Source organism: Pseudomonas sp. B13(2017), from assembly GCF_002113245.1.
GTDB classification, from domain to species: Bacteria; Pseudomonadota; Gammaproteobacteria; order Pseudomonadales; family Pseudomonadaceae; genus Aquipseudomonas; species Aquipseudomonas putida_Z.
The window spans coordinates 1-111,753 of record NZ_NEJX01000006.1; the positions used below are offsets into that span (position 1 = coordinate 1).

Genomic DNA, 111,753 nt, shown 5'->3' on the forward strand with positions numbered 1-111,753 from the left:
AAGGGGTGGGGCGAGTTCTCCCACGGTCTGTACTGCTGTGAACAGTCAGATTCGGCTTTTTCGTCCCACCACCCCTTCGAGTATCACCATACAAGCGGCCTTGTGTCGCGAAAGGGCCGCAAAGCGGCCCCGGCAATTTCTGCATTGGTGCTGAAACCCTGGGGCTGCTGCGCAGCCCATCGCGACGCAAGGCCGCTCCCACAGGGTATGCGGCGCCTACCGCATTTTGCTCCATTTCAGGCTATGATCGGTCACCCCGCCGCGGACACCCTGCCCCATGCCCGTAGACCTGCAAGCGTTATACCCCAGGCTGATCCACCTGATGCTGGACACGGTGTTCGTGGTCGACCGGGACAACCAGATCGTTTTCGTCAGCGATGCCTGCGAGGCGCTGCTGGGCTACCGGGCCTGCGAACTGATCGGCACCCCGATCACCGACTACATGCACCCTGACGACCTGGCGATCACCCGCGCATCGATCGTCCGGGTGATGAACGGCCAATCCCACTACGACTTCCGCAACCGCTACATCCGCAAGGATGGCGGTATCGTGCATATCCTGTGGGCCGCCTGCTGGTCCGATGAGGCCGATGCCCGCATCGGTGTGGCGCGGGATGTCACCGCCCAACGCCAGGCCGAGGAGGAACTGCGCTTCCTGGCCCACCACGACCCACTCACCCGCCTGGCCAACCGGGCCATGTTCAATGAGCGGCTGGACACCGCCCTTGCCGCGGCCCGGCAACACAACCACCCGCTGGCGTTGCTGTTCATCGATATCAATGACTTCAAGGACATCAACGACAACCATGGCCACAGCGTGGGTGACCGGGTGCTGTGCACCCTGGCGCGGCGCCTGGAAGGCTGCGTAGGTGCGACCGATACAGTGGCGCGGATGGGTGGTGACGAGTTCACCGTGCTGCTGACCGACTACGTGTCGCCAGAGGCCATCGCCGAGCAGGTGGCACGCATCCTGGCCACCATGGCCGAGCCACTCGGCGCCGAGTTTGCGGGCATCGATGCGCCATCCTGCAGCATTGGCGTGGCCCGTTTCCCCGAGGACGGCAACGATGCCGACATGCTGCTGCGCCATGCTGATGGCGATATGTACCGGATCAAGCGACAGCGCGCTGCGGCCGGCTGAGCGCTCTGGCGGCCGCAGCGCGAAAACGAGTACAAAGGAAATGACCATGCGCAACCCTGAAGACGCCTTGCTCGACAGCTGGCAGCACAACGCCCAGGCCTGGATCGATGCGGTGCGCAGCGGCAGTATCGAGAGCCGCCGACAGGTTACCGACCAGGCCATCCTGCTGGCGATCCTGGGCCGCCAGCCCGAACGGGTGCTCGACCTGGGCTGTGGTGAAGGCTGGCTCCTGCGCGCGCTGGGCGACCGGGGTATCGAGGCGGTAGGTGTGGATGGAGACCGGACGCTGGTGGATGCCGCGCGTGCTGCAGGTTCCACCGAGGTGCACCTGGCCAGCTATGCACAGCTGGCCGCCGGGCAGGCCTATGTTGGCAAGGACTATGACCTGATCTGTGCCAACTTCGCCCTGTTGCAGCAGGACATTATCCCGTTGCTGGCGGCGATGAATGCGTTGCTGGCGCCCGGCGGTGCGCTGGTGATCCAGACCCTGCACCCGTGGAGCGTGGCGGATGGGGATTACCAGGATGGCTGGCGGGAGGAGGCGTTTGCCGGGTTCGCCGGGGATTGGCAGGTGATGCCGTGGTACTTCCGTACCCTGGCCAGCTGGTTGAACGCGCTGGACATGGCGGGGTTGCGGCTGGTCAGCCTGCAGGAGCCACAGCACCCGCAGAGTGCGCTGCCGCAGTCGCTGCTGTTGGTGGCCGAGGGGCGCTGAACCGCAGTGGCTTTACCGGCCTCATCGCCGGCAAGCCAGCTCCCACAGGTACTGCACTGGCCTATCGGGCCGTGGTGATCCTGTGGGAGCTGGCTTGCCGGCGATGAGGCCGGTACAGGCAGCAACTACAGGACTGGCTTGCGCGCCGCCCCGCTGCGGGCCTTGGCCATGGCTGCCAGGCGCACCGCAACGTTGGCCGCCCCGTAACCGGCATACCCTCCCTTGCGCTGGATGATCTCGAAGAAGAAACGCTCTTCGAACGGCTCGGTGTACACGTGGAACAGCTCGCCGCCCTGGGCATCGCGGTCGTACAGCACGTTGTAGTAGGCCAGTTCGCTGAGGAACTCGTCGTCGAAATCGAAACGCGCCGCCAGGTCGTCGTAGTAGTTCAGCGGGATCTCCAGCAACGGTACCCCAGCCAGTTTGGCCCGCGCCACTTCGCGGAAGATGTCGTCGCAATCGAAGGCGATGTGGTGCACGCCCGAACCGCGGTAGCTGGACAGCGCATGGGCGATGGCGGTGTTGCGGTTTTCCGAGATGTTCAGCGGCAGGCGCAGGGTGCCGCACTGGCTACGCAGGGCGCGGCTCTTGACCAGGCCATAAGGGTCCGGCAGCACCACTTCGTCGTCGGCAGCGAAATCGAACAGGCTCTTGTAGAACAGCACCCAGCTGTCCAGCGACTCGGCCGGCAGGGCCAGGGCCATGTGGTCGATACGGCGCAGGCCGCCGGTGGCCGTGGCGTTCTTGTCCAGGCTGAAGTCGGTGTCGTACAGGGTCTGGCCGGCAGTGCCCTGCTCCACCAGGTACAGCAGGCTGCCATCTGGCGCACGTACCGCCGGCACTTCGCACTCGTTGGGCCCGACCAGGCCACGGAACGGCTGGCCACGGAAGGCGGTGGCGCGCTTCAGGGCGGCTTGCTGGTCCTTGACCCGCAGCGCGGTGGCGCACAGCGACGGCCCGTGGGCCTCGAAGAAGTTGTGGCCGAAGGAATAGGGTTCGGCGTTCAGCACAATGTTGATATCGCCCTGGCGCAGCAGCTGCACCTCTTTGCTGCGGTGCTTGCCTGCATCGGCAAAGCCCAGGCGCTTCAGCCAGCTGCCCAGGCGCGCGCCAACGGCTTCGTCGACTGCGAATTCGAGGAACTCCACGCCGTCATAGGCACTGGCCGCCGGCGGGGTGAACAGCACACCGGGCTCGATCGGGGTACCTTCCTGCTCCAGGCGCAGGCGGGTGTGCTCTTCGAGGTACAGCAGCGAACGCAGGCCGTCGGCGGCGTTCTGCCGGGGCGGTGCGGCGCGGAACCCATCGTTGAAGATTTCCAGCGACAGCGGCCCGCGGTAGCCGGTGGCAAGGATTGGCGCCAGGAAACCGGCCATGTCCATCTCGCCCTGCCCCGGGAAGCAGCGGAAGTGGCGGCTCCACTCCAGCACATCCATGGCCAGGATCGGCGCGTCGGCCATTTGCACGAAGAAGATCTTGTCGCCGGGGATGTCGCGGATCGCGCTCGGGTCGCCCTTGAGCGACAAGGTGTGGAAGCTGTCGAGAATCACCCCGAGGGCCGGGTGGTCGGCCTGGCGCACCAGGTTCCAGACTTGCTGGTAGGTGTTGACGTGGCGGCCCCAGGCCAGGGCTTCGTATCCAATGCGCAGGCCGCGTTTGCCAGCGTGCTCGGCCAGCAGGCGCAGGTCGTCGACCAGCAATTGCTCTTCGCCCAGGGCATCGGCCTGGACGTTGCTGCACACCAGCACCAGGTCGGTACCCAGTTCCTGCATCAGGTCGAACTTGCGCTCGGCGCGGTCGAGGTTTTTCTGCAGGCGGTCGCGGCGGCAGCCCTCGAAGTCGCGGAACGGCTGGAACAGGGTGATGGCAATACCCAGGTCGGCGCACATCTGCCGTACCTGGCGCGGGCTGCCGGCGTAATAGAGCAGGTCGTTTTCGAAGATCTCGACGCCGTCAAAACCGGCGGCGGCGATGGCTTCGAGCTTTTCCGGCAGGGTGCCGCTCAAGGACACGGTAGCGATCGAACGCTGCATGGCGGGAGTTCCTTGTTGTTAGAGGGTTGAGGCCAGGGCTGCCTGTACCGGCCCTATCGCCGGCAAGCCAGCTCCCACAGGATTGGCGCATGCCTTGTGGGAGCTGGCTTGCCGGCGATTGGGCCAGACCTGGAAAATCAGGACCACAGTTCCTGGCACGATCGATTATTCGCAGGTAAAGTCGTCGCTTCAATCTCTTTGTACGGAATGGTTAGTTTTGCGTTCGATTATCGCACAAAACCGGTTTTAGCGAATTGCCAGCCCACTGGCCCGTGGTCAACATGAACCACAGACGCAGGCACACCGACCCTCGCCTCCTGCCTTGGCGAATCTCCGGCGGAACCTGTGCAAACAACAATAACAACGGAGACAACGATGGCTCACTCCAGCTCTCAAGCCAAGAAAGCGACCGCCAGTGGATGGATAGGCTCGGCACTCGAGTACTACGACTTCTTCATCTACGCCCAGGCCGCTGCGCTGATTTTCCCGCAGATCTTCTTCCCCAACACCGACCCGAAAATGGCCATCATTGCCTCGCTGGCCACCTACGGCGTGGGTTACCTGGCGCGCCCGGTCGGCGCCTTCGTGCTGGGCCACTGGGGTGACACCCGCGGCCGCAAGAACGTACTGCTGCTGTGCATGTTCCTGATGGGCCTGTCGACCATGGCCGTGGGCCTGCTGCCCACCTACCACGACATCGGCCTGCTCGCCCCGGCCTTGCTGGTGGTGCTGCGCCTGATCCAGGGCTTTGCCGTGGCCGGGGAAATCTCCGGGGCCAGTTCCATGATCATGGAGCACGCACCGTTCGGTCGACGGGGCTACTACGCCAGCTTCACCCTGCAAGGCGTGCAGGCTGGCCAGGTGTTGGCGGCGGCAGTGTTCCTGCCACTGGCCTACTTCATGCCCAGCGAAGCCTTCAACGACTGGGGCTGGCGCATTCCATTCCTGATGAGCGCCATCGTGCTGATCGCCGGCTTCATCATTCGCAAGGAAGTGCACGAAACCCCGGCGTTCGTGAAGGAAGAGAAGCAGGACAAAGTCGCCAAGTCGCCGATCAGCGAAGCCTTCCGCCACAGCTGGAAGCACATGGTGCTGGTGATGTTCATGGCCCTGATGAACGTGATCCCGGTAGTCGCCACCATCTTCGGTGCGGCCTACGCGGTGCAGCCGGCCTATGGCATCGGCTTCGACAAGAGCGTGTACCTGTGGATTCCGGTAGTCGGCAACATCGTCGCGGTGCTGGTGATTCCGTTTGTCGGCAACCTGTCCGACAAGATCGGCCGTCGCCCGACCATGATCGCCGGTTGCCTGGGCTCGGGCCTGCTGGCCTTCGTCTACCTGTATGCGATCAGCATCCAGAACGTACCGCTGGCGTTCGCCTCGTCGATCGTGATGTGGGGCATGGTGTACCAGGGTTACAACGCGGTGTTCCCAAGCTTCTACCCAGAGCTGTTCCACACCCGCTACCGCGTTTCGGCCATGGCCATCGCGCAGAACATCGGCACCATGCTGACCGCCATGCTGCCGGCACTGTTCGCCCTGGTTGCCCCGCCTGGTTCGGACAACATCCCGCTGGTGGTCGGTGGCCTGGCGTTCTTCATCACCTGCGTGTGTGCCCTGGCAGCGTACATCGCCCCGGAAACCCATCGCCTGGCAATGGAAGACCTTGGCAACCCCGATGCCAAACCGATGGACAAGACCACCTATGAAGCTAGCCGTAAAGGTAGCTTTCAGGCAGTGAGCCACTGATCGATTGCCGGGGCCGCAACGCGGCCCCGGCAGTTTCAGCCCTTGACCACTTCCTGCAAGCGCGCCCAGAGCTGTTCGACATGCTCCCGCTCGGTCGGCAATGCGCCAATCGACACCCGCACCATCCACCGCCCATCCAGCGTCGCCGGCGTCACATAGGCATCCCCGGACGCGTTCAGCCGTTCGGCCCAGCCCTTGGTATGCGCATCCAGCGCCTCCCCTTCCAGCCCCGCCGGCCGATGGCGAATGCACAACGTCTGCAACTGCACCGGCGCCAGCACCTCCCACTCCGCCGCCGCGCCGATTTGCCCGGCCAGCCACTGGGCATTGTCCAGGTCACGCCGCAGCCGTGCCTGCAACGCCTCGACCCCCTCGCTGCGCAGCATGAACCACAGCTTCAACGCACGGAACCGGCGGCCCAGCGGGATACCCCAGTCACGCAGGTTCTTCACCTCGCCATCCACCGCCGACTGCAAGTAGCTGGGGTTGGTGCTCATGACCCGGATCAGGTGCTGCGGGTCGCGCACGTAGTAGATCGAGCAATCGAAGGCCACGCCCAGCCACTTGTGCGCGTTGACCACCAGCGAATCGGCCAGCTCGATGCCGTCCCACATCCAGCGGCATTCCGGCAGGATCATCGCCGAGCCGGCCATGGCCGAGTCCACGTGCAGCCACAGGCCATGGGCCTGGGCGATCTCGCCGATCGGCCGCAGCGGGTCGAGGGCCGTGGTGGCGGTGGTGCCGGTGGTCGCGACTACGGCGCAGGGCTGGTTGCCGGCGGCCAGGTCCTGCTCGATCGCCGCCTGCAGTGCTTCCGGGCGCAGGGCATGGCGTTCGTCGGTCGGGATCAGGCGGATGTTGTCGCGACCGAAACCGGCCAACAATGCGGCCTTGTCCACCGAGCTGTGGGCATGGGCGCTGACATAGACGATCAGCGGCCTGGCCTGGGCTTGCAGGCCGCCGCGTACCAGTGCGTAGTCGCTGGCGCGTTCCCGCGCGCAGATCAGCGCCACCAGGGTGCTGGTGGATGCGGTGTCCTGGATCACCCCGCTCCATTGGTCAGACAGGCCGAGCAGCTGACGCAGCCAGTCGAGGGTGGCTTCCTCCAACTCGCTCAGGGCCGGGCTGGACTGCCACGACAGGCCCAGCACGCCCAGGCCAGTGCTGAGGAAGTCACCGAGGACCGACGACAGGGTGCCGTTGGAAGGGAAGTAACCGTAGAAGTCCGGGTGCTGCCAATGGGACAGGCCGGGCATGACCAACTGGTTGACGTCGTCGAGGATCGCTGCGAAAGGTTCGCCTTGCCTGGGGGCCTGAGCAGGCAAGGCGGCCTTGAGATAGCCAGGCTCGACCTGGGCCATGACCGGGCGCTCGCCGACGGTCTGGCGGTAGTCGGCGATCAGGTCGATCAGTTGGTGGCCGTACTGGCGGAATTGTTCGGGGGTCACCTGGGGTCTCCTGTGGGTGGTTCGCTGCCTGTGCTGGCCTCTTCGCGGGCACGCCCGCTCCCACAGGTATTGCACCAGGCTTGAGAGCGATGCAGTACCTGTGGGAGCGGGCGTGCCCGCGAAGAGGCCGGTACAGGCAACACAATGCCCCAGTCTAGGCACCTATCCCGAAGTGAATAACCCCGCCTCACGCATACCTGCTATGGCAAACCCGCATGCCCGCCCTGCACGCCAAACTGCGACTGGCGCCACAACTCGAACACCCTGTTGCGCAACCAGCGGTGTTCGGCCGAGGCCTGCAGGCGCTGGTGCCACACCACCCAGTAGCGCTGGCTGTGGTCGATGAAGCCCAACGGCCGCCAGGCCAGATCATGCAGGCGGCACAGCTGCCGGGCGATGTGCTCGGGCACGGTGGCCAGCGCCTGGCTGTTGGCGATCACCTGCACGGTGGCAGAGAAGAACGGCACTTCCAGGCTGACCCGCCGTTGCAGGCCCTGGGCGCGCAAGTGGCGGTCGATGAAGCTGTCCTTGTCGCCTCCACCGGAAATACGCACATGCTTGTGCGCCAGGTAGTCGGCCTGGCTGAGCGCGCCGCGGGCGGCCAGCGGGTGGTCGTGGCGCATCAGGCACACCGCGCGGTCCTCGCCCAACAGCCGCCCGTGCAGGTTGGGTGGCGACTCGTCGAACAAGGTGGTGGCCAGGTCGATCTCGCCACTGGCCAGCAAGGCGTACTGGCCGGCCTGCCAGGTGCGGTACTCCAGCGATACACCCGGCGCTTCGCGCTCCAGCGCCGCCACCAGCAGCGGCAGCATGTGCTCGGCGACGTAGTCCGAAGCAGCCAGGCAGAAACGCCGCTCGCAGCGCGCCGGGTCGAACACCGCGGGCTGGCGCAGGGCGTGCAGCTCTTCGAGAACCTGGCGCAGGGGTTCGACCAGGGCTTCGGCGTGTTCGCTGAGCACGTAACCGCGGCCCTGGCGTACCAGCAAGGGGTCGTCGAAGGCTTCGCGCAGGTGGGCCAGCTGGCGGCTGAGAGCGGACTGGCTGACGCCCAGGCGCTCGGCGGCGTGGCTGAGGTTCTTCAGCTGCAGCAGGTGGTCGAGGGTGCGCAGGTGAGCGAGACTGAGGGAGGCGAAAGCGGGGTTCATACAGGCTCCCTTCCAGAGGATCGACCGGCCCAATCGCCGGCAAGCCAGCTCCCACAGGGTCACCACAACCATCGGGGCTTGTGCTGTACCTGTGGGAGCTGGCTTGCCGGCGATTGGGCCGCAAAGCGGCCCCAGAGAAGCAGATCAGTCAGTCAGACCAACATAAACGTTCTGCACGTCATCGTTCTCGTCGATGGCTTCGAGGAACGCTTCCACCTCGGCCAGCGCCTCGGCACTCAGGGTGGCCGCGCTCACCGGGTTCTTCGGGGTGTAGCCGATCTTCGCCGAGGTCACGGTGAAGCCATGCTCCGGCAGGGCCTTCTGCACCGCGTCCAGGTCGGTGGTGTCGGTGATGAACAGGGTCGAACCCTCTTCGTCGCCGTCTTCAAAGTCCTGGGCACCGGCTTCGATGGCCGCCATTTCCGGGTCGGCGTCGCCGCTCGGGGTGGCTTCGATCAGGCCGACGTGGTTGAAATCCCAGGCCACCGAACCGCTGGCACCCAGCTGGCCCTTGCGGAACAGCACGCGGATCTGCGCGACGGTGCGGTTGACGTTGTCGGTAAGGCACTCGACGATCAGCGGTACCTGGTGCGGGGCGAAACCTTCGTAGCTTACCGCCGAGTACTGCACGGCATCGCCGTCCAGGCCCGCGCCCTTGCGGATTGCGCGCTCCAAGGTCTCGCGGGTCATCGAGGCCTTCTTGGCCTGCTCGATGGCCAGGCGCAGGCGTGGGTTCATGTCCGGGTCGGCGCCGGACTTGGCGGCGATCTGGATCTCTTTGGACAGCTTGCCCATGATCTTGCCTTTGGCGTTGGCCGCGGCTTCTTTATGTTTGGCTTTCCACTGTGCGCCCATGTCGACTCTCTTGTTTCAGCGGCCGGTTCAGGAAACGACCGGCCAAAAGTGGGTGCAGTTTATACGCCCTCTGGCCTGTGTTCGACAAGAAATCTCATCAGCCTTTATCGGCCTTGCCCGCCGCCGCGGCAAACCGCGCCAGGCGCACATCCAGCCTGCGCGGCCGCAGCCCACGGTCCTCGGCCCGCTCCTTGCGGCGGATGGCATTGCGCACCATCAGCGAGCCCAGGTAGCGGATCGGCTCGGGCGGGAACAGCCCCAGCGGCCCCTTGACCAGCGGCGAACGGGTCCATGGGTTGTCCAGCCCCAGTGCCAGCGACGACAGAATCTGCCCGCCCATGTGGCAAGGCCCGACGCCGCTGCCGGAGTAACCAAAGCCGTAGAACACGTTGCCCTGCCCGTCCAGCCGGCCAAAGAACGGCAAACCGGTCACCGAGCGGTCGGACGGCCCGTTCCAGCTGGCCGCCAGCGGCACCTCGGCCAGCGCCGGGAAAAACCCGCCCAGGCTTTCACGCAGCAGCGGCCGGTACGGCGACGGCTGGTCGAACACCGGCAGCATGCGCCCGCCATAGGCGAAGGTATTGCCGCCCTTGCCGAGCATCAGCCGACCATCGGAGGTGTTGTGGTAGTAATGCACGAATATCCGCGAATCGAGCACGCTGATGCCGCTGTCCAGGCCGACCTGGTGCAACAGCTCGGGGCAAGGTTCGGTGATCACCATGTCGCTGGACACAATCGCCACGCTGCGCTCGAACTGCGGGAAAGCCCGCGCCATCCAGGCATTCAGGCCCAATACCACGCGGTCGGCGCGCACCGTGCCATGGGCCGTGCGCACCTGCACCGGGGCGCCGTGCTCCAGGCCGGTCATGGCGGTGCCCTCATGGATGCGCACGCCGCGCTGCAAGGCCACCCGGCGCAGGCCGCGCACCAGCTTGCCCGGCTGCACCGTGGCCGCGGCCGGCGAGAACCAGCCTTCCAGGTGCCGCGCCGAACCCGCCAGGCGCTGCACCTGCTGCAGCGGCAGGCGGCGAAACGAATTGATCCCCTTTTGCTCCAGCGCGGCGATCACCGCATCGGTGGCGCCGACCTGCGCGGCGTTGGTGGCGGTGTACAGCGTGCCGTCCAGGCGGTAGTCGCAATCGATGCCATTGGCCGCGCAGAACGCGCCGATCTCACCGATGCTGCGCTCCGACTCACGCACCAGGCGCACCGCCTCGGCCACCCCGAACAACCGCTCGAGGGTGAAGTACTTGGCCGACCAGGACAACGCACAGCCACCATTGCGGCCACTGGCACCGGCACCGCAGATATCGGCCTCGATCAGCACGATATCCAGGGCCGGCACCGCTTCCTTGAGCATCAGCGCGGTCCACAGGCCGGTATAGCCGCCGCCGACGATGCACACATCGCAACGGGCATCGCCTTGCAGCGGCGGGCACACCGCCTCTTGCGCCGAATCCAGGGCCTGTTGCAGCCAGAAGGGTCTCATTCGCTCGCTTTCCTTTCAGGTACGCAGTGGCTTGATTGCCATGCTGGTATTCGGTGCCACATCAGTGCTTTGCGCAGCGCTGGCCGGGCGGCTGTTCCAGTGCGGCAGCAGCACCAGCGCCGAGAACAGCGCGCAGCCGGCGAACACGATGAACACCGTGACACCATCGAAGTACCCCGGCAGCAGCCCGCCAAGCACCGCCCCCACCGAACCGCAGCCGTTGACGAAGCCAGCTGCGGTAGCGCCAGCCTTGGCGGTGCCGAAGTCGATGGCCGCAGCGCCGCTGATCATCGAGTCCGGCCCGTACAGGGTCAGGCCCATGACGAACAGCAGGGCCACCACCAGGATCACGCTGCCGGTGTGCATGGCCGCCATGAACGCCGCCAACGCCACGGTCAGCAACACCAGGCTGATGACACAGGCCGGCATGCGCCTGGCGCCGAACAGCTTGTCGGAGGCCAGGCCGATGATGATCGGGCCGAGCAGCCCGGCCAGTTCGAAGGCTGTCGGGATGATCGCTGCCCCCACCTTGCCCACCGAGGGCATCTGCTCGAAGACGATCACCGGCCCCCACAGCAGGATGGCGTAGCGCGCCGGTTTCAACAGGAAATACGCCAGCCCCAGGGTCAGCACCGTGCGGTTGCGCATGATCTCCTTCAGCGGCGCCCACACGCTGCACAGGTTGCCGGCCGGGGCCATGCTCTGCGGCTCGGGCTCCACCGCCGGCAGGCCGACGTCTTCAGGCTTGTTGCGCTGCAGGAAGAAGAACAGCACGGCCACCAGCGCCACCACGGCGGCACTGGAGAAGAACGCCGCGTGCCAGGTACCGACCAGGGTATAGGCCCACCAGCCGGCGAACGGCGAGGCCACCAGGCCGCCGAAGGCATAGCAGGAACTCCACAGGCCCAGCACCCGCCCACGCTGCGACGCCGGGAAGAAGCTGCCGATGTTCTTGCACAACCCGGCCCAGCCGGTGGATTGCGCCAGGCCCTGCACCAGCATGCAGGTGGCGAAGATCGGGAAGGTGGCGTAACTGCCCATCACCACCGCCGCAGCAGCAGAAATCAGCAGGCCGCCGAGCACCACCACGCGTGGGCCAAAGCGGTCGGCAAGCATGCCCCAGGTGAACTGGCCCACGGCGTAGGCGGCCAGGTAGATGGCGTCGAGGTTGGCCATGGCGGCCTTGTCGAGCATGAAGTTGGGGTCTTCACCGATGCCCAGCTTGGCCACCGAGAAGGCCTTGCGGGTGAAGTAGAAGGCGGCGTAGGCCAGCCAGGTAATGGCGAAAATCTGGATACGCCAGCGTTTGAACGCGGCTAGGGATTGATTCATGTAAGTCTGACCTCTTGCTTGAGTGTGCCGGCAGAATGTGAAGAAACGCCTGTCTTGTTCTTGTGTTACGCACAGCGATGACGAGGCTGTCATCGGGTCAGATGGCGCCGTGTGGGTGCCATGGCCCTGGCGGCACTTGTGGTACCAGCGTCGGGCTGACATGCATGGAAACAGTTGCGCTAAGATAAATAAAATCGATTTATCGTATTTCACACATAAGCCCAGCTTGTTACTGAGGTCGTCATGTCGGTTTCCCACGCACAACTCAAGGCCTTCCATGCCGTGGCCGTTCACGGCAGCTTTACCCGCGCCGCCGAAAAGCTGTTTCTTACCCAGCCGGCGGTGTCGGACCAGGTGCGCAAACTGGAGGAGCGCTTCGGCGTCTTGCTGTTCCACCGCAACAAGCGTTCGGTGCAGCTCACCGACCTCGGCGAGCGCCTGCTTGGCATCAGCCAGCGCCTGTTCGCCTGCGAGGCCGAGGCCCATGAACTGCTGCAGGATTCGCGTGCGCTGCACACCGGCAGCCTGGTGCTGGCGGTGGATGCGCCGGTGCACGTGCTGCCGCAGATCGCCCGCTTCTGCCAGCGCTACCCGGGCATCCAGGTGAAGATCGAGACCGGCAACACCGATGAGTCGCTGGCCCGGCTGTTCAGCTACCAGGCCGACCTGGCCCTACTGGGGCGGGACGTCGACGATGAGCGGCTGCACTGCCTGCCGCTGCGCCGCGACCCGATGGTGGCGTTCGTCTCCCACCAGCACCCATGGGCCAGCCGCGGCGCGATCAGCCTGGCGGATCTGGACGATACGCCGTTGGTGCTGCGCGAGCCCGGGTCGGTGACGCGGCAGACACTGGAAGAAGAAATGCAACGGGCCGGGCTGCGGATTCGCCCGGCGATCCAGGTGGAAGGCCGGGAAGCGGCGCGGGAAGCGGTGGTGGTGGGGATTGGTGTGGGGGTTGTGTCGGCGGCGGAGTTTGGTGCGGATGCGCGGGTGTGCGCCTTGCCGATCGTCGATTGCCAGCGGCACCTGACCGAGACACTGGTGTGCCTGAGCGAGCAGCGCACGCGGCGGGTGGTGGCGACCTTCCTGCAGATGGTGGAGGAAGGGTTGTAAGCCTGTGCCGGCCTCTTCGCGGGCTTGCCCGCTCCTACAGGCACAGCACAGCATTCAAAACCTGTGGTGATCCTGTGGGAGCGGGCAAGCCCGCGAAGAGGCCGGTACAGGCAACCCAACTATGCTGGGATAACCTCAACCCTCGGCACACACCCCATGCTCTACCGCCTTGCCGCCGACAGCCTGGTCCTGCTGCACCTGCTCTTCATCCTGCTGGTGCTGTTCGGCGGCCTGCTGGTACTGCGTTGGCGCCCTGCCCTGCTGCTGCACCTGCCGGCGCTGGCCTGGGGTCTGGCGGTGGAATGCCTGCACCTGGGCTGCCCGCTGACCGCCTGGGAAAACCGCATGCGCAGCGCGGCTGGTGACGCGGGCTACCAGGGCGGCTTCGTCGAGCACTACATCTGGCCGTTGATCTACCCCGCCGGGCTGACACCGCACATCCAGCTGCTGCTGGGCACTTTCGTGCTGCTGCTCAACCTCGGCATCTACAGCTACGTGGCCTGGCGCTGGCGCCGCCCTAGCGGGTAGCGATCACGAACAGCCGCGGGAACGGCAACAGCACCTTGCCATCGGTGGCGGGCGGGTAGTCGCGCTGCATCGCCTGCAGATACATCTGCAGGAAATCCGCCTGCTCCTGCTCCTCCAACCGCCCCAGGTACGGACGCAAGGCCGAACCCTTGAACCATTCCACCACGGCTTCCGCGCCACCGGCCAACGGGTGGTGGTAGGTGGTGCGCCACACATCCACCCGTGCACACAGCGGGCTGAGCAGGTCGTAGTAGAACGCCGCGCTGTGCCGTGGTGGCAGCTGGAAATCAGCGAATTTCGCCGCCCAGGGGCCCTGGCTGGCGATTTCGCGCAGCTGCCGGTGGGCCGGCTCGTCGAGGTTGTCCGGAGTCTGCACGGCCAGGCTGGCACCTTCGCTCAACTGGCGCACCAGGTTCGGGTACAGCGAGGCGTGGTCGGGTACCCATTGCAGCGAGGCATTGGCCAGGATCAGGTCCTGCGGCTCGGGGGCGGACCAGCCGGCAATGTCAGCGACGACAGTGCGCACCCGGGGGATGCACAGCCGTTTGCGCTCGCGGGCCTTTTCGATCATGTCCGGGTCACTGTCCAGGGCCGTCACCTGGGCATCCGGGTAACGTTGCAGCAGCACCTCGGTGGAATTGCCAGGGCCACAGCCCAGGTCGGTGGCGTGGCGTACCGGGCGTGGTGGCACAGCGGCGAGCAGATCGCGCACGGCGCGGGTACGCTCGTCTTCGAACAGCGAATACTGGGTGGCGGACCAGGCCATGTGAAGCTCCTTTGGGCGGGCAATGTGTTCAGCATATGCCATCTGTCGGCTTTGAGGGCCCTATCGCCGGCAAGCCAGCTCCCACAGGGAACGCACCGATCTCAAGCCATGCGCAATACCTGTGGGAGCTGGCTTGCCGGCGATAGGGCCGGAACTGACCACCTATGCTTGGTGTCGTCCATGTATGCGCCCCTCCATGAAAGCTTTCATCGCCCTCGCCATCCTGGCCCTGATCGCCACCGCCGCCCTGCTCGGCTCGCCCTGGATGAACCAGCGCTTTCACATGCCAGCGGAAAAAAACCATGCCCAACAACGCGAAACGGCCGGGTCCCCGAGGGAGCCGGCCGTTTCGAGAAGCGAGTGACGCTTAGTGCTGCTTGCCAGTGCGGATCTGGTGCACCACACCCATCGCCACCACGATTGCCGCGGCGATACCGGTGGAGATCACCAGGATCTGGTAGTCAGGCATGAAGGCCATGGTTACCAGGGCGGCCACGATGAACGCGATCACCAGGTAGGTCAGCCATGGGAACAGCCACATCTTCAGGCGTACTTCCTTGCCTTCGGCAATCAGCTTGCGGCGCATGCGCAGCTGCGAGAAGGCAATCACCAGATACACCAGCAGGGCAATCATGCCGGTGGTGTTCATCAGGGTTTCCAGCACGTCTTTCGGGCGCAGGGTCTCGCTGAAGTTGATCAGCGCACACACCACGGCCACGGCGCACGAACCCATGATCGCGTACACCGGTACACCGGTGCCGGCGCGGGTGATCTTGAAGAACGACGGCGCGTCGCCACGCTGGGCCAGGGAGAACAGCATGCGCGAAGCGGTGTAGTGGCCCGAGATCAGGCAGCTGCTCACCGAGGTCAGCACCACGAAGTTCATCAGCAGCTCGGCATACGGCACGCCCAACAGCTCCAAGGTGCGGCGGTAGGCGCCGTAGCCGGAAACGCCCAGGTGGGGATCGTTCCACGGTACCAGGCAGACGATCAGGAAGATCGAACCCACGTAGAACAGGCACACACGCCAGACCACCGAGTTGGTCGCCTTGACGATCTGCGCGGCCGGGTCCTTGGCTTCGGAAGCGGCGATGGTGACGATTTCCGCGCCGAGGAAGGCGAACATCACCCCGAGCAAGGCACCGATCACGGTGGTGATGCCATTGGGCATGAAGCCTTCGGCGGTGAGGTGGCTGATGCCACGCACTTCACCGAACTGCCAGATGTTCAGCACGGCAGCGGTACACACGATCAGGAAGCAGACGATCGCGATCACCTTGATCAAGGCGAACCAGAACTCGAACTCACCGTAGTGCTTGACGTTGAAGAAGTTGACGGTGATCAGCAACAGGGTCGTGGCCAGCACGAACACGTTGACGCTGACGTCGGGGAAGAAACCATGCAGGATCTTGCCCGCCACATAAGCTTCCCAGGCCATGAGGATGACCCAATACCACCAGTACAGCCAGCCGATGGTGAAACCGGCCCAACGGCCGATGGCGCGATCGGCGTAGGTGGAGAACGAACCGGTGTCTGGCGAGGAAGTCGCCATTTCACCCAGCATGCGCATGATCAGTACCACCAGGATGCCGCCTGCCAGGTAGGCCAGCACAGCGGCTGGGCCGGCGCTGTGAATCACGCTGCCGGAACCGACGAACAAGGCGCCGCCGATAACCCCGGCGATCGACATCATCGTCAGGTGGCGCGACTTGAGCGAGGCACTGAGCTTGCTCTCGTGCCCGCTTTTCGCGGTGGTGGTTGTGGATGTTGCGTCCATCAGTTGTGTACCCCGTGCTTCTTTTTATCCAAGGAAAACTGTGAAACCCCGATGGCTGGCGGTTTCACGTACATCAGTGCTAATGCGCGCAGGATGGTGTGAGCGAACACACGCAGGCCTTCCATGGCGGCCTGCTGACGCGCCCCAGGGCAGGCGCCTGGGGCGAACTGAACATGCTTTAGGTGGCGATATCTGACACCTAATGTAAAAATGTCCGACGCAGAGAGCCATGCACAGTGGCATGAAACTCGCACTGCACTGTACAGGTCGCCCATGCAATACACCTTGCAAACGCCGGGCGATACGCACCCTGAAGGCCCCGAATGTTCGAATTACATCCAGACTCCTCGACCCCGCTGGTGAACCAGATCATCGACGGGCTGCGCGAGTTGATCGACAACCAGACCCTCAAGCCAGGCGCCAAGGTCCCCTCGATCCGCGCCTTTGCCGCGAGCTATTCGGTGAGCACCTTCACCGTGGTCGAGGCCTACGACCGTCTGGTCGCCCAGGGCCTGCTGGTGAGCCGGGGTAATGCGGGGTTCTTCGTCAACCGCGCGGCGGGCGAATTGCTCGACCCGCACAACGCCGAGGCCGACACCAGTCGACCAACGTTCAACTCCGAGTGGTACCTGCAGCAGATCTTCGAAATCCGCCAGCTGCCGTTCAAGCCAGGGTGCGGCTGGCTGCCCAACGACTGGATGTACGAAGACGGCCTTCGCCGTGGCCTGCGCCAGGTGGCCGGCAGCCCGCTGGAACTGTCGGGCTACGGCGACCCCATGGGCCTGATGGAGCTGCGTGCCCTGACCGCACAGAACCTGCAGCAGGAACTGTCGATCGTCGCCAACCCGGCGCAGCTGATGCTTACCCACGGCGCCAGCCAGGCCCTGGACCTGGCCGCGCGCACCCTGGTGCGCCCGGGCGACGTGGTGCTGGTGGACGACCCGGGCTACCCCAACCTGATGAGCATCCTGCGCACCCAGGGCGCGACCCTGGTCGGCGTGCCGCGCACACCGGCCGGCTACGACCTGAACCAGCTGGAGCAGTTGCTTACCCATCACCGCCCCACTGCGTTCTTCACCCAGCCACACCTGCACAGCCCGACCTGCTCGCGCACGCCGTTACCGCAGCTGCACCGCCTGCTGCAATTGGCCAGCCAGCATGGCTTCCGCCTGGTGGAAAACAACCTGTATGCCGACATGGTCGCCGAACCGCAGCCGTGCCTGGCCAGCCTCGACCACCTGCAGCAGGTGGTGTACGTGGGCAGCTACTCCAAGAGCATTTCGCCCAATGTGCGGGTCGGCTACATGCTGGCCAACCCCGAGCTGATGCAGAAGCTGCTGCACCTGAAGATGCGCTCGGGCCTGACCACTTCGCAGGTGATGGAGCGCGTGGTGTATGCCGCGATCATCGACGGGCGCTGGCGCAAGCACCTCAAGCGCCTGCGCCAGCGTTTGGCCGAGGCGCACCAGGAAGTTGGCCGGCATCTGCATCGGTTGGGCTTCGAGCTGTTCATCGAGTCGGATGAAGGGATGTATATCTGGACCCGCCACCCGGCGATTCCGGACAGCGCGGCGCTGCTGGATGATGCGCTGGAGAAAGGCATCATGTTGGGGCCCGGGCAGTTGTTCATGGTCGATGCCAAGGCGACCGGGTGGATGCGGTTCAACGTGGCGTTCAGTACCGAGCCGGCGATGTGGGAGTTGCTGGAGAAGGTGTTGGTGAAGCATGTGCGCCGGGGTGGGGTGTAACGGGCTGCTTCGGCTATCCGTGCGTCCACCTGGCGCTGATGGGCTGCCTGCCCCGGCCTCTTCGCGGGTAAACCCGCTCCCACATGGCTCCCACCAGCCTTGAGGTTAGTGATATCCCTTTGGGAGCAACGGCCCTGCTGAAAGCCCTAGGGCGTCGCGATCCCTGTGGGAGCGGGTTCACCCGCGAAGAGGCCGGCAGCCATTCCTCGGCTGCCGCCCCCTGGCACTTATCGCCAGTCCGCCTTGTCGGCAAAAAACGCCTGCGCATTCGCCTCCAGGCTCTCCAGGTGATACCCCCCTTCCTGCACGATCAGGCACGGCATGCGCATCGCCCGAATCCGCTCGCCCAATACCGCAAACCCTTCAGTCGTCACCGCCACCTTGCTCTGCGGGTCGAGTTCGTAGATATCGAACCCCAGCGACAACACCAGCACCTCGGCGCCAAAGTCCTTCACCGCTGCCAGCGCGATCTCCAGCTGGCCCATGAAGTCCGCTTCGCTAGCCCCGTGCGCCATCGGCAAGTTCAGGTTGTACCCCTCCCCCGCACCGCTGCCACGCTCGTCCGCGAACCCGGCCACACCCGGGTAGAAGTTGGTGGGGTCGCCATGCACCGACACATACAGCACATCCCGGCGGTCGTAGAAGATTTCCTGAATCCCCTGCCCGTGGTGCATGTCGGTATCGAGGATGGCCACGCGGCTGTAGCGGCTGCGCAAGGCCTGGGCAGCGACAGCGGCGTTGTTGATGTAGCAGAAACCACCGGCTGCATCGAAGCGCGCATGGTGGCCTGGCGGCCGGCACAGGGCATAGGCCGCCGGCTCGCCGTCGAGAATGGCCTTGGCACCGGCCACTGCGCTTTGCGCAGACCAATAGGCCGAGCGCCAGGTGTGTTCGCCTACCGGGCAGCTGCCGTCAGCCAGGTAGCGCCCGGCCCGGGCGAGGATGCCGCGCAGGGCGTTGGGTTCACGCACGAAGATGTTGGACATGACCTCGTCGCCCCAGTCCTCGGGTACTTCCTTCCAGCGCGCATGGGCCTCTTCGAGGAAGGCCAGGTAGGCCTCGCCATGCACTGCCTTGAGCGGTTCGAGGCCGGCGTCCTCGGGCTGATGGATGTCGAAGCCCAGATCCTTCGCCGCCTGCAGCAGGCGCTGGGCGCGTTCGGGGACTTCCTGCGGGGTGCGCATGGCGCCGCGCGAGTAGTAGCTGCGTGGGTGGTGCAGCAGTTGTTCGGGGTGGAAGTAGCAACGCATCAGGCGTCTCCTTGTTCGATAAGGCCCGCGCGGGCCAGCACGGCATTGAGCAGTACATCGGCGCCCTGGCGGGCGTCGTCGGGCAACACGTCTTCGGCTTCGTTGTGGCTCAGGCCGCCGACACAAGGGATGAACACCATGGCGGTCGGGCAGTAGCGGGCCAGCAGGATGGCGTCGTGGCCGGCACCGCTGACGATCGACTGCTGGGCATAACCCAGGCCATCCACCGCCTGCTGCACGGCGGCTACGCAATCGGCATCGAATGGTGTGGCCGGGCTTACCCAATGGCGCTCGATACGCACCTGCAACCCGCGCTGATTGGCGATGGCTTGCAGCTTCAACGTCAGGTCGCGCTCCATCGCCTCGATGGCTTCATCCCGGTGATGACGCAAGTCGACGGTGAACTTCAGCAGCCCCGGAATGGTGTTGCGCGAGGACTTGGCGATGGACAGTTCACCCACCGTGGTCAGGCCTTCGGGGGCAAAATCGGCAGCCAGTTGCTCGACCGCCTGGATCATCCGTGCGGTGCCGTACAGGGCATCCTTGCGCAGCGGCATCGGCGTGGTGCCGGCGTGTGCGGCCATGCCTTCGACCGTGACGTCGAGCCATCGGATGGCCTGCCCGCCGCTGACCACGCCAATGGCCTTGGCGTTGTCTTCAAGGATCGGACCTTGCTCGATATGCGCCTCGAAATAGGCATCGACCTGGCCGCCCAGCGGGCGCCGGCCGGCGTAACCGGTGCGTTGCAGTTCGTCGGCGACGCTGATGCCATCGGCGTCGCGAATGGCCAGCGCTTCGTCCAATGCCAGGGTGCCGGTGAACACCGCCGAACCGAACATGGCCGGGGTGAAGCGGGCGCCCTCCTCGTTGGTCCATACGGCGATTTCCAGCGGTTTGCGCGTCTGGATGTTCAGGTCATTGAGCCGGCGCACCACTTCAAGGCCTGCCAGCACACCGTAGACACCATCGAAACGGCCGCCCTCAGGTTGGGTGTCGAGGTGGCTGCCCATCATCACCGGCGCTGCATCGGGGTCGCTGCCAGCACGGCGAGCGAACAGGTTGCCGATGGCATCCACAGTCAGCGTCAGGCCGGCTTCGCGACACCAGTGGCTGAACAGTTCACGGCCAGCCTTGTCCTCGTCGCTCAGGGCCAGGCGGCAGCTGCCGCCACGGGCGGTAGCGCCAATTTCGGCCATGGCCATCAGGCTCGCCCACAGGCGTTCGCCATTGCATTTCAACATGTGCGGGTACTCCAGAAAAAAGCGGTTCGATCAGGCCAGTTCCAGGCGCTGGCTGCGGGCGTACTGGCGCGCCAGGGCGAGCACGCAGACCAGCGAGATGGTGGCGATCAGGGTGTAGAACACCGCCATCGGCCACCATTGGCCGGTGAAGGTGTGGGCCAGCCAGGTACCGATCAGCGGGGTCAGGCCGCCCGCGATGGCGCCGCAGATCTGGTAGGCCAGGGAAATGGCGGTGTAGCGCACGCGGGTGTCGAACATGCCGCTGACGTAGCCGGCGATCACCGCGTAGAACGACGCCATGCACGCGGCGGCCAGGGCAATGCCGAGTACGATCAACGGGCCCTGGCCCGAGCTGACCAGCACGAACATCGGGTAAGGCGAGGCCATCGCCAGCAGCGCGACCAGGGCCAGGAAGCGGGTGGCACCGATCTTTTCCGATAGCCACGCGGCCAACGGCTGCACGCAGAACTGGATGATCGCCACGAAGAACAGGCACTCCAGGATCAACGAACGCTCCAGGTGCAACTGCTGGGTGGTGTAGCTGATCATGAAGGTGTTGGTGAAGTAGACACCGGCAATACCCAGGGTATTGGCACCGATGCACAGCAACAGCGGGCGCCAGGCCGTGCGCAGCACTTCGAATACCGGAGCCTGCTCCTTGCGCCGGGCCTTTTCCGCCTGCTCGCGGCTGGCGATGAACTCGGGCGACTCATTCACCCCCAGGCGAATCGCCAGGCCCACCAGCAGCAACAGCGCGCTGGCCAGGAACGGCACGCGCCAGCCCCAGTTCATCAGGTCTTCTTCCGGCAGGCGGGTGACCGCGCCGAAGGCCAGCAGCGACAGGATCAGGCCCGCCGGGCTGCCCAGCTGGGCGAACGAAGCGAAGAAGTTGCGCCGGCCCTTGGGGGCATGCTCACCGGCCATCAGCACCGCCCCGCCCCACTCGCCGCCCACGGCAATGCCCTGGACGATGCGCAGCAGGATCAGCAGTACCGGCGCGCTGGCGCCGATTTGTGCGTAGGTCGGCAGCAGGCCGATGCCCACGGTGACGATGCCCATCATCAGCAAGGTGATGACCAGCGACTTCTTGCGGCCGATACGGTCGCCCACGTGGCCGAAGACGATGCCACCCAGCGGCCGGGCGAAGAAGCCGACGGCGAAGGTACCGAACGCGGCCATGGTGCTGAACAGGCTGTTGTCGGAGGGGAAGAACAGCGCGCCGAACACCAGGGCGGCGGCGGTGGCGTAGATGTAGAAGTCGTACCACTCGATCATGGTACCGATGAACGCGGCGGCGGCGGCACGGCGTGGCTGGGGGGAAGCGGTGGGCTTCATGGGGGCTCCTTTGCTTGTTGTTCTGGCAGGAGTTGTCAGGGGCACGGGGGCGCTCTTGTGGCGCTTGGCTTGTTGAATCGGTGTTGGCTTCTTCGCGGGCTCGCCCGCTCCCACAGGTACTGCGCAGCATTCGAAACTTGTGGTGACCCTGTGGGAGCGGGCAAGCCCGCGAAGAGGCCAGCACCGACTCGGCAGGCCTCGATACCTGCGATTTATCGGCCCGGGGCTATGATTAGTCAATTTTCTATTTATTATTCGAAATATTAGCCCTGCTTATTATCGAGCCCTGCCATGCCCGACCGTCTGCTCAACGACCGCCTCGACTGGAACCTGCTGCGCACCTTCCGGGTCATCGGCCAGGAGCTGTCCATCAGCCGCGCGGCCGCCCGCCTGCACCTCACCCAGCCGGCAGTGAGCCAGGCGCTCAAGCGCCTTGAAGAACAGCTTGGCCGCCAGCTCATCGCCCGCCGCGGGCCGCGTTTCGTGCTGACGGAAATGGGCGAGCAGCTGTTCCAGCTGGCCGGCGAGGTCTATGGGCAGATGTCGCAGATTGGCGGCTTGCTGGAGCAGCCGGCGGACGAACTGGTGGGCAAGGTACGCCTGCTGATGATCAGCCGTATCGTCAACGAACGCTTCGACGACTTCCTCGCCGACTTCCACCGCCAGCACCCGCGGGTGGAGCTGGAGATCGACGTGATGCGCAGCTCCGACATCGTCGCCGCCCTGCAGGAAAAAACCGCCACGGCGGGCCTCAGCCTGAACCGGCGGGCGCAGCCACGGCTGGAGCAACGGTTGTTCCTGCGCCAGCGCTATGCGTTCTTCTGTGGCAAGCACCATGCCCTGTTCGGCCAGGACGAAGGCGACCTGCAGCGGGAGAACTTCGTCAGTTTCACCAGTGACCAGATTGGCGGCATGCTGTCGCCACTGACCATTTTCCGCGACCAGCAAGGGTTTGCCGGGCGGATCGTGGCATCGTCACCAAGCCTTGAAGAAGTGCGCCGGCTGGTGATTGCCGGGTTTGGCATAGGTTGCCTGCCCGAGCATGTGGTGGCGCCGGATGTAGACGCCGGGTTGCTGTGGAAGCTGCCGCCGCAGGAAGGGATTGCCGATGTGGATATCCACCTGCTGTGGAACAGGGAGCAACGCTTCAGCCGCGCGGAAGAGGTGTTTATCGAGGCGTTGCAGCAGAGCCTTGACTGAACGCAGAGCTGGGGTCGGCGAGCACTGGACACGATAGTGGCCAATTAGTAGCATCCAGGCCAACTGAACATTACGGACAATCTCAGTCATGGATCGAGCTACCGGGGTCATTCGACGCCCCATTCATCACCCCATCCGCCCCTTGATCACCTGGGAAGAAGCATGGAAGGGGCCCGACGAGGGCTTGATCCGCTGCTGGGAGATTGGCCGTGAGCGGGCTCTGGCCCAGCCAGAACTTGCCCGGCACTGCGCCGATGGCGCACTCCCGGTGCTAGGTTGGAAAGGTGGCCATGATCGCGCTTTGAAGAAACCGATGAAGTACGGTTCGTTCAAGTACCTGGCGCAATGGCAGGGCCTTCGCGGCGAGGATCTGTTCATCGATACGCGAACAGAGCTCACCCTGACCTGTAATCACACCGGCATGCTGACAACGTTCACACCGGACCAGGAGAAATACGCCAATGCTGTGATGCTGACGGAATAGAAACGAGGAACAGGGAATGGTCGATCTTCACCAGGAATTTCAGAACAGCCGCTTTTTTCACGAAGCGCGGATCGCGCAGCGCTCGGTTGATGGGTTGATTGGAATCGCTGCGGGCCTGACTGCTGACAATCAGGTCAATCAACAATAAGCCGAGTTCCTCAAAGGATGGATGGAGCAGCAACTCGTTCATCTTGAGGATCCGGTCATCAATTTGTTGTACCGGCGCCTGAGCGACATGCTCAAGGACAATATGCTGGATGCTGCCGAGTCGGCTGAACTGCTTGAGCTATTGCAGCAGTTCACCGGCAAGCCGCGCTGCAGCGACAACCCATTCTCTTCACCCACCTCACTGCCACTCGATAACCCCGAACCCACACTGGAGTGGACAGGCCGCATGTTCCTGTTTACCGGCACAATGGCTTACGGGCCTCGCAAAGCATGCGAAGCGCTGGTAGTCGAACGTGGGGGGTCAATCGCCGCGGGGGTGAGCAAGAAGATCCACTACCTGGTCATTGGCAGTATTGGCAACGAGCAGTGGCTGCACAGCAGTTATGGCACGAAGATCAAGAAAGCAGTGGAAATCAGGGAAGCGGGTGCGAACATTGCGATCGTAAGCGAGGCGCATTGGCAGCGTGCGGCGTTTGGTTGATGGCCATGATGGCGTTTACCGCTTCTGAGCGGATCGATACACCTCGCTACGCTCGCGCTTGCCAACCGATACCACCACTACAACGATACGCTCGTCCTCGACTCGATAGACGAGGCGATATCCAGAGGCTTTGAGCTTGATTTTGTAGTGGTTCGGCAGGTCACGCAGCGCGTCGGCCTGTACCTTGGGTGACTGCAGGCGCTCGGCGAGTTTTTTCTTGATCTGTTCGCGCACGGTGTGGCCTAGCTTGCCCCACTCTTTCAGTGCCGAAGGCAGGAATTCGAGTTTATAGGTCATCCAGGGATACCGGTACGCCTTTTTCACCCAACCTCGACTTGGCCAGTTCGCTCAATTCGAGATCTTCCAAGCGCTCCATCATGGCCTCGTACAGTTCGGCCGGCACCATGTAACCCATCACGCGGTTGTGATTGAGCACGGCGACGGGCATACCCGCAGCGCCGGTCATCACCGCGGATGGGTTCTTTTTCAGTTCCGACACGCTTACGGCCACGTCAGCGAATATCTTTTGCATGTTTTCACCCTCAATAAAGAGCCATATTTTGGTCCATATATAGGACACAAACAAGTCGTCACTGCTCAAGCACAGAGGTAAGACACGACAGGCGAAATGCCGTGTTTGTGGGAGATCGCCCAGCCCTTTGAACCCCACGCAGTGCATGGCACCGGCTGCGCCGGTGTTCGCGGCTAAAGCCGCTCCCACAGGGTCCCTGCTAACTCAATGAGTCATTTGCAGTTCCATGAGGAGCGGTCGGGGTCAGGCTGTTGCCAGTGCCGGGTAGTCGGTCAGGCCATGGGCATCACCGCCAAACAGCGTGGCCCGTTCGTGCTCGGCCAAGGGTGCATCCAGTTTCAATCGCGCCGGCAGGTCCGGGTTGGCCACGAATGGTCGGCCGAAGCCGATCAGGTCAGCCCAGCCCTCCTCCAGCGCACGCCGTGCACGTTCGCCGGTGTATTTGCCGGCATACACCATCACCCCGGGGAACACCGCCCGCAGCTGTTGCTTGAAGTCCACCGGCATGTCCGGCGCGTCATCCCAGTCGGCTTCGGCAATGTGCAGGTAGCCGATGCCGATTTCGCCCAGGCGCTTGGCCGCTGCGGTATAGGTGGTGACCGGGTCGGCATCGACACAGCCATTGAGCGTGGTCAGCGGCGCCAGGCGTACACCTACACGCTGGGCGTCGCCGGTGCCTTCGACCAGCGCACGGGTGACCTGGTCGAGGAAACGCAGGCGGTTTTCCAGCGAACCGCCGTAGCGGTCGGTGCGGTCGTTGGCGCCGGAATCGAGGAACTGGTTGACCAGGTAACCGTTGGCCGCGTGCAACTCGACACCATCAAAACCGGCCGCCATGGCATTGCGCGCAGCCTGGCGGTACTGCTCGATGATCTCGGCAATTTCCGCTTCGCTCAATGCGCGTGGTTTCGAGGCCTGGACAAAGCCTGGGGTGCCGTCGGCATTGTCGATGAACACGTTCACGCCTTCGGCCTGCATCGCCGAGGACGACACCGGTGCCTGGCCGCCGAGCAGGCTGCTGTGGCTGAGACGGCCGACGTGCCAGAGCTGGGCGAAGATGCGCCCGCCTGCGGCATGTACCGCCTCGGTGACCAGGCGCCAGCCGTCGATCTGCGCCTGGGTATGGATACCCGGGGTGCGGGCGTAACCCTTGCCCAGTGGCGAGATCCAGGTGCCTTCACTGACGATCAGCCCGGCACTGGCGCGTTGTGCGTAGTACTCGGCCATCAGCGCGGTCGGTACATCGCCAGGCTGGGCGGCGCGGGAGCGGGTCATCGGCGGCATCAGTACGCGGTTGGGCAGGTTAAGGGCGCCGAATTGCAGGGGTTGGAACAGCGGATCTTGAGTCATTACGAGCATCTCCGTAAGGCGAATCAGGGGTCAGGCGCGGCTGACGACAGGTTGTGGCTGGGCAGGTACGCGGCGGTCGAGGCGGCCGCTGTACAGGGTCAGGGCCAGGGCACCGAGGGTGACCAGCGCGGCAATCCATGGGGTGTGGCCGAGGCCGAGCTGTTGCACTACCTGGGCACCGCCCCAGGAGCCACCGGCCACACCCAGGTTGAAGGCGGCGATGTTGAAACCGGCAGCCACGTCAACTGCGTCGGGGGCGACCTTTTCCGCCTGCTGCACCACGTACACCTGCAGGCCCGGCACATTGCCGAAGGCCACCGCGCCCCAGGCCAGTACGGTGATTACCACCAGCACCGGATGCGGCGCGGTGAAGGTCAGCGCCAGCAGCACCACGGCCAGCAGCAGGAAGATGATCGACAGTGCCTTGACCGGGCCTTTGCGGTCGGCCAGGCGGCCGCCCCAAATGTTGCCCAGGGCAACCGAAACGCCGTAGGCGAGCAGCACCAGGGCGACGCTGTTGGCACCGAAGCCGGCGATGTCCTGCAGGATCGGGGCAAGGAAGGTGAAGGCGATCAGCGAGCCGCCGTAACCCACGGCAGTCATGGCATACACCAGCAGCAGGCGCGGTTGCAGCATCACCCGCAGTTGGCGCAGCAGCGGTGCCGGCTGGCTGTGCTGGATGCGCTTGGGCACGAACAGCAGTGCGCCGAGCAGCGCCACCAGGCCGAAGGCAGCCACCACCAGGAAGGTAACGCGCCAGCCGAAGTGCTGGCCGATGAAGGTACCCAGCGGGATGCCGGTGACAAAGGCCACGGTCATGCCACTGAACATGGTGGCGATGGCGCTGGCGGCCTTTTCTTTCGGCACCAGGCTGGTGGCGATGATCGAGCCGACCGAGAAGAACACCCCGTGGGCCAGGCCGGTGAGGATGCGCGCCATGATCAGCGATTCGTAGCTGGGCGCCTGCCAGGCCACCAGGTTACCGGCGGTGAACAGCGCCATCAGGCCGACCAGCAACAGCTTGCGCGGGACGCGGCCGGTCATGGCGGTGAGCAGGGGCGCGCCGATGGCGACGCTGAGGGCGTAAAGGCTGACCAGCAGGCCGGCCGAAGGCAGGGTGACCGCCAGGTCATTGGCGATGGTCGGGATGAGGCCGACGATCACGAATTCCGTGGTACCGATGGCGAAGGCTGCCAGGGTCAGGGCTAACAAGGCGAGAGGCATTTGAGAATCACCTGTGGAAGGTTGGGATGGGTGAATTCTCGGGGGGACGCGGGGATGGGAAAAAGATGGGGACGGGACAATGAGTTTTGATCTGGAAGCAAAGGTTGCGACTGGGCTATTGCGAAAGGGTCAATCTTTTCTGTTGCCTGGATAGACGCATTCGCGGGCACGCCCGCTCCCACAGGTACAGCGCTGCAGTTGAAACAGCGCTGTACCTGTGGGAGCGGGCGTGCCCTCCCCTTGCGTTGATCTCGCCATGCTCAACCGACGAAGTGAACGCATGGCACGCTGGCAAGATCGAGACCGCCCAAGTCATAATTGTTGATAGTTAAGTCCCAGGAGGTCTCATGCAAGATCTACGTCAGTTGCGCTACTTCGTAGCCGTCGCCGAATGCGAGAACGTCGGCCGGGCCGCCGAGCAGCTGCATATTTCCCAATCCCCCCTCAGCCGGCAGATCGCCCAGCTGGAGGACAACCTTGGCCTGGCGCTGTTCGAACGGCGCAACCAGCGCCTGTACCTGACCAGGGACGGGCGCACCTTCCTGGCCGAAGCGCGTGGCCTGCTCAAGCATGCCGAGCGCCTGGAATCGCTGGGCAAGCGCCTGGGCCGTGGCGAGGAAGGCGGGCTGTGCATCGGTTACGTCAACCACGCCATCCACGCCGGCGTGCTGCCGGGCGCGGTGCGGGCCATTCGTGGCGAGCGCCCGAACATTCATATTGCGCTGTACAACATGACCCCCAACGAACAGTTCGAAGGCCTGCGTCAGCGCAGCCTGGACATTGCCCTGGTTTGCGAGCCGCCGCCAAAGAATGACCCCGACCTGCGCGGCCAGCCGGTGCTGGACGACCCATTGCTCCTGGCCATCCCGGCCGCGCACCCGCTGGCCAGCAAGGCCGAACTGACCCCCGCCGACCTGCACGAACAGGACTGGATCATCACCGGTGGGCAGCCCGACCAGGGCCACAAGCGTGACGATTTCATCGCCCGCTGTGGCGATGCCGGCTTCACCCCGCGCCTGTCGCTGGAGGCCAACGACCCGCTGAGCGTGCTCGGCCTGGTGTCCGCCGGCCTGGGCCTGGCCATGGTGCAAAGCAGCCTGTCGGCCAGCGCCGGGCCTACCGTGGTGCTGCGCCAGCTGGACTGGTTCCAGCCCAGCGAGCAGTTGTGGGCGGTCTGGCACCAGGTCGACTTGCGGCCGATCGTGGGCATTTTCCGCGAGCGGGTGCTGGCATTGGCCGAGCAAGGGCTTGATAAGTCCAACAAGGTCTGAACTCAGTCGAATTACGTCTTTTACAGTCTGACCGCGCTTCACTAGGATGGCTCCTATCGATGCAACTCACCCACAGGAGCCATTCCATGAACATCGACCTCGGCGGACGCACCGCCATCATCAGCGGCTCGACCGGCGGTATTGGTCTGGCTATCGCCCGCGGCCTGGCCCGCGCCAACGCTGACGTAGTCATTGCCGGCCGCAGCCAGAAGTCGCTGGATGCCGCCCTGGCCGAACTGCGCGAGCAAGGTGGCCGTGGGCAGATCCACGGCGTGGTCGCCGACCTGGGCACCGCCGCCGGTGCCGAAACCCTGTTCGCCGCCCACCCACGGGCCGACATCCTGGTCAACAACCTGGGCATCTACGACGACGTCGACTTCTTCGACGTGGCCGACAGCGAGTGGACGCGCTTCTACGACACCAACGTACTGAGCGGCGTGCGCCTGGCCCGCCACTATGCCCCGGGCATGGTCGAGAAAGGTTGGGGGCGGATCCTGTTCATCTCCTCGGAATCGGGCATCGCCATCCCTGCCGACATGATCAACTACGGCGTCACCAAGGCTGCCAACCTGGCGGTATCGCATGGCCTGGCCAAGCGCCTGGCCGGCACCGGGGTCACCGTGAACGCAGTGCTGCCCGGCCCGACCCTGACCGACGGCGTGGCCGCGCTGGTGGCTGATGCAGCCCAGGCGTCCGGGCGCAGCATTCGTGAAGAAGCCGACAACTTCGTGCGTACTGCTCGGCCGAGCTCGATCATCCAACGCGCCGCCGATGTCGACGAAGTCGCCCACCTGGCGGTGTACCTCGCCTCCCCTTACTCGTCCGCCACCACCGGTGCAGCGCTGCGGGTCGACGGCGGCGTGGTCGACAGCCTGGCTATCTGAATTCAACCCCGGCTACCAGGCAAAACAGCCTTGTCGAAACCCGGGGCTGAATGAATTGGGGCTGCTTTGCAGCCCATCGCAGGCAAGCCAGCTCCCACCGGAATTGCACAGGCTCCAGGCTGGTGCTGTACCTGTGGGAGCTGGCTTGCCTGCGATGGGCCGCACAGCGGCCCCGCTTTTTTGTCTTCCAGTCAAAACACCTTGCCATCACCGCACCTGTTTCCCCCGCCCGATCCCCGCTAGCCTGCCGCCCACACCCGTCTCGAAAGGACCCGCACCATGCCAACCGATCATCAAGCCTGGGCCTGGACCCCGAACGCCGGCCTAGACGGCCTGCAACTGCTGCGTAAACCCCTGCCACAACCCGGCCCCGGTGAGGTGCTGGTGGCCAACCGCGCCATTGCCCTCAACCCGGTGGACTGGAAAATCTGCGAATGGGGCCACCCTGCCTGGCAGCAAGGCACGGTCCCGGGCGTGGATGGCGCCGGTGTGGTAGTCGCCGTTGGCGCAGGCGTCGACATGCCGTTGGGCAGCCGCGTTGCCTACCACCAATCGCTGGCGCGTGACGGCAGCTTTGCCGAGCACTGCCTGCTGGATGCCAGCCTGGTGATGCATATCCCCAGTGCGCTCGGCGACACCGCCGCGGCTGCCGTGCCCTGCCCCGCCCTGACCGCCTGGCAGGCCCTGGCCAAGGTGCCCGAAGGTGCCAGCTGCGACGTGCTGGTGATCGGCGCCGGTGGCGCGGTGGGCTTCTACCTCGCGCAACTGGCCGCGCAACGCGGCCTGCGCGTGTGGGCCAGTGCCGGCCAACGCCACCACGCCACGCTCAAGGCCCTTGGTGTGAGTGGGGTGTTCGACTACCACGACGCCGACTGGCAGAACCAACTGCAGACCGCCCTGGGCGAGCGCCCGCTGCATGCCCTGTTCGACACCGTCAGCGGTGCCCATGCCGGCAGCCTTGCCCACCTGCTCGGCTACAACGGCCACCTGGTGTGCATCCAGGACCGCCAGGAAACCGCGCCAACGCCCGCCTTCGGCACGGCGATCTCGCTGCATGAAGTGGCGCTCAACAGCATTCATGCCCATGGCCGGTTGGCAGATCGCCAAGCCCTGCGCGTGGCCGGTGAACGCCTGCTGCAGGCCGTCGCCGATGGCAGCCTGATCGCGCCACAGCGCCGCGAGTTCGCCTTCTCGGCATTGCCACAGGCTCTGCGGCAGCTGAAAGAGGGCCAAGGCGCAGGCAAATGGGTGACGCGCCTGGACTGAAGGCCGTGCGCGAGAACTTGGATCCCATTCTGCTACAAGGTATGCTGGGCAATAGCTAAACGCCACTACCCAGGCAGGCCTCGTGCCTGCCTTCAAGGACGAGCCCTTTGCCCAGCCACCCTACCCGTCACACCATCGCCCGCCAATGGCAGCTGCTCAAGCTGCTGCCCGGCCGCCACCCGGGGATGAGTTCCACCCAGTTGCAGGCCGCCCTGACAACCGTGGGCCATATCACCAGCAAACGCACCGTCGAACGCGACCTGGTCGAACTCGCGGCGCTGTTCCCGCTGCAGTGCAACAGCAAAGGCATGCCCTACGGCTGGTACTGGCAACCGGGCCTGAACCTGGGTGAAGCGCAGCAGCTGCAGCCCGATGCGCTCACACCCCCGAAACAGGTCGAGTTGCACGCCTGGGTCGATGATGCGCTGGCCCGGCGCCTGGAAGCGGCGCCCCTGTCGGCAGATATGCAACTGACGCTGCAAGCGGACGGTGGCGCCACCCTGGTCGCCACCGTCGACGACAACCGTGCGCTGATGGGCTGGCTGCTGTCCCAGGCCGGCTCGATCCGCGTGCAGGCGCCGCAGGCACTGCGCCAGGCCATGCTCGAACAGTTGCGCCAGAGCCTGGCGCTGCACGAGGGTGGTTGTTGACCGGCAAGCAAAAGTCATTGTCCCCCGGGCCGCTTTTTCCCATAGCTGGCCCTGCGCAGAATCTGCTCCTGACAACGCCTCACTATCAGGAGTACCCGATGAAACGCTTCAAGCCCCTGCTGCTCGCCGTCGCACTGGCGACCACTGCCCAGGCCACCCTGGCCGCCGACTGGCAGACCTCGCCCTACGGCAAACAGGATGAAATCGGCGCCGCCAACCTGCTCACCCCCGAAGTGGTCAAGCAGGCGGTCGGCCTGGTCAAGACCGGCAAGACCTACCCGCTGGCCGTACCGGTGAGCAAAGACCTGCCGGCCTTCCGCCACCGCAGCTTCCACCTGTACAACATCCAGCCTGGCGAACAGGCCGGCCAGACCCTGGGCCGCAACAAGTTCAGCTTCAACGATGAACTGGTCAACGGCTGGACCGGCGTCGGCACCCAGCTCAACGGCATCGGCCACATCGGTATCGACAACGTCTACTACAACGGCAACAAGGCCGCCGACTTCGTCACTGTCGAAGGCGTGACCAAGCTTGGCGTGGAAAAAGTACCGCCCATGGTCACCCGCGGCGTGGTGCTGGACATGACCGCTCACTACGGCAAGGCCATCGTGCCGGGCGGCACCTCGTTCACCGTCGACGACATCAAGGCCGTGCTCAAGAAAGAAGGCATTACCCTGCGCAAGGGTGACGTGGTGCTGTTCAACACCGGCTGGCTGGAACTGATCGGCAAGGACAACCAGCAGTTCCTCGCCACCGAACCGGGCATCGACCTGCCGGCGGCCGAGTGGCTGGCTGACCAGGGCATTGTCGCCTTTGGTGGCGATACCTGGGCTTCGGAGGTGTACCCGAACCCGACCGGTGAAGAATTCCCGGTCAACCAGTTCATGCTGGCCAAGCGCGGCATCTACAACCTGGAGCTGATCGACACCCGCGCGCTGGTGAAGGACAAGGCGTTCGAGTTCCTGTTCGTGCTGGGCCAGCCGCTGTACAAGGGCTCGACCCAGGTGAACATCAACCCCGTGGCGATTCACTGATCGCCGCGCCTGAAGGCTGACACGGTACCTGTGGGAGCGGGTTCACCCGCGAAGAAAGCGACACGGTGCATGGCACCGGCTTCGCCGGTGTTCGCGGGCTTGCCCGCTCCCACAGGAACCGCGCATTTTCTGAGCCCCGCGCCAAACCTGTGGGAGCGGGCAAGCCCGCGAAGGGCCGCAAAGCGGCCCCAATTTGCCTAGCTGACCGGGATTAGGGTTCAGCCGCTCCCACAGGGACCTACGTTCAGTCAGGCGACTCAGAAGGTACCGGGGAACGCCCCACCATCGATCAACAGGTTCTGCCCAGTGATGTACCCGGCATGCGCACTGCACAGGAACGCGCAGTAAGCGCCGAACTCGCCGGCACTGCCAAAGCGAGCCGCCGGGATGGCCTTGCGTCGCGACTGGGCGGTGGCTTCCACATCGCCACCTGCCGCCTTCAAGGTCTTCTGCAGGCGCGCCGTGTCGAACGCCCCAGGCAGCAGGTTATTCAGCGTCACGTTGCTGCCCGCCAGGCGCTGCTGACGGGCCAGGCCGGCGATGAAGCCGGTCAGGCCACTGCGCGCACCATTGGACAAGCCAAGAATATCGATCGGCGCCTTCACCGCGCCGGAGGTGATGTTCACCACCCGGCCAAACCCGCGCTCGGCCATGCCATCGACCACCGCCTTGATCAGCTCGATGGGGGTAAGCATGTTGGCGTCCAGTGCCTTCAGCCAGTCCTCGCGGCCCCAGTCGCGGAAGTCGCCCGGGGGCGGGCCACCGGCATTGTTGACCAGGATATCCACCTGCGGGCAGGCTGCCAGCAGCGCCTGGCGCACCTCGGCGTCGGCGACATCACCGGCCACGGTGCGCACCTCGATGCCCGGGCAGGCCGCGCGCAACTCGGCGGCGGTCTGCTCCAGGGTGGCCTGGGTGCGGGCATTGATGACCAGGTTGACGCCTTCTTTGCCCAGCGCCTCGGCGCAGCCTTTGCCCAGGCCCTGGCTGGCCGCGCAGACGATGGCCCAGCGACCGGTAATGCCTAGATCCATTGGGTTGCTCCTTGATGCAATGCAGTTACAGGGTCACTGGATCGGCGAAAACGCGGCAGGCATCAACAGCTTCGATTCCATCCGCACCAGCATCGGGAAGGCCACGGGAATGAAGCGCTCCAGCCAGTCCGCATCGCGGTACAGGGCGGCGCGGCGCTCGATGCGGTCGTCAAGGCTCTCGTAGGCCCAGATGTGCACCACCTGGTTCAGTTCGCCAATCTCGGTGTACCACCAGCCCACCAGCTTGGCGTAGCGCGAGATCACCGGCAAGCCTTCCTTTTCGAAGTGCTCCAGGTACTGCTTCATCTTGCCGATGTGCAGGGTGTAGGTACGCATTTCATAGAACATGTTCGTGGTTCCGTAAGAGATTCAGAGGTTGCCGTGGTAGGCGTCAGTGATCAGGCGCTCGACATCGCGCGCGGTGGTCAGGCGTGGGTTGACCAGCACGTTGCCGCTGCGCATCGAGTCGCTGACCATCTGCGGCAGGAACTCCAGGTCCACGCCCAATTCACGGATGGTCGCGGGAATGCCAATGGCCTGGTTCAGGGCCACCACTGCATCTACCGTGCGTGCCGCGGCCTGCTCCACGCTGAGCCCGGTCACATCGGCGCCCAGGGCAATGGCGATGTCGCGGAAGCGCTCCGGGCAGGCCGGCAGGTTGAACTTGATCACGTAAGGCAGCAGGGCGGCGTTGGCGATGCCATGGGGGATGTTGAACACCCCGCCGAAGGTGTGGGAAATGGCATGCACGTTGCCCAGCTTGGATTGCGAGAACGCCACCCCGGCCAGGAACGAGCCCAGCAGCATCTGCTCGCGGGCCGCCATGTCGGTGCCGACGAAGTAGGTTTTTTCCAGGCTGCCGGCAATCATGCGAATGGCCTGCAGGGCCATGGCCTGGCTGATCGGGTTGGCCTGGCGCGACACATACGACTCGATGGCATGGGTCAGGGCATCCATGCCGGTGGCGGCGGTGATGGCCGCAGGCAGCTTCAGGGTCAGTGCCGGGTCGAGGATGGCCAGGCGCGGGAACAGCCGCGGGCTGACGATCACCGTCTTGAACAGCGTGCGCTTGTTGGTGAACACGGTCGACGCCGTGCATTCGCTGCCGGTACCGGAGGTGGTCGGGATGGCGAAGATCGGCAGCGGCGGCTGGGTCAGTTTGTCGTAGCCCTCATAGTCGAGGATGTTGCCAGGGTTGGTGGCCATCGCCGCCACGCCCTTGGCGGTGTCGATGCTGCTGCCGCCGCCCACGCCGATCACGGCGGTGCAGTTGCGCTCTTTCAGCAGCGCCACGGCAGCGTCGAGCACGTCGGTGCTGGGGTTGGCTTCAACGGCGCAGAACAGCTGGTAGTCGATGCCCGCCTGCTCCAGCGAGGCGAAGAAGCCGGCCAGGATGCCAGCGTCGATCAGGCCCTGGTCGGTGACCACCAGCAGGGTGCCGTCCACGTACGGCTTGATCAGCGCACCGGCCTGGTCGGCCAGGCCCGCGCCACATTTGGCAATGGTGGGGAAATGGAACTGGAATTGGCTCATGAGGGGTCCTCAGGCAACTGCGTTGTTCTTGTTGTGCCCGCCGTGACGCTGGCGGGCCGTGCCGGGGCAATCTAGAGCGCGGGCCAGGGCCACCGATAATGAAAAGAGCTGATCCGCCAATAACCACTGCTTATCCCCTGCCTGGGTAATAAGCAGGCGTTATTGGCGGATCAGCTCTTTTCATTACCTGCACTGCCGCCAGCGCTCCAACAATCGGCCTGCGTAGTTGCTACGCCTCCCGATAATCACAACAACGAGCTCCTGCGATGAAGACCATCCCCTCCCCGGCCGACCTGGCGCTGCCCGCTGCGGCCCCGATGACCACGGTGCGCTGGCGCATCTTCCTGATCCTGTTGCTGCTGACCGCAATCAACTACATCGACCGCGCCTCGCTGTCGGTGGCGCTGCCGCTGATCGCCCCCGAATTCAACCTGACGCCGGCCATGGAAGGGCTGATGCTCAGTGCGTTCTTCTGGTCCTATGCCTTGATGCAGATCCCTGGCGGCATGCTGCTGGACCGCTTCCACACCCGCGGCATCATTGGCGCGGCAACCGTGGCCTGGGGCCTGTTCCAGGCACTGGGCGCGGCCTCGCACAACTGGCTGGTACTGCTGCTGACGCGCATCGGCCTGGGCGTGGCCGAGTCGCCGATCATGCCCGCCGGGGCCAAGCTCAATGGCGCCTGGCTGACGCCTAACGAACGTGGCCGTGGCGCGGTGCTGGTGGATGGCGGCGCGCCGCTGGGCAGCGCCCTGGGGGCGATCCTGATTTCCGGGCTGATTGCCTGGCTGGGTTCGTGGCGGTTGGCCTTCGTGGTGGCCGGGGTCGGCACCGTATTGGCCGGCATCCTGGCGTGGAAGTACATCCGCAACCACCCCAGCGAGCACCCGGGGGTGAACGAGGCCGAGCTGCGCCACATCACCGAAGGCAACGCCAGCGCCCATGCCGCGGCAGCCAAGGCCAGGCTGCCGCTGCGCGAGCTGCTCAAGGACCGTTCGATCTTTGCCATGTTCGCCGGCTACAGCTGCATCCTGGCAGTGTTCTACGGCCTGCTGACCTGGATGCCGAGCTACCTGCACAAGGCCCACGGCCTGAACATCTCGGCCATGGGCGGGGCGACCTTCCTGATCTTCATGTGCGGGTTTGTCGGCGAACTGATCGGCGGCTGGATCGGTGACCGCTGGCGGGCCAGCGGTGCCTCGCCGAACCTGGTGATGCGCACCATGTTCAGCGGTTCGGCGCTGGTGGCGGCGCTGTGCATCCTGGCGGCAGCCTATGTGGGCGAGACCGTCGCGGTGATCAGCCTGCTGTGCGTGGCGATGTTCTTCATCCGTTGGTGTGGGATGTACTGGTGCCTGCCGGCGATCATCGGCGGGCCGTCGCGCACCGGCGTGCTGGGTGGCACCATGAACTTCTGCGGCAACATGGCCGGAGTGCTGGTGCCGATCGTGATCGGGCTGATCGTGCAGTTCACCGGGGATTACTTCTTTGCGCTGATCTTCTTTGTGGTGGCTGCGGTGTTGATTGCGGTGTTTTCCAGCTTGATCGATTACCGCGAGCGGCAGTTCTGAGACCTAGATTGCGAGATCCCTGTGTGGCTTCAGCCACGAACACCGGCAGAGCCGGTGCCATCCACCGCGTCGCCTGCTTCGCGGGTGAACCCGCTCCCACAGGTACGGCGCAGGCCTCGGGCTCACGCTTTACCTGTAGGAGCGGCCGTGGCCGCGAACACCGGCGTAGCCGGTGCCATCAACCGCGTCGCCTGCTTCGCGGGCTTGCCCGCTCCCACAGGTACGGCGCAGGCTTCGGGTTCACGCTTTACCTGTGGGAGCGGCCGTGGCCGCGAACACCGGCGTAGCCGGTGCCATCCACCGCGTCGCCTGCTTCGCGGGTGAACCCGCTCCCACAGGGACGGCGCAGGCTTCGGGCTTGCGCTGTACCTGTGGGAGCGGCTTCAGCCGCGAACACCGGCGCAGCCGGTGCCATCCACCGCGTCGCCTGCTTCGCGGGTGAACCCGCTCCCACAGGTACGGCGCAGGCTTCGGGTTCACGCTTTACCTGTGGGAGCGGCCGTGGCCGCGAACACCGGCGTAGCCGGTGCCATCCACCGCGTCGTATTCTTCGCGGGTAGACCCGCTCCCATAGGGGGCCGCAACAGGGCTCAACCGGCCGTAAGCTCCTCCACCAGCAACCGCGCCGCCGGCGACAGCGGCGCTGCTACCCGGTGCACGATCCCGAACGGCTCGCTCAGTGCCCGCAGTTGCACTGCCAGCGACACCAGCAACCCGCGCTGCTCGGCAAAGGCCGCCACCGCGCTGGGGATCACCGCCACCAGCGTCGGGTCGTCTTCCAGCAGCATGAAGGTGGCGAAGGTGGAGAAGGTTTCCAGCGGGTAGCGTGGCACCTCCACCCCCGCCTCGCTCAACTCACGCTCCAGCGCCTGGCGCATTGGCATGTTCGCCGGGTAGACGATCCAGCGATACTGGCTCAGGTCGCCAACTTCCAGCGCCGCCGCACCGGCCAGCGGGTGCTGCGGGTGCGCGACCACCGCCAGCGGCTCCTGGGCCAGTTCGACAAAGGCGTAGTCCGCCGCGTTGCGGCCCAGCCCTGGCCGGCAGATGGCCAGGTCCAGGCGCCCTTCATCAAGCTGGGCCAGCAGGTTGGCACTGGTGTTCTCGGCGATCTCCACCGCCAGTTGCGGCTGCTTGCGGCGCAACCGCCCGAGGGCGCCGACCAGGGTCGGCATGGCACCCATGATGCTACCCACCGCCAGCCGCCCACCCTGGCCCTGGACGATGCCAAGCACCTCTTCGCGCAAATGCCCCAGGTCACTGTGAATCAAGCGCGCATATCGCACCACGCAACGGCCTACGTCATTGGCCACCAGGCCGCTGGGCAGGCGCTGGAACAACGGCACACCCAGCACCTCCTCCACCTCGCGCAAGGCCTTGGTTGCACCAGGCTGGGAAATCGCCATGGCCTCCGCCGCCTTGTGCAGGGAGCCGCAGCGGTCCAGTTCGATGAGCAGGCGTAACTGACGCAGGCGCAGGCGGGAAAAAATGGAGTCCAGGGAGGGGATCATCGGGCAGGCTCGGCATGGGTCTTGTAATGCCGAGCACTATAGAGGGTTGTCAACGGGCGATTGTTGAGTTTGCGGCAAATGTCCTTTGCCCTGAAGACACGCCCGGCAAGCTCACGCCACGCGGCGACGCGACAGGCAGGCATACCCCAGGCCCAGCACGCTGGCCGCCAATACGCCCAGCAGCACCATCAGCTCGCGGCTGTAACGGGCCACCCAGGCCGGGAAACCGATGACCTCGCGGTAAACCTGTATGTCAGCCTTGCCATCGGCGTGACTGATGCTGACCCCGCCCTGGCGGATCTGTGAGTAGTCCGCATCGAAATACACCCATACCTTGCACGCGCCACCCGGCTCGATGACGGGGATGTCCGCTTGCATGGTGGAGGTTTCAAGGATGGTGTCATTGCCAGCTGCATCGCGCACCTGTACCAGGCCTTTCGCCGGCAGGCGGATTTTCACCTGGCGCACCTGCGCATCACCGCTGTTGCGCAGCTCGATGAGCAGACCGGTACGGTGGTCGACCAGCCCGGCCTCGAAGGGCTTGGCGAACAGCTGGGCATACGGCGCCTGGGCCATTTCGATCAGCCGCTCGACCTGATCGTGGCTCAGCCCGCCCTCGCTGATGGCATTGATACGCCCCTGCAACTGCTCGTACTTGAGCTGCTCGCTGGCTTTGGTGATGCGTTCGCTGAACTGGCTGGGATAGGTGAGGTAGGCATAGGTCAGCGATGCCTCCAGGCGCGGGTTGCCCCTGAGCAACCCATAGGCGGTCAGCAGGACCATCAGGCCAAGCAGCACGGCTACGAGGAGTTTCCCCACCTTGTCCCAGCTCAATGCGAACTTCCTTCTGTCGTGATACAGAGATTCAAACTGGCCAAGGGTGCCAAGTTCATGGTCCCCAGGCAAGTCTGACTAAGGCTCCTGCTCGCCTCCCCGAGCCTGGCGCAACTGCTGCAACTGGCCGTCGATCAGCGCCTTGGCCATGCCTGCCAGGTAATACGTGGCCTGCATCATCGCCTTGCGGTCACCGGGCCGGTCGATGGCCTTGCGGGTGAGTTCGGTAATGCAGCCCATGATGCTCGAGGCCTCCATCAGCGCCGTACGCATTGGCAACTGCGCGTTCATCTGCACCAGTTCGGCGCCGCCGTTGCCAAAACGGCCCGCTGCACGCACGACATTGAGGTTGCTGCTTTCTTTCGGAGTGTCTTTGTCCATGTCCATTCCTCGGGGTTACGAGCGTGCCGAGACTAGGGCGCTGCCTGCCCCGCCACAATAACCTTGGGGGTGGAAAGGCTTACTTTCGGAAATGGACTACAAGGAACCTACAAAGGGGATGCTCCACCACCACTCAGGCTCTTGACCGGCAACCGGCAGTGACGGACGATCAATCTCCCCCCACAAGGATGAACACCATGCTACGGATACTGGGCAGAGCCTCCTCCATCAATGTACGAAAAGTCCTGTGGGCGTGCGCCGAGTTCGAGGTCGCGTTCGAGCGCGAAGACTGGGGGGCGGGTTTCAAGCCCACGGACAGCGCCGAGTTCCTTGCGTTGAACCCCAACGCCATGATCCCGGTGATCCAGGATGGCGACTTCACCCTGTGGGAATCCAACAGCATCATCCGCTACCTGGCCACGCGCTATGGCGCCACCGGGTTCTACCCGGGCGAGGCGCAGGCTCGGGCCAGGATCGACCAGTGGATCGACTGGCAGGCCTCGGACCTCAACCGTTCCTGGAGCTACGCGTTCATGTCGCTGGTCAGGCATTCGCCCGCCCACCAGGACCCACAGGCCCTGGCCGCCGGCTGCGCGGACTGGGCGCGCTACATGCACATTCTCGACCGCCAGCTGGCAAGCACCGGTGCCTACGTGGCCGGCAGCCAGTTCACCTTGGCCGACATCCCCATTGGCCTGTCGGTCAACCGCTGGTTCGAAACGCCGTTCGAGCACCCGCACCTGCCGGCCGTGCGCGATTATTACGAGCGGCTGAGCGAGCGCCCGGCCTATCACCTGCATGGCCGTAACGGTACGCCGTGATGGGCAAAACTGTGGGGCTGCCTTGCAGCCCATCGCGACACAAGGCCGCTCCTACAAGGAATCGCGGTTTCCTGTAGGAGCGGCCTTGTGTCGCGAAAGGGGCGCAAAGCGCCCCCAGGATCTCAAGCCCTTACACCGCTGCCCGATCCCCCAATGCCACCGCCCGCCCACGCCAGGCAAACATCAATACCATCACCAACCCAACCGCCGCCATCGCCGCCCCCGCCAGGGAAACCGCCGAATACCCCAGCCCGGCATTGATCACCGCCCCACCCAGCGCCGCACCAATCGCGTTACCCAGGTTGAACGCCCCGATGTTCACCGCCGACGCCAGGTTGGGCGCATCCTTGGCCGCCTCCATCACCCGCATCTGCAGCGGCGGCACCAGGGCAAAGCTGGCAGCGCCCCACACCAGGATCGCCAGCGCAGTCGGCAGCGGCCAGTCCATCACCAGCGGTAACACCAGCAACACCGCAATCAGCACGGCCAGCGACAACATCAGGGTACGGTCGATCGAGCGGTCCGCCGCCTTGCCACCCCACACGTTGCCCAAGGTCAGGCCGACACCGAACAACACCAGCATGGCCGTGACGAAGGTAGTGGACGCTGCCGCCTCGCTCTGCAGGATCGGCGCAATGTAGGTGAATACCGTGAACATCGCACTGGAGCCCACCACGGTCAGCAGCAGTGCCGCCAGCACCGGCCCGCGGCCCAGCACGCGGATTTCGGCCATAGCCCCGCCACCCTTGGGCGACTGCACATTGGGCAGTGCGTACCAGAGGGTGGTCATTGCCACCAGGCCGAGCCCGGCGATGCCCCAGAATGCCGTGCGCCAGCCCAGCATTTCACCGAACCAGGTCGCCAGCGGCACACCGCCGATGGTGGCCAGGGTCAACCCCATGAACATGGCGGCCACGGCCCCGGCGCGCTTCTCGGGCAGCACCACGCTGGCCGCGACGATCGAGCCGATGCCGAAGAACGCACCGTGGTTCAGCGAGGTAACCACGCGGGCGACCAGCAGGCTGGCGTAGTCGCTGGCCAGGGCCGACATCAGGTTGCCGAGGGTGAAGATGGCCATCAGCCCGATCAGCAGGTAACGCCGCGGGATCTTCACCGTGGCCAGGGTCATCAGCGGTGCGCCGATCAGCACACCGATCGCATAGGCACTGACCAACAGCCCGGCAGCGGGGATGGAGACGCCAAGGTCGGTGGCGATGCTGGGCAACATGCCCATGGGGGCGAACTCGGTGACCCCGATGCCGAAGGCACCGATGGCGAGTGCGACAAGAGGTGGATTGATACGCATGGCAAGCTCCTTATCTGTGCTGCAAATGCTACGATCCGAAGCTGAGCCGCACTAGACTGCATTTTTGCGAACCACCTTTGCTGAAGAGGCACAAATGGACTTCAGTGGAAGATCCGGAGAGATGGAAATATTTGCCAAGGTGGCCCAGGAGGGCAGCCTGTCCGCCGCCGCCCGGGCGCTGGGCCTGACGCCTTCGGCGGTGAGCCGGATCCTCGCGCGCACCGAACAGCGCCTGGGCACCCGCCTGCTGCTGCGCACCACCCGGGCGATCACCCTCACGCCCGAGGGCGAAGCGTACCTGCGCGGTGCACGGCGGGTGCTGGCCGACATGCTAGAAGTGGAAGAGGCCATCACCGACCAGGGCGTGCCACGCGGGCGCTTGCGGGTCAGCGCAGCGCTGGGCCATGGCCGCTTGACCGTGGTGCCGTTGCTGGCAGCGTTCAGCGCGCGCTACCCGCAGGTGCTGGTCGACCTTACCCTCAGCGACGAAGTGGCCGACATTCTCGGCGGCCAGGCCGACGTGGCGCTGCGCTTTGGCCACCTGCCGGACAGTTCGTTGAGCGCCCGCGCCATTGGCGAAACCGGCCAGGTGATCGTCGCCTCGCCCGAGTACCTGGCGCGCTGCGGTACGCCGCTTGTGCCGGAGGACCTGGCCCGACACAACTGCCTGCGCTTCAACTTCCGCCGCGCCGCACCCGACTGGCCGTTCCGCCGCGACGGGCAGGTTTTTTCATTGAAGGTGACGGGCAATATCGAATGCAGCAGCGGCGAGGCCTTGGCGCAGTTGGCCAGGCTCGGCGCCGGCGTGGCGCGCATCGGTACCTTTACCGTGGCCGATGACCTGGCCAAAGGGCAGCTGGTGCCGTTGCTGGAGGCGTACAACCCAGGTGATTGCGAGCCGATCCACGCGGTGTTCGTCGGCGGCCCGGCGATGCCGGCGCGGGTGCGGGTGTTCGTGGATTTTCTGGTGGAGCAACTGTCAGTCCTGCCCAGCGCCTTGTAGGAGCGGCCTTGTGTCGCGAAAGGGCTGCAGAGCAGCCCCAACAGACTATGCACAGTTGCTGAAATCCAGGGGCCGCTTTGCGGCCCTTTCGCGACACAAGGCCGCTCCTACAGAATCGCGCTGTACAGGATCCCTTGCCCTCGGCTCACGCTCAGGAGTTGCTTCATGCCCTACCCCATCGAACAGAAACTGGTCATCGGCGTTGCTTCGAGTGCGCTGTTCGACCTCACCGTCTCGGACGACATCTACCAGACCGAGGGCGTCGAGGCTTACCGCCAGCACCAGCAGCAGAACCTGGACGAACCCTTCCCCAAGGGTGTGGCGTTCCCGTTCATTCGTCGCTTCCTGAGCATCAACCAGGCCTTCCCCGAGCAGTTGCCGGTGGAGGTGGTGCTGCTGTCGCGCAACTCGCCGGAAACCGGCCTGCGGGTGTTTCGCTCGATCAGCCACTACCAGCTGGACATCACCCGCGCGGCGTTCATGTCGGGCCGCTCGCCCTACGAGTACATCCCGGCGTTCAATGCCTCGCTGTTTCTCAGCGCCAACGAGGAAGATGTGCAGAAAGCCATCGACGCCAACTACCCGGCCGGGCGGGTGCTGCCGACACGCATCTACGATGACGAGATCGACACCGAACTGCGGGTAGCCTTCGACTTTGACGGGGTGATTGCCGATGACGAGGCCGAGCGCGTGTACAAGCGCGACGACAACCTGGACGAGTTTCAGGAGCATGAACGCGTGCGCAAGGGCATCCCGCATTCGCCGGGGCCGCTGGCGGACCTGTACCGCAAGCTTTCGCTGATTCGCATGCTCGAAGACCGCAAGTTGGCCGAGGACCCGGCGTACAAGCGCATCTTGCGGATTGCCATCGTGACGGCGCGCAATGCCCCTTCGCACGAGCGGGTGGTGACGACGTTGAAAGACTGGGGCGTATCGCCGGACGAATGCTTCTTTCTGGGCGGGATGGAAAAACCCAGGGTGCTGTCGATACTGAAGCCGCATGTGTTCTTTGATGACCAGCGCAGCCATTTGCAATCGCCGGCGGGGGATTTGCCGATGGTGCATGTGCCGTTCGGGGTGGCGAATCGCGAGCGTTCGGCGGCGGACTCTGCGCTCGACGTGCCAGCTCCCACTTCGATAGCACCAGTTTGATCTGATGCGCAACCTGTGGGAGCGGGCACGCCCGCGAAGGGTCGCAAAGCGGCCCCAATCTGTTTAGCTGACTTGCACCAGGGCCTGCGAACACCGGCAGCACCAGCCCGCTTTACTCAGCTCGCCCAGCAGGACTGCCGAATGATGCTGCAGAAATTCCCAGGCCGGAATGCAGGTTCCTTGTCCGCGATCACATCCGCCTTCACGTTGCCAAACGTGGTCTGCGGCTTGTGCCGGATCCCGTCGTAAAACGCCTGGATGATCGCCTCCTTGAACCGCTCCCCACGCGGGTGCGCCTGAACCACTTCGTCCCGCGCGGCAATCCCCAGTCCTTCGTGGTGCAGCCCCAGCACATCAGTCTCCACCCCCGCCGTGACCAGGGCGATCAGCGGGTGCATGTGCTCTGGAATGCCCGGCGTGGTATGCAGCGCGATCGCCGTCCACACACGCTCGACATCGCGCTCGTCCACACCGTGGCGCTGGAGGAAATCGCGCGCCGCATTGGCACCGTCCACCTCGAAGCGGCAGCAATCGCTGCTGTGCTGGTGGGTCAGGCCCATGTCATGGAACATGCAGCCTGCGTACAGCAGTTCACTGTCGTAGCGCAGCCCCAGCCGCTGCCCGGCAAGGGCCGCGAAGTAGAACACCCGGCTGGAGTGGTGGAACAGCAAAGGGGAAGCCGTGTCACGGACGAGCTCGGTGATTTCCCGAGCCATGGCGCTGTCGGGCACCTGGATACCGGCGATAGATGAGGACATGGTTGCTCCTGGGTGGGTTGATGACGAGCCCAGTCTGCGGTCGTGAGCCAATGTCCTCAATTGACTTGTAACGCCAGATACTGCCATTGTCGGCGGATTACGGACTTGCGGCGCAACGCCCGGAGCCACCATGCCCTCTGCCCCCATCACGGTCGCCATCCTGGCCATGCCCGGCGTACAACTGCTGGATGCCTGCGGCCCGCTCGATGTGTTCGCCGAAGCCAACCGCCAGGCCGGCCGTGATGCCTATCGCCTGCTGTTGCTGGCTTGCGAACCGGGGCCACTGGTGAGCTCTTCCGGTACGCGCCTGGTCGCCGACGGCTGGATCGGCGAAGACCTGGACGCCATCGACACCTTGCTGGTCGCCGGCACGCCGCAGGCTGCCGAGCAATACCTGCGCCCCGGCATTCTCGACTGGCTGCGGCAACGCGCGGGCGCTTGCCGGCGTTACGGCTCGGTGTGCACGGGGGCGTTTGCCCTGGCGGCTGCCGGGTTGCTGGATGACCGGCGTGTGACCACCCATTGGGCCGTGGCGCAGCCGCTGGCCGAGCGTTATCCGCGGGTGCAGGTGGATGCCGACGCCATTCAGGTGCATGACGGCAACCTGCGTACCGCTGCGGGGGTAACGGCCGGGCTGGACCTGGCGCTGGCCCTGGTGGAAGAAGACCTGGGGCGGGATATTGCCAAGCAGGTTGCCGGGCACCTGGTGATGTACTTCAAGCGGCCTGGCGGGCAGCTGCAGTTCAGCCGGCAAGGTGGGACATCACCGGTTGGGCGTTCGGCATTGCAGGGGTTGCAGCGTTACGTGGCCGGCAACCCTGCACTGGACCACGGGGTTGCCAGCCTGGCTGCGCGGGTTGGGCTGAGCCCGAGGCATTTTGCACGGGTGTTTCAGGGTGATGTGGGCATGACCCCGGCCGCGTGGGTGGAGCTGGCGCGGGTGAATGCTGCGCGGGCGCGGCTGGAGGCTGGGCGAGAGGCACCGAAGCAGGTGGCGGCGCTGTGCGGGTTTGCCAATGCGGATACGTTGCGGCGGGCGTTCGTGAAGCATGTGGGGGTGACGCCGGCGGAGTATCGCAAGCGGTTTGGGCGGTCGGGGTGAGGTGAACCGTGGTATGTGCGCTCGCGCCGGGTACGCTTTAGCGACCCGGCCGAGGCTGTGCGCTCCATCGCTAGGTCAGCTTAGCGAGGGCCACCGCCCTGATGGCCGCCAAAGCCACCGCCGCCACCGTGGCCACCACCATGACCACCGCCACCACCCGGCGGCATGAAAATCCAGCAGCCTGACAAGGCCGATACCAACGCCGCAACCAGAGCTGCGCGGAAAAGGTGTTTCGACTTCATTGGAACGCTCCACAAGGCTAGATCTGCTGCCTGCCATTACCAAGTTCGGCAGCGGGCGGATTCTAGAGTGACAGCGTGATGGCCTGGGGAAACTTTGCATATCTTTACAGTCGGTGCAGTGTGGGAAAGCAAAATGGACTACCAGATTCGCTTGGCGGTACGCACGACACCAGGGCATGCGCTAAAGACGGGTTGCTCAGGTAGTACTTTTGCACAGCACAGCCCGATGCCCGTCATTCTGCAGTTCGATGCAAACCGCCACATTCATCGCCACAAACTCATCCCAGCCATAGTGCTCGGCGAAACGCTCAACGTACTGACGATCTACACGGCAGATATCAGGTCGTTGCTCGTAGATACCGCAGCCTTTTCGCAAGGAGTCGTAGTGACTGCAAACACCATCCCCCCGATCCAGAAACCGAGTCTCGTCAGATTTGTCCACACGTTGGCAGCACAAGCCACATTGGTTACAGGGGAACCTCGATAACGCTGAGTCGGAGGTAATCATTCAGACCTCATCCGCGCCTTGGGAGGGCTGTATTGAAATTGAAGAGCCCACGCAAATGCGTGGGCTCTAGTATTGCTAGCGCAGCATTTGAACCAGCAACACTCAAGCGACAGGAGCGTCCAGGCCAGCTTTCTTGCCATTAGCAACCAGCGTGACGTCCTTGATGCGCTTTTCAGTGGACAGCACCAAGTTACCGTCAGTATCCAGAATCGGAGTGTCGATCATGGCCTTGAGCAACTGGGCAAACTTGACCGAGCCGAACACCACTTTTTTGCTTTGATCCGAGTAACCACGGTAGTCGACACCTTGCTGATCGATAACCGTCTTCATTTCATTCACAGCGCGACGCAGTTGCGAGCTGACATTGGAGAAGGTGTTGTTGGCTAGCGTGGTGACTTGTGCAATGGCGCTCAATTTGTCGGTCATCAGCTTGGCTTGGTCGCGGATTGTACGGGCCTGTTCCATGTTACTGCGGGCCTTGTTCAGGGCCTCTTCACCCTTGTTACCCAGAACGTGGCCAAAGATGGCCAATGCCGGACCCGCCACAATGCCACCCAGAACCATCATACCGCCTGCCATGCCGTAACCGCCTGCGGCCAGCGAACCACCACCCAACCAGGCCAGGGTAGCATTAGTTGCAGCCACCCCCCCTAGCGAAGAAATGGCAGTGCCGGTGCTGGCAGTCGCCAGCAACATGGTGCCGTTGTAGGCACCGAAGGCAAGTGCTGCGCCGCCACTCAGGCCCGCACCCAAGCCCAGACCTGCGTCCTGCAGCGCTTTATAATCCTGGCGTAGCCCAGTCAGCGTCTTGCTGGTGAAATCGCCTGCGTTGAGCTTGTCCAGTTCCGGGCTCTGCGAGAGTTCAACGTTCTTGATACGCTCATAAGTCGTGATGAAATCGGCAATTACGCCATTGAACGCACGCAGTTTGCGCTGACCGTAGTCTTCCAACGTACTGTTGGTCTTCTCGCGCTGATCTTCAATTTCCTCGTTGGCGTTGTTGACCATGGTACGAGCGTCTTCGTTGAGATCGCTGGCATTACTGTGGTCGATAGCACCACTGACGCCTTTGACTGCACCGTAGATGCCAGCGATGGCGGCGGCGCCGATAAGCAGGGGTAATGGCATGATGCGTTCCTTACTCAAGCACAATTGAGATGGTTTTGTTGACTTCCTTGTTCAGCACTTCTGCGCGTTCCAGGAGGTCATCGAAGATGAAGTCTTCAAGTTTGTGGTGCTGTTGAAACTCTTTGAGTAGTGCCCATTCGATGCTGGAAATACAGCCACCTCGCAGCGACACGAGTATCAGCTCGAACAGCATTACCTTCGGAATGGAAGGTTGATCGCACTTCTTGTCCTTGAGCAATTCCTTGAGCACGGTCTTCGCTGCCTGGGCACGGGACTCAGGGCGATCTGCCTGGGTGATAGGAAACGTCTTGACGGCCTCAAGCAGGCTCGACTGCACATCGGTCCGTCTACCAGGCCAGACGAACGATGACGACTGTTGGTTGATACCTGCCAATTGCTCCATTTCGGCAATCAGTTCGCGCTCATGCTCACCTTCCTGGATTGAAAGGGCATCGAGGTTGGTGCCGGCATTCACTTCAGCGGCTGTCTTGCCATCCCACAACAGGGGCTTATCGGAAAGCGCGAGCAGCTTTGCCAGGTCTATCAAATGTTTTTTGTCCGGCGTGGACAGGAGCTTGATCAGCATGAACGGTGTTGTCCTCGTTCCTTGGAAATTTTAAGTCGGCAACATGCTTACAGAACCAGCGGGCTGTCGCTGTCCATGAAACTGTCGAACTCATCTTGTGTCTGGAACTGCAGCTTCTTGCCCAGCAACGTGGCGTACTCATTGATCGCCGCTGCAACCTCATCAGTACTGACGCTGCCGGTGGCATTGATCTTGGAAAACAGCTGCTGCGTCTCCCTTCGCAATTGCGGGATTTCACGGCTGGTGAACTCATCCAAGGCGGCCTGCTCAACAGCGATACGATCGCGGGCAGCAGCCTGGATGGCACGGGTGCGCTCCAGCTGAATACGGGAAAGTTCAGCCCCGCATGCGGCATCCAGGGCTGCCTGGTAGAACAGCGAAGACAGGGTGTAGCCGATCATGCCGCCAACGGCCGCGCCTACGAATGGAATTGGAATAGCGACTTGGCCGACGGCCGCCATCATGCTGCTGGCGAGCATGCCCGAGCCCTTCTCGCCCAGTTCAGCAAGCAACTGCGCTTCGCTGATTTCACCGGTGACGTATCGCTTGACGGAACTGCCGAGCGACAGGCAAACATTCACTGCCATTGCCGGTGCATTTGTATTGGCCAGATTACGAAGAGTCACATTGCCGGACTGCTGCATACCCCCCTTGAGTGCTGCACCGACAAATGCAGTGCCATAGCCAAGAGCACCTGCCTTGGCGGTATCTGTCGCTACCGCACGCGCTGCATCTGTGAGGTCTTGCTTGCCTTGCGCAACCGAGAACACATTCTGCAGCGTCGAGATACTGGCCCCGACAATCGCACCAAGCTTGGCGCCCTCCAGGCCGGCGCGATGACTAGTGCGGCCGATATCCATTACCGTGGCGAGTTCGGGGTTCTCACGATAGAAAATGGCGTCCTCGGTGGTCAGCCCACTGTCTTTGACGTTATCCGCCAACTGCTCGTAATTATCCGCATCGCGGCGAAGCTTGGCCGCTACGTCTGGCTTGCCCGCCGCATCGACCTTGGTAGCCTGCTCGCGCAGCGCTGCAGCCTTTTCGCGACAATGAGCTTCTGCTCCTTCAAACTGTTCGGATGGCAGCTCGAGCTTGATTCCACGGTAGCGGGCGAACTTTCCGTTCTCGCTGGCAATGTCCTCGAACAACTGATCGCGGTTACCCACAAACTTCATCTGCGACTGCGTGCCTTCAATAACCTGCCCGTCTATGAGCTGCACACGGTCCACCACATTGTGGTTCTTGCCGTATTGGGGCAGGTCGTCACTGCGCGAAGTACGCACTTTCGAACCATTGATGATTGCCTCGGCATTATCACAGCTGGTGGTAGCTACCTCCGCAGAATAGCCTGCCTGTTGTTTGATGTTCTGCTTGGCGTAGAGCGGGTCGTCGTTGACTTTGTGCTTGGCAATATCGGCCAGCCCCTTGGCGAAGCGCTGCCCGGTTTCGTTATCGACGCCCGTGAAGCCTTTGATGTATTCGGCATTGGCACTGCCAAAGCGGCTGACGGTTTCGCTGGTGGAAAGCGCCGTCACGCTCTGGATAATGTCCCGTTGGATCTCTTCATGGTTGCTGTTCGAGTTGGACGGTTTTGACGAATCAGACTTCATTGTTGGTTTCCTGGCAGCCAGAGGGGTGGTTGGCAACGGAAGACAGTTCGGCTGACGGCTGCGCGTACAATGCCTGCGCGTCCATAAGCCTTGTTCGGATGGTTTGGACCCAGCTGCGCGGTTCATGCAGGCGAGCGTTCTCTCCCAGACCGAATAGCCACCACTGGGTTTCCTGATCATCAGGTACGCTGGCTCGCACACGGTGCCAGTCTGAGCCTGGCAAGTGCTCCAGGCGCTGGTTTCGTGCAAGTGGTGTTTCGCTCAACAGCCAAGCAATTTGCGGTGCTACGTCGGCCACTAACTCGACGTGCTCGACCGGCCCCGGAGTGTTGAAACCTCCGCCCAGCAAATAGCTGTCGATGTCAAACCCATACGCAGTTTCCGCAGGTGCCTCCAGGCAGGTCACTTGCTGGATGCGATGCAGAGCGAACTGACGCGCATCGGTGTAGCCATCGACAACGGCTATCAGGTAACTGATGGAGTGACGCGCGACAATCCCCAGCGGATGCAGGCGCAACGTCTTAGGCTGGCCTTTACTACGGCTGAGGTAGAGCACGTCCAACTGGCGCTTATCCAGTAGTGCATCCGCGACCTTGGACCAGATCACCGTATCCACTTCTGCAGGTTGCAGTGCCTTGCCATTAGGCAGCGCACGCACGCTATCACGCCAATGCGCAAGGTTGTTGTGTTGCAGCGCGTTGATTTGACGGCGGGCCAGGTCGAAATGAGGCATCAGCAGCTGCATCACGCTGGGAGGTAGCAGTTTGTCCAGATGGCTTTGGGCAAGCACGAACGCCAATGCAGTAGGCGTGTCCAAGGCCGGGTACTCGAAGTCCGGCGTGTTGCTGGGGAAGCTCCAGCGATAGGGTTTCTGGCTTTCATCGCAAAGCAACGGGAAGTCCAGTGCAAGGCGCCCTGCCAAATCGCGCTGCAGCGTGCGTGGATCGAAGTCGAACCGTTCGCGCCGCAGCCGCTCAAACAACTCGGTGGTGGAGATACTCTTCGGCTCACGGGGGATGAGACGCAGTAGGGCCAGATGCCGGAACAGCCTGTCTTTGGGATCTGACATGAAACGTGCTCAATCGACCTTGATGATGATTCGCTGGCGTCATATTGCTGGCGAACTGTCCTTTGATGGCTTTTTAGCACTATCCGCTATCAACTACCAGTAGCAAAAAGCCATATATCAAAATTCTCACGCTGTGGGCTGAGCGCTGCGGCGGCCGCGCTCGCGCTCCAGTTCGCGCTGCAGATCAACGACTGCCTGGGTCTTCTTCATCAACAGCACGCCGACGACCAGTCCGACGGCGAAGCAAGTCAATTCTTTCATTCCGAAAATCCTCGGGGGTTGGATGCAGGCATCCTGGCAGTCCCCTGCGACATTCTGTGTCGCTACTTTGCCGTTACACAATTTGCAATCGCCAGCGGGGGATTTGCCGATTGGTGCATGCGTCGTGCGGGGTGGCAAACGGAGGGCGCGCAAGGATGGACTGTCCGGACGATATGCCCGTTGGTAGGCAGCCTGCACAACCGCAAGCAACAGTGAACCTTTGTGGCAGCAGTGGCTCAGTTGTGCAAAGCGCGCTTACCACTCCGACAAGGGATTGCCATGAGAGATGCCCCGTCCACCGCTCTTCCCCAGGCTCGCATCGAACGTGAACTGAGCCTGCGGGCGGTGCTCACCGGCGTAGTGCTGGGCATTCTGCTGACACCCTCGAATGTGTACGCGGGCCTTCGGATCGGCTGGTCGTTCAACATGTCGATCATCGCCTTGCTGGTCGGCTTCGCCCTGTGGCAGGGCCTGGCGGGGCGCAGGAAGGGACGGCCCGCATGGACGCTGCAAGAAAGCAACATCAACCAGACCGTGGCCTCGGCCGCCGCGTCCATCGTTTCTGGCGGGCTGGTCGCGCCGATCCCCGCCTATACCCTGCTTACCGGTCACCAGCTGGACCCGCTGCCGATGATGGCCTGGGTGTTCTCCGTGAGTTTCCTGGGCATCTGGATCGCCTGGTATCTGCGCCCCGCCCTGCTCGATGACCATGGCCTGAAGTTCCCTGAGGGCATGGCGACCCTGGAGACATTGCAGCAGATCTACCGCCACGGCCACGAAGCCATGATGCGGATAAAGGTGCTGTGCAGTGCCGCGTTGCTGTCGGGGCTGGTGAAGTGGATTGACGGGTTCGTCTGGGCGATACCGCGCTGGGCACCCTCGCCTGCGCTCGAGCGCCTGACCTTCACGCTCGATCCTTCGCTGATGCTGGTCGGCTTCGGCGGCATCATCGGTATCCGCGTGGGCCTGACGCTGCTGTTCGGCGCCGCGCTGGCCTGGGGCGGGCTGGCACCGTGGCTGATCGACCATGCCCTGGTGGTGCTGGCCCCGAACGCCAGCGGCCCACAGTTCGCTGCCCTGGTGGAATGGCTGTTGTGGCCGGGCGTCAGCCTGATGGTATGCGCGACCCTGACTTCATTGTCGGTCCGCCTGTTGCAAATGCCCCGGCAAAGGCCCACCGCCCCGCTGGCAAGTCGGGCAGCGCACGCCCGTGGGCGATTTTCCCTGGCACCTGCGTGCGGGCTGTTATTGTCCATTGCGCTGGTGGTGGCGTTACAGGCGTTGCTGTTCGGCATCGACTGGTGGATGGCGCTGCTGAGCATTCCCTTGGCGATATGCCTTGCGGTGGTCGCCGCGCGCGTGGTCGGTGCCACCGGTATTGCGCCGATCGGCGCCATCGGCAAGCTGTCGCAGCTCAGCTTTGGCCTGGTCGCCCCGGGCCAGGTGGCCATCAACCTGATGAGCGCCAACACTTCCGGTGGTGCGGCCGGGCAAGCTACCGACCTGATGAACGACTTCAAGGTTGGCCAGGCGATCGGCGCCACGCCATACAAGCAACTGATTGCACAGTGCCTGGGCATTCTCATCGGCAGCGTGGCGGGCGTGCTGGTGTACCTGGTGCTGATTCCCGATCCGCAGACCCTGCTGCTTACCGAGCAATGGCCCGCACCGGCCGTGGCGACCTGGAAGGCCGTGGCCCAGACCCTGATGCAGGGGCTGGGGGCGCTGTCGCCGGAGCTGCGCTGGGCGATCGTGGCCGGCAGCGCGGCAGGCGTGCTGCTGGGCGCGCTGGACAGCCTGCTGCCGCAATGGGTGGCGCGCTGGCTGCCGAGTACCGGCGCGCTGGGGCTGGCGTTCATATTGCCGGCATCGATCAGCATGATGATGGGGCTCGGCGCGGTGGTTACCTGGCTGGTCGGTTGCCGTTGGCCGAGCGTTACAGAGCGGTTTGCGATCACGGCCGCAGCGGGGCTGATTGCCGGGGAAAGCATTACCGGGGTGGCGGCATCGTTCTGGGAGATGGTGCGGATGCTGTAGTGGTTGGCATGGCGCAGCCATGCTGCACCCACGCGCCATTTACGACGTTCTGACCGGTGGCCACCCGGACACACAGCAGCGGCCGCGTCGCTCTGCTATACCTCATTGCCTGGCTCACCCCAACGAGGATGGATTCTCATGGAGCCACTGTGCACCACGCACCCGGGCGACGAGGACGGCGTGCCTGGCCGTTCGCCTGCCATGCAGGCGCTGCAAGCCCTGCTGCGGCGGGTGGCGCAGAGCGACCGGCCGGTGCTGATCTTTGGCCCGACGGGAGCCGGCAAGGAAGTCATCGCCCAGCAACTGCACCGTCTGAGCGCGCCGGGCAAACCGTTCATCGACCTCAACTGCGGGGCGATCCCCGAGCAATTGCTCGAGTCCGAGCTTTTTGGCCATGCCCGCGGCGCGTTCACCGGCGCGGTTGGCGAGCGCATGGGCCATCTGCAGATGGCTGGGGCGGGGACTCTGTTCCTCGACGAGATCGGCGAACTGCCCCTGGCCCTGCAGCCAAAGCTGCTGCGGGTACTGGAAACCGGGCAGTACCGGCCGCTCGGTAGCAGCGAGAGCCGGCACTTCCGCGGCAGGGTGGTGGCGGCCACCCACCGTGACCTCAAGCGCCTGGTGGCCGAGGAGCGCTTTCGCGAAGACCTGTACTACCGCTTGTCGGTGTTCGAGCTCGAACTGCCGGGGCTGAACGAGCGGCGGGAGGACATCCCGGACCTGATCGAGCACTTCTGCCGTCAGCAACGGCGACCGCTGCACTTCGATGCCGCAGCGCTGGAGCTGCTGTGCCAGCGAGATTGGCCCGGCAATGTGCGCGAACTGCGCAATTCGATCGATCGCATCGGCACCCTGGCCCCGTCATCACTGGTCGGCCGGGAAACCCTCGAGCAGTTGCTGGCACCGCCCTCGCCCGCCTCTGCGCTTGCCGTAGAGCTGGTCGAAGCGCTGCTCGGGCTTGAGGGGCCGGACAAACTGGCGGCGGTGGAAACACTGCTGATCGAGCATGCGCTGAACCGCTGCAACGGCAACAAGAGTGCTGCGGCGCAGCTGTTGGGGGTCAATCGCAAGGTGATCGAGCGGCGGGTCCGGTTGCGCCAGGACTTGCGCCTGACCGTGGAGCGCTACCTGGCCGAAGGCCGCAAGCTGATCGACGGGGCCGACTTCCGCGGCGCCCTGGGCCCTTTGCAGAAAGGCCTGGAAGTAGCCGAGCGGGTCTACGAGGGCAAAGACCTGTGGCGTTTGCAATTTGAGTTGCACCGGTTACTGGGAGTTAGCTTTCGCAGTATTGAGGGCTGGTTGAGCATCACCAGCCTGGCCAGCTACCGGGACGCCCAGGCCTTGGCCGCGCGCCAAGGCCAGGCGCAAGAGATGGCGTCGGTGTCGTTCGGGCTGTGGACCACCCTGTTGATGGGCCTGGAACTGGCAGAGGCCCGCGCTACGGCACAACAGATGCTGCAGCAGGCGCAGATAGCCGGTGGCGAAGCACTGCGCATCGAGGCCCACCTGGCCATGGCCAACACCCTGTTCTGGCTCGGCGACTTCGAGGAAAGCCTGGCCTGCCTGACGCGCGGCAGGCTGCTGGAGGACGACCAGGCCAGTTGGCCATCGAACCAAGGGCTGGACCTGGTAGGCCTGGCCCGCACTTTCGAAGGCCTGGCCGCCTTCGAGCTGGGCCTGTTCAGCCAGGCGCGCCAGGCGCTGGCCCGCTTGCAATCCCGCGCCGAGCAGGCGGTCGACAACCCCTTCAACCGCGCGGTCGCTCTGCAGGGCGCGGCCTGGCTCGCCGCAGTGCTGGGCGAGCGCGATGCACTCGGGCGCCAGGCCCGCGAGCTGGAGCTGCTCAGTGCGCGCCACGAGTTCTCCTTCTACCGGGGCGTGGGCATGATCCTGCGCGGCTATCACCAGGGCATATCCGGTGAGTACGAAGCCGGTGAACAGGCCATTGCCGAAGGCTACCAGCAGCATGTACTGCGTAACGGCGGCCTGTTGTTCCATGGCTTCCAGGCCTGGAAGCGCGGCGAAGTGCTGTTGCTGGGCGGGCGTGCAGAGGCCTGCCTGGAACTGGTGGATGTCGCCCTCGACCTGGCCCAGGACCATCAGGAGCGCGCCTACCTGTGCGAACTGATGCTGTTACGCGGCCGGGCGCTGCTGGCGCTTGGTGACGACCGCGAAGCCGAGGCGACCCTGCGCGTCGCCTTGTCCACCGCACTGACCCTCGGCGTGGTGCCGGCGCGGCTGCACGCCGCCTTGGAATTGGCCCGGTTGCTCGAACGCAGCGAACGTGGCGCCCAGGTGCAGTCGATCCTGGTGCGCGCGCTACGCGGTCTCGACCCGCAACTGGACTACCCGCCCGCCAGCACCGTGCGTAGCTGGCTGGCACGTTTGTCGAGCTGACCCCCTCAACCCGAAAGCAGGAGCACGATCATGGCGTTTGAGCTGGAGCACAAGGATCTGCAAGCGTTGATCAACGGTGGTTGTTTCTTTGGCAGTGGTGGTGGCGGCACCTTGGCGTCGGCCCGGCACTTGCTGGCCGCGTTCAATGTCGGGGAATTCTACCCGCGCGACCGCGTCAGGGTGGTCACGGTGGATGAGGCCCGTGCCGGCGACGCCGCGGTAGTGGCGTACATGGGTGCACCGGAAACGATCGGGCGTTGCCAGTACCCGCTCGGGCCGATTCAGGCCCTGGAATGCTTGCGCCAGCGCCTGAACGAGCAGGGCCGCGAGCTTGCCTATGTCGTGCCGCCGGAAAGCGGCGCGCTGGGCTTTCTGGTTGCGTGCCTGGCCGCCGCCAAGCTGGGCCTGGCGGTGGTCGATGCGGACGGCGCCGGGCGCGCGGTGCCCTCATTGCCGATGCTCACCTTCGCTGCTGCCGGTATACCGCCGCGGCCGGCGTTCGTGGTTAGCCAGGGCGGACTGGTGGTGGAGTTGAATGTGACGCCGCCGGCCAAGGCCCAAGGGTACGCAGAAAACGCCAATGTGATCGCCGAGCAAATGTTGCGCCCTGTGGTCGGCTCGCCGGCGTTCGGTGAGTTCGGTGGCCTGGCGCTATGGTGCATGAGCCCCGACCAGCTGCCTTCCGCGCTGCCGCTGCGCGGCACCCTCAGCCGCGCCCTGGCGCTGGGCAGAGCCCTGGCTGCGGGGCAGCTGCACACTTGCCAGGCCGTGCTCGACTGGCTTGGCCAGTTCGGCCTGATGGCCCGCTGCCTGTCCCGCAATGCGCGCCTGACCCACGCCGGCGTGACTACCCAGGGCGGCTTTGACATCGGCCGCATCGACCTCGACAGCCCGGAAGGCAGCTTGCGCCTGTGCTACGAGAACGAGTCGCTGTTGCTGTGGGACAAGCACCAGCCGCAACCGCTGGCCATGGCCCCGGACAGCATTGCCTGGTTCTTCGAAGGCCCGGGGCCGGCACTGGCCTCCAACGGCGACCTGGTGCGCGCCGACGGCTCGCTGGACCCGAGCTATGCCGGGCGCGGTGCCTGCCTGATCGGCTGGCAGGCGGCGGCGCCGCTACGCCAACCCGGTGGATTGATCGCGTGGAGCTTCGAGCAGTTGCTGGCAGACCTGGGTTACATGGGCGCCTACCGAAGCATCGAGCAACTGCAGGAGTTACGACTATGAGCCTGCGTATTGCGGTTCTCGCGCCGGTCAACAGCAGCAACTACAACGAGGGCCTGCTGGCCTCGATAGCCCCAGTGGTGCCCCCGGACGTCGAGGTCCAGGTGTACAACATCGACCAGGGCAGCCCGTGTATCCAGAACCGGCTGAATCTCACCGAGAACGCCCTGGCGGTGGTGCGCCTGGCCCAACAGCTTGAGCAGCAGGGGTTCGACGGCATCTGGCTGAGCGATTTCGACATGTGCGGCGTGGAGCCTGCCCGCGAAGTGATCGATATCCCGATCATTGGCGGCTTCCCCACCTCCGCGTTCAGTGCCCTGGGGTTGTGTCAGCGGTTTTCCATCATCACCATCCTGCAGAGCACCCTGGCCCTGCAACGCGGTCATGTGGCCAATTATGGCCAGAGCATCAATTTTGCCTCCATCCGTTCCATCGACTGCCCGGTGGCCCAGTTGGGTGATGTGGAGGTGGTACTGGTCAAGGCATTGCAAGCCGGGCTGGCGGCCATCAAAGAGGACGGCGCGCAGGCACTGTTGCTTGGCTGTACCGGCTTCATGGGTGTCGCCGAGCGCTTGTCGAAGCTTATCGAGCAGGACCTTGGCTGCTACGTACCGGTGCTGGACCCCAACCAGTGTGGCTTCGGCTTCCTGCTGTCGCTGGTGCGAATGAAGGTGCGACCGAGCCGTTTGTGCTACGCCAGGGCGCCCCTTGGCTGAGGTGGCCGGATACGTCCGCCATCGGCTCCCCCAGGTGGACGAAAACGTCCACCTGTACCCCTGCTTTTCGGCCTAACTGGTTGAAAGGAAAGCGATCACCAGCCTGGCATGATCGATGCTCCTGACACTGGGCCGAGCGCGTGACCCCACACGCTCGGCCCACATGACAAGGAGAGCATCATGAGCACTGACTACTATGTAGACTTCGACAACCAGACCAACGATACCTGGACCCTCGCGGTCTACCAGACCTTGCCAAGCTCGGTAGGGCTCGACAGCGTGTCCTGGAAGCAGACCACCGTGCCCACCCAGGGCTTCAGCGGGGTGGAGTGGACCATCGACTACAACGTGGTGATCGCCAACTATCGGCAGGTCGGTGGCGTCGGGGTGTACAAGGCCAGCCAGACGCTGTCGACGCAGCTCGGATCGGTCTGGGACTGTGTGTTCAAGGACAACGTCCAGCAACTGGTGCTGGGTAGCGGCTCGGCGCCCGGAGACAGCATCCAGATCAACAACAAATCGAACTTGCCTGCCAACCTGGGTATCGGCATGAGCGGGCAGGGTTCGGTGTTCAAGCCGGATGTGGTCGGTAGCGGCCAGGCTCAGTTCAAGGTGACACCCACTTATTACTTGGGGCTGTTCCAGAAAGTACAGCTGGGTGAAGTCATCAGCAGCAACGTCGTTGTCGGCCCAAGAGAGATCAAGTTCCCCAGTGGCATGAACTGCGCAACCGCAACTGCGCGCATGGACGGCGCCAATATCAAACTGACCATCACCTACTCCGAAGTGACCAAAGTATCCTACGAGGCTACCCAACGGTTGATCGCTGCCCGCCAGGAGCGCCTTGGCAGGGTTCTCGAACACGCCTGAAGCTGCGGCCGGCGCGCAGCAGCGCGCCGGCCTGCTGTCGCCGGATTCGGCAAGGAGCTGAGAATGAACAAACCCATAGAAATCGCCACCATCAACGCCGGCCCGCTGGCGTTTACCGCCGACCCAAAGGTGAGTGGCGCCCAGTTACTGGACTTCGTCCATACCGTGGATCAGCAGATCCAAAGCGTCACCAAAGGCCTGGTCGAGCAGTTGAAGAAGGAAAAGATCAACGCCCGCGTGGCGCAGCAGGGCCGTGACTACCTGATCATCCAGGAGGGCGTCAGCCCAGCTTCGCTTTCGCAACACGACAGCGTGGAGACCGATCCCGCACCACAACCCTCGCGGATCCGCATTTACGTCCGCAGTAGCGACGCACCGCCCACCATCAATGCGATGCGACTGTTCTTCCGTGACTGGCGCGCAGTGGCGGGTTTGATCGCGGTAGGTGGCGCCTGGTATGGAGGGCAGTGGTTGATGCAGGTGCGCCGGCAGGACCAGTAGAAGCGCCCGTGGATGCGATGGGCTGCTGCCCGGCAGCCCATCGCGCGTTCACGCTTGACCCATACCCTTCCCCCGCCACATGCTCGATCGCTCCACCCACGCTCAAGGAACGATTGCATGAAGCTGGAAACCCTCGCCATCCACGCAGGCTTCAGCCCCGACCCGACCACTCGGGCAGTGGCCGTACCGATCTACCAGACCACTTCCTTCGCCTTCGACGACACTCAGCACGGCGCCGACCTGTTCGACCTGAAGGTGGCCGGCAACATCTACTCGCGCATCATGAACCCCACCAACGACGTGCTCGAGCAGCGCATGGCCGCCCTGGAGGGCGGGGTTGGCGCGCTGGCGGTGGCCTCGGGCATGGCGGCCATCACCTATGCCATCCAGACCGTCGCCGAGGCCGGCGACAACATTGTCTCGGTGGCCAAGCTGTACGGCGGCACCTACAACCTGCTGGCCCACACCCTGCCGCGCATGGGCATCCATACCCGCTTCGCCGCCCATGACGACATCGCCGCCCTCGAAGCATTGATCGATTCGCGCACCAAGGCGGTGTTCTGCGAGTCCATCGGCAACCCTGCCGGCAATATCGTCGACATCGCCGCGCTGGCCGAGGCCGCCCACCGCCATGGTGTGCCGCTGATCGTCGACAACACCGTGGCCACCCCGGTGCTGTGCCGGCCGTTCGAGCACGGTGCCGATATCGTCGTGCACTCGCTGACTAAGTACATCGGCGGCCACGGCACCAGCATCGGCGGCATCGTCATCGACTCCGGCAAGTTCCCCTGGGCCGACAACAAGGAACGCTTCGCCCTGCTCAACACCCCCGACCCGTCCTACCACGGCGTCACCTACACCGAAGCCTTCGGCCCCGCCGCCTTCATCGGCCGCTGCCGCGTGGTGCCGTTGCGCAACACCGGTGCCGCGCTGTCGCCGTTCAATGCCTTCCTGATCCTGCAAGGCCTGGAAACCTTGGCCCTGCGCATGGAGCGCCACACCGAGAACGCGCTGAAGGTCGCCCGCTACCTGCAAGCCCACGAGCAGGTGGCGTGGGTGAAATATGCAGGGCTGCCCGACCACCCCGAGCATGAACTGGCCCGGCGCTACACCGGCGGCAAACCGGCGTCGATCCTGTCGTTCGGCATCAAGGGCGGCCAGGCGGCCGGTGCGCGCTTCATCGATGCGTTGCAGCTGGTGGTGCGCCTGGTAAACATCGGCGACGCCAAGTCGCTGGCCTGCCACCCCGCCTCCACTACACACCGCCAGCTCAACGACGACGAGCTGGAAAAGGCCGGCGTGCCACGGGACATGGTGCGCCTGTCGATCGGCATCGAGCACAGCGACGACATCATCGCCGACCTGGCCCAGGCGCTGGAGGCCAGCCGCGGTTGACTCATCTGCGCCCTACCCAATGCCTACGGCGGGCGCACCTTTCGCACATATGGATAGCCCTGCGATGACCCTGTTCTACCTCAAGCTGATCGTCACCCCGCTACTGATGTGGGCCATCTCCCTCGCCTCGCGTCGCTGGGGTGGCCTGCTCGGTGGGTTGCTTTCCGGCCTGCCGATCACTTCGGCCTTGGTAATGACCTTCCTGTGCCTGGAACAGGGCACGGCCTTTGCCTTGGGTGCGGTGCCCGGCGCGCTGGGCGGCCTGGCGGCGGTGCAGGCCACTTACACTTTCTACCTGTTCGCTACACGCAGGCTCGGCATCGGCCCGGCCGTATTACTGGCGATGCTGTTCTATGGTGTAGCGGCCTATGCGTTTACCCACGGGGGCAACCTGTACCTGTCGATTGCCGTGGCGCTGGTGCTGATTGGCGTGCTGATACGCGCCAGCGGCCGCGAGCCCAGGCCGGATGCCCTGGCCCGACCCCGGCAGCGGTTTTGGGAGATCCCTCTGCGCATGGTGTCTGCCACTTCGTTGCTGATGGTCATCACAAGCCTGGCCAACTGGCTGGGCCCGGCGGCCAGCGGCATGCTGGCGCCGATCCCGGTGATTGCCTGGCCGCTGGTGGTATTCGCCCATGTGCAGAATGGCCGTGCCGGAATGGCGGCGATGGTGCGGGGCAATGCGATTGGGGCGGTGGGGGTGATTGCGTTTTATCTGGTATTGGCAGGGCTGCTCGATGGCTGGGGTGTCGCAATTGCCATCAGCCTGGCCATGCTTTGTGCCGTGATCCTGACCGTGGGGCTGGCGGCTGCGTTGCGACGGGGGTGATACGCCAGCGCGCATGCCAGGGCTGCGTCGATTGGGGCTGCTGCGCAGCCCATCGCAGGCAAGCCAGCTCCTACAGGATCACTACAGCCTTCAAGGCAGATGCAGTACCTGTGGGAGCGGGCGCGCCCGCGAACACCGGCGCAGCCGGTGCCAACCACCGCGCTGAATTCTTCGCGGGCATGCCCGCTCCCACAGAATCACAACAGCCTTCAAGACAGCCACAGTACCTGTGGGAGCGGGTTCACCCGCGAACACCGGCGCAGCCGGTGCCAGCCACCGCGCTGGATTCTTCGCGGGCACGCCCGCTCCCACAGAATCACCACAGCCTTCAAGGCAGCCACAGTACCTGTGGGAGCGGGCATGCCCGCGAACACCGGCGCAGCCGGTGCCATGCACCGTGTCGGATTCTTCGCGGGTAAACCCGCTCCCACAGGGCCCTGCCCTATCAATGGTCATTCCCTGCGCTGATCCAGGTCCACCGCAGGCTGCTCCACGCTCTGCCTGCCGTCATCAGCCAAGCTGTCTTCCTCCTGCCAATCACCACCCTCTTCTTCGTTCATGAGCGGGTCGTCGTCAGGGTCGGGTATGGTCGGGCGGTCGGGGTCAACGGCCGGGTCAGGTGAAGTGGGCATGTCCGGGTTCGTGCCGCCTTGGGCATTCGGATCGGGGCTCATCGCTGCATACCTCGCAAGAAAGGTGTGAACCGCATTCGTTCCGGCCAAATCCCGTCAGCGAGGCTGCGGGTGCTCGGTAGAAACCGAATTGTTGGCCTGCACGTCCTCCATCTCCTCCTCGATCGGGCCTTCGTCATCCGAAGGTAGCGGGACCTCTCCGTCACCGCTGCCGGGCTGGGATTCGGTTTGCTCGAGGCCGGGGTCTTTCTGATCGTTTGCCATGGAAGCTCTCCTGGGTTTGCGCATTGATCGCGCATACAGATCGGACGGAAAACGGCCAGCAGCAGTGCCTTGGGTTCGACAGGTGGCGCAAAAGGCCGGGGTACCGATCATGGCCCCATATAGAGCTAAACCATTATTCAGAGACGTTTCCTACAAGCTTTTAGGAAGCCCAATGCCTCTCTAGAAAGCGATTCCCCGTTAGTGTTCAGAGGTCGACAAGGACCTGTCCAACACGAGGATCGCTCATGACCATCAGCCAACGTATTGCCCTCGCGATCGCCGAAGCCGGGCTGCCGCACGACCAGTGCATGTTCTGCGAGCGCCAGGGCCTGCCTATCCTGCCGCTGCGCCGCGCCCTGGTGCCCGATACCCGCCCCGAGTGTGTTTCCACCGTGGCGGATAACCGGCATATCTCGACAAAGATCGGCTTGCGCACTTTGCGCATGGGCTTCCTCTATGTGCTGCTCGACCAGCAGGTCTGGCATGCCTATGCCGTCAGCGAGCAAGGCCATCTGCGCCGCTTCAACCCTTATGAGCCGCCAGATGGCCCGCCTTCTCCGCTGCCCGAAAAATGCGTGAACGCAGATCACGATATTCCTTCGGCCTTTCTCAACATCGATACCAGCAGGTACGCCAGCGCCTGGCTGGCTTTCTCCAGCGATCCTTGGCCGGTGAGCGTGCTGAACGCCTACAAGAGCGGCGCGTCGCCTGCGCATCGCTTCGAGGGCCTGGACCTGATTCAGGCACGCAACAATCCCGAACTGCTGGGCATCGCCATGACGCCCGATAAGCTTGGGGTCGACCAGCAGGTATTCGAGTACGCCCAGCATGGCTGCGCGCCCTTCGACAGTGCGCATGGCTTCCACAGCCGCTGGTTGCGCCGGTTCGCCCTGCGTGGGTATCTGGTCAATGCGATCAACCGGCACAAGCTGGAAAACGGCGTGCTGGCGGTGGTGCTCGACGACACTGTCGGGCTGATTCAGGAGTACAACCATCAGCGCCTGAACTGGGTACTGAAGCGTCAGGCCTGGCGTGAGGAACCGATGCGGGCTTATCAGCTGCAGACCTCGCAGATCCTGCAGATCATTCGTGCCACGCACAGGGAGTGGGCGGCGCAGAAGGTGCCGTCGCTGGAACCGATGACGGGCGATGCCCCGCCGGTGTTCACCGACCCGGCAGTCGAGCGGCAGCGATTGGTCGAGCGTGCACAGCAGGAGAGTGACGAGCGGCTTGAGGAGCGCTACCACGAACCGCAGCGGGCCGCGTTCCAGGCTGAATACGAGCAGCAGGAGCGCGAGTTTCAGCGTTACATCGACAAGGACGCAAAGGCGTACGTTGCCTTGTTCGATACGCCCATGTTCAAGGTGGCCGAGGCGTACGACTACGACGGTAACGATCGCGAGTCCGGTGTGGCCTACACCAAGACCATGGCCCTGTGCCTGGGCGGCGGCGTTACGGAAGCTGTCGTCCCCCGCCTTGAACCGCATGTTCCCGCTTCCGGCACCAGCGAACTGCTCTGGTTGAAATGGCTGCAGGACCCTGACAGCCCGCCCTACCGCGCGTTGTTGATGCGGGATCGCTCTCTGCTGGCCGGACTGCTGCCCAGTTTCTCCGCCACAGAAGCGATCAACTGGAACGACAGCGACAAGCTCTACGGCATGCTGAGCAAGATCATCGCCAGCGATGACGCCGGCCTGCGCATGCGCAATACCCTCAAGCAGGCCATTGCTGAAACACAGGGCGCACTCAATGCGGCCAGTCAGCGGCTGGCGCCATGCCTGTCGCCTGGCATTCAGAAGGCCGTGCGGCATCTGAACAGCGCCACGCAGTTTCTCTACAACGGCGTGCACCTGATCGAGCTGGAAGTGAAGATGAAGCTGGGCGAGTACTACGCCTTGCAGAGCGCCCACCTCCGGGAGTTGCAGCACAAGGCCAACGCGTCGATCGCCGAGGCACGGGACCGGATGCGCCGCAATATCGATGACTTCGAGTTTGGCTCGATGAAGGCCATGCGCAAGGTGCGGCCGATCATCCAGCACGGGCTGATGAGCCTGGCCGTACTCGACCCGCGGTTCACCAATTCGATGATCAGCGTGACGGTGTGGGTCGAGGGCAAGGCCGAGGAAGTGCATGGCCGGTTGTTCAAGGAGGCCAGCATGGGGGTGACCCAGGCGAGCAGCGCGGCGCAGCTTGCCCTGGTGGATATCTCGGTGGCAGCGGGGACGCTGGAAACCGATGCGCGCAGGTTGTTGCACGGGATGAAGATCATGACGCAGCAGGCGACCCGATTGGTAAAAACCGGTTTTTCCGGGTTGCGCGGGATTGCTGGCAGCTGGGAGGTTCTGCTGTCGATAGGCGGGTTGTATTTGCAGCAGGACAGCCTGGGCAGGAATCAGGAAAAGGCGGAAACGGAGATTGGGCCCAAGGCGTATGAAGCCAAGTTGGCGTTGCAAGGATCGCAGTTGGGCCTGTTGGGAGGGCAAATCGAGCTGGTTGGGCTCATTTTGAGATCAAGTGCTGGTCCACTGAATTTGGGGTGGGCAAAGGGTGTTGCAGCCAGTGGGGGGGCCTTGATAAGGCTTGGTGCTTTGGTGAGTGCGGTTGCAGGGGTCTTTGATGCGGCTCAAGCAATCAATGCGACCAGGCGAGCTGCCGCTACGGGTGATGATGCCGCATACCAGCGACATCTAATTTCGGCCGGTTTGTATGTTCTTGGCACTGTCGCTTTCGGATTCGCAGTACTCTATCCCTTGGTTTTCGGCCCGCTGGGATTGGCGATCGCCTTCACGCTTGCTGCTTATCAACTAAGCAAACGCGCTCAGGAAAATGAATCAACTGATCTGGAGCGCTGGGTAAGGCGGTGCTGCTTTGGAAAAGCAGACGAAAAGCCGACCATTCATTGGAATGTTCCAGAACAAGCGGATATCGCTTTTGCCGAACTCAATGCTGCCACGCTAGGCGTTCAGGCGAAGTTGAATTTTGAGTCGCGTTTGGCAACTGATCCAGGGCTTCCGAAAATCGGTGGCTTGACAAGCACGGAAATAATTAAGGAACTGAAATTCTTGATCGCTTTGCCTATGTACGACGAGCGTTTTTCGGGATATCGCTGGAAATTGATTGCGCATCGTCACGGTGACGGTAATCACCCTGATTACATTGGCGGGGAAACTATTGCTTCGGGAAATTTTTTTGCGAGCTCTGAAGAATTTCTCTCGCCGTCCTCTTCATTTTCGAGCTTCGCGCCTCCACGAATACCAGACCACGACTGCAATTATTCAATTAGCGAGAAGCGAAAACCTTATTCTACTGAACTCAGCCAGTTAGAGATTTCGGGCTCGATAGCGCTCATGGCGACTATAGGAAAACACACAATTGAGGCAGCTACGCTGTTGGTCATGTACTGGCCGGATCGGAGCCTACCAAGTGGGTACATTGAGATTTGTGCCAGGGAGATTAGCGAGTGAAGCGTGATGATAAAGTTTTGTGCGAGCGCGCTTTAGGCTGGAGCCATGACCTTCCCACGGTGCATGAAGCTCCAAAGTGGCGGGAAGTGTGGGCGAGTGTCAAGCCGTCGCCAAACTATTTCGATGATATATATCTCGAGTTACCGCGGAGCAGCACCATCCTTCGAGGTGTTATATTTTTGATTGGGGTTCCGGGTTTGCTATTCGCTTTAGGAATTACGCTTTACTTATACTGGAGCCTTTTGCATGGCAGTTGGCCGCGCGACTGGCTTACAAACATATCAATAGCTCTTCTTCCGGTAGCATTATGGGCTTTGGCTGCCTATGTCAGGCTTGATCTGGTTGCCCCTAGAGACGAGCCTATTCGTTTCAATCGACTTCGCCAGAAAATATATATTTATGAATTTCGATATGACCGCATCTTCATCTTCAGCCGCAAACGCTGGTGCGTCAAACCGGTCGCCTACAACTGGGACGATGTAACCGCCGAAGTCTACCGAGTCTACGCCCCCGGCCACGGTGGCCTGATCGAAAACGTCATGCTGTCGGTCCGCAACCCGGAAACCAACGAAGTCATCGACCGTGTGTTCTTCACCTATGACCTCTACAAAGGCGAAGCCTACTGGGCCATCGCCCGACTATTCATGCAGCAAGGCCCCGAAGCCCTGCCGAAGTTCGTACACCCACCCCGTGACTGGAACGATGACGATGGCCTGAGCCACATGCATTGCCTGGCACCAAAGGTTCATTGGCCGGAGGACATTGACCGTGAGTCCCGTACTGCCCCATCTGACTGAGAGGGCCGATGAACCCCAAGTCTAGAAGGTATAGGCTGCCCTGGGTTGCGGCAGCCTCACTCTTCCCGCGTGGCCACTGCCCAGTCAGGCCCTGCGGCAGGCTGCTCCCCGCTCTGCTTGCCATCATCAGCCAGGCCATCATCGTCCTACCCATCACTGTTTCCACGGAACTGAATGCATGAAAGGAAAGAGAAAGATGCTACCTACCCGAGGGATGGGCTGGAAGTATGATCTTCCTCCGCATGATATTGCACCCGCGCAGCGCGAGGTGTGTTTGGCATCTAATTTAAAGATCGATCGGGCTGGACATATATTTATCGAGTTCCCACGGTCGTCGGTCAGTGTGCGGGGGATATCTTTTTTCGGAGGCTTGATTATTTTAATTTACACCATGGTGTTTATCGTGCCAGACATCATCACTTCCCTCCTTGACGAATGGCAATCGGGAATTGAAATCACGACCATAGGCATCATGATTATAATTCTTTCAACCTGGGCCTTTTTTCCATTGTTTCGTATGGACCTACGACTTCCTCGCGATGAACCCATACGCTTCAATAGAGCACGTCAAAAAGTCTATTTTTACGAGTACAGATTTGATCGTCTATACCCCTTCGGCAGCAAGGGTTGGGGGGTAAAACCTGTGGCCTATGACTGGGCCGACCTAACTGCCGAGGTTTACAGGGTATACGCCCCAATGGGCTACGGCGGCCTCATTGAAAATGTAATGATATCGGTTCGTAAAACAGGCACCGAGGAAGTCATCGACCGCCTGTTCCTGTGTGACGACATAGAGCAAGGCAAGCAGTATTGGGCACTGGCACGTTTGTACATGCAAAGTGGCTATGACGCTCTTCCTGACTCTCTACGCCCTTTTCAGGGTCAGAAGGTTGGCAATGGTCTGAACCCCATGCAATACCTCGCCCCCAAGGTCCGATGGCCAGAGGAAATCGACCTTGAGTCGCGCAGCGCACCGACAACGGATGAAGTCGTCTAAAACCTTAGCGCGAAATGCTGAGGGCCCTGCAAGCACCCTGACTGCAAACCAGACACGGCGTTGGATTGTTCGCGGTTAAACCCGCCCCCACAGGATCACCACAGCCTTCAAGACAGCTGCAGTACAGGTGGGAGCGGGCATGCCCGCGAACACCGGCGTAGCCGGTGCCAGCCACCGCGTTGGATTCTTCGCGGGCAAGCCCGCTCCCACAGTTTGGTTCAATGCCTCAAGCGCTGGCCGACACATGACGTGGAGCACGCACACCCCACAACCAGTAAGCCAGGGATAGCAGCACCAACCAGCCAACCCCGACATACATGGCTGTGCGGCTGGCCGGGAACCAACCGAGCACGCCAAAAATGAACACCATGAAAGCAATCGCGCAAGCTGGCCCCACCGGCCACAGCGGCACACGATAATCCAGTGCAGCCGCCTCCTCCTTGCTCATGCCGCGCCGCATGGCCACTTGAGAAAGCAGAATCATCAACCAGACCCAGACAATGGAGAACGTGACCACCGCCGCAAGAACCAGGAACAAGTCTTCCGGCACCAGGTAGTTCAATACCACGCCCAGAAGCAGCGCGACGCCCATCACCGCAACCGTCATCCACGGCACACCGAAACGCGACAACGATGCAAAACCGGCTGGCGCCTGGCCGTCCTGAGCCATTCCGTACATCATCCGCCCAGCACTGAAGATATCGCTATTGATTGCCGAAACAGCAGCTGAAATCACCACGATGTTCAACACGGTGGCGGCTGAACTGATGCCAAGACCACTGAAGATCTGCACGAACGGGCTACCGTGGCTGCCAATGCTGGTCCAAGGGTAAATGGCCATGAGTACGAACAGGGTAAGAATGTAGAACAGCAGGATGCGCAGAGGCACCGAGTTGATAGCCTTGGGCAGCACGCGCTTCGGGTCCCTTGCCTCGCCTGCAGTGATGCCGATCATTTCGACCCCGCCAAAGGCGAACATCACGACAGTGAAGGAAGCGATCATCCCACTGACGCCATTAGGGAAGAACCCGCCGTGGCTCCACAGATTCGAGATTCCGGCAACCGTGCCTGCCTCGTCATTCAACTGGATACCCAGCAGCAGCACAGCCGCGCCTGCCACAATCATGGCAACGATCGCGGTCACCTTCAGCAACGACAGCCAGAACTCCATCTCCCCGAACACTTTCACGCTGCACAGGTTCAGCGCCCCGATAAAGAACACTATCCCAAGCACCCAGATCCAGGCAGGTGTTTCAGGGAACCACAGCCCCATGTAAACGCCAAAGGCCGTCACGTCTGCCAGGCAAACCACCAACATCGAGAACGCGTAGCTCCAACCTGTCAGAAAGCCAAAGTAACGCCCCAGATACTGGCTGGCATAGTGCCCGAACGAGCCTGACACCGGGTTATGAACCGCCATTTCGCCAAGGGCACGCATCATCATGTAAATGGCTGCGCCACCTATCAGATAGGCCAGCAAAACTGAAGGACCTGCCAACTTTATTGCCGATGCCGAGCCATAGAACAGCCCCGTACCGATAGCAGAACCTAACGCCATGAAACGAATATGCCGGGTAGAGAGACCCCGCTTCAACTGGTGTGAAGATTGAGCGCTCATAAATACCTTCTTGGTTTTATTATCAGGTCCGCACAACGCTAATGCCGTGCGGTTTTATCAGGCACGCAGTATTCCAATCATCAAGCCCTAGGCCACAGAACCGGAAACAGCTCGTGGTTCATTTGGGCACCGCTGGCGAGTTGCGTTTCGAGGCCGGGAAACTGTGGCGAGGTTTTCCACTGGCGCGGTGCGTGAGTAATGTCATCGCCCAGGAAACGTACCGAGAAGGCACGACGCCGACGATTGCCCCCGACACCGCCAGAGGCGTGCAAGGTGAGCATGTGGAAGAACACCGCATCGCCTGGGGAGAGCTCCCAGCCGAGGATGTTCCAGGCGCTGCGATCGGCTTCGATATCCGGCAAGTCTGCAAGGCTGCCTTCCGGAAACCATTGCGCCTGGCTGTCGAGGAAGCTGCGCGGCATCAGCCATGGCCCAAGGTGCGAGCCCCCTACGAATTCAAGGGTGGATTCTCTCGAGACCGGGTCGACTGGCATCCACATGCTGCAGTTCTGCCGCCCGTCGATGTTGTAGTACGGCTGGTCCTGATGCCAGGGCGTTCGCTGGCGCGTGTTCGGCTCCTTGACCAGCAGGTGATCGTGATAAAGCCGGGCTGTCTCACTGTTCATGAGTTGCGCTGCAACACTACCTACCCTGCTTTCGAAGATGAACTGGCGATAGGCCGAAATATCCCCCCAATTACAGAAGTCTTCGAAGAACCAACCCGGGTCATCAGGGCGGCTTGCCACTTTAGCGCGCTCGCTTGGGGCTTTCAGGTTCTGTTCGATGCCGGTTTCGAGCAGTGCAACTTCTTCCGGCGTGAACAAATTACGTACGCAGACGGCACCATCACGCTGAAAAGCCTCGATGGTTTCGTCACTCAGTTGAAATTCGGCGGACTGTTTCATAAGCACCCTTTGGTCTTTTTATTGGGCAACAGCACCACTGCCAGTTTTCGAGCGGAATAAGCAAGGTGCACCGCGAGTATTGCGTTTCAGCCACAATAGGAAAAGAATATATTTCCTAATCCCGAGTATAGGAAAAGATGATAGGGTTCTCGTTCAGGCAGCTCGAGTACTTCGTCGCCGTGGCCGAACACGGCAGCATCAGCGCTGCGGCCAGAGCCCGGCACGTTTCACAGCCATCGGTTTCGGTAGCGATCGCCCAGCTGGAAGAGGCGCTGAACGAGCGGCTGTTCCGGCGCCAGGTGAGCCGCGGGCTGGAGCTGACGTCAGCGGGCACGCGTTTATTGGCCCAGGCACGCGATATCATCGGCATGGCAATTGCCATGAATCAGAACGCGGATACCACGCGCGGCTCGCTTCGCGGCAACCTGTCGCTCATCTGCTTCCAAGACTTGGGCCCCTATTACGCGCCGCGGCTGCTATCGAGTTTTCGCAAGCAGTATCCCGATGTCGAAGTAACGCTTTTCGAGACTGACCTGGCAGGCGTACACCGCCACTTGAGCGCCGGTAAAGCCGAGCTCGCGCTGACTTATGACATTGGCCTTGATCCCTTGCTGCCGCGCCAGGTACTGGCTGAGTTGAAGCCCTACGCACTGATTGCCACTGACCACCGCCTAGCCCACCTGGCCGAGATACCACTGCATGAGCTGGCGCAAGAGTGTTTGATTCTTGAGGACATCGCACAAACGCGTGAGTATTTTCTTTCACTGTTTTGGGCGCACAACCTGCAACCGCGAACTCAGCAATACACCCAAACCTTCGAGATGCAACGGGGCCTCGTCGCGCATGGCTACGGGGTTGCCCTGTCATGCACCCGGCCCGCCGGGGACCACTGCTATGACGGTACACCGCTGCTATGCCGGCCATTACTGGAAGAGGTATCACCGCAAAAAGTGGTGCTGGCCCAATCAGGCGCGATGCACCCATCGCCGGTGGCGGAGGCGTTCAAGGGCTGGGTTGCTCGGGAGATAGCTGGTGGGGGGGCCTGAGTTCGTTCACTCAAGAAAGCTCCACTGTAGGAGCGGGCATGCCCGCGAACACCGGCACAGCCGGTGCCATGCACCGCGTCGCATTCTTCGCGGGTAAACCCGCTCCCACAGGCTCACCACAGCCTTCAACGCAGCCGCAGTACCTGTGGGAGCGGGCATGCCCGCGAACACCGGCGCAGCCGGTGCCATACACCGCGTCGCATTCTTCGCGGGCACGCCCGCCCCCACAGGATCACCACAGCCTTCAACGCAGCCGCAGTACCTGTGGGAGCGGGCATGCCCGCGAACACCGGCACAGCCGGTGCCATACACCGCGTTGCATTCTTCGCGGGTAAACCCGCTCCCACAGGCTCACCACAACCTTCAACGCAACCACAGTACCTGTGGGAGCGGGCATGCCCGCGAACACCGGCACAGCCGGTGCCATGCACCGCGCTGGATTCTTCGCGGGCACGCCCGCTCCCACAAGATCACCACAGCCTTCAAGGCAGCCGCAGTACCTGTGGGAGCGGGTTCACCCGCGAACACCGGCGCAGCCGGTGCCATGCACCGCGTCGCATTCTTCGCGGGCACGCCCGCTCCCACAGGATCACCACAACCCTCAACGCAGCCACAGTACCTGTGGGAGCGGGTTCACCCGCGAACACCGGCGCAGCCGGTGCCATACACCGCGTTGGATTCTTCACAGGTAAGTCAAACCGCCACACCGCCGCGTCGCACAACAAGCGAGCCCGCCAATCAGAACACCGACCACCCAATCCGCGAGCTCAGCAACTCAAGCGCCGCCATCCCGGCCAGCGAGTTACCCGCCGCATTCAACTCCGGCGACCACACGCACACGGTGAATTGCCCCGGCACGATCGCCACAATCCCGCCCCCCACGCCACTCTTGCCTGGCAACCCCACCCGATAGGCGAAATTCCCTGCTTCGTCATACAGCCCGCTAGTGGCCATGATCGAGTTCACCTGCTGGGTCTGGCGCCGGGTCAGAATCTGCTCACCGCTGTGCTTGCAGAACCCATCATTGGCCAGGAAACAGAACGCCCGAGCCAGATCCAGGCAGTTCATTTGCAGCGCACAGTAACTGAAATAGCTGCGCAGCACCGTCTCCACCTCGTTATGGAAGTTGCCGAACGACTGCATCAGGTAGGCCATGGCCGCATTGCGCGCGCGGAATTGATACTCCGAATCGGCAACGCGAGCATCGATCGAGATGTGCGGATTGCCCGATAGCCGCCGCACAAAATCGCGCATCGACAAAGTGGGTGCAGCAAAGCGCGACTGGTTGATATCGCAGATCACCAACGCCCCCGCATTGATAAAAGGATTACGCGGCCGACCACGCTCGAACTCCAGCTGCACCAGCGAGTTGAACGGCTGGCCGGAAGGCTCATGGCCAAGCCGCTCCCAAATGGCTTCCCCCGAATGCCCAATCGCCTGCACCAGGCTGAACACCTTGGAAATACTCTGCACCGAGAACGGCACCAGGGCGTCGCCTGCGCAGTAATAGCTGCCATCGTTGCCATAGACCGCGATGCCCAGCTGGTTCGCCGGCACATCGGCCAGCGCAGGAATGTAGTCAGCTACTTTGCCCTTGCCGATCAAGGGACGTACTTCTTCGAGAATCTCGTTCAACAGCGTTTGCATGAAAGGCCCTGTATCAGTCCCCAGACGACGGCGAAGGGGTAGCAATCTTGACGATTATCGAGCGAAAGAAATCACACTCTCGGTAAGAAATGGCCAGACGCACCTGCAGTCCAAGGCTCCACGCTATAACCTATGCTGTGCTTGTTTCGACGGTATAGAGAACGCGCCCCGCCAAGTGCAAAAGCAGCCAACCAGGGAATGGAGGACCAACGATGCCAGCTTGCCCTTTACCCGCAGACGAAAAGCTTCGCCAGCGCACGCTCGATGACATGAACCTGGTCGATACACCAGCCGAGCATTACCTTGATACCCTGGTGCGGCTTACCCAGGACCTGGCGCATGTGGACACTGTGCTTATCAGCCTGATCGACCAGGACCGACAGTGGTTCAAGGCCCGCATAGGGCTTGAGGCAAGCGAGACGACGCGCAGTATTTCCTTTTGCGGCTACGCCATTCTCGGCGAGGGTACCCTGATGGTGCCCGACGCCAAGTGCGACGGGCGATTCATCGACAACCCGCTGGTGCTCAACCCGCCCTACATCCGCTTTTACGCCGGCCACCCCTTGCGCGCCGGCAACGGCAAAGCCATCGGCACGCTGTGCATGTTCGATCCCCACCCGCGCGTGCTCAGCGAGGCTCAACAAGCGAATTTCAGGGACCTGGCCACGCTTGCCGAGGGATATCTGCAACTGCGTACCTTGGCGCAGGTGAACCGCGATCTGCGGCTTGAAATGGATCGCGAGCAGCGCAAAGCCCTGCTCGACCCTTTGACGCAGCTATGGAACCGCGGCGCGCTGTCGGCGTTTGAAGACCATGAACGGCGATTGGCAGAGTTGAACGGCTTACAACTGGGTGCGGTTTATGCCGACCTGGATCACTTCAAATCCATCAACGACAAGTACGGCCATGGCGGCGGTGACAAGGTGCTTTGCGAATCTGCCCGCCGCCTGCGCGCAGCACTTCGCCCCGATGACCTGCTGGTGCGCCATGGGGGTGAGGAGTTCGTCGCTATTTTGCATGTTAAAGACAGCGAAGAACTGACGCGGATTGCTGAGCGGATTCGCGAACAGGTGGGTGCCAGCCCTATGCAGTTGCCCTGTGGTCAGTTGAAGGTAACCCTGAGCATAGGGTGCACCCTGTTCGCCGGGGGTGAAACGCTGGATGACGCACTGGAACGCGCTGACAAGGGGCTCTATACCGCCAAACAGAATGGGCGTGATCGGGTTGTGTACGTGACGCCCCCCTTCTGAGACAGGCATAATCCAGGCCATATCATCGTTAGCCAGCGAAATTGGATTATAAAAACAGGAGTTTTGATGCAGTCGATCTGGGATTTGATGACTAATGCCCATATGGAGGCCTGGGTCTGGGGACCGCTTATGGGTGCCATCGTGGCTATGATGTTTGCTGGTTTTAGCGGTCCACTCAAAGACGGAACGCCCTTAACGGTCAATCAGACTACGAACGTATTCGTAACCAACAACATTGTTATCAAAAACAACGGAAATATAAGCGCCCGAGACAACGGCGGGGCCGGCGCCATCCTCTTTGCGCTAGCTATCGCGACACTGTATCTTGCATGGAAGTATGTTGTTTATTCAGAACACATTCACTACACACTTAACATCTTCATTACAAGTGTACTTGCCTTCAGCATTACAACGGCCATCACATCCGCCATTAAGGGCCAATTTACTTCAAGCTCGTGGATACTCTACATATTAACCCCCATAGTTGCACTAGGCTTAAACTATAGCTTCTTGGCCATAGCAGCGAATGCTTTAGACCCAGCGTTACCGGCACTGGCTAGAGAGACAACAGCTGCTGACTTTTACCTGAACCGACTATCTGAATACTGGCGGGCGGTCGTACTCTATCAGATGCTCGGCATAGCTCTAATATTCTTCACCACGCTTTGTTCCGCGATCGTACTGATCCACTATTTAGCACTTATGAACCAGCGTAGCTCGGGAGCCGCACAGCCGTTTTGGATATGGGTAACGAGAACGACTCTTTTTGTTTCCGGAAAAGGCTGGCTAGTAATCATGACTGCATTTATTGCTATGACATATGTACTAGTCGAGCCCAGCTGCCTGCCTGCTTGGACTACCTCGCCCTGAAATTATCTAGTGGATGGGATGTTGTGTTCAGATAAACACCCATCCGAAACAACCTATCTTATTTTCAAGCATCTCGGCGGTAAAACCCCTACCCCTCTCATACCCTGGTGTTGTCTCTTGCAATACTAGGGTCGTCAGTAGGTATCGCCAAGATTTCATCCATGAAATGCGTGAGGTACATTTCAAGCCGAGCATGGCGTTCAGCCGCAAGGCGAGCCCCTTCAGTAGTTTTAAAGCCTGATGCGAGTTTGAGCAATTTGGTATAGAAGTGCTCAACCGCATACGTCGTATCCTCATACTCCCTGCCTTGCGCCGCGGGGTTCTCGAAATCGTAAAGCGCCGACCCCATTCGCCCGGAAACGTAAAAACACCGGGCGATACCCACTGCACCTATGGCGTCCAAGCGATCACTATCCTGAAGAATCCTGGCCTCAAGGGTGAGTGGTTCGAAGCCAGCCGAGTAGCTGTGGGTTTTGACTGCATGCGCCACCTGCTCGATGCGCTGCAAGGGCCAGCCCATATCAGCCAGGATTGACGCCGCCCTTTGTGCGGACAGCGTTGACGCCTGCCCACGCAAGGGCGAATTCTTTTCTACCGCGACACAATCATGCAGCACAGTCGCTGCAAGCAGCACTTCCAGGTCGCCGCCTTCTACGCGCTGTATCCGTTGTGCGTTGACCCATACGCGATGGATGTGGGACAGGTCGTGGGAGCCATCTGGCTGCTCAGCCGGTAGATACTTCAGCAGGTCAGCGGCAAAGCGCTGGAAAGGGGCAAAAGCTTCGATAGTCATCTTCGGTGCATTCCATGGGCTGTGACTTGGCGTCCGTTGTCAGGGGTTGGCCCGTGACCTGCCTTGGTCCAGATGTGAGCGGGTCAGTTTCAAGGCTTGAGTGGCGAAAGTCCATGCTGGACCGTTGGTTGGTATCGCGACATAACTGGATACAGGAATTCGTGAGTGGAAATCTATTTGAGAGCCGCAAGCCGTTAACAGAGCAGCCGGCGTTGCATGCTGTGAAGGTGAATGGGCAAAAAAAGTCAGAATTAACCCCTTCCTTGTAGGCCATTTCCCAAAGATACTCCCTGCGCCTGTTTTTCGTTGCACATGACCAACGTGGATTTTAGTCTCGGCTCGTCGCTGCCAATTCAGCGACCGGTTTTGACGGACCGATGACGCTGTCCTCATGTGCACACTTTTATGGTGGCTGTACGTGCGGGCACCCTGTGGTGCGCCGAGTGCCAACGTCTCGGTCCGTCAACCCGCGTACAGCTACCACCCCATTGCTTGACGGCATGGCCGTGGTAGTTCCTCCTTCTACGTTGGAGATTCACCATGCTCAAGATCGTTCCAGATCCTCCCCACAAGACTCTCTGCCTTGAAGACACCCTGATCCAAGCCACGGACTACGCACTATGCGCGGCGACCGTTGTGCATCAGGCAATGCTGCTGCAGCCCAAATCGCCTGCGTCGATTTTGATGATGACCTCGATGCATGAACTGGAGACGCTGCGAGCTTTGCTTGAGTCCGCACTGATCCAGGTGCAGATGCCCACTGAGCCTAGGACTTTGCACTAAGGCTTCATTTATGTCGCCTGGGCTGCCCCTATCGCCAGCAAGCAAGGCTCCCACATGGATCTAAGCTGCCCCACAAATCTCGAGACCTATGCAGTATTTGTGGGAGCTGGCTTGCCGGCGATGAGGCCAGACCAGGCACCAGAGATTTCGGGGAGATTGAACAATGACCACAGAAGAAACCAAATTCACCGTCGGCAAAACCACCTTCTACCAAGGCGAAAACCAGACCCATCCGTTGTTCCGGATCGAAGCCGGTATCCCCTGCCAGAGCGCCCGCGAACAAGCCTCGGAGCTTATGGGCTACGCACGGGATATGACCCTGGACGGCTTGATGGAAGACAAACCCCAGTTGATCTGGGCTTCGCATTACCTCTGCGCATTGGCTAAGGCGCTGATGGATGATGCCGAGCTGGGCATGATGCGCTGAAGCGCCTACTCGTTACTCAGAGCCGCCTTCAGAAATCTCTGAAGGCTTTGCTCCTGCCGAAACCATGCGACTATAAATCCTCGCTTCACCGCCCGACTTTACAACACAGCCCAGAAGCTATCCGGGCTATCAGTACCAGAGCGTAAACCTAGGTTCAGTTCCATCGACTGAGAGCTCAAAGAACCTTGGCGCAAAGGTTCCGGCAAGCCGATGTCACAAAACCCGTTTGACCTATAAAGGCGCATCGCCGGAGTATCTGCGATCGTCACGCCCAAGCGTATACGTTGCGCCCCTCGACCTTCAGCCCAAGCAATAGCTCTTGCCAGCAGAGCCCGACCGGCTCCAACACCACGCGAGACAGGGTCCACCCACATCTGAAAAACCTCGACGACTCCGGGCTCAGCTTCTGATAATTTGCACCAAACCAAGCCACAAGGCTCGGCGTGCTGAAAAGCCAAAAAAGCCTGTGCGCTGGTGGAGGTTGTTACAGCTGAGACACGGGCTTCCCAATCATCGTCGCTTCGAGTTGCCTCACGCTCGTAGGTACTGGCGAACGCATCCGGTGACTCTCGCAGTGCCCGCAAACGCAGACTCCGATAAAGCCCCCATTCATGTGCGGCTATGGGGCGAACAAACACGATGGCACCTCCAATTGATTTCCTACCGTCAGGCAGGGAGCGGACTTGTAGAGGCTACGCTCCTCTCACTTTCTAGTAAGCCCTTCTCCCTACCGTAGCCCATCCATTCTGGCTCAAGCCCGCCCGCACACCTTTCCAACGATCCTCAAAGTCCTAAACCAATGCGACACAACGAGAACAGCGATTCTTCATGCGTTGTAGGAAATTTCCTTTCACGCCGTAGGAACTCGCGCTAGAGTCGCCAGCGACAGACCAGCACTTAGGACGCGAGATGCAATTTTTTTGGGTAAACCTGGGCGCAACTCACAAGGAAGCCAAAAACGGTCAATTTTTATGGGCTCCTCGTAGTTCACGATCCAAGCATGGAAAGGAGCAATTCCGGACTCACTGGGATAACGTCGCCAAAGTCCAAACCGGAGATTTGATTTTCTGTTATCACGACAACTACATCCGGGGTATTGCGACAGCTCGGGGTATATCCTATATCGCTGAACGCCCTCCTCGGCCGTCATTTAAGGAATGGCAGAACGAAGGGCATCGCGTAGATATTAGCTACAACGAGTTAAAGCGCCCGATGCGCAGTGATGATATTGCCGAAATCTACATGGCACGATTCGACACTCGCACTGAACCTCGACTCTTCAACAGTGCGAGCGGTATAAACCAGATCTACATGGCTTCACTGCCCGCCGATGCCGGCCAATTCCTGCTCGAACAAGCTGGAATTTTTGTCGACTATGAGGATCGCATAATTGATTCCGGCTCGCCTCAAAAGGTAAGTAGTACAACAAGAATGGCACTGATCGAAGCCAGGGTTGGTCAAGGGGCATTCCGTTCTGGATTACTAAGTCGCTGGAACAGCAAGTGCGCCCTCACTGGGCTGCAAAATCCAAGTCTGTTGGTTGCCTCTCATATCCACGCATGGAGCCTAGCCAATAACGCCGAACGTCTAGATACAGACAACGGCCTGCTTCTGGCTGCGCACATTGATCGCCTGTTTGATTCTGGATTAATTTCATTTTCGCAAAATGGTGATGTTCTTATCAGCGATAAGCTAAAGGAACAGGAGCGCTACATTTTACGATTAGACGAATTCACAAAAATCGGTCAATTGAGCGATGGTAATCGCAGGTATCTTGCTAAGCATCGGGAACGGTTTAGCTTCAGCTGAGTGAGGCTTATTAGGCGGAAGATCTCAAACGAGTATCGTAGGGGACCGCTGCCTCCCATGGGATCTGGGGCACGATAGCTGTCCCTTCGGGGTATTGCCTGGTACAAGCGTCTCGCGCAAAGCTAGTTTCACAGCCAACAAAAAAGCCCAATCGTCACCGACTGGGCTTTTTCGTTTCAATAATGGTCGGGACGGAGTGATTCGAACACTCGACCCCTTGCACCCCATGCAAGTGCGCTACCGGGCTGCGCTACGCCCCGACTGGGCTTTGAAGCATGTTCTCAATCCTACCGAGAACGTTGAAGAATTTACCCTAACCTCCTGATAAATGAAAGCTTTTTCTCAAAAAATTTCCACTCATCAAAAACCAGGTCACTTCTTCAACACCACCAACACATCCTCCAACTCGACAATCATCTGCCGAATCAGCTGCTTGTACTGGCTCGACTCATCCTTGGCCTCATCACTGGAGAGCCTCAACCGAGCCCCACCAATAGTGAACCCCTGGTCATAAAGCAGCGCACGAATCTGGCGAATCATCAGCACATCCTGCCGCTGATAATACCGCCGGTTCCCCCGCCGCTTCACGGGATTGAGCTGATCGAACTCCTGCTCCCAATACCGCAGCACGTGCGGTTTTACCGCACAAAGCTCACTCACTTCACCAATGGTGAAGTACCTTTTGCCCGGTATGGGGGGCAGTTCGTCGTTATGGCTTGGTTCCAGCATAGGCCTCAACCCGGGCCTTCAACTTCTGCCCTGGACGAAAGGTGACGACGCGCCGTGCGGTGATCGGGATTTCTTCCCCTGTCTTGGGGTTGCGGCCCGGCCGCTGGCGTTTGTCGCGAAGGTCGAAGTTGCCGAAACCGGACAGCTTGACCTGCTCGTTCTCTTCAAGTGCGTGCCGAATTTCTTCAAAAAACAGCTCGACCAGCTCCTTGGCCTCACGCTTGTTAAGCCCCAGCTCCTCGTACAGCCTTTCGGCCATCTCAGCTTTCGTCAGAGCACCCATGCCGTTATTTCCTTAACGTGGTGTTCAACCTTTGTTCGAGCGAGGTGAGGATGTTTTGCAGTGCGGCATTCACCTCATCGTCGTTAAGAGTGCGCGATGGATGCTGCCAGGTCAAGCCGACGGCAAGGCTTTTTCTATCAGGATCAATGCCTTTACCTTGGTAGACATCAAACAGCCTGAGGTCTGTGAGCCATTCGCCTGCATTGTCACGAATTACTTCAAGCACCGAGCTAGAAGCTACATCACGTCCTGCGATCAAAGCCAGGTCGCGGCGGGTTTCCGGGAACTTGGACAGCTCGCTGAATTTCGGCAGGCGGCCTTCGACCACGTCGCCCAGCACCAGCTCGAACAGGAACACCGGGCGGTCCAGATCCAGGGCTTTTGCCAGCTCTGGGTGGATGGCGCCGAGGTAGCCGACCAGCTTGCCGTCACGCTCGATGGCGGCGGTCTGGCCTGGGTGCAGGGCTGGGTGCTTGCCGGCGCTGAAGGTGAAGTCGCTCAGGGCGCCGGAGTAGCCCAGCAGGGCTTCCACGTCGGCCTTGACGTCGAAGAAGTCGACGCCGTCGCGGCCGTTGGCCCAGCCTTCTGGCAGGCGGCTGCCGGTGACAACGCCAGCGATCATCGGCTGCTGCTTCAGGTCGCCGAGCTGGCCGACGAAGCGCAGGCCGCTTTCGAACAGGCGCACGCGGTCTTGCTGGCGGTTCAGGTTGTGCTGCAGTGCCTTGACCAGGCCCGGCCACAGGGACGCGCGCATGGCGGCCATGTCGCTGGAGATGGGGTTGGCCAGCAGCAGCGGCTCTACGCCCGGGCTGAACAGTTCGAACAGTTTCGGGTCGATGAAGCTGTAGGTGATGGCTTCCTGGTAGCCGCGGGCAACCAGCAGGCGGCGCAGGGTCGGCAGGTCACCGCGGGTTTCCGGCTTGCCCTGGGGGGCCAGGCGGGCTTGCGGGTAGCGAACCGGCAGGTTGTTGTAGCCGTACAGGCGGGCCAGCTCTTCGATCAGGTCCACTTCCAGGCTGATGTCGAAGCGGTGGCTTGGGACGTTGACGGTCCACTGCCCTTCTTCGGTCTTGGTAGTGGTCAGTTCCAAGGCGTTGAGCAGCTGCTCGACCTGGGCTGGGTCCATTTCCATGCCGAGCATCTGGGTGATGCGTTCGGCGCGCAGGGTGACCGGGGCCACTTGCGGCAGGTGCTGCTCGCTGACGGCTTCGACGACCGGGCCGGCTTCGCCGCCGACGATGTCCAGCAGCAGCTGGGTGGCGCGCTCGATGGCTTCGCGGGCCAGCTGCGAGTCTACGCCGCGCTCGTAGCGGTGCGAGGCGTCGGTGTGCAGGCCGTAGGAACGGGCTTTACCGGCGACGGAGATCGGCTCGAAGAAGGCGCTTTCGAGGAACAGGTCGCGGGTTTTTTCGGTGTTCACACCGCTGTGCTCACCACCCATGACGCCGGCAATGGCCAGGGCGCGGGTGTGGTCGGCGATTACCAGGGTGTCGGCGCGCAGGGCAACTTCCTGGCCGTCGAGCAGGACGAGCTTCTCGCCCTCTTCGGCCATGCGTACGCGGATGCCGCCGTTGATTTCTGCCAGGTCGAAGGCGTGCATCGGCTGGCCGAGTTCGAGCATCACGTAGTTGGTGACGTCGACGGCGGCGTCGATGCTGCGCACGTCGCTGCGGCGCAGGCGTTCGACCATCCACAGTGGGGTCGGCTTGCTCAGGTCGACGTTGCGGATGACGCGACCCAGGTAGCGTGGGCAGGCAGCCGGGGCGCTGACTTCGACCGGGCGCACTTCGTCGTGGGCTGCCGGTACGGCTGGCACTACCGGGCGGGTGACCGGGGTGTCGTACAGGGCGCTGACGTCGCGGGCGAGGCCGGCGATGGACAGGCAGTCGCCGCGGTTGGGGGTGAGGCCGATTTCGATGCTGGCGTCGTCCAGGCTCAGGTACTGGCGAATGTCTTCACCAACCGGGGCGTCGGCAGCCAGTTCCAGCAGGCCGTCGTTCTCTTCGCTGATCTGCAGCTCGGCAGCCGAGCACAGCATGCCGAAGGACTCGACGCCGCGCAGCTTGGCCTTCTTGATCTTGAAGTCGCCTGGCAGTTCGGCGCCGATCATGGCGAACGGGATCTTGATGCCTGGGCGGGCGTTAGGGGCGCCGCACACGACCTGGAAGGTTTCCTGGCCGTTGCTTACCTGGCACACGCGCAGCTTGTCGGCGTCCGGGTGTTGTTCGGTGGCGAGGATTTCGCCCACGACGATGCCGCTGAACTGGCCGGCAGCGGGGGTAACGCTGTCGACTTCGAGGCCGGCCATGGACAGGCGGGCGACCAGTTCGTCACGGGAGACTTGCGGGTTTACCCAACCGCGCAGCCACTGTTCACTGAATTTCATGCTGTTCTCCTAGAATGTGCGTCGATTGGGCCTAGCGGAATTGGGCAAGGAACCGCAGGTCGTTATCGAAGAACAGACGCAAATCGTTGACGCCGTAGCGCAGCATGGCCAGGCGCTCGGCGCCCATGCCGAAGGCGAAGCCCTGGAACTCTTCAGGGTCGATGCCGGACATGCGCAGCACGTTCGGGTGCACCATGCCGCAGCCCATCACTTCCAGCCAGCCGGTCTGCTTGCACACGCGGCAGCCTTTGCCGGAACACATCACGCACTGGATGTCGACTTCGGCGGACGGCTCGGTGAAGGGGAAGAACGATGGGCGGAAACGTACCGCCAGTTCTTTTTCGAAGAACACGCGCAGGAATTCTTCGATGGTGCCCTTGAGGTCGGCGAAGTTGATATCGCGATCGATCAGCAGGCCTTCGACCTGGTGGAACATCGGCGAGTGGGTGATATCCGAGTCGCAGCGGTATACGCGGCCCGGGCAGACAATGCGGATTGGCGGCTGGGTGGACTCCATGGTCCGCACCTGCACCGGCGAGGTGTGGGTGCGCAGCAGCATGTTGGCATTGAAGTAGAAGGTGTCGTGCATCGCCCGGGCCGGGTGGTGGCCTGGGATGTTGAGCGCTTCGAAGTTGTGGTAGTCGTCTTCCACCTCTGGGCCTTCGGCAATGCCGTAGCCGATGTGGGTGAAGAACTGCTCGATGCGCTCGAGTGTACGGGTGATCGGGTGCAGGCCACCGGTGGCCTGGCCGCGGCCTGGCAGGGTGACGTCAATGCATTCGGCAGCCAGGCGAGCGCTGAGCTCGGCTTCTTCGAAGGCGGCCTTGCGGGCATTGAGCACAACAGTGACGCGCTCTTTGGCGTCGTTGATCAGCGCGCCGACTTTCGGCCGCTCTTCGGCTGGCAGGTTGCCCAGGGTCTTCATCACCTGGGTCAGCTCGCCTTTCTTGCCGAGATAATTCACCCGGATCTGTTCCAGGGTATTGATGTCTTCAGCGCGCTCCACGGCCTCTAGGGCTTGGGAGACCAACGCATCCAGGTTTTCCATGTACAGACTCCAGATACGAAAATAGGGGAAGAGCTTTGAAGGCTCTTCCCCTATCGATGACGTTCAATGCCCGACGGCGCTAGCGCCGCCGGGTGATTGTCGCGGGTACTTAAGCCAGAACGGCTTTAGCTTTCTCGACAATCGCAGCAAACGCCGCTTTTTCGTTCACTGCCAGATCGGCCAGAACCTTACGGTCGATTTCGATCGAAGCCTTTTTCAGGCCAGCAATCAGACGGCTGTAGGACAGACCGTTGGTGCGGGCACCGGCGTTGATACGAGCGATCCACAGTGCGCGGAACTGACGCTTCTTCTGACGACGGTCACGGTAGGCATATTGACCTGCCTTGATGACAGCCTGCTTGGCAACGCGGAATACGCGCGAGCGTGCACCGTAGTAGCCTTTAGCCAGTTTCAGAATTTTCTTGTGACGCTTACGAGCGATGACGCCACGCTTAACACGAGCCATGAGTAACTTCCTCTATCTAAACCAGAATTAACGTACGCGCAGCATGCGCTCGACTTTTGCCACGTCAGACGGGTGCAGCAGGCTGGCACCGCGCAGTTGACGCTTACGCTTGGTCGACATTTTGGTCAGGATGTGGCTCTTGAAAGCGTGCTTGTGCTTGAAGCCGGAAGCGGTCTTCAGGAAGCGCTTCGCAGCACCGCTCTTGGTTTTCATTTTTGGCATGTTGGAACTCCGCATTCGATAAAATTACACAATAATCATCAGGCCTGCCGTGCCCGGGAGATTACTTCTTCTTTTTGGGGGCGATGACCATCATAAGCTGGCGTCCTTCCATCTTCGGATGCTGCTCAACGGAGCCGTATTCGGCGAGGTCGGCTTCGACCCGCTTCAACAGCTCCATGCCCAGCTCCTGGTGGGCCATCTCACGGCCGCGGAATCTCAGAGAGATCTTGGCCTTGTCCCCATCGGTAAGGAAACGTACCAGGTTGCGTAGTTTTACCTGGTAATCCCCTTCTTCCGTCCCTGGACGAAACTTGATTTCTTTGATCTGGATCTGCTTCTGGTTTTTCTTGGCTTCGTTGGCCTGCTTCTTCTTCTCGAAGAGGTGCTTGCCGTAGTCCATCACCTTGCAGACGGGCGGTTGCGCGTCTGCAGAGATTTCCACCAGATCCAGCTTCGCTTCATCAGCGATACGAAGCGCTTCATCAATCGAGACGATGCCAATCTGCTCGCCGTCAGCGCCAATTAACCGAACCTCGCGTGCCGAGATATTCTCGTTGATCGGGGCTTTCGGTGCAGTTCGTTTATCGTTTCTCATTTCACGCTTAATAGTCATTACTCCGATTCTAGGCGACCGCGCTGGGCAACAGCGCTGTTGAGCAGCTGCGTGAATTCAGCCACCGGCATGGAGCCGAGGTCTTTGCCTTCACGGGTGCGTACGGCGACGGTCTGCGTTTCGACTTCGCGATCCCCTATAACCAAAAGGTACGGGACCTTGAGCAAAGTATGCTCGCGGATTTTAAAGCCGATCTTCTCATTTCTCAAGTCCGACTTGGCACGGAAACCGCTACCGTTCAGGGTATTTTCCACCTCGAGGGCGAAATCGGCCTGCTTGTCGGTGATGTTCATGATCACGGCCTGGGTGGGGGCCAGCCAGGCCGGGAACACACCAGCGTAGTGCTCGATCAGCATGCCGATGAAGCGCTCGAACGAACCGAGGATGGCGCGGTGCAGCATGACCGGGCGAACTCGGCTGTTATCTTCGGCGATATAGCTGGCATCCAGGCGTTCTGGCAGGTTCGGGTCGTACTGCAGGGTACCGCACTGCCAGTTACGGCCGAGGCAGTCGCGCAGGGTGAACTCGATCTTCGGGCCGTAGAAGGCGCCCTCGCCCGGCTGGTATTCCCACTCCAGGCCCGATTCGTTCAAGGCGTCGGCCAGTGCGCCTTCGGCACGGTCCCACAGCTCTTCGGAACCCACGCGCTTGGCCGGGCGGGTCGACAGCTTCATGGCGATGTCGGTGAAGCCGAAGTCCTTGTACACGTCCAGGGTCAGCTTGATGAAGTCGGCGGCTTCTTTCTTCACCTGTTCTTCGGTGCAGAAGATGTGCGCGTCGTCCTGCACGAAGCCACGCACGCGCATGATGCCGTGCAGGGCGCCGGACGGCTCGTTACGGTGGCAGGCACCGAACTCGGCCAGGCGCAGCGGCAAGTCGCGGTAGCTCTTCAGGCCCTGGTTGAACACCTGCACGTGGCACGGGCAGTTCATCGGCTTGACCGCGTAGTCACGGCTCTCCGAAGAAGTGGTGAACATGTTCTCGGCGTAGTTGGACCAGTGGCCGGAACGTTCCCAGAGAATGCGGTCGACAACCTGCGGGGTCTTGATTTCCTGGTAGCCGTTGACGCGCTGGACCTGGCGCATGTACTGCTCGAGTACCTGGTACACGGTCCAGCCGTTGGCGTGCCAGAACACCATGCCCGGCGCTTCTTCCTGCAGGTGGAACAGGTCGAGCTGCTTGCCGATCTTGCGGTGGTCGCGTTTTTCGGCTTCTTCGATGCGCTGGATGTATGCCGCCAGCTGCTTCTTGTCGGCCCAGGCGGTGCCGTACACGCGTTGCAGCTGCTCGTTCTTGGCATCACCGCGCCAGTAGGCGCCGGACAGCTTGGTCAGCTTGAATGCCTTGAGGAAGCGGGTGTTCGGCACGTGCGGGCCACGGCACATGTCGACGTATTCTTCGTGGTAGTACAGGCCCATGGCCTGCTCGTCCGGCATGTCTTCGACCAGGCGCAGCTTGTAGTCTTCGCCACGAGCCTTGAACACGTCGATGACTTCGGCGCGCGGGGTCACCTTCTTGATGACGTCGTAGTCCTTGTCGATCAGCTCCATCATGCGCTTTTCGATGGCGGCCATGTCTTCAGGGGTGAAGGGGCGCTCGTAGGCGATGTCGTAGTAGAAGCCTTCATCGATGACCGGGCCGATCACCATCTTGGCGGTCGGGTACAGCTGTTTCACTGCGTGGCCGACCAGGTGGGCGCACGAGTGACGGATGATCTCCAGTCCCTCTTCATCTTTAGGGGTGATGATCTGCAGGGTGGCGTCGTTGCTGATCAGGTCGCAGGCATCGACCAGTTTGCCGTCGACCTTGCCGGCCACGGTGGCCTTGGCCAGGCCGGCGCCAATGGAGGCGGCGACTTCGGCTACGGATACGGCATGATCGAACGAACGTTGACTGCCATCGGGAAGAGTAATAACGGGCATGGCGCCTCCTCTCCTAGTGGTGACCCCTACCAAAGGTCACGTGGGTTGGGATGAGCCAGTACAAGATCCGACCTGCCTTCCCGCAACGGGAAGCCTGCCTCACAGTGGCAGAAGCCTTTCGGCTTGCCAGGGACGAACCAGAGTGACTGGAAAGAAAAAAGATAGCTGCAGGCTGCAAGTTGTCAGCTGCAAGCCGGGCATGCTAGCACGCGGGTTGCACGCCAGGCAGAAATATTTGGAAATTACAGACTTCAGCTGAACTTACACGGAAAAATTCCTATCAGACCTTGGGAAGCAACCTACTCTTGATGAGACCTTAACCCAAGGAGTAACTGGTTATGCGAGTTCCGTCTCTTCTGGCCCTGGCGGCTGCTGGGGCCCTGCTGCTGCCCATGGCTGCGAACGCCGGCAACTTCCCGCCCGGAAAGGAGGCTGGCTACATGGCCCAGTGCACGCAGGTGGCCAGCGGCCAGGGCGTTGATGCTGCGACCGCGAAAAAACACTGCGACTGTGGCGCCCAAGCCATCAAAAAGAATTTCACCGACGCTGAGATCGCCGACCTCGACAGCAACGATGGCGTGGACGCCAAGCTGATGCAGAAGGCCCAGACGGTCGTGAAACAGGCCTGCGCACCGAAGAGCTGAAACCTTAAAGCCAGAGCAGACCAGCCATTCTTTGAGCTGGATCAATATCCTGCGAAGGTAAAAGGCGCTAGATGCGCAGAATTAGACTATGATGTGTTCCGTGCTCCGTAGCCTCGGCCGCATTGCACCACTGAAAAAACTAAATGTTCTGGAGATTCACCCATGTCCAATCGCCAACAAGGCACCGTCAAATGGTTCAATGATGAGAAAGGCTACGGCTTCATCACCCCAGCAGGCGGCGGCGACGACCTGTTCGTTCACTTCAAGGCCATCGAATCTGACGGCTTCAAGAGCCTGAAAGAAGGCCAGACTGTTTCCTTCGTCGCCGAGCGCGGCCAGAAGGGCATGCAGGCTGCACAGGTTCGTCCGGAGTAATTCGGATAGCTGTAAAAAAACCCGCCCTTGTGGCGGGTTTTTTTATGGCATCTGTTGCCTTTACCGGCCTCATCGCCGGCAAGCCAGCTCCCACAGGTCCAGCACAGGCCTCACCAGCGGCGTCGCACCTGTGGGAGCTGGCTTGCCAGCGATGAGGCCAGTAAGGTCAACCGCAATTGACGCGAACCACCTTGCCCTGCTCGTCCACATTCAAGTTCAAGCGCTCGGAGCGGTACTCCAGGGTAACCACATCATGCGGCTTGAGAATGCGGGCCATCTGCGAGCCACTGGCCTTGCGCGCCTGCTCCAGCAGCTCGGCGCTGGCGGGCTTGCCAATGGCGAAATCGGCGCCGCTGGCTTCGCAGCGGCCATCGTTGCCTGCCGGCGTGGCTGGCGCAGCGCCACCAGCAGAATTGCCACCAGTGCTGCAACCAGCCAGGACAGCAGCCACCGCCAGGGTTGCCAGGTAAGCACGGGTACGGAACATGAAGCCTCCTAAATCGGTCCGGGAACTGTCTGATCCGACAGCTCCGCTCATCTTTTGTTGCAAAACCGGTCAAGTCTGCCTGAACTCGCCAGCCGAGGCGAAAACGCAATCGTGACCGGATTTTGCACAACCCGCTGCGTTTGCCATATGCTTAAGCCGCAAGGTCACTGACGCAAAGTCATGATTTAGTGCAAGAAGTGGAGCGCACCCCGCCTCCATCGAACACCAGGGTCAGGTGTTCGCCCCTTCGTCCCGGGCCCCAAGCGAGAGCCTTTCATGAGCAGCCACAGCATCGAAGCCGATATCAAGGTCAAATGGGCCGAAGGCCAGAGCGCGTACAGCCCTGGCACGCCGGAGGAGTTGCTGCTGATTGCCATCGACCTGCTGGTGCGCGATCGCGGCGCCGAGGCGGCACGCAGCTTCTTCGACCAGGTGTTCGAGCGCTACGCACCGCACACGGCTATTCCAATCGCGCCAAACGGGCGCTGAGCAGGTCGAACAGGCCCTGGGCATCGCCCTCCTCCACCCACATCACGTTGGCTGGCTGCTTGAGCACGCCGTACCAGTCGGCAAGGGTCTGGCCGAAGCTGGGGCCTTCGCGGCTGTCGATGCTCATATGGATACGCCGGCCGCTGAACAGCTCGGGCTTGAGCAGGTAGGCGATGACGCTGGCGTCGTGCACCGGGCCGCCGGGCATGCCGTACAGGTCCATGTCGTGGGTGATGTAGGCGTTGAGGATATCCACCACCCGTTTGCTGGCCTGGTTGTTCACCGCCGCCAGTTGCTTGAGGCGGGCATCGCTGGTCAGCAGCTTGTGGGTGACGTCCAGCGGCAGGTAGGTCAGTTGCACACCGCTGGCCAGCACCACTTCGGCGGCATGTGGGTCGGCATAGAGGTTGAATTCCGCCGCTGGGGTGATGTTGCCGCCGTTGAAATGGGCACCGCCCATGACCACCACCTGCTTGATGCCTTTGGCGATGTCCGGGCGCTGGATCAGCGCCAGGGCCAGGTTGGTTTGTGGGCCGAGCATGGCGATGGTGATGCTGTGGGGCTTGGCGGTGCCAAGGGTGTCGACCAGGTATTGCACGGCATTGCCCTGGGCCAGCGGCGCTTTCGGTTCGTGGACCTGGATGCCGGTGAGGCCTTCTTCACCGTGCACGTCGGCGGCGTAGATAGGCTTGCGCACCAGCGGGCGAGCGGCGCCGGCGTACACGGGGATGTCTTCGCGGCCGGCCCATTCGCGGGCCAGGCGGGCGTTGCGCGAGGTTTTTTCCAGGCGCACGTTGCCGGCCACGGTGGTGATGGCGCGGATGTTGAGCTCGTCGGGCGAGGCCATGGCCAGGAACAGCGCGACCACGTCGTCGGCGCCGGGGTCGGTGTCGATGATCAGGTCGATGGGGGCGGCCTGGAGGGTGGTGGCTGCGGCCATGAGGGCGATTCCTTGTAGCAGGGGTTTGAGCATGGGTGGCACTCCTGTTGCCTGGGTGGTGGTTTCTGGGGCCGCTTTGCGGCCCAATCGCCGGCAAGCCAGCTCCCACAGGTACTGCATCGGCCTCAAGCATTGCGCAGTACCTGTGGGAGCTGGCTTGCCGGCGATTCGGGGGCGCAGCCCCCACCTTCAGAAAGTCACGCCGGAAATCAGCGCGATGTTGCTGTAGGGCTGGCACTCGCCGGTGCGCACTACCGCACGGGCACTGCGTGACAACTCCTTGAAATCTTCATGGCTCAGCCATTCGCGCTTGCCCAGCTTGCCCTTCAGCCGCTCGATCTCGACCAGCGCCGGTGGCACCACTTTCTGCATCTCTTCGGCCAGCACGTGGCGCTCTACCTGCAACTCGCTCAGCACAACCCGCAACACGCTGGCGAAATCCGGCAGGCCGGGCGTGACGGCCAGGTCGATCAGTTCGACGCCCGGCGGCACCGGCAGCCCGGCATCGCCGATCACCAGGATGTCGCCATGCCCCATGCCGGCGATGGTCCGCGACAGGGCGACGTTCAGCAGTGGGGTCTTCTTCATGGCGCAAGCTCCGCCAGGTAGGGAATCGACGGCTGGGCACCGGCGCGGGTAACCGACAGGGCCGCGGCGCGCTGGCCGAAGGCGATGGCTTCGCCCTCCTCCAGGCCGCGCACCAGGCCAGCGGCAAAGCCGCCGATGAAGGTATCGCCGGCTGCCGTTGTGTCCAGCGGCTGCACCACCGGCGCGGGGAAGTGCTGGTGGCCCTGAGGGGTGACCAGCAAGGCCCCTTGCGCGCCCAGGGTAATGATCACTTTGCCCGCGCCCAGTTTCAGCAAGCATTCGCCGGCACGTCGGGCACTGTCCAGGTCAGTCACCGCCACGCCGGTCAGGGCTTCGGCCTCGCTTTCGTTGGGCGTCAGGTAGTCGATGTGGGCGAACCAGCCCGCCGGCAAGGGGCCGGTCGCCGGCGCCGGGTTCAGGATCACCCGCTTGCCCAGTTCATGCCCCCGGGCCAGGGTCCAGGCCACGGTGTCGGCCGGTACTTCCAGCTGGCAGATGATCACCTCGGCCGCCTGCAGCAGCGCATCGAACCGCTGCACCGACTGCGGCGTCAGCAGGCCGTTACCACCGGGGATGATGACGATGCAGTTCTGGCTGGCGGCATCCACGGTGATCAGCGCCACACCGCTGGACACGCCCTGGCAGGTGCTGACGCCCTGGCAGTCGATGCCTTCCACATACAAGGCCCGGTGCAGTTGCCGGCCATAATCATCGTCACCAACGTTGCCGATCATCGCCACGCTGCCGCCCAGGCGCGCCACGGCCACCGCCTGGTTGGCCCCCTTGCCGCCCGGCACGGTGAAAAAGCTTTCGCCGGGGAGTGTTTCGCCGGCCCGGGGCAGGCGCTGGGCGCGGGCCACCAGGTCCATGTTGAGGCTACCGACTACCACGACCTTGGCACTCATGACATTTCCTTAGCGTTAGCGGTAATCGTTGAACAGGTCCGGGCGCGGCCCGGTGGACTCGCGCAGCACGATGCGCGGGGCGACGATGCGTTGCTCCGCCGCGCCCTGCCGGGGTGTGCCGATACGCGCCAGCAACAGCGACGCGGCGCTCTCGCCCAACTCGCGGATCGACTGGCCCACCGTGGTCAACGGTGGGTACACATAGCGGCTGAGTTCGATGTCATCGAAGCCGATCACCGACAGCTCGCCGGGCACGTTGATATTGCGTTCGGCCGCGGCGCGCAGCACGCCGAAGCCGATCATGTCGTTGCCGGCGAAGATCGCCGTGGGCCGCTTGCCCTCCAGCAACCGGGTTGCCACCGCATGCCCCCCCGGGCTGGTGAAGTCGCAGTGCAGCACGCGGTCGCCCAGCACCGCTGCGCCGGCCTCGGCCATGGCGCGACGGAAGCCGCTCAGGCGCAGCTGGGTGACCCCGGTCTCGGCGGGGCCGCCGATGTAGGCGATGTCGCGGTGGCCAAGCTCCAGCAGGTGACGGGTGGCCAGGTAGGCGCCCTGCTCGTGGTCGATGCGCACCAGGTCGGCATCGACGCCATCCAGTTCGCGGTCGACGATCACCATGGGCGTGCGCACGCCAGTCAGGCTTTGCAGCAGGTCGCTGTCCTGGCCTACCGAAGCCACCACCAGGCCGTCGATGCGTTTTTCCAGCAGTACACGCAGGTAGCTGCGCTGTTTCTGCGGGTTGTCGTCGGAGTTGCACAGGATCACGCAGTAGCCGTTGCGCTCGCAGGCGTCTTCGATGCCCCGCGCCAGTTCGGCGAAGTACGGGTTGACGCTGTTGGGCACCAGCAAGCCGATGGTGGCCGTGCTGCGCGCCTTCAGCGAGCGGGCCACGGCGCTGGGCACGTAGTCGAGCTCAGCGATGGCGGCTTCGACTTTCAGCCGCACCTGCTCGCTGACCGGCCGGGTCTTGTTCAGCACATGGGACACAGTGGTGTAGGAAATGCCCGCCAGTGCCGCGACGTCTTTGATGGTTGCCATGTTTTCAGTTCCGCCGGCCTGCACGCCGGCTACGGTAAGTGTCGAGCACCACGGCGATGACGATCACCGCCCCGGTGATGATGCGTTTGGTCGGTTCGCTGGCACCGATCTGCGCCAGCCCTGCAGCCAGCACCGAAATGATCAGCACGCCAAAGAAGGTGCTGATGACCGAGCCACGCCCGCCCATCAGGCTGGTGCCGCCAATCACCACGGCGGCGATCACCTGCAGCTCCAGGCCGGAGCCGGCATTGGGGTCGGCGGCCTCCAGGCGCGAGATCTGGAACAGCGCGGCCAGGCCGGCAAGCAAGCCCATCAGGGCGAACACCAGCACCTTGTACGGGCGCGGGTCGATACCGGCCAGGCGCACGGCCTCTTCGTTGGTGCCGATGCCGATCAGGTAGCGGCCGAACACCGTGCGGGTCAGCACCAACTGGGCCAGCACGATCACCAGCAAGGCGATGATGAACGCCGGCGAGATGCCGAATGCGATGGGGTTGGAGAACCAGGCATAGGCATCGCCGATATAGGCGGTGCGCGAGTCGGTGAACTGGTAGGCCAGGCCGCGGGCCATTTCCAGCACCCCGAGCGAAACGATAAACGACGGAATGCGCCAGGCCACAGTGACGCCGCCGGTGATGCTGCCAGCCAGCGCGGCCACGGCCATGCCCAGCAAGGCCGAAGGCAGCACGCCCCAACCCCAGCCGAGGATCGCCACGCTGACCGTCGAGGCTGCCAGCGCCAGCACCGAGCCCACCGACAGGTCGATGCCGCCAATGATCAGTACGAAGGTCATGCCCACCGCCAGCACCATCAGGTCGGGGATCTGGTTGGCCAGGGTACTGAAGGTGGTGTACGACCAGAAGTGGCTGCTGAGGAACGAGAACAGCACGATCATCGCCAGCAAGGCGCCGGCCAGGCCCAGGTAGGTACCCAGGCCAAGATAGGTGCCACTGCGGCGCACCGGTGCGGCGCCTTCGCTGTCGAGCGGGGTGGTTTTCATGCATCCATCCTGGGAGCTGCGTCATGCAGCAGTGCGTCACGTTTCTGATAACCGGCAAAGGCCGCGGCCAGCAGCTGGTCCTGGCTCCAATGGTCCCGCTCGAAGGTGTCGATCAGGCGACCGGCCGACAGCACGGCGATACGGTCGCAGATCAGCATCAGCTCGCGCAGGTCGCTGGACACCACCACCAGGGCCTTGCCCTGGCGCGCCAGCTCGGCCAGCAGGCCATAGATGTCGAACTTGGCGCCGACGTCGATGCCACGGGTGGGCTCGTCGAACAGCAGCACCTGGCAATCGCGCTCCAGCCAGCGGCCGATCACCACCTTCTGCTGGTTGCCGCCAGACAGCTCGCCCACCACCTGCTGCGGGCCGGCACTGCGAATGCGCATGGCCTTGATCTGGCGCTCGGCCAAGGCCGCTTCGGCTTCGCCATCGAGCACTCCGGCCCGTGATACCGCGCCGAGGTTGCCCAGGGCGATATTGGCGCTGATCGACTGCGTCAGCAGCAGGCCCTCGCCTTTGCGGTCTTCGGTGATCAGCGCGATACCGGCCTGCACGGCAGCCTTGGGCGAGTCGATGGTGACCACCTGCGGTGGCTGGCCGAGGGCAATGCTGCCGCTGTCGGCACGGTCGGCGCCGTAGATCAGGCGCAACAGCTCGGTACGGCCGGCACCGATCAGGCCGGAGATGCCGAAGATCTCCCCTGCCCTGACCTCGAACGACACTTCACGCACCTTGTCGGCACGGCTGAGCTTGTCGACCTTGAGCAGCGGCGCGCCGATCTGCCGGCGGCCCAGGTCGATATGCTCGCCCAGCTCGCGGCCGACCATCAGGTTGACCAGCTCGGCGCTGCTGTAGCGCTGTATCGGCTCGTCGCACACCAGCTTGCCGTCGCGCAGCACGACGATGCGCTGGGCCACGCGCTGCAGTTCTTCCAGGCGATGTGAGATGTAGACGATGGCCACGCCACGTTGGCGCAGGCGCTCGATCTGGGTGAACAGCAGCTCCACCTCGCGCGCGGTGAGCATGGCGGTGGGTTCATCGAAGATCAGCACATGGCAATCGCCGATCAGGTTGCGGGCGATTTCGACCATCTGCTGGTGGCCGATGCCCAGCTCGCCGACCGGGGTGTCCGGGTCGATGGCGTCGAGGCCGACCTGGGCCATGGCGGCCGTGGCCAGTTGGCGCAGGCGCTTTTGGCTGATCCAGCCAAAGCGGCCGGGCAGGTTGTCGAGGAACAGGTTTTCCGCCACGGTCAGCGTGGGCAGCAGGTTCAGCTCCTGCATGACCATGCGCACACCGAGGCGCTCGGCCTCGCTGCGGCTGCCAGGCGCGTAGGCCTGGCCGCGGTAGTGCATGTGCCCGGTGGTGGGCGTTTCCAGGCCACTGATGAGCTTGGACAGGGTGCTCTTGCCGGCGCCGTTCTCACCGGTCAGCGCCAGCACTTCGCCGGCCCGCAGGTTCAGGCTGACCTCGCCGAGCACGGGCTGGGCGTAGGTCTTGCCCAGGCCGCTGGCGGCGAGCACCACTTCATTGGCCGATGCAGGCATGGCCGTTTCTCCTGCCAGCGATCAGGGCTTGGTGATGAGTTGGACCGGGGTCTGGATGACGTTGTCGGCATCCACGTCAGGCTTCTCGCCCTTGACCATTTTCAGCGCCGCCTGGATGCCATACACCGCCTGCTGGCTGGCCGCCTGGTCGAGGGTGGCGAGCACGCGGCCATCGGCGAGCATCGGCTTGATGGCGTTGATGTTGTCGTAGCCCACCACTTGCACCTGGCCGGCTTTGCCGGCGGCACGCACGGCCGACACGGCGCCCAGGGCCATGCTGTCGTTACCGGCCAGCAAGGCTTTCAGGTCGGGGTATTCGTTGAGCATGGAGGCGGCGACGGCGTTGCCTTTGTCGATTTCCCAATTGCCGCTCTGCACCGAGACAATCTTGATCTGCGCGGCCTCCATGGCGTCCTTGAAGCCGGCGGTACGCTGCTGGGCGTTGGTGGTGGTCGGCACGCCTTCGATGATGCCGACCTGGTCGCCGGCCTTGAGCTTCTCGTTGGCCAGGTAGTCGCCAACCAGGCGCGCGCCCTTGCGGTTGTCGGGGCCCACGAAGGGTACGCTGATGCCTTTGCTCTTGAGCAGTTCAGGGTCCAGGCGGTTGTCGATGTTGATCACCACCACGCCCTGGTCCATGGCCTTCTTCACCGCCGATACCAGCGCCTTGGAGTCGGCCGGGGCAATGACCAGAGCCTTGGCGCCCGCGTTGACCATCTGCTCGACGATGCGGATCTGCTCGCCGGTGTCGGTCTCGTTCTTGATGCCGTTGGCGATCAGCTCGAATTCATCGGCGTGGGCTTTCTGGTAGTCCTTGGCGCCGTCTTCCATGGTGCGGAAGAACTCGTTGGCCAGCGACTTCATGACCAGGGCGACCTTGGGCTTGTCTTCGGCGTGGGCGGCCGAAAACGGCAGGGCCAGGGACAGCGAGGAAATGACCGCGAGGGCCAGCAGACGACCGGGGAACGGCAGTTTCATGGACGATGACTCCGGATCTTGTGTTTTTTGTCGGATCGCAAACGTTTGCGCTGCCTAACTATGGAAACAGGACCGGGGTTTGTCAAATCCGTTTGGCTGTGGGAGGTCAAGTCGAGCCTGGGGCAGTTTATCCGGATTTTTTCCGAAAAGCCGAACGTCTTTTCCTACGTTTGTTCGGAATCTCGAATGACACACCCCCGCATGTGGGAGCGGCCTTGTGTCGCGAAAGGGCCGCAAGGCGGCCCCGGCAGTGTGTGTTGTTGCGCCGGGATCCGGGGCCGCTGCGCGCCCCTTTCGCGACACAAGGCCGCTCCCACAAGGCCCGTGCGCGCAACTGGTACGAAACCTGCCTTGCACCCTGTGCGACAAAACAACCATCTCATTAGGAAGAGAGAGAACAATAACGATGAATGCCGCACTGAAAACCTTCGCCCCCAGCGCACTCGCCCTGCTGCTGGTGCTGCCAACCACCGTTTCGGCCAAAGAAGCCGAAACCCAGCAGAAGCTGGCCAACGTGGTCATTCTTGCCACCGGCGGCACCATTGCCGGTGCCGGCGCCAGCGCCGCTAACAGCGCCACCTACCAGGCCGCCAAGGTGGGCGTCGACAAGCTGATCGCCGGCGTACCGGAACTGGCCAACGTGGCCAACGTGCGCGGCGAGCAGGTCATGCAGATCGCCTCTGAGAGCATCTCCAATGACGACCTGCTCAAGTTGGGCAAACGCGTTGCCGAACTTGCCGAGAGCAAGGACGTGGACGGTATCGTCATCACCCACGGCACCGACACCCTGGAAGAAACCGCCTACTTCCTCAACCTGGTGGAAAAGACCGACAAGCCGATCGTGGTCGTCGGTTCGATGCGCCCGGGCACCGCCATGTCCGCTGACGGCATGCTCAACCTGTACAACGCCGTGGCCGTGGCCAGCGACAAGCAGTCGCGCGGCAAGGGCGTGCTGGTGACCATGAATGACGAGATCCAGTCCGGCCGCGATGTGAGCAAGGCGCTCAACATCAAGACCGAGGCCTTCAAGAGCGCCTGGGGCCCGATGGGCATGGTGGTGGAAGGCAAATCCTACTGGTTCCGCCTGCCGGCCAAGCGCCACACGGTCAACTCCGAGTTCGACATCAAGCAGATCAGCAGCCTGCCGCAGGTGGACATCGCCTATGGCTATGGCAACGTCACCGACACCGCCTACAAGGCACTGGCGCAGAATGGGGCCAAGGCACTGATCCATGCCGGGACCGGCAACGGTTCGGTGTCGTCGCGGGTAGTGCCGGCGCTGCAGGAGCTGCGCAAGAACGGCGTGCAGATCATTCGCTCGTCGCACGTCAACCAAGGTGGTTTCGTGCTGCGCAACGCCGAACAGCCGGATGACAAGAACGACTGGGTCGTGGCCCATGACCTGAACCCACAAAAGGCGCGGATCCTGGCGATGGTGGCGATGACCAAGACCCAGGACAGCAAGGAGCTGCAGCGGATCTTCTGGGAGTACTGATCGCTAGTACCCCCTGAAATGCAAACAGCCCCGCTGCGTGGGCGGGGCCGTTTGCTGTCAGCTAGCCGAATGCCTCAGTGGCTGGTCGGCATCGCGAACTCCGCCCCCTTGGCAATCGCCTGCGGCCAGCGCTGCATGATGCTCTTCTGCTTGGTGTAGAAGCGCACCCCTTCCTCACCATAGGCATGCATGTCGCCGAACAGGCTCTTCTTCCAGCCACCAAAGCCATGCCAGGCCATCGGCACCGGGATCGGCACGTTGATACCGACCATGCCCACCTGGATGCGTCGGCCGAACTCGCGGGCGATGTGGCCGTCGCGGGTGTACAGGCTCACGCCATTGCCAAACTCGTGGGCGTTGATCAGGTCGACCGCTTCGGCAAAGTCCTTCACCTGCAGGCAGGCCAGTACCGGGCCGAAGATCTCTTCCTTGTAGATGCGCATGTCCGGGGTGACGTTGTCGAACAGCGTGCCGCCCAGCCAGAAACCGTCACCACAACCTTCGCCAGCCGCCTGGCCGTTGAAGTTGCGGCCATCGACCAGCAGCTTCGCGCCCTCCTTCACGCCTTGCTCGATGTAGCCGGTGATGCGCTCCAGCGCCGCGCGGGTGACGATCGGGCCCATCTCGGCTTCGAGGTTGGTACCGTTCAGCACTTTCAGCTCGCGGGTACGCTCGATCAGCTTGGGCATGACCTTCTCGGCAGTATCGTCACCGACAAACACCGCCACGCTGATCGCCATGCAACGCTCGCCAGCCGAGCCATAGGCGGCACCGATCAGGGCATCGACCACCTGATCGATGTCGGCGTCGGGCATCACCACCAGGTGGTTCTTCGCCCCGCCCAGCGCCTGCACGCGCTTGCCGTGGCGGGCACCGGTTTCGTAGATGTGGTTGGCGATCGGCGTGGAGCCGACGAACGACACCGCCTGCACATCCGGGTGCTCGATCAGCGCGTTGACCGCGTCCTTGTCGCCCTGCACCACGTTGAACACGCCGTCCGGCAGGCCGGCCTGCTTCAACAGCTCGGCGATGAACAGGCTCGGGCTCGGGTCCAGCGGGCTGGGCTTGAGCACGAAGGTGTTGCCGGTGGCCAGAGCGACCGGGAACATCCACATCGGCACCATCACCGGGAAGTTGAACGGGGTGATGCCGGTGACCACGCCCAGCGGCTGGCGCAGGGTCCAGTTGTCGATGTTGGTGCTGACCTGGTCGGTGAAGTCGGTTTTCAGCAGCTGCGGTGCGCCGCAGGCGAACTCGACGATCTCGATGCCGCGCATCACCTCGCCCTGGGCATCGGTGAACACCTTGCCGTGCTCGGCGGTAATCATGCGGGCCAGGTCGTCGCGGTGCTCGTTGAGCAACGCCAGGAACTTGTTCAGCACCCGCGAACGGCGCAGTGGCGAGAGGTTGCTCCAGGCCGGGAAAGCGGCCTTGGCCGACGCGACGGCGGCGTCAACGTCCGTTTGCGCAGACAGTTGCACCTGGCCGGTGACCACGCCGGTGGCCGGGTTGTAGACCGGCAGTTGCTGGCCGCTGGTGGTCTCGGCCTGAGCGCCGGAGATCCAGTTCATGATGGTTTGGGTCATTGTATTTTTCCCGTAATTCATTGATAGAGCGCCTGCCCCTGTGGGAGCGGGCGTGCCCGCGAATCAGGCACCGCGGTGGTTGGCACGGGCTTCGCCCGTGTTCGCGGGCAAGCCCGCTCCCACAGGGACCGCGCCAGCTTTCAAATGCCGAGCAAGGTACAAAGGGCCAGCGTTGCGTCAGTAGATGGCGTAGACCTTGCGCACGGTTTCCAGCACGTCCCAGCGGCCGGTCCAGCCTGGCGGCAGGATGATCAGGTCGCCGCCGGTCACTTCCACCACCTCCCGGGTGCTGTCGTCGGTGAGCAGCGCCTTGCCGGAGATGATGTAGGTGAACTCGGTGTCAGGGCGGTCGACCACCGGCCAGCCGCCGGGCTGGCATTCCCATACGCCGAGGTTGCCGACCGCTTCCGGGGCCTGCTTGCTGATGGCGATCTGCGGGTCCCCCTTGTCGGCGCCGGCACGCTGACCGGCAGGGTTCAGTGGCAGGGCCTTGATATCGGCGTGCTTGATGATGGTGAACGAAGGCATGGGGTTTCTCCTTTCAATGGGCGCCGGTGAGCTTTTCCAGCAGCATCGCGGTACGTGAAGGTTTGTGGGTGTAGCGCTCTTCCAGATCACTGAGCGACGCGGCAGCCAGGCCGCTGTTGATGCCGAACCAGCGCAGCGGTTCTGGCTCCCAGGATGGCGAGCGGTGGTTGACCAGGGGCAGCGTGTTGATGTCTTCATCACGCTCGAGAATCAGGTTGCGCAGAATGCGCCCGGCCAGGTTGCTGGTGGCCACGCCGTCACCGACGTAGTTGCCGGCCCAGGCCATGCGCTGGTTGCGGTCGATGCTGACGGTGGGGCACCAGTCGCGGGAAACACCCAGCGCGCCACCCCAGCGGTGGGTGATGCGGGCGTCGCGCAGGGCCGGGAAGAATTCGAGCAGGGTGTCGTGGATCTTGCCGTGGATACTGTCCACCAGGTCGGCCTGCTCGGGCATGCTCGAGCCCCATTTGTAGGGCGCGCCCCGGCCACCGAACACCAGCCGGCCTTCGGCAGTGACCTGGCCGTATACGCGCAGGTGGCGCATGTCGTTGAACGCCAGGCGGTGGTCGAGGTTGAGCCGGGCCAGCAGCTCTCGCGGCAACGGCTCGGTGGCCAGCACCAGCGAATACAGCGGGATGACGAAACGCGACTTGCCCGGCTGTTGCGAAGTGAATGCTTCGGTGGCCCGCACGGTCATGCCGGCACGTACCGAACCATGTTCGGTGTGCACCACGCCCGGGGCCATCTGGGTGACCGCCGACTGCTCGTAAATTGTCGCGCCCAGGCTTTCGACCAGCTTGGCCAGGCCACGCACCAGCTTGCCGGGGTGGATGAGCGCGCAGTGTTCGGTGTAGAGGCCGCCAAGGGTGCCTTGGGCGCCGGTCCGGGCCTGGGCTTCGGCAGCCTCCAGCACTCGCCACTGGTCAGGCAGCCCGAAGCGCGCCGAGGACTCCACGGCCGCACGCGCCCGCGCCATCTGCGGGGCGCTGCGGGCCAGAGAGAGGAAGCCCTGCTTGGCATAGTCGGCATCGACCCCTTCCAGCGCCAGCACCCGGCCGATCTCGTCGACCGTTGCGTTCATCGCAGCCTGCAGGTGCAAGGCCGCATGGTGGGAATACAGTTGCTCCACCCGGTGCAGGGAAATCGGGAAGATCGCCGAGGCCCAACCGCCGTTGCGGCCCGAGGCGCCGAAGCCAACGGCGTTCTTTTCCAGCAGTACCACGCGCAGCGACGGGTCGCTCTTGAGCAGGTAGTAGGCGGTCCACAACCCCGTGTACCCGGCACCGACGATCACCACATCGGCATCAGCCACGCCGTCCAGCCGGGCCCGTGGCGCGCTCGGGGCAAACCATAGCGGTTTGTTGGGTAACAGGGACAAATCGGATTTCGCTGACATGCTGGTGGCTTCCCGTTGGCGTTTGCGACTGGTGTAGAGGCTTCGTTTAGTCAGTACTGACCAGTGCGTGTTGGCCTGAGGTTATGCGGGGTTGGCGGGGGGTGGTATCGACCATTTTCAATAGACGGAGCCATCAGCCATACAAATGTATGAACGATCATCAGCATTTGCAGTTGCGCGGTACCTGTGGGAGCGGGCATGCCCGCGAAGCATGCGACGCGGTGTATGGCACCGGCTTCGCCGGTGTTCGCGGGCATGCCCGCTCCCACAGGGTCTCCCGCTGTTCAGACGGTCAACGGATATAACTCCCGCCATTCACATCCAGCGTCGCCCCGTTCAGCGACACCTGCGACGGCCGCAAGGTAAACGCCACCAGTTCGGCAATCTCGACCGGGCTGGCCATGCGCCCGACCGGAATATCCGCCACCGCCGCGGCTTCGCCATGCTGGGCGATGTATTGCTCGGCCATGTCGGTACGTACCCAGCCCGGGGCAATGGCCACCGCCACCACGCCCTCCCCGGCCACACTGCGCGCCAGCGACTTGGTCAGGTTGACCAGTGCCGCCTTGCTGCTGCCGTATGGCAGGGCATCGGCGGCATAGCCACGCTGGGCGGCGCGGCTGGCCATGTTGATGATGCGCCCGCCGCCATGGGCCCGGAAATGCGCCACGGCTTCACGGCACAGGTCGGCTGCGGCGAAGAAGTTCACCTGGAACTCATGGCGCCAGGCCGCACGCCACTGCGCCGAAGGCGCTTCAAGCGGGATTTCGCTGCGGATACCGGCATTGTTGACCAACCCGTGAATACGCCCGCCCGCCAGTTCCAGCGCGGCTTGCCAGAGCTTTTCCGGCCCGCTTTCTTCACTGAGGTCGCCCTGCACGATCCAGCCGTTGCCGCCAATGCGTTCCAGCAGTTGCCGGGCGCCCTGGGCATCGCGGCTGTAATGGATCAGGGCCTTGGCACCTTCGGCAACCAACCGCTCGACAATCGCGGCACCAATGCCGCCGGAAGCTCCGGTCACCAGCACGGCCTGCCCGGCCAGGGGGCGTGCGAGATCACTCATTGCTGCTTACCTCTGCGTTGGCTTCGAGCGAAGCCTTGTCGACCAGCCGCTGGATATCGCCGGTTTCGCGGCGTTGCGACAGGTAGATGTTCAACACCTGCAGGTCTGCCGGGGAAATGTCACGGCGCACGCCGAACGACACGCCCTGCTTGGCTAGCGCCGGCTTGGGCAGTATCTCGCGGGTCCAGCCAGGGTTGGCCAGGGCGAACAGGTGGTTGGTGTCGCTGGCATCGACCAGCACATCGGCGCGCTTGGACATCACCGCCAGGCGCGCTTCATCCATGCCCGGCAGGCGCATGATCTTGCCGCTGCGAATCACCGAGGAAATGGCCTTGTCCTGTGCGGTACCGGACATCACGGTGAAGGTCACCTCCGGCTTGTCGAGGGCGGCAATGTCGTCCTTCACCTCAGCCAGCTTGGGGTTGTCCTTGTTCACCAGCAGCGACACCTGGTAATCGGTCGCCGGCACGCTGAAACCGACGGCAAGCGCGCGCTCCGGCGTCTGGTTCAGGGCCATGGCCAGGTCCCACTTGCTGCTCTGCAGGCCGGCCACCAGGTTGTCCCAGTTGGTGTCGACGAAGGCCACCTTGACCTTCAGCACCTTCTCGCCGAAATCGCGGCACAGGTCGACGAAGTAACCGCTGTAGTCGCCGGTCTTGGCATCGCGCATCACATAGGGCGCGGCCACCGCCGCCCCGCAGCGCAACACACCGGCTTTCTGCACGTCCTGCCATATCGAAGTTTCTGCAGCCTGGGCGGCGGGCTGGGCGAGCAAGGCCCCACACAGGCCGGCGGCGATGACGAGTGCCTTGAGGGAAGACGGAACTGGAAGATGCATGGTGGACCTCACTGATAGTCGTTGTTGTTGGCAGGAAGGTACGGCAGCACAGCTGCATGCTATTTTGTATGCATGCTTGCATCCTAGACTGTACCTCGCATCACACAAGTTAAATCTACATTTACTTACGTTCGGTTATCGGAAAACTCACCCATGACCAAGAAAACGCCTTTGCATCAGGTCAGTGATTTCGATCTGCGGCTGTTGCGGGTCTTCAAGACCGTCGCCGAATGCGGCAGCTTTTCTGCCGCCGAGAGCGTGTTGGGGATTACTCGCTCGGCCATCAGCCTGCACATGGGCGACCTGGAAAAGCGCCTGGGCATGCGCCTGTGCCAGCGCGGGCGCGCGGGCTTCGCCCTCACCGACGAAGGCCGCGAGGTGCTGCGTGCCGGCGAAACCGTGCTGGCCGCCATCGAGGGCTTTCGCAGCGAGGTGAACCAGATGCACCAGCATCTGCGCGGCGACCTAAATGTGGCAATCGTCAACAACCTGGTGACCCAGCCCAGGATGCGCATCACCCACGCCCTCAAGGCAGTGCGCGCCGAGGGCAGCGGCGTGCGCATCAACCTGAGCATGAGCACCCCGGGCGACATCGAGCGCGGCCTGCTGGACGGCCGCCTGCACGTGGGCGCCGTACCCTTGATCGCGCCGCTTTCCGGGCTGGACTACAGCCTGCTGTACGAGGAACGCTCCAAGCTGTACTGCAGCCATGAGCACCCGCTGTTCGCCAGCGCTGCCACGGTCACTGACGCGCAACTGGCCCAGGCCGACGCCGTGGTGCCGACCTACCGCATGACCGCCAAGGCGATCGGCCTGCACCAGCGGCTCAACTTTGCTGCCTCCGCCACCGACCGCGAGGGCATCGCCTTCCTGATTCTTACCGGTAGCTACATCGGCTTCCTGCCGGACCACTACGCGGCCACCTGGGTGGAAAAAGGCCTGATGGCGCCGCTGGGCCCGGGCCGCCTGTTCTTCGACGCCAAGCTGGCCATCGCCACCCGCAAAGGGCGGCGGCAGAACCTGATTCTCGAACGGTTCCTCGATGAGCTGAAGCTGACCTGAGCGCCAGCTGTACATCCCCTCACAGCCCTTGCACAAAACCCAAAGCTTGCCCGCCCCCCCCTGTGGGAGCGGGCGTGCCCGCGAAGCTGGCGACGCGGTGGATGGCACGGGCTTCGCCCGTGTTCGCGGGCACGCCCGCTCCCACAGGGATAGCGCAAGTTCCCGCAGTTTTGGGCAGTTCTGCTCCTGCAAAAAATTCCTTGCCGCGTGTTGACAGCTCCGTCGACTCGGGAATAGCCTGAATACAACGCTGCACACATTGCAGAATCCAACAAAACACACTGCGATCTATTTTTTGCTTGCTCTTCTGCCTACAAGAACAAATCACCGGAGAGATTCAAAATGGCACGGTCCCTTTCCCGCACAGTCGGTGGCGGCATCGCTTGTCTCACCGCAGCACTGGCACTTGTGATGCACCCCGCGGCCCACGCCGACACCCAGACCTGGCAAGCCGTGCAGAAGGCCGGCGTGCTGCGCTGCGGCGCGGCGGTAGCGGCGCCCTATGTGATGCGCGACCCGGCCTCCGGGCAGTACAGCGGCTACTTCGTCGACCTGTGCCGCGACTTTGCCGAGCAGGTGCTCAAGGTGAAGGCGCAGTTCGTCGACACCAGCTGGGACAACCAGGTGGCCGGCCTGCAAAGCGGCAAGTGGGACATGGCCATGGCCCTCAACCAGACACCAGAACGTGCCCAGGCGGTGGCCTTCTCGGTGGCGGCCACCGACTACCAGATCTCGCTGCTGGTCAATGGCAAGAACCCCAAGTTCGCCAGCGCCGGCAACAACCTGGCCGACTACGACAAACCCGGCGTGACCATCGCCGTGATCTCCGGCACCGCCGCCGACAAGGCGGTATCGGCCGCCATCAGGAACGCCACCCTGATGCGCCTGCCCGGCTCCGATGAAACCCGCATGGCCCTGATGTCGCGCCGCGCCGATGTGCTGGCCGACGCCAACGACACCAACCACCTGTTCGCCATGGCCAACAGCTGGGCGAAGGAGGTACTGCCGGTACCGGCCCTGGCCAGGCAAGGCGTGTCGTTCGCCCTGGCGCGCAGCACCCCGGCCGCCGACCTTGCCCAGCTTGATGCCTACCTCAGCCAGCGCCGCGCCAGCGGCGAGATCGACCAGCTGGTGGACAAGGCCTCGGCCCAGATCATCGCGGGCCAGAAAGCCCAGTAACTCCCGCTGACATGCCGAGGGGCCCGGCCAAGGGCGCCCTCGCGGAGACGACTGTAATGACCACTCCTCATTTGGTGGCTGCCCAGCCACAGGCTTCGCTCACCCCGGATTCCGCCCTGGGCGGCGACTTCATCCAGCTGCGCGGCGTGCGCAAGGCCTACAGCGAGCAGCTGGTGGTGATGGACCAGATGAACCTGGACATGCGCGCCGACGATCGCCTGGTGATCATCGGCCCGTCCGGCAGCGGCAAGAGTTCGCTGCTGCGGGTGCTGATGGGCCTGGAAGGCATCCAGGGCGGCAGCATCCAGTTCCAGGGCAAGCCCTACATCGACGGCAGCCGCAAACAGGGCAAGCCACTGGACGAAACCCTGCACAAGCAGATTGGCATGGTGTTCCAGCACTACACCCTGTTCCCGCACCTGTCGGTGCTGGGCAACCTGATCCTGGCACCGGTCAAGGTGCACGGCATGGGCAAAGCCGAAGCCACCGAAAAGGCCCGCGCCTACCTCGCCCGCCTGGGCCTGGAGAGCAAGCTGCACGCCTACCCCAGCCAGCTGTCCGGCGGCCAGAAGCAGCGCGTGGCGATCGCCCGGGCGCTGATGCTGGAACCACGCCTGATGCTGTTCGACGAAGTCACCTCGGCGCTCGACCCGGAAATGGTCATCGAAGTGCAGAACGTGATGATGCAACTGGCCGAGCAGAAGATGGCGATGATCATCGTCACCCACGACATGCACTTCGCCCGGCATATCGCCACCCGCGTGGTGTTCTGCGCCAACGGCAAGGTGGTGGAGCAAGGCCACCCCGAGCAGATCTTCACCCAGCCTCGGGAAACACGCACGCGTGAGTTCCTCGAGAAGGTCGTGCAGTTCGATTGAGGGCGCCGCGATGAACTACCAATTCGATTTCCACTTTCTCAACGGCAGCCTGCCGGCCCTGCTCGACGGCCTGAAGGTGACGCTGGAGCTGGCCCTGGTCTCGAACCTGATCGGCCTGACCTGCGGCTTCGTGCTGTGTCTGATGACCCTGAGCCGCTGGTTCTTCATTCGCTGGCCGGCGCAGCTGTTCATCGAGTTCTTCCGCTGCACCCCGGCGCTGCTGCAGATCGTCTGGTTCTTCTACTGCGTGCCGATGCTGTTCGACGTGTTCATCGACCCGATCGTCATGGGCTTCCTGGCCCTGGGGCTGAACCTGACGGCATTCAACGCCGAGGCCTACCGCGCCGGTGTGCAGGCGGTGCCGCGCGAACACTTGGATGCCTCGATCGCTCTTGGCCTCAAAGGCTGGCAACGCACGCTGTACGTGGTGCTGCCGCAAGCGCTGCGCAGCGCCTTGCCGGTGTTGATCACCAACGGCATCGGCACCCTGCAGCAAAGCGCGCTGGTGGCCATCGTTGCCGTCGCCGACCTGATGTACGTGGGCAAGAGCCTGGCCACCGAAGCCTACCGCCCGCTGGAAACCTACACCCTGATCGCGCTGATCTACTTCGCCCTGTCGTTGCCGATCGCGCAGCTGGTGCAGTGGTTCGAGCGGCGCCAGGAACTGGCCGCACAGCGCTGAGGAGAACGTCATGCCACTCGATTTTTCGGTTGTTCTGCACTACTGGCCGGTGCTGCTCAAGGGCCTGGCCCTGACCCTGGCGTTCACCGCGGTGTGCGCGCTGCTGGGCAGCCTGCTGGGCTTCGTGGTCAGCCTGCTGCGCCAGGTGAAGCTGAAGCTGCTGCGCCTGCCACTGACCCTGTACGTGGAATTCTTCCGCGGCACGCCGCTGCTGATCCAGCTGTTCTGGGTGTTCTTCTGCTTCCCGGTGGTGTTCGGCCTGGACATCCCGCCGTACGTGTCGGTGCTGATCGCCCTGACCCTGTACATGGGCGCGATCACCAGCGAAACCTTCCGCGGCGCGCTCAAGTCGATCGCCGGCGAACAGCACGATGCGTGCGTCGCCCTTGGCCTGAGCTCGCGGGTGAAAGTGCTGTACGTGGTGTTCCCGCAAGCGCTGCTGCGCTCGGTGCCGCCGCTGCTGTCGAACGTGGTCAGCCTGTTCAAGGAAAGCGCGCTGATCTCCTCGGTGGGGGTCGCCGACCTGATGTTCGTCGGCCAGAACATTTCCAACAGCACGGCACGCCCGGTCGAGTTCCTCTCGGCGGTGGCCGTCATCTATTTCCTGGTGGCCTTCCCGCTCACCCGCCTGGTCGGTGTGGTCGAGGGCCGCCTGCTTCGTCGCTACGCCTACTGATACCTTCCCCAAGGAGACTTACGACATGAAACTCAATGGCATCCTGCCCGCCCTGGTCACCCCGTTCGACGCCGCCGGCAAAGTCGACCACGACACCCTGGCCGCGATCCTCGAACACCAGCTGGCCGCAGGCGTAAGCGGCTTCGTGCCACTGGGCTCGACCGGTGAGTACTACGCCCTGAGCAACGAAGAACGCCGGCAGATCCTGGCCACCGTCAAGGAAGTGGTCGGCGAGCGCGGCACCCTGATCGCCGGCGCCAACGGCTCCTGTACCCGTGAAGTGCTGGAGCAGGTGAAGCAGACCGTCGACGCCGGCTACAACAACCTGCTGATCGCCCCGCCCTACTACGCGCTGCCGTCCCAGGAAGAGCTGCTGGCCCACTACAACACCATCCTCTCGACCTTCCCCGAGATCAACGTGGTGCTCTACAACTACCCGATCCGCACCAACGTCGAAGTGGGCCTGGACGTGATTGCCGCGCTGCACGAGCACCCGCGCGTGATCGGTATCAAGGAAAGCAGCGGCAACCTGTTGCGCGCCATCGAGATCGGTGAAAAATACAAAGGCATCCAGCTGTCCTGCGGCTCCGACGACCAGGCCCTGGACTTCTACCTGTGGGGCGCCGACAGCTGGATCTGCGGCCCGGCCAACATCTTCCCGGAGAAGGTCGTGGCCTTCCACAAGGCCTTCACCAGCGGCGATATCCGTGGTGCCCAGCAGGTGATGCGCAGCCTGTTCCCGGCCATGGCCAACCTGGAAAGCGGCAAGTTCGTGCAGAAGGTCAAGTACGGCGCCGAACTGGCCGGCTTCAAGGTCGGCAATGCCCGCGCCCCGCTGCTGCCGCTGACCGATGTGGAGAAGGCCGAATTCCGCAAGGTGTTCGAGGCCTCCCAGCAGTAAATGCAAGGGGCCGCTTTGCGGCCCATTCGCGGGCACGCCCGCTCCCACAGGGAGCGGCGCGATCCTGTGGGAGCGGGCGCGCCCGCGAACGAGGGCGCAGCCCTCGCCCCCCCCTTATCGATGAACAAGAGCCACACTCATGAACAACCCGCACCCCTCACCGCAACAGGCTGTAGTCATCGGCGGCGGCATTGTCGGCGTGTGCTGCGCGCTGTACCTGCAGCGCGACGGCCACCGGGTCACCCTCATCGACCCCGCCGCCCCCGGCGACAGCACCGCCAAATGGAGCTGCGGGCAGATGGCGGTCAGCGAAGTCATCCCGCTGTCCAAGCCCGGCATCCTGATGAAGATCCCCGGCTGGCTGCTTGACCAGAAAGGCCCGCTGGCCCTGCGCCCCAGCGCCCTGCCCGGCATCCTGCCGTGGTTCATGCGCTTCCTGGCCTGTGCCCGCCCGTCGAAGATCAACGAGATCGCCCAGGACATGGCGCGCCTGACCCAGCATGTATACGAAGACTATGCACCGCTGCTGGCGGCCTGCCCCGACAAGACCCTGCTCGGCGACCGCCCCATCCTGGAGGTGTTCGATTCCCCCGCCGGCCTGGAACACGAACGCCCGCACCTGGAACTGCGCAAGCAACTGGGCTTCCGCTCCGAAGAGCTGGACGGCGCCGCGATCGCCGACCTGGAACCGGCCCTGGCCGGCAAGTTCCAGCATGGCCTGATGTTCCCTGACTGGCGCGCCGTGAACGACACCGAAGGCTTCATTGCCGCCCTCACCGAAAGCTTCATTGCCCAAGGTGGCGTGCGTGTGCGCCAACGCGTGGTGAAAATCGACGAACACCACGACAAGGCCACCGGCGTCACCCTGGCAGACGGCGCACGCGTGCCCGCCGAGTTGCTGGTGGTCGCCGCCGGCACTGGCGCCCGCGCCTTCTTCGACTCGCTCGGGGTGAACATCCCGCTGGCGGGCATCGCCGGTTACCAGGCGGTACTGCCACAGCCGGGCGTGGAAATCCGCCACTCGGTCATCTACGCCGACGGCGGCTTCTGCTTCGCCCCCATGACCCGCGGCCTGCAGATCGGCGGCACCATCGAGTTTGCCGGCGCCAATGCCGAACCCAATTTCAAGCGCGCCGAAATCATCATGGAAAAGGCCCGCCGCGTACTGCCGCAACTGAACACCCAAGGCATGGAATTCGGCGTCGGCTACCGCCCGTTCCTGCCCGACACCAAACCGGTGATCGACCGCTCGCCACGGCTGAAAAACGCCATCCTGGCCTTCGGCCATGGCCAGCTCGGCCTCACCCTTGGCGCCACCACCGGCCGCCTGGTCAGCGACCTCGCCGCCCGGCGCAGCCCAACCCAGAATCTTTCTGCATTCAGTGCCCGACGCTTCGCCGTCCTTGGAGGAAACGCATGAACCGCTACGACCAGTTCTACATCAATGGCCAGTGGGTCAGCCCGATCAATGGCAGCACCTTCAATTCGTATGACCCAAGCGACGAAAGCCTGATCGCCACCGTTGCCTCGGGTTGTGCTGCGGACGTCGATGTTGCCGTCAAGGCAGCCCGCGCAGCCTTCGACGAGGGGCCGTGGCCACGCCTGAGCGGGGCCGAGCGCGGCGCCTGCCTGCGCAGGATCGCCGATGGCATCCGTGCCCGCCAGGAAGCGCTGGCCGAGCTGGAAGTACGCGACAACGGCAAGCCATTCCCGGAAGCGATGTGGGACATCGGCGACACCGCCGGCTGCTTCGACTTCTATGCCAACCTGGCCGAAGAGCTGGATGCCCAGCGCGAAAAGCCGGTGGCACTGGCCGACGACCGCTTCAGTTCGCTGGCGCGCAAGGAGCCAATCGGGGTGGCCGGTGCCATCGTGCCGTGGAACTTCCCGATGCTGATGGCTTCGTGGAAGATCGCCCCGGCCCTGGCCGCTGGTTGCAGCATCATCCTCAAGCCCGCCGAGCAAACCTCGCTGACCGCCCTGGAGCTGGCGCGTATCGCCGATGAAGCCGGCCTGCCAGCCGGGGTACTGAACATCGTCACCGGCCCGGGTTCCACGGTGGGGGCAGCAATTACCGCGCACCCTGGCGTCGACAAGCTGGCCTTCACCGGCAGCGTGCCGGTGGGCAGCCGCATCATGCAGGCGGCCGCCCAGGACATCAAGAACGTCACCCTGGAGCTGGGCGGCAAATCGCCGTTCGTGATCTTCGCCGACAGCGATATCGAACAGGCTGTCGAATGGATCATGTTCGGCATCTTCTGGAACAAGGGCGAAGTCTGCTCGGCCACCTCCCGCGTGCTGGTGGAGCGTGCGGCCTACGAGCCGCTGCTGGCTCGCCTGGCCGAGGAAACCCGCAAGATCAAGATCGGCAACGGCATGGAGCAAGGCGTGCTGCTGGGCCCGCTGGTCAACCGCAGCCAGTACGAAGGCACCCTGCAGGCCATTGCCCGCGGCCTGGAAGAAGGCGCACGCCTGGTATGCGGCGGTGAACGCCCGGCGCACCTGGACAAGGGTTTCTACCTGCAACCCACGGTGTTCGCCGACGTGCCAGAAGACAGCTGGGTGTGGAACGAGGAAATCTTCGGCCCCGTGGTATGCATCCGCCCGTTCGACAGCGAAGAAGAAGCGGTAAGATCGGCCAACAATTCGCGCTTCGGCCTGGGCGCCGCGGTCATGTCGAAAGACCTGCAGCGTTGCGAGCGCGTGGCGCGCAGGTTCCGTGCAGGCATCGTCTGGATCAACTGCTCGCAGCCCACCTTCACCGAAGCACCGTGGGGCGGCTACAAGCAGAGCGGCATTGGCCGCGAGCTGGGTGAATGGGGCCTGAACAACTACCTGGAAACCAAGCAGATCACCCGCTACGACAGCGAGCAGCCTTGGGGCTGGTACATCAAGTGAGGTAACACCCATGCGTTGGAAACAGACCCTCCAGCTGGCCGAAGTGCACTGCGAAGGCGAAATCGGCAAGGTCATCACTGGCGGCGTACTGGGCATCCCCGGCGCCAGCATGCTGGACAAGATGAACTACATCAACGAGGTGGATGACAGCCTGCGCCGCCTGGTAACGCTGGAGCCGCGCGGTTGCCTGCAGATGTCGGTCAACCTGCTGCTGCCGCCAACCCGCCCGGAAGCCCACGCGGGCTTTATCGTGCTGCAGGCGGACAAGGCCCACCCGATGTCCGGCAGCAACTGCATCTGCGTGGTCACTGCCCTGCTGGAGCTGGGCATGGTGCCGATGCAGGAGCCCGAGACCACGGTGGTGCTGGACACCCCCGCCGGCCTGGTAACCGCCCGCGCCCGGTGCGCGGACGGCCGTTGCCTGAGTGTGTCGCTGGACATGGTGCCCGCCTTCGTCGAGCACCTGGACCTGGCCATCGAGACCGAGCAGTTCGGCACCCTCAAGATCGATGTGGCGTTTGGCGGCGTGTACTACGCCCTGATCGACGTGGCGCAGACCGGCCTGTCGATCGCCCCGGAACATGCCCGCGCCCTGGCCGATGCCGGCGTGGCGTTGAAGGAGGTGATCAACCGCCAGCTGGACATCCAGCACCCGTTGCTGCCGTCGGTGAATGAAGTGGCCTACGTGATGTTCCGCAACCGCCTGGACGATCGCACCTACCAGACCTGCACCACCCTGCCACCGGGGCGGGTCGACCGCTCGCCGTGCGGCACCGGCAGTTCGGCCAACCTGGCCACCCTGGCGGCACGCGGGTTGGTGCAAGCCGGTGATCAACTGGTATCGCGCTCGACCATTGGCGGGCAGTTCCAGGTCGAGTTGCTGGGCCACGGCGAGGTCGGCGGGCGCCCGGCGGTACTGCCACGGGTGACCGGGCGGGCCTGGCTGTATGGCCTGCAACAGCTCGGCGTGGACCCGGACGACCCGCTGGCGGCGGGCTTCATGCTGAGCGACACATGGGGGGCCGGCATTTCCTGACCCATACACCCTGTAGGAGCGGCCTTGTGTCGCGATGGGGCGCGCAGCGGCCCCTGGTTTCGATGCCGCCGCGAAGTTTCGATGCCGCCGCGAAGATTGCCGGGGCCGCTGCGCGCCCCATCGCGACACAAGGCCGCTCCAGGGGCCCGGATCATGCCGGGGTGAAAACTACAAGGGCCGGCCTGTATGATACGAGCGAGCCCAACCGAGACCTGATGATGGCCAAAGATACCGATACCGAAGGCGCACCACGACGCCATAGCGGCCGCTACATATACGAAGAACTGCGCAAACAGATCCTCACCCTCAAGCTCAAGCCGGGCGTGCAGCTGGACGAAGTTTCGCTGGCCGCGCAGTTCGGCCTGTCCCGCTCGCCGGTACGCGATGCCCTGGCCCGCCTGATCACCGAGGGCCTGGTGGTGATCCTGCCGAACCGCACCACCCTGGTAACGCCGTTCGAGATCGAGGAATTCCCCAACTACATCTCCGCCCTGGACCTGATCCAGCGCGCCGTCACCCGCCTGGCCGCCACCCAGCACCGCGAAGAAGACCTGGCCGCCATCCGCGAGGCCGACGCTGCCTACCTCAAGGCCGTGACCAGTGGTGACTTCCAGGCCATGTCCGAGCTGAACAAGGCCTTCCACATGGCCATTGCCCACGCCGGCCGCAACCCCTATTTCATCAACTACTACGAGCGCCTGCTGGGCGAAGGCCAGCGCTTGCTGCACCTGCACTTCGACCATGTGGTCAGCTCTGCCAGCGCCCACCGCCTGGGCCGCGACCACGATGAAATCATCGAGGCCATTGCCGCCCGCGACGCCGACGCCGCCGAGGCCGCCGCGCACGAACACACCATGCTGTTCCAGCGCCGCTTCCTCGACTACATGCAGCAGAACCTGACGGCGCGCATGTCCATCGCCTGACCCGCAAAGCATCCACACCACGTTGCCGGGGCTGATCCCATCAGTCCTGTTGACACTCG

109 protein-coding genes, 1 tRNA gene and 1 pseudogene are annotated in these 111,753 nt (G+C 63.0%); 51 read left to right on the forward strand and 60 right to left on the reverse strand.

The annotated features are described in order from the left end of the window. Positions 1 to 277: 277 nt before the first annotated feature. A complete protein-coding gene (locus CAG44_RS09985; protein ID WP_085592715.1) occupies positions 278 to 1,141 on the forward strand; it encodes a sensor domain-containing diguanylate cyclase in 864 nt (287 codons plus the stop codon). Positions 1,142 to 1,187: 46 nt separating this feature from the next. Then, positions 1,188 to 1,856: a bifunctional 2-polyprenyl-6-hydroxyphenol methylase/3-demethylubiquinol 3-O-methyltransferase UbiG gene (locus tag CAG44_RS09990; protein ID WP_085692038.1), complete on the forward strand. Its 669-nt coding sequence runs from the start codon at positions 1,188 to 1,190 to the stop codon at positions 1,854 to 1,856. Between the two features lie 125 nt (positions 1,857 to 1,981). Here the strand turns inward: CAG44_RS09990 and quiC are convergent, their stop codons facing one another. Continuing rightward, entirely contained in the window at positions 1,982 to 3,889 is a 1,908-nt protein-coding gene (quiC, locus tag CAG44_RS09995; protein WP_085692039.1) for a 3-dehydroshikimate dehydratase QuiC, read from the reverse strand. Positions 3,890 to 4,264: 375 nt separating this feature from the next. Between quiC and CAG44_RS10005 the strand changes: the two genes are divergently transcribed. Then, on the forward strand, positions 4,265 to 5,638 hold the full coding sequence (locus tag CAG44_RS10005; protein ID WP_085592721.1) for an MFS transporter: 1,374 nt from the start codon (positions 4,265 to 4,267) through the stop codon (positions 5,636 to 5,638). Positions 5,639 to 5,673: 35 nt separating this feature from the next. On the opposite strand, the gene CAG44_RS10010 is transcribed toward CAG44_RS10005, so the two are convergent. The 5 genes from CAG44_RS10010 to CAG44_RS10030 all read right to left on the reverse strand — a co-directional run bounded on the left by CAG44_RS10010 (position 5,674) and on the right by CAG44_RS10030 (position 11,907). Continuing rightward, the gene (locus CAG44_RS10010) at positions 5,674 to 7,086 is read right to left on the reverse strand and encodes a DOPA decarboxylase (RefSeq protein WP_085692041.1); all 1,413 of its coding nucleotides are present in this window, start codon (positions 7,084 to 7,086) and stop codon (positions 5,674 to 5,676) included. A 200-nt stretch (positions 7,087 to 7,286) separates the two neighbouring features. After that, complete coding sequence (locus CAG44_RS10015; RefSeq protein WP_025338607.1) at positions 7,287 to 8,231, reverse strand: LysR family transcriptional regulator; 945 nt, start codon at positions 8,229 to 8,231, stop codon at positions 7,287 to 7,289. A 144-nt stretch (positions 8,232 to 8,375) separates the two neighbouring features. Further along, complete coding sequence (locus CAG44_RS10020) at positions 8,376 to 9,086, reverse strand: YebC/PmpR family DNA-binding transcriptional regulator (protein WP_085592727.1); 711 nt, start codon at positions 9,084 to 9,086, stop codon at positions 8,376 to 8,378. A 97-nt stretch (positions 9,087 to 9,183) separates the two neighbouring features. Further along, positions 9,184 to 10,575, reverse strand: coding sequence for an FAD-dependent oxidoreductase (locus tag CAG44_RS10025; protein WP_085592729.1), 1,392 nt, complete (start codon positions 10,573 to 10,575; stop codon positions 9,184 to 9,186). A gap of 15 nt (positions 10,576 to 10,590) precedes the next feature. Further along, positions 10,591 to 11,907, reverse strand: a complete 1,317-nt coding sequence (locus CAG44_RS10030) for an MFS transporter (protein WP_085592731.1) — start codon at positions 11,905 to 11,907, stop codon at positions 10,591 to 10,593. A gap of 243 nt (positions 11,908 to 12,150) precedes the next feature. Between CAG44_RS10030 and CAG44_RS10035 the strand changes: the two genes are divergently transcribed. Further along, the gene (locus CAG44_RS10035; protein ID WP_013972053.1) at positions 12,151 to 13,020 is read left to right on the forward strand and encodes a LysR substrate-binding domain-containing protein; all 870 of its coding nucleotides are present in this window, start codon (positions 12,151 to 12,153) and stop codon (positions 13,018 to 13,020) included. A 156-nt stretch (positions 13,021 to 13,176) separates the two neighbouring features. Next, a complete protein-coding gene (locus CAG44_RS10040) occupies positions 13,177 to 13,548 on the forward strand; it encodes a DUF2784 domain-containing protein (RefSeq protein WP_085692042.1) in 372 nt (123 codons plus the stop codon). Here the strand turns inward: CAG44_RS10040 and tam are convergent. Further along, the gene (tam, locus tag CAG44_RS10045) at positions 13,538 to 14,314 is read right to left on the reverse strand and encodes a trans-aconitate 2-methyltransferase (protein WP_085692043.1); all 777 of its coding nucleotides are present in this window, start codon (positions 14,312 to 14,314) and stop codon (positions 13,538 to 13,540) included. The genes CAG44_RS10040 and tam overlap by 11 nt on opposite strands. Before the next feature lie 196 nt (positions 14,315 to 14,510). Here tam and CAG44_RS10050 point away from each other — a divergent pair, with 196 nt between their 5' ends. Continuing rightward, on the forward strand, positions 14,511 to 14,678 hold the full coding sequence (locus tag CAG44_RS10050; RefSeq protein WP_371858551.1) for a hypothetical protein: 168 nt from the start codon (positions 14,511 to 14,513) through the stop codon (positions 14,676 to 14,678). 3 nt (positions 14,679 to 14,681) lie between these two features. Here the strand turns inward: CAG44_RS10050 and CAG44_RS10055 are convergent, their stop codons facing one another. After that, entirely contained in the window at positions 14,682 to 16,091 is a 1,410-nt protein-coding gene (locus CAG44_RS10055; RefSeq protein WP_025338600.1) for an amino acid permease, read from the reverse strand. After that, positions 16,091 to 16,366, reverse strand: coding sequence for a hypothetical protein (locus CAG44_RS27755; RefSeq protein WP_085619209.1), 276 nt, complete (start codon positions 16,364 to 16,366; stop codon positions 16,091 to 16,093). Before CAG44_RS27755 ends, CAG44_RS10055 begins: the two co-directional genes overlap by 1 nt. Positions 16,367 to 16,414: 48 nt before the next feature. Between CAG44_RS27755 and CAG44_RS10060 the strand changes: the two genes are divergently transcribed. Next, positions 16,415 to 17,839, forward strand: a complete 1,425-nt coding sequence (locus tag CAG44_RS10060; protein ID WP_015269943.1) for a PLP-dependent aminotransferase family protein — start codon at positions 16,415 to 16,417, stop codon at positions 17,837 to 17,839. A gap of 227 nt (positions 17,840 to 18,066) precedes the next feature. On the opposite strand, the gene CAG44_RS10065 is transcribed toward CAG44_RS10060, so the two are convergent. The 3 genes from CAG44_RS10065 to CAG44_RS10075 are packed head-to-tail and all read right to left on the reverse strand — an operon-like array spanning position 18,067 to position 21,665. Further along, the gene (locus CAG44_RS10065; protein WP_085692045.1) at positions 18,067 to 19,089 is read right to left on the reverse strand and encodes a histone deacetylase family protein; all 1,023 of its coding nucleotides are present in this window, start codon (positions 19,087 to 19,089) and stop codon (positions 18,067 to 18,069) included. After that, on the reverse strand, positions 19,089 to 20,330 hold the full coding sequence (locus tag CAG44_RS10070) for a Zn-dependent hydrolase (RefSeq protein WP_085692046.1): 1,242 nt from the start codon (positions 20,328 to 20,330) through the stop codon (positions 19,089 to 19,091). Before CAG44_RS10070 ends, CAG44_RS10065 begins: the two co-directional genes overlap by 1 nt. A 30-nt stretch (positions 20,331 to 20,360) precedes the next feature. Then, the gene (locus CAG44_RS10075; RefSeq protein ID WP_025338598.1) at positions 20,361 to 21,665 is read right to left on the reverse strand and encodes an MFS transporter; all 1,305 of its coding nucleotides are present in this window, start codon (positions 21,663 to 21,665) and stop codon (positions 20,361 to 20,363) included. A gap of 291 nt (positions 21,666 to 21,956) precedes the next feature. Here CAG44_RS10075 and CAG44_RS10085 point away from each other — a divergent pair, with 291 nt between their 5' ends. The 3 genes and pseudogenes from CAG44_RS10085 (at position 21,957) to CAG44_RS10095 (ending at position 23,998) form a co-directional block, all read left to right on the forward strand. Next, complete coding sequence (locus tag CAG44_RS10085; RefSeq protein ID WP_063913754.1) at positions 21,957 to 22,865, forward strand: LysR family transcriptional regulator; 909 nt, start codon at positions 21,957 to 21,959, stop codon at positions 22,863 to 22,865. An 88-nt stretch (positions 22,866 to 22,953) separates the two neighbouring features. Further along, positions 22,954 to 23,349, forward strand: a complete 396-nt coding sequence (locus tag CAG44_RS10090; RefSeq protein WP_085619223.1) for a hypothetical protein — start codon at positions 22,954 to 22,956, stop codon at positions 23,347 to 23,349. A gap of 16 nt (positions 23,350 to 23,365) precedes the next feature. Beyond that, positions 23,366 to 23,998 (forward strand): annotated as a pseudogene (locus CAG44_RS10095) (BRCT domain-containing protein). Positions 23,999 to 24,013: 15 nt separating this feature from the next. Here CAG44_RS10095 and CAG44_RS10100 read toward each other — a convergent pair. The 4 genes from CAG44_RS10100 to CAG44_RS10115 all read right to left on the reverse strand — a co-directional run bounded on the left by CAG44_RS10100 (position 24,014) and on the right by CAG44_RS10115 (position 27,104). Then, entirely contained in the window at positions 24,014 to 24,295 is a 282-nt protein-coding gene (locus tag CAG44_RS10100) for a type II toxin-antitoxin system RelE/ParE family toxin (RefSeq protein WP_003259987.1), read from the reverse strand. Continuing rightward, positions 24,285 to 24,530 (reverse strand): type II toxin-antitoxin system Phd/YefM family antitoxin, encoded by a 246-nt coding sequence (locus CAG44_RS10105; RefSeq protein WP_085692047.1) that lies wholly within the window; start codon positions 24,528 to 24,530, stop codon positions 24,285 to 24,287. The genes CAG44_RS10100 and CAG44_RS10105 overlap by 11 nt, the downstream gene beginning before the upstream one ends. A gap of 243 nt (positions 24,531 to 24,773) precedes the next feature. Then, a complete protein-coding gene (locus tag CAG44_RS10110; protein ID WP_085592741.1) occupies positions 24,774 to 25,880 on the reverse strand; it encodes an alkene reductase in 1,107 nt (368 codons plus the stop codon). A gap of 30 nt (positions 25,881 to 25,910) precedes the next feature. Beyond that, on the reverse strand, positions 25,911 to 27,104 hold the full coding sequence (locus CAG44_RS10115) for an MFS transporter (RefSeq protein ID WP_025338595.1): 1,194 nt from the start codon (positions 27,102 to 27,104) through the stop codon (positions 25,911 to 25,913). A 347-nt stretch (positions 27,105 to 27,451) separates the two neighbouring features. Between CAG44_RS10115 and CAG44_RS10120 the strand changes: the two genes are divergently transcribed. From CAG44_RS10120 to CAG44_RS10140, 5 genes are all read left to right on the forward strand, one after another. After that, positions 27,452 to 28,375 (forward strand): LysR family transcriptional regulator, encoded by a 924-nt coding sequence (locus tag CAG44_RS10120; protein ID WP_085692048.1) that lies wholly within the window; start codon positions 27,452 to 27,454, stop codon positions 28,373 to 28,375. A gap of 86 nt (positions 28,376 to 28,461) precedes the next feature. Next, positions 28,462 to 29,259: an SDR family NAD(P)-dependent oxidoreductase gene (locus CAG44_RS10125; protein ID WP_025338593.1), complete on the forward strand. Its 798-nt coding sequence runs from the start codon at positions 28,462 to 28,464 to the stop codon at positions 29,257 to 29,259. Positions 29,260 to 29,538: 279 nt separating this feature from the next. After that, on the forward strand, positions 29,539 to 30,525 hold the full coding sequence (locus CAG44_RS10130) for a zinc-binding dehydrogenase (RefSeq protein WP_085692049.1): 987 nt from the start codon (positions 29,539 to 29,541) through the stop codon (positions 30,523 to 30,525). Positions 30,526 to 30,632: 107 nt separating this feature from the next. Further along, on the forward strand, positions 30,633 to 31,175 hold the full coding sequence (locus CAG44_RS10135; RefSeq protein WP_085692050.1) for a WYL domain-containing protein: 543 nt from the start codon (positions 30,633 to 30,635) through the stop codon (positions 31,173 to 31,175). Positions 31,176 to 31,273: 98 nt separating this feature from the next. Continuing rightward, positions 31,274 to 32,209 carry a cyclase family protein gene (locus CAG44_RS10140; protein WP_025338590.1) on the forward strand — a complete coding sequence of 312 codons (936 nt, stop codon included), beginning with the start codon at positions 31,274 to 31,276 and terminating at the stop codon, positions 32,207 to 32,209. A gap of 257 nt (positions 32,210 to 32,466) precedes the next feature. Here the strand turns inward: CAG44_RS10140 and CAG44_RS10150 are convergent, their stop codons facing one another. Genes CAG44_RS10150 through CAG44_RS10160 form a run of 3 tightly spaced genes read right to left on the reverse strand, consistent with a single transcriptional unit; the run spans position 32,467 to position 34,776 of the window. Further along, entirely contained in the window at positions 32,467 to 33,243 is a 777-nt protein-coding gene (locus tag CAG44_RS10150; RefSeq protein ID WP_025338589.1) for an SDR family oxidoreductase, read from the reverse strand. Positions 33,244 to 33,276: 33 nt separating this feature from the next. Next, positions 33,277 to 33,591, reverse strand: a complete 315-nt coding sequence (locus CAG44_RS10155) for an NIPSNAP family protein (protein ID WP_013972037.1) — start codon at positions 33,589 to 33,591, stop codon at positions 33,277 to 33,279. A 21-nt stretch (positions 33,592 to 33,612) separates the two neighbouring features. Beyond that, entirely contained in the window at positions 33,613 to 34,776 is a 1,164-nt protein-coding gene (locus CAG44_RS10160) for an iron-containing alcohol dehydrogenase (RefSeq protein WP_085692051.1), read from the reverse strand. Between the two features lie 266 nt (positions 34,777 to 35,042). Here CAG44_RS10160 and CAG44_RS10165 point away from each other — a divergent pair, with 266 nt between their 5' ends. Continuing rightward, positions 35,043 to 36,347, forward strand: a complete 1,305-nt coding sequence (locus CAG44_RS10165; RefSeq protein ID WP_075044788.1) for an MFS transporter — start codon at positions 35,043 to 35,045, stop codon at positions 36,345 to 36,347. 590 nt (positions 36,348 to 36,937) lie between these two features. Here CAG44_RS10165 and CAG44_RS10170 read toward each other — a convergent pair. From CAG44_RS10170 to CAG44_RS10180, 3 genes are all read right to left on the reverse strand, one after another. Continuing rightward, positions 36,938 to 37,858, reverse strand: a complete 921-nt coding sequence (locus tag CAG44_RS10170; protein ID WP_085663248.1) for a LysR family transcriptional regulator — start codon at positions 37,856 to 37,858, stop codon at positions 36,938 to 36,940. 111 nt (positions 37,859 to 37,969) lie between these two features. After that, entirely contained in the window at positions 37,970 to 38,692 is a 723-nt protein-coding gene (locus CAG44_RS10175; protein WP_085692052.1) for a hypothetical protein, read from the reverse strand. 78 nt (positions 38,693 to 38,770) lie between these two features. Further along, positions 38,771 to 39,073, reverse strand: a complete 303-nt coding sequence (locus CAG44_RS10180; RefSeq protein ID WP_025338583.1) for a DUF3077 domain-containing protein — start codon at positions 39,071 to 39,073, stop codon at positions 38,771 to 38,773. Between the two features lie 197 nt (positions 39,074 to 39,270). Between CAG44_RS10180 and CAG44_RS10185 the strand changes: the two genes are divergently transcribed. Then, positions 39,271 to 39,894, forward strand: a complete 624-nt coding sequence (locus tag CAG44_RS10185; protein WP_025338582.1) for a glutathione S-transferase family protein — start codon at positions 39,271 to 39,273, stop codon at positions 39,892 to 39,894. A gap of 130 nt (positions 39,895 to 40,024) precedes the next feature. Here the strand turns inward: CAG44_RS10185 and CAG44_RS10190 are convergent, their stop codons facing one another. Then, complete coding sequence (locus CAG44_RS10190; RefSeq protein ID WP_085692053.1) at positions 40,025 to 41,200, reverse strand: MFS transporter; 1,176 nt, start codon at positions 41,198 to 41,200, stop codon at positions 40,025 to 40,027. A gap of 94 nt (positions 41,201 to 41,294) precedes the next feature. Here CAG44_RS10190 and CAG44_RS10195 point away from each other — a divergent pair, with 94 nt between their 5' ends. Beyond that, the gene (locus CAG44_RS10195; protein WP_085692054.1) at positions 41,295 to 42,203 is read left to right on the forward strand and encodes a LysR substrate-binding domain-containing protein; all 909 of its coding nucleotides are present in this window, start codon (positions 41,295 to 41,297) and stop codon (positions 42,201 to 42,203) included. Between the two features lie 165 nt (positions 42,204 to 42,368). Beyond that, complete coding sequence (locus CAG44_RS10200; protein ID WP_085692055.1) at positions 42,369 to 43,355, forward strand: 5'-nucleotidase; 987 nt, start codon at positions 42,369 to 42,371, stop codon at positions 43,353 to 43,355. A 116-nt stretch (positions 43,356 to 43,471) separates the two neighbouring features. On the opposite strand, the gene CAG44_RS10205 is transcribed toward CAG44_RS10200, so the two are convergent. After that, positions 43,472 to 44,113: an HD domain-containing protein gene (locus CAG44_RS10205; RefSeq protein ID WP_085692056.1), complete on the reverse strand. Its 642-nt coding sequence runs from the start codon at positions 44,111 to 44,113 to the stop codon at positions 43,472 to 43,474. A gap of 130 nt (positions 44,114 to 44,243) precedes the next feature. Between CAG44_RS10205 and CAG44_RS10210 the strand changes: the two genes are divergently transcribed. Further along, positions 44,244 to 45,215: a GlxA family transcriptional regulator gene (locus tag CAG44_RS10210; protein WP_085692057.1), complete on the forward strand. Its 972-nt coding sequence runs from the start codon at positions 44,244 to 44,246 to the stop codon at positions 45,213 to 45,215. A gap of 80 nt (positions 45,216 to 45,295) precedes the next feature. Here CAG44_RS10210 and CAG44_RS28910 read toward each other — a convergent pair whose 3' ends face one another. From CAG44_RS28910 to CAG44_RS29095, 7 genes are all read right to left on the reverse strand, one after another. Beyond that, entirely contained in the window at positions 45,296 to 45,457 is a 162-nt protein-coding gene (locus CAG44_RS28910; protein ID WP_178076944.1) for a hypothetical protein, read from the reverse strand. A 196-nt stretch (positions 45,458 to 45,653) separates the two neighbouring features. Continuing rightward, on the reverse strand, positions 45,654 to 45,965 hold the full coding sequence (locus tag CAG44_RS29285) for a YkgJ family cysteine cluster protein (protein WP_085692058.1): 312 nt from the start codon (positions 45,963 to 45,965) through the stop codon (positions 45,654 to 45,656). Between the two features lie 102 nt (positions 45,966 to 46,067). Continuing rightward, the gene (locus tag CAG44_RS10220) at positions 46,068 to 47,093 is read right to left on the reverse strand and encodes a hypothetical protein (protein WP_085692059.1); all 1,026 of its coding nucleotides are present in this window, start codon (positions 47,091 to 47,093) and stop codon (positions 46,068 to 46,070) included. A gap of 10 nt (positions 47,094 to 47,103) precedes the next feature. Beyond that, positions 47,104 to 47,679: a hypothetical protein gene (locus CAG44_RS10225; protein WP_085692060.1), complete on the reverse strand. Its 576-nt coding sequence runs from the start codon at positions 47,677 to 47,679 to the stop codon at positions 47,104 to 47,106. A 47-nt stretch (positions 47,680 to 47,726) separates the two neighbouring features. Next, entirely contained in the window at positions 47,727 to 49,289 is a 1,563-nt protein-coding gene (locus CAG44_RS10230; RefSeq protein WP_085692061.1) for a hypothetical protein, read from the reverse strand. Further along, complete coding sequence (locus CAG44_RS10235; RefSeq protein ID WP_085692062.1) at positions 49,279 to 50,358, reverse strand: YafY family protein; 1,080 nt, start codon at positions 50,356 to 50,358, stop codon at positions 49,279 to 49,281. Before CAG44_RS10235 ends, CAG44_RS10230 begins: the two co-directional genes overlap by 11 nt. A 126-nt stretch (positions 50,359 to 50,484) precedes the next feature. Beyond that, on the reverse strand, positions 50,485 to 50,619 hold the full coding sequence (locus CAG44_RS29095; RefSeq protein WP_256575294.1) for a hypothetical protein: 135 nt from the start codon (positions 50,617 to 50,619) through the stop codon (positions 50,485 to 50,487). Positions 50,620 to 50,898: 279 nt separating this feature from the next. Between CAG44_RS29095 and CAG44_RS10240 the strand changes: the two genes are divergently transcribed. The 8 genes from CAG44_RS10240 (at position 50,899) to CAG44_RS10275 (ending at position 60,588) form a co-directional block, all read left to right on the forward strand. Next, the gene (locus CAG44_RS10240) at positions 50,899 to 52,656 is read left to right on the forward strand and encodes an OPT family oligopeptide transporter (RefSeq protein ID WP_085692063.1); all 1,758 of its coding nucleotides are present in this window, start codon (positions 50,899 to 50,901) and stop codon (positions 52,654 to 52,656) included. Between the two features lie 138 nt (positions 52,657 to 52,794). Next, entirely contained in the window at positions 52,795 to 55,053 is a 2,259-nt protein-coding gene (locus CAG44_RS10245; RefSeq protein ID WP_085692064.1) for a sigma-54 dependent transcriptional regulator, read from the forward strand. 30 nt (positions 55,054 to 55,083) lie between these two features. Then, positions 55,084 to 56,280 carry a DUF917 family protein gene (locus tag CAG44_RS10250; RefSeq protein ID WP_085692065.1) on the forward strand — a complete coding sequence of 399 codons (1,197 nt, stop codon included), beginning with the start codon at positions 55,084 to 55,086 and terminating at the stop codon, positions 56,278 to 56,280. After that, positions 56,277 to 56,993 carry an aspartate/glutamate racemase family protein gene (locus CAG44_RS10255; protein WP_085692066.1) on the forward strand — a complete coding sequence of 239 codons (717 nt, stop codon included), beginning with the start codon at positions 56,277 to 56,279 and terminating at the stop codon, positions 56,991 to 56,993. The genes CAG44_RS10250 and CAG44_RS10255 overlap by 4 nt, the downstream gene beginning before the upstream one ends. Before the next feature lie 180 nt (positions 56,994 to 57,173). Next, positions 57,174 to 57,863 carry a hypothetical protein gene (locus tag CAG44_RS10260; RefSeq protein ID WP_046614039.1) on the forward strand — a complete coding sequence of 230 codons (690 nt, stop codon included), beginning with the start codon at positions 57,174 to 57,176 and terminating at the stop codon, positions 57,861 to 57,863. Positions 57,864 to 57,926: 63 nt separating this feature from the next. After that, positions 57,927 to 58,364 (forward strand): hypothetical protein, encoded by a 438-nt coding sequence (locus tag CAG44_RS10265; RefSeq protein WP_085619443.1) that lies wholly within the window; start codon positions 57,927 to 57,929, stop codon positions 58,362 to 58,364. A gap of 117 nt (positions 58,365 to 58,481) precedes the next feature. After that, complete coding sequence (locus CAG44_RS10270; RefSeq protein WP_085692067.1) at positions 58,482 to 59,759, forward strand: bifunctional O-acetylhomoserine aminocarboxypropyltransferase/cysteine synthase; 1,278 nt, start codon at positions 58,482 to 58,484, stop codon at positions 59,757 to 59,759. A 64-nt stretch (positions 59,760 to 59,823) separates the two neighbouring features. Further along, positions 59,824 to 60,588 (forward strand): hypothetical protein, encoded by a 765-nt coding sequence (locus CAG44_RS10275; RefSeq protein WP_085619441.1) that lies wholly within the window; start codon positions 59,824 to 59,826, stop codon positions 60,586 to 60,588. A 452-nt stretch (positions 60,589 to 61,040) separates the two neighbouring features. Here CAG44_RS10275 and CAG44_RS10285 read toward each other — a convergent pair whose 3' ends face one another. Together CAG44_RS10285 and CAG44_RS28915 are read right to left on the reverse strand one after the other, a co-directional pair. Continuing rightward, positions 61,041 to 61,220 carry a hypothetical protein gene (locus tag CAG44_RS10285; RefSeq protein WP_170978830.1) on the reverse strand — a complete coding sequence of 60 codons (180 nt, stop codon included), beginning with the start codon at positions 61,218 to 61,220 and terminating at the stop codon, positions 61,041 to 61,043. A 96-nt stretch (positions 61,221 to 61,316) separates the two neighbouring features. After that, a complete protein-coding gene (locus CAG44_RS28915) occupies positions 61,317 to 61,484 on the reverse strand; it encodes a hypothetical protein (RefSeq protein WP_178076943.1) in 168 nt (55 codons plus the stop codon). A 245-nt stretch (positions 61,485 to 61,729) separates the two neighbouring features. Between CAG44_RS28915 and CAG44_RS10290 the strand changes: the two genes are divergently transcribed. The 3 genes from CAG44_RS10290 (at position 61,730) to CAG44_RS10300 (ending at position 66,742) form a co-directional block, all read left to right on the forward strand. After that, entirely contained in the window at positions 61,730 to 64,948 is a 3,219-nt protein-coding gene (locus tag CAG44_RS10290) for a T6SS effector BTH_I2691 family protein (RefSeq protein WP_085692069.1), read from the forward strand. After that, the gene (locus CAG44_RS29100) at positions 64,945 to 65,745 is read left to right on the forward strand and encodes a DUF6708 domain-containing protein (RefSeq protein WP_256575259.1); all 801 of its coding nucleotides are present in this window, start codon (positions 64,945 to 64,947) and stop codon (positions 65,743 to 65,745) included. The genes CAG44_RS10290 and CAG44_RS29100 overlap by 4 nt, the downstream gene beginning before the upstream one ends. A 178-nt stretch (positions 65,746 to 65,923) precedes the next feature. Beyond that, positions 65,924 to 66,742: a DUF6708 domain-containing protein gene (locus tag CAG44_RS10300; protein WP_256573572.1), complete on the forward strand. Its 819-nt coding sequence runs from the start codon at positions 65,924 to 65,926 to the stop codon at positions 66,740 to 66,742. 226 nt (positions 66,743 to 66,968) lie between these two features. Here the strand turns inward: CAG44_RS10300 and CAG44_RS10305 are convergent, their stop codons facing one another. After that, complete coding sequence (locus CAG44_RS10305) at positions 66,969 to 68,360, reverse strand: amino acid permease (RefSeq protein WP_085692072.1); 1,392 nt, start codon at positions 68,358 to 68,360, stop codon at positions 66,969 to 66,971. An 80-nt stretch (positions 68,361 to 68,440) separates the two neighbouring features. Next, a complete protein-coding gene (locus CAG44_RS10310) occupies positions 68,441 to 69,265 on the reverse strand; it encodes a phytanoyl-CoA dioxygenase family protein (RefSeq protein WP_025338554.1) in 825 nt (274 codons plus the stop codon). Positions 69,266 to 69,402: 137 nt separating this feature from the next. Here CAG44_RS10310 and CAG44_RS10315 point away from each other — a divergent pair, with 137 nt between their 5' ends. Continuing rightward, on the forward strand, positions 69,403 to 70,311 hold the full coding sequence (locus CAG44_RS10315; protein ID WP_085663231.1) for a LysR family transcriptional regulator: 909 nt from the start codon (positions 69,403 to 69,405) through the stop codon (positions 70,309 to 70,311). Positions 70,312 to 71,049: 738 nt separating this feature from the next. Here the strand turns inward: CAG44_RS10315 and glsB are convergent. Further along, positions 71,050 to 71,958 carry a glutaminase B gene (gene glsB / locus CAG44_RS10330; protein WP_085592323.1) on the reverse strand — a complete coding sequence of 303 codons (909 nt, stop codon included), beginning with the start codon at positions 71,956 to 71,958 and terminating at the stop codon, positions 71,050 to 71,052. Between the two features lie 212 nt (positions 71,959 to 72,170). Between glsB and CAG44_RS10335 the strand changes: the two genes are divergently transcribed. Together CAG44_RS10335 and CAG44_RS10340 are read left to right on the forward strand one after the other, a co-directional pair. Continuing rightward, positions 72,171 to 73,208 (forward strand): sensor domain-containing diguanylate cyclase, encoded by a 1,038-nt coding sequence (locus CAG44_RS10335; protein ID WP_085692074.1) that lies wholly within the window; start codon positions 72,171 to 72,173, stop codon positions 73,206 to 73,208. A gap of 66 nt (positions 73,209 to 73,274) precedes the next feature. Continuing rightward, positions 73,275 to 74,078, forward strand: a complete 804-nt coding sequence (locus CAG44_RS10340; protein ID WP_085692075.1) for a hypothetical protein — start codon at positions 73,275 to 73,277, stop codon at positions 74,076 to 74,078. Between the two features lie 97 nt (positions 74,079 to 74,175). Here CAG44_RS10340 and CAG44_RS10345 read toward each other — a convergent pair whose 3' ends face one another. Continuing rightward, complete coding sequence (locus CAG44_RS10345) at positions 74,176 to 74,871, reverse strand: HD domain-containing protein (protein WP_085692076.1); 696 nt, start codon at positions 74,869 to 74,871, stop codon at positions 74,176 to 74,178. Positions 74,872 to 75,411: 540 nt separating this feature from the next. Between CAG44_RS10345 and CAG44_RS10350 the strand changes: the two genes are divergently transcribed. Then, a complete protein-coding gene (locus tag CAG44_RS10350) occupies positions 75,412 to 75,654 on the forward strand; it encodes a hypothetical protein (protein WP_025338548.1) in 243 nt (80 codons plus the stop codon). A 163-nt stretch (positions 75,655 to 75,817) separates the two neighbouring features. After that, positions 75,818 to 76,081 (forward strand): DUF3077 domain-containing protein, encoded by a 264-nt coding sequence (locus CAG44_RS10355; protein WP_003256566.1) that lies wholly within the window; start codon positions 75,818 to 75,820, stop codon positions 76,079 to 76,081. A gap of 98 nt (positions 76,082 to 76,179) precedes the next feature. Here the strand turns inward: CAG44_RS10355 and CAG44_RS10360 are convergent, their stop codons facing one another. After that, entirely contained in the window at positions 76,180 to 76,719 is a 540-nt protein-coding gene (locus CAG44_RS10360; protein ID WP_256575262.1) for a GNAT family N-acetyltransferase, read from the reverse strand. A gap of 271 nt (positions 76,720 to 76,990) precedes the next feature. On the opposite strand from CAG44_RS10360, the gene CAG44_RS10365 reads away from it, so the two are divergent. After that, a complete protein-coding gene (locus CAG44_RS10365; protein ID WP_085692078.1) occupies positions 76,991 to 77,890 on the forward strand; it encodes an HNH endonuclease in 900 nt (299 codons plus the stop codon). A 183-nt stretch (positions 77,891 to 78,073) separates the two neighbouring features. On the opposite strand, the gene CAG44_RS10370 is transcribed toward CAG44_RS10365, so the two are convergent. From CAG44_RS10370 to thrS, 9 genes are all read right to left on the reverse strand, one after another. Then, positions 78,074 to 78,150 (reverse strand) — tRNA-Pro (locus tag CAG44_RS10370). 112 nt (positions 78,151 to 78,262) lie between these two features. Then, complete coding sequence (locus CAG44_RS10375; RefSeq protein WP_003250681.1) at positions 78,263 to 78,619, reverse strand: MerR family transcriptional regulator; 357 nt, start codon at positions 78,617 to 78,619, stop codon at positions 78,263 to 78,265. Continuing rightward, positions 78,600 to 78,902, reverse strand: a complete 303-nt coding sequence (gene ihfA, locus CAG44_RS10380) for an integration host factor subunit alpha (protein WP_003250679.1) — start codon at positions 78,900 to 78,902, stop codon at positions 78,600 to 78,602. Before ihfA ends, CAG44_RS10375 begins: the two co-directional genes overlap by 20 nt. Before the next feature lie 4 nt (positions 78,903 to 78,906). Further along, positions 78,907 to 81,288, reverse strand: a complete 2,382-nt coding sequence (pheT, locus tag CAG44_RS10385; protein ID WP_085692079.1) for a phenylalanine--tRNA ligase subunit beta — start codon at positions 81,286 to 81,288, stop codon at positions 78,907 to 78,909. A gap of 31 nt (positions 81,289 to 81,319) precedes the next feature. Next, the gene (pheS, locus tag CAG44_RS10390) at positions 81,320 to 82,336 is read right to left on the reverse strand and encodes a phenylalanine--tRNA ligase subunit alpha (protein WP_013972006.1); all 1,017 of its coding nucleotides are present in this window, start codon (positions 82,334 to 82,336) and stop codon (positions 81,320 to 81,322) included. A gap of 109 nt (positions 82,337 to 82,445) precedes the next feature. Beyond that, positions 82,446 to 82,802, reverse strand: a complete 357-nt coding sequence (rplT, locus tag CAG44_RS10395) for a 50S ribosomal protein L20 (protein ID WP_003250671.1) — start codon at positions 82,800 to 82,802, stop codon at positions 82,446 to 82,448. A gap of 27 nt (positions 82,803 to 82,829) precedes the next feature. After that, positions 82,830 to 83,024, reverse strand: coding sequence for a 50S ribosomal protein L35 (gene rpmI / locus CAG44_RS10400; protein ID WP_003250667.1), 195 nt, complete (start codon positions 83,022 to 83,024; stop codon positions 82,830 to 82,832). A 61-nt stretch (positions 83,025 to 83,085) separates the two neighbouring features. After that, a complete protein-coding gene (infC, locus tag CAG44_RS10405; protein WP_013972005.1) occupies positions 83,086 to 83,637 on the reverse strand; it encodes a translation initiation factor IF-3 in 552 nt (183 codons plus the stop codon). After that, positions 83,637 to 85,559: a threonine--tRNA ligase gene (gene thrS, locus CAG44_RS10410; RefSeq protein WP_013972004.1), complete on the reverse strand. Its 1,923-nt coding sequence runs from the start codon at positions 85,557 to 85,559 to the stop codon at positions 83,637 to 83,639. The genes infC and thrS overlap by 1 nt, the downstream gene beginning before the upstream one ends. A 338-nt stretch (positions 85,560 to 85,897) precedes the next feature. On the opposite strand from thrS, the gene CAG44_RS10420 reads away from it, so the two are divergent. After that, positions 85,898 to 86,203 carry a hypothetical protein gene (locus CAG44_RS10420; RefSeq protein ID WP_075044741.1) on the forward strand — a complete coding sequence of 102 codons (306 nt, stop codon included), beginning with the start codon at positions 85,898 to 85,900 and terminating at the stop codon, positions 86,201 to 86,203. A gap of 162 nt (positions 86,204 to 86,365) precedes the next feature. Further along, positions 86,366 to 86,578 (forward strand): cold-shock protein, encoded by a 213-nt coding sequence (locus tag CAG44_RS10425; protein WP_003250656.1) that lies wholly within the window; start codon positions 86,366 to 86,368, stop codon positions 86,576 to 86,578. Between the two features lie 166 nt (positions 86,579 to 86,744). Here the strand turns inward: CAG44_RS10425 and CAG44_RS10430 are convergent, their stop codons facing one another. Then, positions 86,745 to 87,065: an I78 family peptidase inhibitor gene (locus CAG44_RS10430; RefSeq protein ID WP_003260961.1), complete on the reverse strand. Its 321-nt coding sequence runs from the start codon at positions 87,063 to 87,065 to the stop codon at positions 86,745 to 86,747. Positions 87,066 to 87,341: 276 nt separating this feature from the next. Between CAG44_RS10430 and CAG44_RS10435 the strand changes: the two genes are divergently transcribed. After that, positions 87,342 to 87,554: a hypothetical protein gene (locus CAG44_RS10435; protein ID WP_003260960.1), complete on the forward strand. Its 213-nt coding sequence runs from the start codon at positions 87,342 to 87,344 to the stop codon at positions 87,552 to 87,554. Here the strand turns inward: CAG44_RS10435 and CAG44_RS10440 are convergent. From CAG44_RS10440 to CAG44_RS10470, 7 genes are all read right to left on the reverse strand, one after another. Continuing rightward, positions 87,526 to 88,527 carry a nucleoside hydrolase gene (locus tag CAG44_RS10440; protein WP_025338539.1) on the reverse strand — a complete coding sequence of 334 codons (1,002 nt, stop codon included), beginning with the start codon at positions 88,525 to 88,527 and terminating at the stop codon, positions 87,526 to 87,528. The two genes, CAG44_RS10435 and CAG44_RS10440, sit on opposite strands and share 29 nt — an antisense overlap. A gap of 156 nt (positions 88,528 to 88,683) precedes the next feature. Beyond that, on the reverse strand, positions 88,684 to 89,082 hold the full coding sequence (gene rbsD, locus CAG44_RS10445; protein WP_061550488.1) for a D-ribose pyranase: 399 nt from the start codon (positions 89,080 to 89,082) through the stop codon (positions 88,684 to 88,686). Beyond that, the gene (rbsK, locus tag CAG44_RS10450; RefSeq protein ID WP_085692080.1) at positions 89,079 to 89,987 is read right to left on the reverse strand and encodes a ribokinase; all 909 of its coding nucleotides are present in this window, start codon (positions 89,985 to 89,987) and stop codon (positions 89,079 to 89,081) included. The genes rbsD and rbsK overlap by 4 nt, the downstream gene beginning before the upstream one ends. 15 nt (positions 89,988 to 90,002) lie before the next feature. Continuing rightward, on the reverse strand, positions 90,003 to 91,025 hold the full coding sequence (locus tag CAG44_RS10455) for a LacI family DNA-binding transcriptional regulator (RefSeq protein WP_075044736.1): 1,023 nt from the start codon (positions 91,023 to 91,025) through the stop codon (positions 90,003 to 90,005). Between the two features lie 4 nt (positions 91,026 to 91,029). Further along, positions 91,030 to 92,025, reverse strand: a complete 996-nt coding sequence (locus tag CAG44_RS10460) for an ABC transporter permease (protein WP_085692081.1) — start codon at positions 92,023 to 92,025, stop codon at positions 91,030 to 91,032. Further along, on the reverse strand, positions 92,022 to 93,575 hold the full coding sequence (locus tag CAG44_RS10465; RefSeq protein WP_085692082.1) for a sugar ABC transporter ATP-binding protein: 1,554 nt from the start codon (positions 93,573 to 93,575) through the stop codon (positions 92,022 to 92,024). Before CAG44_RS10465 ends, CAG44_RS10460 begins: the two co-directional genes overlap by 4 nt. A gap of 21 nt (positions 93,576 to 93,596) precedes the next feature. Further along, a complete protein-coding gene (locus CAG44_RS10470; RefSeq protein WP_085592289.1) occupies positions 93,597 to 94,553 on the reverse strand; it encodes a sugar ABC transporter substrate-binding protein in 957 nt (318 codons plus the stop codon). 406 nt (positions 94,554 to 94,959) lie between these two features. Here CAG44_RS10470 and CAG44_RS10480 point away from each other — a divergent pair, with 406 nt between their 5' ends. Then, positions 94,960 to 96,048: an asparaginase gene (locus tag CAG44_RS10480; protein ID WP_075044731.1), complete on the forward strand. Its 1,089-nt coding sequence runs from the start codon at positions 94,960 to 94,962 to the stop codon at positions 96,046 to 96,048. 74 nt (positions 96,049 to 96,122) lie between these two features. Here the strand turns inward: CAG44_RS10480 and CAG44_RS10485 are convergent, their stop codons facing one another. The 5 genes from CAG44_RS10485 to CAG44_RS10510 form a co-directional block, all read right to left on the reverse strand. Then, positions 96,123 to 97,634 carry a CoA-acylating methylmalonate-semialdehyde dehydrogenase gene (locus CAG44_RS10485; RefSeq protein WP_085692083.1) on the reverse strand — a complete coding sequence of 504 codons (1,512 nt, stop codon included), beginning with the start codon at positions 97,632 to 97,634 and terminating at the stop codon, positions 96,123 to 96,125. A 177-nt stretch (positions 97,635 to 97,811) separates the two neighbouring features. Then, on the reverse strand, positions 97,812 to 98,162 hold the full coding sequence (locus tag CAG44_RS10490; RefSeq protein WP_025338531.1) for a cupin domain-containing protein: 351 nt from the start codon (positions 98,160 to 98,162) through the stop codon (positions 97,812 to 97,814). Between the two features lie 13 nt (positions 98,163 to 98,175). Then, positions 98,176 to 99,558: an FAD-binding oxidoreductase gene (locus CAG44_RS10495; RefSeq protein WP_085692084.1), complete on the reverse strand. Its 1,383-nt coding sequence runs from the start codon at positions 99,556 to 99,558 to the stop codon at positions 98,176 to 98,178. A gap of 292 nt (positions 99,559 to 99,850) precedes the next feature. Then, complete coding sequence (locus CAG44_RS10505) at positions 99,851 to 100,621, reverse strand: SDR family NAD(P)-dependent oxidoreductase (RefSeq protein ID WP_085692085.1); 771 nt, start codon at positions 100,619 to 100,621, stop codon at positions 99,851 to 99,853. Next, positions 100,614 to 101,459, reverse strand: coding sequence for a transporter substrate-binding domain-containing protein (locus tag CAG44_RS10510; RefSeq protein WP_085692086.1), 846 nt, complete (start codon positions 101,457 to 101,459; stop codon positions 100,614 to 100,616). Before CAG44_RS10510 ends, CAG44_RS10505 begins: the two co-directional genes overlap by 8 nt. A 153-nt stretch (positions 101,460 to 101,612) precedes the next feature. Here CAG44_RS10510 and CAG44_RS10515 point away from each other — a divergent pair, with 153 nt between their 5' ends. From CAG44_RS10515 to CAG44_RS10560, 10 genes are all read left to right on the forward strand, one after another. Then, positions 101,613 to 102,521 (forward strand): LysR family transcriptional regulator, encoded by a 909-nt coding sequence (locus CAG44_RS10515; RefSeq protein WP_085692087.1) that lies wholly within the window; start codon positions 101,613 to 101,615, stop codon positions 102,519 to 102,521. A 342-nt stretch (positions 102,522 to 102,863) separates the two neighbouring features. Then, positions 102,864 to 103,700, forward strand: coding sequence for an ABC transporter substrate-binding protein (locus CAG44_RS10520; protein ID WP_085692088.1), 837 nt, complete (start codon positions 102,864 to 102,866; stop codon positions 103,698 to 103,700). A 56-nt stretch (positions 103,701 to 103,756) separates the two neighbouring features. Continuing rightward, a complete protein-coding gene (locus CAG44_RS10525) occupies positions 103,757 to 104,578 on the forward strand; it encodes an amino acid ABC transporter ATP-binding protein (protein ID WP_085692089.1) in 822 nt (273 codons plus the stop codon). 10 nt (positions 104,579 to 104,588) lie between these two features. Beyond that, positions 104,589 to 105,260, forward strand: a complete 672-nt coding sequence (locus tag CAG44_RS10530; protein ID WP_085692090.1) for an amino acid ABC transporter permease — start codon at positions 104,589 to 104,591, stop codon at positions 105,258 to 105,260. Positions 105,261 to 105,270: 10 nt separating this feature from the next. Continuing rightward, entirely contained in the window at positions 105,271 to 105,936 is a 666-nt protein-coding gene (locus tag CAG44_RS10535; protein WP_085692091.1) for an amino acid ABC transporter permease, read from the forward strand. A 25-nt stretch (positions 105,937 to 105,961) separates the two neighbouring features. Next, positions 105,962 to 106,837: a dihydrodipicolinate synthase family protein gene (locus tag CAG44_RS10540; protein WP_085692092.1), complete on the forward strand. Its 876-nt coding sequence runs from the start codon at positions 105,962 to 105,964 to the stop codon at positions 106,835 to 106,837. Between the two features lie 139 nt (positions 106,838 to 106,976). Further along, on the forward strand, positions 106,977 to 108,257 hold the full coding sequence (locus CAG44_RS10545) for an FAD-binding oxidoreductase (RefSeq protein WP_085692093.1): 1,281 nt from the start codon (positions 106,977 to 106,979) through the stop codon (positions 108,255 to 108,257). Further along, on the forward strand, positions 108,254 to 109,735 hold the full coding sequence (locus CAG44_RS10550) for an aldehyde dehydrogenase family protein (protein ID WP_085692094.1): 1,482 nt from the start codon (positions 108,254 to 108,256) through the stop codon (positions 109,733 to 109,735). The genes CAG44_RS10545 and CAG44_RS10550 overlap by 4 nt, the downstream gene beginning before the upstream one ends. 10 nt (positions 109,736 to 109,745) lie before the next feature. Then, complete coding sequence (locus CAG44_RS10555; protein ID WP_085692095.1) at positions 109,746 to 110,771, forward strand: proline racemase family protein; 1,026 nt, start codon at positions 109,746 to 109,748, stop codon at positions 110,769 to 110,771. Positions 110,772 to 110,986: 215 nt separating this feature from the next. Continuing rightward, positions 110,987 to 111,694, forward strand: a complete 708-nt coding sequence (locus tag CAG44_RS10560; protein WP_085692096.1) for a GntR family transcriptional regulator — start codon at positions 110,987 to 110,989, stop codon at positions 111,692 to 111,694. The last annotated feature ends 59 nt before the right edge of the window (positions 111,695 to 111,753 follow it).

Coding starts and splice junctions, on each gene's coding strand:
- CAG44_RS09985 (WP_085592715.1), top strand. CDS start 278: ATGCCCGTAGACCTGCAAGCGTTATACCCCAGGCTGATCCACCTGATG.
- CAG44_RS09990 (WP_085692038.1), top strand. CDS start 1,188: ATGCGCAACCCTGAAGACGCCTTGCTCGACAGCTGGCAGCACAACGCC.
- quiC (WP_085692039.1), bottom strand. CDS start 3,889: ATGCAGCGTTCGATCGCTACCGTGTCCTTGAGCGGCACCCTGCCGGAA.
- CAG44_RS10005 (WP_085592721.1), top strand. CDS start 4,265: ATGGCTCACTCCAGCTCTCAAGCCAAGAAAGCGACCGCCAGTGGATGG.
- CAG44_RS10015 (WP_025338607.1), bottom strand. CDS start 8,231: ATGAACCCCGCTTTCGCCTCCCTCAGTCTCGCTCACCTGCGCACCCTC.
- CAG44_RS10020 (WP_085592727.1), bottom strand. CDS start 9,086: ATGGGCGCACAGTGGAAAGCCAAACATAAAGAAGCCGCGGCCAACGCC.
- CAG44_RS10025 (WP_085592729.1), bottom strand. CDS start 10,575: ATGAGACCCTTCTGGCTGCAACAGGCCCTGGATTCGGCGCAAGAGGCG.
- CAG44_RS10030 (WP_085592731.1), bottom strand. CDS start 11,907: ATGAATCAATCCCTAGCCGCGTTCAAACGCTGGCGTATCCAGATTTTC.
- CAG44_RS10035 (WP_013972053.1), top strand. CDS start 12,151: ATGTCGGTTTCCCACGCACAACTCAAGGCCTTCCATGCCGTGGCCGTT.
- CAG44_RS10040 (WP_085692042.1), top strand. CDS start 13,177: ATGCTCTACCGCCTTGCCGCCGACAGCCTGGTCCTGCTGCACCTGCTC.
- tam (WP_085692043.1), bottom strand. CDS start 14,314: ATGGCCTGGTCCGCCACCCAGTATTCGCTGTTCGAAGACGAGCGTACC.
- CAG44_RS10050 (WP_371858551.1), top strand. CDS start 14,511: ATGAAAGCTTTCATCGCCCTCGCCATCCTGGCCCTGATCGCCACCGCC.
- CAG44_RS10055 (WP_025338600.1), bottom strand. CDS start 16,091: ATGGACGCAACATCCACAACCACCACCGCGAAAAGCGGGCACGAGAGC.
- CAG44_RS27755 (WP_085619209.1), bottom strand. CDS start 16,366: ATGGGCGACCTGTACAGTGCAGTGCGAGTTTCATGCCACTGTGCATGG.
- CAG44_RS10060 (WP_015269943.1), top strand. CDS start 16,415: ATGTTCGAATTACATCCAGACTCCTCGACCCCGCTGGTGAACCAGATC.
- CAG44_RS10065 (WP_085692045.1), bottom strand. CDS start 19,089: ATGCGTTGCTACTTCCACCCCGAACAACTGCTGCACCACCCACGCAGC.
- CAG44_RS10070 (WP_085692046.1), bottom strand. CDS start 20,330: ATGTTGAAATGCAATGGCGAACGCCTGTGGGCGAGCCTGATGGCCATG.
- CAG44_RS10075 (WP_025338598.1), bottom strand. CDS start 21,665: ATGAAGCCCACCGCTTCCCCCCAGCCACGCCGTGCCGCCGCCGCCGCG.
- CAG44_RS10085 (WP_063913754.1), top strand. CDS start 21,957: ATGCCCGACCGTCTGCTCAACGACCGCCTCGACTGGAACCTGCTGCGC.
- CAG44_RS10090 (WP_085619223.1), top strand. CDS start 22,954: ATGGATCGAGCTACCGGGGTCATTCGACGCCCCATTCATCACCCCATC.
- CAG44_RS10100 (WP_003259987.1), bottom strand. CDS start 24,295: ATGACCTATAAACTCGAATTCCTGCCTTCGGCACTGAAAGAGTGGGGC.
- CAG44_RS10105 (WP_085692047.1), bottom strand. CDS start 24,530: ATGCAAAAGATATTCGCTGACGTGGCCGTAAGCGTGTCGGAACTGAAA.
- CAG44_RS10110 (WP_085592741.1), bottom strand. CDS start 25,880: ATGACTCAAGATCCGCTGTTCCAACCCCTGCAATTCGGCGCCCTTAAC.
- CAG44_RS10115 (WP_025338595.1), bottom strand. CDS start 27,104: ATGCCTCTCGCCTTGTTAGCCCTGACCCTGGCAGCCTTCGCCATCGGT.
- CAG44_RS10120 (WP_085692048.1), top strand. CDS start 27,452: ATGCAAGATCTACGTCAGTTGCGCTACTTCGTAGCCGTCGCCGAATGC.
- CAG44_RS10125 (WP_025338593.1), top strand. CDS start 28,462: ATGAACATCGACCTCGGCGGACGCACCGCCATCATCAGCGGCTCGACC.
- CAG44_RS10130 (WP_085692049.1), top strand. CDS start 29,539: ATGCCAACCGATCATCAAGCCTGGGCCTGGACCCCGAACGCCGGCCTA.
- CAG44_RS10140 (WP_025338590.1), top strand. CDS start 31,274: ATGAAACGCTTCAAGCCCCTGCTGCTCGCCGTCGCACTGGCGACCACT.
- CAG44_RS10150 (WP_025338589.1), bottom strand. CDS start 33,243: ATGGATCTAGGCATTACCGGTCGCTGGGCCATCGTCTGCGCGGCCAGC.
- CAG44_RS10155 (WP_013972037.1), bottom strand. CDS start 33,591: ATGTTCTATGAAATGCGTACCTACACCCTGCACATCGGCAAGATGAAG.
- CAG44_RS10160 (WP_085692051.1), bottom strand. CDS start 34,776: ATGAGCCAATTCCAGTTCCATTTCCCCACCATTGCCAAATGTGGCGCG.
- CAG44_RS10165 (WP_075044788.1), top strand. CDS start 35,043: ATGAAGACCATCCCCTCCCCGGCCGACCTGGCGCTGCCCGCTGCGGCC.
- CAG44_RS10170 (WP_085663248.1), bottom strand. CDS start 37,858: ATGATCCCCTCCCTGGACTCCATTTTTTCCCGCCTGCGCCTGCGTCAG.
- CAG44_RS10180 (WP_025338583.1), bottom strand. CDS start 39,073: ATGGACAAAGACACTCCGAAAGAAAGCAGCAACCTCAATGTCGTGCGT.
- CAG44_RS10185 (WP_025338582.1), top strand. CDS start 39,271: ATGCTACGGATACTGGGCAGAGCCTCCTCCATCAATGTACGAAAAGTC.
- CAG44_RS10190 (WP_085692053.1), bottom strand. CDS start 41,200: ATGCGTATCAATCCACCTCTTGTCGCACTCGCCATCGGTGCCTTCGGC.
- CAG44_RS10195 (WP_085692054.1), top strand. CDS start 41,295: ATGGACTTCAGTGGAAGATCCGGAGAGATGGAAATATTTGCCAAGGTG.
- CAG44_RS10200 (WP_085692055.1), top strand. CDS start 42,369: ATGCCCTACCCCATCGAACAGAAACTGGTCATCGGCGTTGCTTCGAGT.
- CAG44_RS10205 (WP_085692056.1), bottom strand. CDS start 44,113: ATGTCCTCATCTATCGCCGGTATCCAGGTGCCCGACAGCGCCATGGCT.
- CAG44_RS10210 (WP_085692057.1), top strand. CDS start 44,244: ATGCCCTCTGCCCCCATCACGGTCGCCATCCTGGCCATGCCCGGCGTA.
- CAG44_RS28910 (WP_178076944.1), bottom strand. CDS start 45,457: ATGAAGTCGAAACACCTTTTCCGCGCAGCTCTGGTTGCGGCGTTGGTA.
- CAG44_RS29285 (WP_085692058.1), bottom strand. CDS start 45,965: ATGATTACCTCCGACTCAGCGTTATCGAGGTTCCCCTGTAACCAATGT.
- CAG44_RS10220 (WP_085692059.1), bottom strand. CDS start 47,093: ATGCCATTACCCCTGCTTATCGGCGCCGCCGCCATCGCTGGCATCTAC.
- CAG44_RS10225 (WP_085692060.1), bottom strand. CDS start 47,679: ATGCTGATCAAGCTCCTGTCCACGCCGGACAAAAAACATTTGATAGAC.
- CAG44_RS10230 (WP_085692061.1), bottom strand. CDS start 49,289: ATGAAGTCTGATTCGTCAAAACCGTCCAACTCGAACAGCAACCATGAA.
- CAG44_RS10235 (WP_085692062.1), bottom strand. CDS start 50,358: ATGTCAGATCCCAAAGACAGGCTGTTCCGGCATCTGGCCCTACTGCGT.
- CAG44_RS29095 (WP_256575294.1), bottom strand. CDS start 50,619: ATGAAAGAATTGACTTGCTTCGCCGTCGGACTGGTCGTCGGCGTGCTG.
- CAG44_RS10240 (WP_085692063.1), top strand. CDS start 50,899: ATGAGAGATGCCCCGTCCACCGCTCTTCCCCAGGCTCGCATCGAACGT.
- CAG44_RS10245 (WP_085692064.1), top strand. CDS start 52,795: ATGGAGCCACTGTGCACCACGCACCCGGGCGACGAGGACGGCGTGCCT.
- CAG44_RS10250 (WP_085692065.1), top strand. CDS start 55,084: ATGGCGTTTGAGCTGGAGCACAAGGATCTGCAAGCGTTGATCAACGGT.
- CAG44_RS10255 (WP_085692066.1), top strand. CDS start 56,277: ATGAGCCTGCGTATTGCGGTTCTCGCGCCGGTCAACAGCAGCAACTAC.
- CAG44_RS10260 (WP_046614039.1), top strand. CDS start 57,174: ATGAGCACTGACTACTATGTAGACTTCGACAACCAGACCAACGATACC.
- CAG44_RS10265 (WP_085619443.1), top strand. CDS start 57,927: ATGAACAAACCCATAGAAATCGCCACCATCAACGCCGGCCCGCTGGCG.
- CAG44_RS10270 (WP_085692067.1), top strand. CDS start 58,482: ATGAAGCTGGAAACCCTCGCCATCCACGCAGGCTTCAGCCCCGACCCG.
- CAG44_RS10275 (WP_085619441.1), top strand. CDS start 59,824: ATGACCCTGTTCTACCTCAAGCTGATCGTCACCCCGCTACTGATGTGG.
- CAG44_RS10285 (WP_170978830.1), bottom strand. CDS start 61,220: ATGCCCACTTCACCTGACCCGGCCGTTGACCCCGACCGCCCGACCATA.
- CAG44_RS28915 (WP_178076943.1), bottom strand. CDS start 61,484: ATGGCAAACGATCAGAAAGACCCCGGCCTCGAGCAAACCGAATCCCAG.
- CAG44_RS10290 (WP_085692069.1), top strand. CDS start 61,730: ATGACCATCAGCCAACGTATTGCCCTCGCGATCGCCGAAGCCGGGCTG.
- CAG44_RS10300 (WP_256573572.1), top strand. CDS start 65,924: ATGAAAGGAAAGAGAAAGATGCTACCTACCCGAGGGATGGGCTGGAAG.
- CAG44_RS10305 (WP_085692072.1), bottom strand. CDS start 68,360: ATGAGCGCTCAATCTTCACACCAGTTGAAGCGGGGTCTCTCTACCCGG.
- CAG44_RS10310 (WP_025338554.1), bottom strand. CDS start 69,265: ATGAAACAGTCCGCCGAATTTCAACTGAGTGACGAAACCATCGAGGCT.
- CAG44_RS10315 (WP_085663231.1), top strand. CDS start 69,403: ATGATAGGGTTCTCGTTCAGGCAGCTCGAGTACTTCGTCGCCGTGGCC.
- glsB (WP_085592323.1), bottom strand. CDS start 71,958: ATGCAAACGCTGTTGAACGAGATTCTCGAAGAAGTACGTCCCTTGATC.
- CAG44_RS10335 (WP_085692074.1), top strand. CDS start 72,171: ATGCCAGCTTGCCCTTTACCCGCAGACGAAAAGCTTCGCCAGCGCACG.
- CAG44_RS10340 (WP_085692075.1), top strand. CDS start 73,275: ATGCAGTCGATCTGGGATTTGATGACTAATGCCCATATGGAGGCCTGG.
- CAG44_RS10345 (WP_085692076.1), bottom strand. CDS start 74,871: ATGACTATCGAAGCTTTTGCCCCTTTCCAGCGCTTTGCCGCTGACCTG.
- CAG44_RS10350 (WP_025338548.1), top strand. CDS start 75,412: ATGCTCAAGATCGTTCCAGATCCTCCCCACAAGACTCTCTGCCTTGAA.
- CAG44_RS10355 (WP_003256566.1), top strand. CDS start 75,818: ATGACCACAGAAGAAACCAAATTCACCGTCGGCAAAACCACCTTCTAC.
- CAG44_RS10365 (WP_085692078.1), top strand. CDS start 76,991: ATGCAATTTTTTTGGGTAAACCTGGGCGCAACTCACAAGGAAGCCAAA.
- CAG44_RS10375 (WP_003250681.1), bottom strand. CDS start 78,619: ATGCTGGAACCAAGCCATAACGACGAACTGCCCCCCATACCGGGCAAA.
- ihfA (WP_003250679.1), bottom strand. CDS start 78,902: ATGGGTGCTCTGACGAAAGCTGAGATGGCCGAAAGGCTGTACGAGGAG.
- pheT (WP_085692079.1), bottom strand. CDS start 81,288: ATGAAATTCAGTGAACAGTGGCTGCGCGGTTGGGTAAACCCGCAAGTC.
- pheS (WP_013972006.1), bottom strand. CDS start 82,336: ATGGAAAACCTGGATGCGTTGGTCTCCCAAGCCCTAGAGGCCGTGGAG.
- rplT (WP_003250671.1), bottom strand. CDS start 82,802: ATGGCTCGTGTTAAGCGTGGCGTCATCGCTCGTAAGCGTCACAAGAAA.
- rpmI (WP_003250667.1), bottom strand. CDS start 83,024: ATGCCAAAAATGAAAACCAAGAGCGGTGCTGCGAAGCGCTTCCTGAAG.
- infC (WP_013972005.1), bottom strand. CDS start 83,637: ATGACTATTAAGCGTGAAATGAGAAACGATAAACGAACTGCACCGAAA.
- thrS (WP_013972004.1), bottom strand. CDS start 85,559: ATGCCCGTTATTACTCTTCCCGATGGCAGTCAACGTTCGTTCGATCAT.
- CAG44_RS10420 (WP_075044741.1), top strand. CDS start 85,898: ATGCGAGTTCCGTCTCTTCTGGCCCTGGCGGCTGCTGGGGCCCTGCTG.
- CAG44_RS10425 (WP_003250656.1), top strand. CDS start 86,366: ATGTCCAATCGCCAACAAGGCACCGTCAAATGGTTCAATGATGAGAAA.
- CAG44_RS10430 (WP_003260961.1), bottom strand. CDS start 87,065: ATGTTCCGTACCCGTGCTTACCTGGCAACCCTGGCGGTGGCTGCTGTC.
- CAG44_RS10435 (WP_003260960.1), top strand. CDS start 87,342: ATGAGCAGCCACAGCATCGAAGCCGATATCAAGGTCAAATGGGCCGAA.
- CAG44_RS10440 (WP_025338539.1), bottom strand. CDS start 88,527: ATGCTCAAACCCCTGCTACAAGGAATCGCCCTCATGGCCGCAGCCACC.
- rbsD (WP_061550488.1), bottom strand. CDS start 89,082: ATGAAGAAGACCCCACTGCTGAACGTCGCCCTGTCGCGGACCATCGCC.
- rbsK (WP_085692080.1), bottom strand. CDS start 89,987: ATGAGTGCCAAGGTCGTGGTAGTCGGTAGCCTCAACATGGACCTGGTG.
- CAG44_RS10455 (WP_075044736.1), bottom strand. CDS start 91,025: ATGGCAACCATCAAAGACGTCGCGGCACTGGCGGGCATTTCCTACACC.
- CAG44_RS10460 (WP_085692081.1), bottom strand. CDS start 92,025: ATGAAAACCACCCCGCTCGACAGCGAAGGCGCCGCACCGGTGCGCCGC.
- CAG44_RS10465 (WP_085692082.1), bottom strand. CDS start 93,575: ATGCCTGCATCGGCCAATGAAGTGGTGCTCGCCGCCAGCGGCCTGGGC.
- CAG44_RS10470 (WP_085592289.1), bottom strand. CDS start 94,553: ATGAAACTGCCGTTCCCCGGTCGTCTGCTGGCCCTCGCGGTCATTTCC.
- CAG44_RS10480 (WP_075044731.1), top strand. CDS start 94,960: ATGAATGCCGCACTGAAAACCTTCGCCCCCAGCGCACTCGCCCTGCTG.
- CAG44_RS10485 (WP_085692083.1), bottom strand. CDS start 97,634: ATGACCCAAACCATCATGAACTGGATCTCCGGCGCTCAGGCCGAGACC.
- CAG44_RS10490 (WP_025338531.1), bottom strand. CDS start 98,162: ATGCCTTCGTTCACCATCATCAAGCACGCCGATATCAAGGCCCTGCCA.
- CAG44_RS10495 (WP_085692084.1), bottom strand. CDS start 99,558: ATGTCAGCGAAATCCGATTTGTCCCTGTTACCCAACAAACCGCTATGG.
- CAG44_RS10505 (WP_085692085.1), bottom strand. CDS start 100,621: ATGAGTGATCTCGCACGCCCCCTGGCCGGGCAGGCCGTGCTGGTGACC.
- CAG44_RS10510 (WP_085692086.1), bottom strand. CDS start 101,459: ATGCATCTTCCAGTTCCGTCTTCCCTCAAGGCACTCGTCATCGCCGCC.
- CAG44_RS10515 (WP_085692087.1), top strand. CDS start 101,613: ATGACCAAGAAAACGCCTTTGCATCAGGTCAGTGATTTCGATCTGCGG.
- CAG44_RS10520 (WP_085692088.1), top strand. CDS start 102,864: ATGGCACGGTCCCTTTCCCGCACAGTCGGTGGCGGCATCGCTTGTCTC.
- CAG44_RS10525 (WP_085692089.1), top strand. CDS start 103,757: ATGACCACTCCTCATTTGGTGGCTGCCCAGCCACAGGCTTCGCTCACC.
- CAG44_RS10530 (WP_085692090.1), top strand. CDS start 104,589: ATGAACTACCAATTCGATTTCCACTTTCTCAACGGCAGCCTGCCGGCC.
- CAG44_RS10535 (WP_085692091.1), top strand. CDS start 105,271: ATGCCACTCGATTTTTCGGTTGTTCTGCACTACTGGCCGGTGCTGCTC.
- CAG44_RS10540 (WP_085692092.1), top strand. CDS start 105,962: ATGAAACTCAATGGCATCCTGCCCGCCCTGGTCACCCCGTTCGACGCC.
- CAG44_RS10545 (WP_085692093.1), top strand. CDS start 106,977: ATGAACAACCCGCACCCCTCACCGCAACAGGCTGTAGTCATCGGCGGC.
- CAG44_RS10550 (WP_085692094.1), top strand. CDS start 108,254: ATGAACCGCTACGACCAGTTCTACATCAATGGCCAGTGGGTCAGCCCG.
- CAG44_RS10555 (WP_085692095.1), top strand. CDS start 109,746: ATGCGTTGGAAACAGACCCTCCAGCTGGCCGAAGTGCACTGCGAAGGC.
- CAG44_RS10560 (WP_085692096.1), top strand. CDS start 110,987: ATGATGGCCAAAGATACCGATACCGAAGGCGCACCACGACGCCATAGC.